Origin of the sequence: Burkholderia cepacia, from assembly GCF_001718835.1 — a bacterium.
GTDB classification, from domain to species: domain Bacteria; phylum Pseudomonadota; class Gammaproteobacteria; order Burkholderiales; family Burkholderiaceae; genus Burkholderia; species Burkholderia cepacia_F.
Map to the genome: position 1 here is coordinate 3415175 of NZ_CP013443.1, position 113397 is coordinate 3528571.

At 68.6% G+C, this 113397-nt stretch carries 106 protein-coding genes and 2 pseudogenes (2 of these 108 only partly in view); 67 read left to right on the plus strand and 41 right to left on the minus strand.

Annotated features, from left to right (window positions below; genetic code table 11):
* The 7 genes from WT26_RS18965 to WT26_RS18995 all read right to left on the minus strand — a co-directional run.
* Positions 1-491 carry the 5' portion of an alpha/beta hydrolase gene (locus WT26_RS18965; protein WP_069273519.1) on the minus strand. The gene continues 154 nt to the left of window position 1, outside the view, so only the first 491 of its 645 coding nucleotides appear in the window; its start codon is at positions 489-491; the stop codon falls past the left edge of the window.
* A 13-nt stretch (positions 492-504) separates the two neighbouring features.
* Positions 505-822 (minus strand): (2Fe-2S) ferredoxin domain-containing protein, encoded by a 318-nt coding sequence (locus WT26_RS18970; RefSeq protein WP_011694422.1) that lies wholly within the window; start codon positions 820-822, stop codon positions 505-507.
* 103 nt (positions 823-925) lie between these two features.
* Entirely contained in the window at positions 926-2089 is a 1164-nt protein-coding gene (locus WT26_RS18975; RefSeq protein WP_069273520.1) for a VanZ family protein, read from the minus strand.
* A 19-nt stretch (positions 2090-2108) separates the two neighbouring features.
* Positions 2109-2747, minus strand: a complete 639-nt coding sequence (locus tag WT26_RS18980) for an ABC-type transport auxiliary lipoprotein family protein (RefSeq protein WP_414137888.1) — start codon at positions 2745-2747, stop codon at positions 2109-2111.
* A 23-nt stretch (positions 2748-2770) separates the two neighbouring features.
* Positions 2771-3700: an MlaD family protein gene (locus WT26_RS18985; RefSeq protein WP_059528527.1), complete on the minus strand. Its 930-nt coding sequence runs from the start codon at positions 3698-3700 to the stop codon at positions 2771-2773.
* An 18-nt stretch (positions 3701-3718) separates the two neighbouring features.
* Positions 3719-4633: an ABC transporter ATP-binding protein gene (locus WT26_RS18990; RefSeq protein WP_059528530.1), complete on the minus strand. Its 915-nt coding sequence runs from the start codon at positions 4631-4633 to the stop codon at positions 3719-3721.
* Positions 4630-5754 (minus strand): MlaE family ABC transporter permease, encoded by a 1125-nt coding sequence (locus WT26_RS18995; protein ID WP_069273521.1) that lies wholly within the window; start codon positions 5752-5754, stop codon positions 4630-4632. Before WT26_RS18995 ends, WT26_RS18990 begins: the two co-directional genes overlap by 4 nt.
* A 323-nt stretch (positions 5755-6077) precedes the next feature.
* On the opposite strand from WT26_RS18995, the gene WT26_RS19000 reads away from it, so the two are divergent.
* From WT26_RS19000 to WT26_RS19010, 3 genes are all read left to right on the plus strand, one after another.
* Positions 6078-8132: a bifunctional 2',3'-cyclic-nucleotide 2'-phosphodiesterase/3'-nucleotidase gene (locus WT26_RS19000; protein ID WP_069273522.1), complete on the plus strand. Its 2055-nt coding sequence runs from the start codon at positions 6078-6080 to the stop codon at positions 8130-8132.
* 20 nt (positions 8133-8152) lie between these two features.
* On the plus strand, positions 8153-8998 hold the full coding sequence (locus WT26_RS19005) for a tetratricopeptide repeat protein (protein ID WP_069273808.1): 846 nt from the start codon (positions 8153-8155) through the stop codon (positions 8996-8998).
* Positions 8999-9152: 154 nt separating this feature from the next.
* Positions 9153-9683, plus strand: a complete 531-nt coding sequence (locus WT26_RS19010; RefSeq protein ID WP_069273523.1) for a hypothetical protein — start codon at positions 9153-9155, stop codon at positions 9681-9683.
* A gap of 28 nt (positions 9684-9711) precedes the next feature.
* On the opposite strand, the gene WT26_RS19015 is transcribed toward WT26_RS19010, so the two are convergent.
* Both WT26_RS19015 and WT26_RS19020 read right to left on the minus strand, forming a co-directional pair.
* Positions 9712-10221, minus strand: a complete 510-nt coding sequence (locus WT26_RS19015) for a hypothetical protein (RefSeq protein WP_059637174.1) — start codon at positions 10219-10221, stop codon at positions 9712-9714.
* 31 nt (positions 10222-10252) lie between these two features.
* Positions 10253-10435 carry a hypothetical protein gene (locus tag WT26_RS19020; protein ID WP_059551709.1) on the minus strand — a complete coding sequence of 61 codons (183 nt, stop codon included), beginning with the start codon at positions 10433-10435 and terminating at the stop codon, positions 10253-10255.
* A 267-nt stretch (positions 10436-10702) separates the two neighbouring features.
* Between WT26_RS19020 and WT26_RS19025 the strand changes: the two genes are divergently transcribed.
* The 3 genes from WT26_RS19025 to WT26_RS19035 all read left to right on the plus strand — a co-directional run bounded on the left by WT26_RS19025 (position 10703) and on the right by WT26_RS19035 (position 12750).
* Positions 10703-11623, plus strand: coding sequence for a biotin--[acetyl-CoA-carboxylase] ligase (locus WT26_RS19025; RefSeq protein ID WP_048023870.1), 921 nt, complete (start codon positions 10703-10705; stop codon positions 11621-11623).
* The gene (locus WT26_RS19030) at positions 11620-12408 is read left to right on the plus strand and encodes a type III pantothenate kinase (RefSeq protein WP_069273524.1); all 789 of its coding nucleotides are present in this window, start codon (positions 11620-11622) and stop codon (positions 12406-12408) included. The genes WT26_RS19025 and WT26_RS19030 overlap by 4 nt, the downstream gene beginning before the upstream one ends.
* A 99-nt stretch (positions 12409-12507) precedes the next feature.
* Positions 12508-12750, plus strand: a complete 243-nt coding sequence (locus WT26_RS19035) for a hypothetical protein (protein WP_069273525.1) — start codon at positions 12508-12510, stop codon at positions 12748-12750.
* Between the two features lie 22 nt (positions 12751-12772).
* Here the strand turns inward: WT26_RS19035 and rfaE2 are convergent, their stop codons facing one another.
* The 6 genes from rfaE2 to WT26_RS19065 form a co-directional block, all read right to left on the minus strand.
* Positions 12773-13258, minus strand: a complete 486-nt coding sequence (rfaE2, locus tag WT26_RS19040; RefSeq protein ID WP_069273526.1) for a D-glycero-beta-D-manno-heptose 1-phosphate adenylyltransferase — start codon at positions 13256-13258, stop codon at positions 12773-12775.
* A gap of 113 nt (positions 13259-13371) precedes the next feature.
* Positions 13372-14247: a ferritin gene (locus WT26_RS19045; protein ID WP_069273527.1), complete on the minus strand. Its 876-nt coding sequence runs from the start codon at positions 14245-14247 to the stop codon at positions 13372-13374.
* Positions 14248-14697: 450 nt separating this feature from the next.
* Positions 14698-15909 (minus strand): patatin-like phospholipase family protein, encoded by a 1212-nt coding sequence (locus WT26_RS19050; protein WP_069273528.1) that lies wholly within the window; start codon positions 15907-15909, stop codon positions 14698-14700.
* Between the two features lie 31 nt (positions 15910-15940).
* Entirely contained in the window at positions 15941-16714 is a 774-nt protein-coding gene (locus WT26_RS19055) for a PhaM family polyhydroxyalkanoate granule multifunctional regulatory protein (RefSeq protein WP_069273529.1), read from the minus strand.
* Positions 16715-16787: 73 nt separating this feature from the next.
* Complete coding sequence (locus tag WT26_RS19060) at positions 16788-17615, minus strand: enoyl-CoA hydratase/isomerase family protein (RefSeq protein ID WP_069273530.1); 828 nt, start codon at positions 17613-17615, stop codon at positions 16788-16790.
* Between the two features lie 117 nt (positions 17616-17732).
* Positions 17733-18725, minus strand: a complete 993-nt coding sequence (locus WT26_RS19065; RefSeq protein ID WP_059521209.1) for a fumarylacetoacetate hydrolase family protein — start codon at positions 18723-18725, stop codon at positions 17733-17735.
* 151 nt (positions 18726-18876) lie between these two features.
* Between WT26_RS19065 and WT26_RS19070 the strand changes: the two genes are divergently transcribed.
* The 5 genes from WT26_RS19070 to metH all read left to right on the plus strand — a co-directional run bounded on the left by WT26_RS19070 (position 18877) and on the right by metH (position 25694).
* A complete protein-coding gene (locus tag WT26_RS19070) occupies positions 18877-19752 on the plus strand; it encodes an IclR family transcriptional regulator (protein WP_059666490.1) in 876 nt (291 codons plus the stop codon).
* Positions 19753-19886: 134 nt separating this feature from the next.
* A complete protein-coding gene (locus tag WT26_RS19075; protein ID WP_069273531.1) occupies positions 19887-21122 on the plus strand; it encodes a DUF3108 domain-containing protein in 1236 nt (411 codons plus the stop codon).
* 285 nt (positions 21123-21407) lie between these two features.
* The gene (locus WT26_RS19080; RefSeq protein ID WP_069273532.1) at positions 21408-21665 is read left to right on the plus strand and encodes a DUF3567 domain-containing protein; all 258 of its coding nucleotides are present in this window, start codon (positions 21408-21410) and stop codon (positions 21663-21665) included.
* 189 nt (positions 21666-21854) lie between these two features.
* Complete coding sequence (locus WT26_RS19085; protein ID WP_069273533.1) at positions 21855-22934, plus strand: homocysteine S-methyltransferase family protein; 1080 nt, start codon at positions 21855-21857, stop codon at positions 22932-22934.
* A gap of 42 nt (positions 22935-22976) precedes the next feature.
* Positions 22977-25694, plus strand: a complete 2718-nt coding sequence (gene metH, locus WT26_RS19090; RefSeq protein ID WP_069273534.1) for a methionine synthase — start codon at positions 22977-22979, stop codon at positions 25692-25694.
* A gap of 102 nt (positions 25695-25796) precedes the next feature.
* Here the strand turns inward: metH and WT26_RS19095 are convergent, their stop codons facing one another.
* The gene (locus tag WT26_RS19095) at positions 25797-26120 is read right to left on the minus strand and encodes a DUF1840 domain-containing protein (protein ID WP_011353361.1); all 324 of its coding nucleotides are present in this window, start codon (positions 26118-26120) and stop codon (positions 25797-25799) included.
* 200 nt (positions 26121-26320) lie between these two features.
* On the opposite strand from WT26_RS19095, the gene argS reads away from it, so the two are divergent.
* From argS to WT26_RS19120, 5 genes and pseudogenes are all read left to right on the plus strand, one after another.
* A complete protein-coding gene (gene argS, locus WT26_RS19100) occupies positions 26321-28102 on the plus strand; it encodes an arginine--tRNA ligase (RefSeq protein ID WP_069273535.1) in 1782 nt (593 codons plus the stop codon).
* Positions 28103-28191: 89 nt separating this feature from the next.
* A pseudogene (locus WT26_RS19105) lies at positions 28192-29117 on the plus strand (SPOR domain-containing protein).
* Between the two features lie 66 nt (positions 29118-29183).
* Positions 29184-29822, plus strand: coding sequence for a thiol:disulfide interchange protein DsbA/DsbL (locus tag WT26_RS19110; RefSeq protein ID WP_059521203.1), 639 nt, complete (start codon positions 29184-29186; stop codon positions 29820-29822).
* 19 nt (positions 29823-29841) lie between these two features.
* Positions 29842-30615: an SDR family oxidoreductase gene (locus WT26_RS19115; RefSeq protein WP_021162605.1), complete on the plus strand. Its 774-nt coding sequence runs from the start codon at positions 29842-29844 to the stop codon at positions 30613-30615.
* Positions 30616-30870: 255 nt separating this feature from the next.
* The gene (locus WT26_RS19120) at positions 30871-32457 is read left to right on the plus strand and encodes an ABC transporter substrate-binding protein (protein ID WP_069273536.1); all 1587 of its coding nucleotides are present in this window, start codon (positions 30871-30873) and stop codon (positions 32455-32457) included.
* A gap of 205 nt (positions 32458-32662) precedes the next feature.
* Here WT26_RS19120 and WT26_RS19125 read toward each other — a convergent pair whose 3' ends face one another.
* From WT26_RS19125 to WT26_RS19135, 3 genes are all read right to left on the minus strand, one after another.
* Positions 32663-32908: a DUF6429 family protein gene (locus WT26_RS19125; RefSeq protein ID WP_059956972.1), complete on the minus strand. Its 246-nt coding sequence runs from the start codon at positions 32906-32908 to the stop codon at positions 32663-32665.
* Between the two features lie 34 nt (positions 32909-32942).
* Positions 32943-34736 carry an SWIM zinc finger family protein gene (locus tag WT26_RS19130; protein WP_059951115.1) on the minus strand — a complete coding sequence of 598 codons (1794 nt, stop codon included), beginning with the start codon at positions 34734-34736 and terminating at the stop codon, positions 32943-32945.
* A gap of 75 nt (positions 34737-34811) precedes the next feature.
* Positions 34812-35888 carry an MBL fold metallo-hydrolase gene (locus WT26_RS19135; protein WP_069273537.1) on the minus strand — a complete coding sequence of 359 codons (1077 nt, stop codon included), beginning with the start codon at positions 35886-35888 and terminating at the stop codon, positions 34812-34814.
* Between the two features lie 303 nt (positions 35889-36191).
* Between WT26_RS19135 and aceK the strand changes: the two genes are divergently transcribed.
* The 10 genes from aceK to bioB all read left to right on the plus strand — a co-directional run bounded on the left by aceK (position 36192) and on the right by bioB (position 47444).
* Entirely contained in the window at positions 36192-38003 is a 1812-nt protein-coding gene (gene aceK, locus WT26_RS19140) for a bifunctional isocitrate dehydrogenase kinase/phosphatase (protein ID WP_069273538.1), read from the plus strand.
* Positions 38004-38072: 69 nt separating this feature from the next.
* On the plus strand, positions 38073-38840 hold the full coding sequence (gene can / locus WT26_RS19145) for a carbonate dehydratase (protein ID WP_069273539.1): 768 nt from the start codon (positions 38073-38075) through the stop codon (positions 38838-38840).
* 37 nt (positions 38841-38877) lie between these two features.
* Positions 38878-40083, plus strand: coding sequence for an acetyl-CoA C-acetyltransferase (locus WT26_RS19150; protein WP_060227565.1), 1206 nt, complete (start codon positions 38878-38880; stop codon positions 40081-40083).
* A 32-nt stretch (positions 40084-40115) separates the two neighbouring features.
* Complete coding sequence (locus WT26_RS19155; RefSeq protein WP_069273540.1) at positions 40116-40793, plus strand: SDR family oxidoreductase; 678 nt, start codon at positions 40116-40118, stop codon at positions 40791-40793.
* A 36-nt stretch (positions 40794-40829) separates the two neighbouring features.
* Positions 40830-41267, plus strand: a complete 438-nt coding sequence (locus WT26_RS19160) for a YchJ family protein (RefSeq protein ID WP_059521196.1) — start codon at positions 40830-40832, stop codon at positions 41265-41267.
* A gap of 106 nt (positions 41268-41373) precedes the next feature.
* On the plus strand, positions 41374-42651 hold the full coding sequence (locus WT26_RS19165) for a dienelactone hydrolase family protein (RefSeq protein ID WP_069273541.1): 1278 nt from the start codon (positions 41374-41376) through the stop codon (positions 42649-42651).
* Between the two features lie 426 nt (positions 42652-43077).
* Positions 43078-44424, plus strand: a complete 1347-nt coding sequence (bioA, locus tag WT26_RS19170; protein ID WP_059900701.1) for an adenosylmethionine--8-amino-7-oxononanoate transaminase — start codon at positions 43078-43080, stop codon at positions 44422-44424.
* Positions 44421-45647, plus strand: a complete 1227-nt coding sequence (gene bioF / locus WT26_RS19175; RefSeq protein ID WP_059521193.1) for an 8-amino-7-oxononanoate synthase — start codon at positions 44421-44423, stop codon at positions 45645-45647. Before bioA ends, bioF begins: the two co-directional genes overlap by 4 nt.
* A complete protein-coding gene (bioD, locus tag WT26_RS19180) occupies positions 45644-46363 on the plus strand; it encodes a dethiobiotin synthase (RefSeq protein WP_069273542.1) in 720 nt (239 codons plus the stop codon). The genes bioF and bioD overlap by 4 nt, the downstream gene beginning before the upstream one ends.
* Positions 46364-46418: 55 nt before the next feature.
* On the plus strand, positions 46419-47444 hold the full coding sequence (gene bioB / locus WT26_RS19185) for a biotin synthase BioB (protein ID WP_069273543.1): 1026 nt from the start codon (positions 46419-46421) through the stop codon (positions 47442-47444).
* Positions 47445-47519: 75 nt separating this feature from the next.
* On the opposite strand, the gene WT26_RS19190 is transcribed toward bioB, so the two are convergent.
* Together WT26_RS19190 and WT26_RS19195 are read right to left on the minus strand one after the other, a co-directional pair.
* Complete coding sequence (locus tag WT26_RS19190) at positions 47520-48248, minus strand: copper homeostasis protein CutC (protein WP_069273544.1); 729 nt, start codon at positions 48246-48248, stop codon at positions 47520-47522.
* Positions 48249-48399: 151 nt separating this feature from the next.
* The gene (locus tag WT26_RS19195) at positions 48400-49686 is read right to left on the minus strand and encodes an EAL domain-containing protein (protein WP_069273545.1); all 1287 of its coding nucleotides are present in this window, start codon (positions 49684-49686) and stop codon (positions 48400-48402) included.
* 305 nt (positions 49687-49991) lie between these two features.
* On the opposite strand from WT26_RS19195, the gene WT26_RS19200 reads away from it, so the two are divergent.
* Positions 49992-51659 carry a Na+/H+ antiporter gene (locus WT26_RS19200; RefSeq protein WP_059665491.1) on the plus strand — a complete coding sequence of 556 codons (1668 nt, stop codon included), beginning with the start codon at positions 49992-49994 and terminating at the stop codon, positions 51657-51659.
* A 92-nt stretch (positions 51660-51751) separates the two neighbouring features.
* Here WT26_RS19200 and WT26_RS19205 read toward each other — a convergent pair whose 3' ends face one another.
* Together WT26_RS19205 and WT26_RS19210 are read right to left on the minus strand one after the other, a co-directional pair.
* Positions 51752-55324 (minus strand): indolepyruvate ferredoxin oxidoreductase family protein, encoded by a 3573-nt coding sequence (locus tag WT26_RS19205; RefSeq protein ID WP_069273546.1) that lies wholly within the window; start codon positions 55322-55324, stop codon positions 51752-51754.
* A gap of 226 nt (positions 55325-55550) precedes the next feature.
* Positions 55551-57059, minus strand: a complete 1509-nt coding sequence (locus WT26_RS19210; RefSeq protein WP_069270581.1) for a PLP-dependent aminotransferase family protein — start codon at positions 57057-57059, stop codon at positions 55551-55553.
* 101 nt (positions 57060-57160) lie between these two features.
* Between WT26_RS19210 and WT26_RS19215 the strand changes: the two genes are divergently transcribed.
* Positions 57161-58585 (plus strand): MFS transporter, encoded by a 1425-nt coding sequence (locus WT26_RS19215; RefSeq protein ID WP_069270582.1) that lies wholly within the window; start codon positions 57161-57163, stop codon positions 58583-58585.
* A gap of 1522 nt (positions 58586-60107) precedes the next feature.
* Positions 60108-60722, plus strand: a complete 615-nt coding sequence (locus WT26_RS19220) for a glutathione S-transferase family protein (RefSeq protein WP_069273809.1) — start codon at positions 60108-60110, stop codon at positions 60720-60722.
* A 12-nt stretch (positions 60723-60734) separates the two neighbouring features.
* On the opposite strand, the gene WT26_RS19225 is transcribed toward WT26_RS19220, so the two are convergent.
* Positions 60735-61706 (minus strand): ion channel, encoded by a 972-nt coding sequence (locus WT26_RS19225; RefSeq protein ID WP_069273547.1) that lies wholly within the window; start codon positions 61704-61706, stop codon positions 60735-60737.
* Between the two features lie 194 nt (positions 61707-61900).
* On the opposite strand from WT26_RS19225, the gene WT26_RS19230 reads away from it, so the two are divergent.
* Together WT26_RS19230 and WT26_RS19235 are read left to right on the plus strand one after the other, a co-directional pair.
* On the plus strand, positions 61901-63133 hold the full coding sequence (locus WT26_RS19230; protein WP_059739782.1) for a molybdopterin-dependent oxidoreductase: 1233 nt from the start codon (positions 61901-61903) through the stop codon (positions 63131-63133).
* A gap of 10 nt (positions 63134-63143) precedes the next feature.
* On the plus strand, positions 63144-63503 hold the full coding sequence (locus WT26_RS19235; RefSeq protein WP_059956910.1) for a c-type cytochrome: 360 nt from the start codon (positions 63144-63146) through the stop codon (positions 63501-63503).
* A 43-nt stretch (positions 63504-63546) separates the two neighbouring features.
* On the opposite strand, the gene WT26_RS19240 is transcribed toward WT26_RS19235, so the two are convergent.
* Positions 63547-64569: a sulfate ABC transporter substrate-binding protein gene (locus WT26_RS19240; RefSeq protein ID WP_069273548.1), complete on the minus strand. Its 1023-nt coding sequence runs from the start codon at positions 64567-64569 to the stop codon at positions 63547-63549.
* A gap of 446 nt (positions 64570-65015) precedes the next feature.
* On the opposite strand from WT26_RS19240, the gene dapA reads away from it, so the two are divergent.
* A complete protein-coding gene (dapA, locus tag WT26_RS19245; protein WP_069273549.1) occupies positions 65016-65909 on the plus strand; it encodes a 4-hydroxy-tetrahydrodipicolinate synthase in 894 nt (297 codons plus the stop codon).
* A 20-nt stretch (positions 65910-65929) separates the two neighbouring features.
* On the opposite strand, the pseudogene WT26_RS19250 reads toward dapA, so the two are convergent.
* The 3 genes and pseudogenes from WT26_RS19250 to WT26_RS19260 form a co-directional block, all read right to left on the minus strand.
* Positions 65930-66160 (minus strand): annotated as a pseudogene (locus WT26_RS19250) (type II toxin-antitoxin system VapC family toxin); the annotation flags it as partial.
* A gap of 29 nt (positions 66161-66189) precedes the next feature.
* Positions 66190-66417, minus strand: a complete 228-nt coding sequence (locus WT26_RS19255) for a type II toxin-antitoxin system Phd/YefM family antitoxin (RefSeq protein ID WP_069270584.1) — start codon at positions 66415-66417, stop codon at positions 66190-66192.
* 95 nt (positions 66418-66512) lie between these two features.
* The gene (locus WT26_RS19260) at positions 66513-67505 is read right to left on the minus strand and encodes a LysR substrate-binding domain-containing protein (protein WP_069273550.1); all 993 of its coding nucleotides are present in this window, start codon (positions 67503-67505) and stop codon (positions 66513-66515) included.
* A gap of 99 nt (positions 67506-67604) precedes the next feature.
* Here WT26_RS19260 and WT26_RS19265 point away from each other — a divergent pair, with 99 nt between their 5' ends.
* Positions 67605-68882, plus strand: a complete 1278-nt coding sequence (locus tag WT26_RS19265) for an MFS transporter (RefSeq protein WP_069273551.1) — start codon at positions 67605-67607, stop codon at positions 68880-68882.
* Here WT26_RS19265 and WT26_RS19270 read toward each other — a convergent pair.
* Entirely contained in the window at positions 68874-69521 is a 648-nt protein-coding gene (locus WT26_RS19270; RefSeq protein ID WP_069273552.1) for a glutathione S-transferase family protein, read from the minus strand. The two genes, WT26_RS19265 and WT26_RS19270, sit on opposite strands and share 9 nt — an antisense overlap.
* Before the next feature lie 113 nt (positions 69522-69634).
* Here WT26_RS19270 and WT26_RS19275 point away from each other — a divergent pair, with 113 nt between their 5' ends.
* The 3 genes from WT26_RS19275 (at position 69635) to WT26_RS19285 (ending at position 73137) form a co-directional block, all read left to right on the plus strand.
* Entirely contained in the window at positions 69635-70555 is a 921-nt protein-coding gene (locus WT26_RS19275; protein WP_069273553.1) for a LysR substrate-binding domain-containing protein, read from the plus strand.
* A 145-nt stretch (positions 70556-70700) separates the two neighbouring features.
* Complete coding sequence (locus WT26_RS19280) at positions 70701-70979, plus strand: hypothetical protein (protein ID WP_069273554.1); 279 nt, start codon at positions 70701-70703, stop codon at positions 70977-70979.
* A 43-nt stretch (positions 70980-71022) separates the two neighbouring features.
* On the plus strand, positions 71023-73137 hold the full coding sequence (locus WT26_RS19285; protein ID WP_069273555.1) for a phosphocholine-specific phospholipase C: 2115 nt from the start codon (positions 71023-71025) through the stop codon (positions 73135-73137).
* A 108-nt stretch (positions 73138-73245) separates the two neighbouring features.
* Here WT26_RS19285 and WT26_RS19290 read toward each other — a convergent pair whose 3' ends face one another.
* Positions 73246-73869 (minus strand): RBBP9/YdeN family alpha/beta hydrolase, encoded by a 624-nt coding sequence (locus WT26_RS19290; RefSeq protein WP_069273556.1) that lies wholly within the window; start codon positions 73867-73869, stop codon positions 73246-73248.
* A 385-nt stretch (positions 73870-74254) separates the two neighbouring features.
* On the opposite strand from WT26_RS19290, the gene WT26_RS19295 reads away from it, so the two are divergent.
* The 4 genes from WT26_RS19295 to WT26_RS19310 are packed head-to-tail and all read left to right on the plus strand — an operon-like array spanning position 74255 to position 76885.
* Positions 74255-75196: a 2-hydroxyacid dehydrogenase gene (locus tag WT26_RS19295; RefSeq protein WP_069273557.1), complete on the plus strand. Its 942-nt coding sequence runs from the start codon at positions 74255-74257 to the stop codon at positions 75194-75196.
* 26 nt (positions 75197-75222) lie between these two features.
* Positions 75223-76155, plus strand: a complete 933-nt coding sequence (locus WT26_RS19300; protein ID WP_059521167.1) for a hydroxymethylglutaryl-CoA lyase — start codon at positions 75223-75225, stop codon at positions 76153-76155.
* 26 nt (positions 76156-76181) lie between these two features.
* Positions 76182-76688 (plus strand): YbaK/EbsC family protein, encoded by a 507-nt coding sequence (locus WT26_RS19305; RefSeq protein WP_059521166.1) that lies wholly within the window; start codon positions 76182-76184, stop codon positions 76686-76688.
* Complete coding sequence (locus WT26_RS19310) at positions 76685-76885, plus strand: DUF1289 domain-containing protein (RefSeq protein ID WP_069273558.1); 201 nt, start codon at positions 76685-76687, stop codon at positions 76883-76885. Before WT26_RS19305 ends, WT26_RS19310 begins: the two co-directional genes overlap by 4 nt.
* Positions 76886-77096: 211 nt before the next feature.
* Here the strand turns inward: WT26_RS19310 and WT26_RS19315 are convergent, their stop codons facing one another.
* Positions 77097-77999: a DMT family transporter gene (locus WT26_RS19315; protein WP_069273559.1), complete on the minus strand. Its 903-nt coding sequence runs from the start codon at positions 77997-77999 to the stop codon at positions 77097-77099.
* 112 nt (positions 78000-78111) lie between these two features.
* Here WT26_RS19315 and WT26_RS19320 point away from each other — a divergent pair, with 112 nt between their 5' ends.
* Positions 78112-78603, plus strand: a complete 492-nt coding sequence (locus WT26_RS19320; protein WP_059521163.1) for an Lrp/AsnC family transcriptional regulator — start codon at positions 78112-78114, stop codon at positions 78601-78603.
* A gap of 27 nt (positions 78604-78630) precedes the next feature.
* On the opposite strand, the gene WT26_RS19325 is transcribed toward WT26_RS19320, so the two are convergent.
* Positions 78631-79527, minus strand: coding sequence for an alpha/beta fold hydrolase (locus tag WT26_RS19325; protein ID WP_059521162.1), 897 nt, complete (start codon positions 79525-79527; stop codon positions 78631-78633).
* Positions 79528-79799: 272 nt separating this feature from the next.
* Between WT26_RS19325 and WT26_RS19330 the strand changes: the two genes are divergently transcribed.
* Positions 79800-80759 (plus strand): NAD(P)H-dependent flavin oxidoreductase, encoded by a 960-nt coding sequence (locus tag WT26_RS19330; protein ID WP_059521161.1) that lies wholly within the window; start codon positions 79800-79802, stop codon positions 80757-80759.
* A 111-nt stretch (positions 80760-80870) separates the two neighbouring features.
* On the opposite strand, the gene WT26_RS19335 is transcribed toward WT26_RS19330, so the two are convergent.
* From WT26_RS19335 to WT26_RS19345, 3 genes are all read right to left on the minus strand, one after another.
* Positions 80871-81833, minus strand: a complete 963-nt coding sequence (locus tag WT26_RS19335; RefSeq protein WP_069273560.1) for a LysR family transcriptional regulator — start codon at positions 81831-81833, stop codon at positions 80871-80873.
* A gap of 171 nt (positions 81834-82004) precedes the next feature.
* Complete coding sequence (locus WT26_RS19340) at positions 82005-83078, minus strand: porin (protein ID WP_069273561.1); 1074 nt, start codon at positions 83076-83078, stop codon at positions 82005-82007.
* A gap of 352 nt (positions 83079-83430) precedes the next feature.
* The gene (locus WT26_RS19345; protein WP_069273562.1) at positions 83431-83904 is read right to left on the minus strand and encodes a peptide-binding protein; all 474 of its coding nucleotides are present in this window, start codon (positions 83902-83904) and stop codon (positions 83431-83433) included.
* A 364-nt stretch (positions 83905-84268) separates the two neighbouring features.
* On the opposite strand from WT26_RS19345, the gene WT26_RS19350 reads away from it, so the two are divergent.
* The 6 genes from WT26_RS19350 to WT26_RS19375 all read left to right on the plus strand — a co-directional run bounded on the left by WT26_RS19350 (position 84269) and on the right by WT26_RS19375 (position 90981).
* Positions 84269-85321 (plus strand): bile acid:sodium symporter family protein, encoded by a 1053-nt coding sequence (locus WT26_RS19350; protein WP_069273563.1) that lies wholly within the window; start codon positions 84269-84271, stop codon positions 85319-85321.
* A 139-nt stretch (positions 85322-85460) separates the two neighbouring features.
* Positions 85461-87296, plus strand: coding sequence for an EAL domain-containing protein (locus tag WT26_RS19355; RefSeq protein ID WP_069273564.1), 1836 nt, complete (start codon positions 85461-85463; stop codon positions 87294-87296).
* A 178-nt stretch (positions 87297-87474) separates the two neighbouring features.
* Positions 87475-88494 (plus strand): LacI family DNA-binding transcriptional regulator, encoded by a 1020-nt coding sequence (locus WT26_RS19360; RefSeq protein WP_069273565.1) that lies wholly within the window; start codon positions 87475-87477, stop codon positions 88492-88494.
* Positions 88491-89771, plus strand: coding sequence for an AGE family epimerase/isomerase (locus WT26_RS19365; RefSeq protein WP_069273566.1), 1281 nt, complete (start codon positions 88491-88493; stop codon positions 89769-89771). Before WT26_RS19360 ends, WT26_RS19365 begins: the two co-directional genes overlap by 4 nt.
* Positions 89768-90676 carry a carbohydrate kinase family protein gene (locus WT26_RS19370; protein ID WP_069273567.1) on the plus strand — a complete coding sequence of 303 codons (909 nt, stop codon included), beginning with the start codon at positions 89768-89770 and terminating at the stop codon, positions 90674-90676. Before WT26_RS19365 ends, WT26_RS19370 begins: the two co-directional genes overlap by 4 nt.
* An 83-nt stretch (positions 90677-90759) precedes the next feature.
* Complete coding sequence (locus tag WT26_RS19375; protein ID WP_069273568.1) at positions 90760-90981, plus strand: hypothetical protein; 222 nt, start codon at positions 90760-90762, stop codon at positions 90979-90981.
* A 13-nt stretch (positions 90982-90994) separates the two neighbouring features.
* Here the strand turns inward: WT26_RS19375 and WT26_RS19380 are convergent, their stop codons facing one another.
* The gene (locus WT26_RS19380) at positions 90995-91189 is read right to left on the minus strand and encodes a DUF2905 domain-containing protein (RefSeq protein ID WP_069273569.1); all 195 of its coding nucleotides are present in this window, start codon (positions 91187-91189) and stop codon (positions 90995-90997) included.
* Positions 91190-91582: 393 nt separating this feature from the next.
* On the opposite strand from WT26_RS19380, the gene WT26_RS19385 reads away from it, so the two are divergent.
* Complete coding sequence (locus WT26_RS19385; protein WP_059959184.1) at positions 91583-92539, plus strand: IS110 family transposase; 957 nt, start codon at positions 91583-91585, stop codon at positions 92537-92539.
* Positions 92540-92626: 87 nt separating this feature from the next.
* Here WT26_RS19385 and WT26_RS19390 read toward each other — a convergent pair whose 3' ends face one another.
* Positions 92627-93820 carry a class I SAM-dependent methyltransferase gene (locus WT26_RS19390; protein ID WP_059521152.1) on the minus strand — a complete coding sequence of 398 codons (1194 nt, stop codon included), beginning with the start codon at positions 93818-93820 and terminating at the stop codon, positions 92627-92629.
* Positions 93821-93833: 13 nt separating this feature from the next.
* On the opposite strand from WT26_RS19390, the gene WT26_RS19395 reads away from it, so the two are divergent.
* The 9 genes from WT26_RS19395 to WT26_RS19435 all read left to right on the plus strand — a co-directional run bounded on the left by WT26_RS19395 (position 93834) and on the right by WT26_RS19435 (position 100893).
* Positions 93834-94577: an SDR family oxidoreductase gene (locus WT26_RS19395; RefSeq protein WP_069273570.1), complete on the plus strand. Its 744-nt coding sequence runs from the start codon at positions 93834-93836 to the stop codon at positions 94575-94577.
* 78 nt (positions 94578-94655) lie between these two features.
* On the plus strand, positions 94656-95060 hold the full coding sequence (locus WT26_RS19400; RefSeq protein ID WP_059521150.1) for a dihydroneopterin aldolase: 405 nt from the start codon (positions 94656-94658) through the stop codon (positions 95058-95060).
* Positions 95057-96052, plus strand: coding sequence for a tRNA 2-thiocytidine(32) synthetase TtcA (ttcA, locus tag WT26_RS19405; protein WP_059521149.1), 996 nt, complete (start codon positions 95057-95059; stop codon positions 96050-96052). The genes WT26_RS19400 and ttcA overlap by 4 nt, the downstream gene beginning before the upstream one ends.
* 110 nt (positions 96053-96162) lie before the next feature.
* Positions 96163-97524, plus strand: coding sequence for a bifunctional UDP-N-acetylglucosamine diphosphorylase/glucosamine-1-phosphate N-acetyltransferase GlmU (gene glmU / locus WT26_RS19410; RefSeq protein WP_069273571.1), 1362 nt, complete (start codon positions 96163-96165; stop codon positions 97522-97524).
* A gap of 58 nt (positions 97525-97582) precedes the next feature.
* Positions 97583-99400, plus strand: a complete 1818-nt coding sequence (gene glmS / locus WT26_RS19415) for a glutamine--fructose-6-phosphate transaminase (isomerizing) (RefSeq protein ID WP_059667117.1) — start codon at positions 97583-97585, stop codon at positions 99398-99400.
* A 91-nt stretch (positions 99401-99491) separates the two neighbouring features.
* Positions 99492-99857, plus strand: a complete 366-nt coding sequence (locus tag WT26_RS19420) for a type II toxin-antitoxin system RelE/ParE family toxin (protein ID WP_069273572.1) — start codon at positions 99492-99494, stop codon at positions 99855-99857.
* A complete protein-coding gene (locus tag WT26_RS19425) occupies positions 99850-100170 on the plus strand; it encodes a helix-turn-helix domain-containing protein (RefSeq protein WP_069273573.1) in 321 nt (106 codons plus the stop codon). The genes WT26_RS19420 and WT26_RS19425 overlap by 8 nt, the downstream gene beginning before the upstream one ends.
* 37 nt (positions 100171-100207) lie before the next feature.
* The gene (locus WT26_RS19430; RefSeq protein WP_069273574.1) at positions 100208-100675 is read left to right on the plus strand and encodes a hypothetical protein; all 468 of its coding nucleotides are present in this window, start codon (positions 100208-100210) and stop codon (positions 100673-100675) included.
* A complete protein-coding gene (locus WT26_RS19435; protein WP_021162109.1) occupies positions 100675-100893 on the plus strand; it encodes a hypothetical protein in 219 nt (72 codons plus the stop codon). The genes WT26_RS19430 and WT26_RS19435 overlap by 1 nt, the downstream gene beginning before the upstream one ends.
* Before the next feature lie 74 nt (positions 100894-100967).
* Here WT26_RS19435 and WT26_RS19440 read toward each other — a convergent pair whose 3' ends face one another.
* Positions 100968-101804 carry an FTR1 family iron permease gene (locus WT26_RS19440; RefSeq protein WP_069273575.1) on the minus strand — a complete coding sequence of 279 codons (837 nt, stop codon included), beginning with the start codon at positions 101802-101804 and terminating at the stop codon, positions 100968-100970.
* Positions 101805-101816: 12 nt separating this feature from the next.
* The gene (locus WT26_RS19445) at positions 101817-102149 is read right to left on the minus strand and encodes a cupredoxin domain-containing protein (protein ID WP_059521142.1); all 333 of its coding nucleotides are present in this window, start codon (positions 102147-102149) and stop codon (positions 101817-101819) included.
* Between the two features lie 305 nt (positions 102150-102454).
* On the opposite strand from WT26_RS19445, the gene WT26_RS19450 reads away from it, so the two are divergent.
* Positions 102455-102655 carry a heavy-metal-associated domain-containing protein gene (locus tag WT26_RS19450; protein WP_069273576.1) on the plus strand — a complete coding sequence of 67 codons (201 nt, stop codon included), beginning with the start codon at positions 102455-102457 and terminating at the stop codon, positions 102653-102655.
* Between the two features lie 50 nt (positions 102656-102705).
* Here the strand turns inward: WT26_RS19450 and WT26_RS19455 are convergent, their stop codons facing one another.
* Entirely contained in the window at positions 102706-104196 is a 1491-nt protein-coding gene (locus WT26_RS19455; RefSeq protein WP_069273577.1) for an aldehyde dehydrogenase, read from the minus strand.
* A 109-nt stretch (positions 104197-104305) separates the two neighbouring features.
* The gene (locus WT26_RS19460) at positions 104306-104857 is read right to left on the minus strand and encodes a cupin domain-containing protein (protein WP_042976781.1); all 552 of its coding nucleotides are present in this window, start codon (positions 104855-104857) and stop codon (positions 104306-104308) included.
* A 414-nt stretch (positions 104858-105271) separates the two neighbouring features.
* Here WT26_RS19460 and WT26_RS38465 point away from each other — a divergent pair, with 414 nt between their 5' ends.
* The 8 genes from WT26_RS38465 to WT26_RS19500 all read left to right on the plus strand — a co-directional run.
* The gene (locus WT26_RS38465; RefSeq protein WP_072437498.1) at positions 105272-105496 is read left to right on the plus strand and encodes a hypothetical protein; all 225 of its coding nucleotides are present in this window, start codon (positions 105272-105274) and stop codon (positions 105494-105496) included.
* 302 nt (positions 105497-105798) lie between these two features.
* Positions 105799-106584, plus strand: coding sequence for a gamma-glutamyl-gamma-aminobutyrate hydrolase family protein (locus WT26_RS19470; protein ID WP_069273579.1), 786 nt, complete (start codon positions 105799-105801; stop codon positions 106582-106584).
* Positions 106585-106613: 29 nt separating this feature from the next.
* On the plus strand, positions 106614-107951 hold the full coding sequence (locus tag WT26_RS19475) for a glutamine synthetase family protein (RefSeq protein WP_059521140.1): 1338 nt from the start codon (positions 106614-106616) through the stop codon (positions 107949-107951).
* A 37-nt stretch (positions 107952-107988) separates the two neighbouring features.
* Complete coding sequence (locus tag WT26_RS19480) at positions 107989-109422, plus strand: aspartate aminotransferase family protein (protein WP_069273580.1); 1434 nt, start codon at positions 107989-107991, stop codon at positions 109420-109422.
* A gap of 61 nt (positions 109423-109483) precedes the next feature.
* Positions 109484-110599, plus strand: a complete 1116-nt coding sequence (locus WT26_RS19485) for a polyamine ABC transporter substrate-binding protein (RefSeq protein WP_069273581.1) — start codon at positions 109484-109486, stop codon at positions 110597-110599.
* A 138-nt stretch (positions 110600-110737) separates the two neighbouring features.
* Positions 110738-111892: an ABC transporter ATP-binding protein gene (locus WT26_RS19490; protein WP_069273810.1), complete on the plus strand. Its 1155-nt coding sequence runs from the start codon at positions 110738-110740 to the stop codon at positions 111890-111892.
* Positions 111889-112875, plus strand: coding sequence for an ABC transporter permease subunit (locus WT26_RS19495; protein ID WP_069273582.1), 987 nt, complete (start codon positions 111889-111891; stop codon positions 112873-112875). The genes WT26_RS19490 and WT26_RS19495 overlap by 4 nt, the downstream gene beginning before the upstream one ends.
* Positions 112872-113397, plus strand: partial view of an ABC transporter permease subunit gene (locus WT26_RS19500; protein ID WP_069273583.1) — the 5' portion only. It continues 308 nt past the right edge of the window; only the first 526 of its 834 coding nucleotides appear in the window; it begins with the start codon at positions 112872-112874; its stop codon lies beyond the right edge, outside the window. Before WT26_RS19495 ends, WT26_RS19500 begins: the two co-directional genes overlap by 4 nt.

Here is a 113397-nt window from a genome sequence, read left to right on the forward strand (position 1 = left end):
ATCACGAGCGTGTTCTCGGGCACGTCGGCCACCTGCCAGCGGCTCGCTGCCGTGCCGACGAACACCATCCGCTCGATCGTCTCGCCCGCGTCGCGCAGCCGCTTCGCGACGTGCGACAGCACGAAGGTGCCGAACGAGAAGCCCGCGAGCACGAGCGGCAGGTCCGCATACGCGGGCTGCGCGCGCATGTGCGCGAGCACCGCGAGCAGGTCGTCGGCCTCGCCGATGCCGTTGTCGTGCACGCCCTCGGTCGCGCCGACGCCGCGGAAGTTCGACCGGAACACGACGTAGTTCAACTGCACCAGCGTACGCGCGAGCGTTTGCGCGACCTTGTTGTCCATCGTGCCGCCGAACAGCGGATGCGGATGCGCGACGAGCGCGATGCCGCGCGGCGCGGCGCCGCCTTCGCGCACGGCATCGGGGAGGTCGACCGCGATTTCGATCTGCCCGACCGGGCCCGCGATCAGCGATTTCTGCGTATGAACGTTCATTCGGCCGGCCCGCTCAGATCTTCAGGCGGTCGACGACCTTGCCGTCGCGCAGGTGCGATTCGACGATCTCGTCGATGTCGGCCTGGTCGACGTACGTGTACCACGTGCCTTCCGGATACACGACCATCACCGGCCCTTCCTCGCAGCGGTCGAGGCAACCGGCCTTGTTGATGCGAACCTTGCCGGGCCCGGCGAGGCCGAGTTCCTTCACGCGCTTTTTCGCGTATTCCTGCATGGTCTGCGCGTCGCATTGCGCGCAGCTCGGGCGTTCGGCGCCCGGTTCGCGCTGGTTCAGGCAGAAGAAGACGTGGTGCTGGTAGTAGGAATCCATGATGGTGGCGAGCGGCCCGGCGCGAGGCCGGGTCGGAAGTGGCGGGTGAATGGTGCGGACGATTATAGCGAGCGGCGCGCGCGGCTGCCCGCCCCGCTGCCCGTCACCGGCGCGGCCGTCCGGGCTGGGCGGCCGGCAGCCATGCGTGCTCGACGCGCTGGCCGAGCCAGATCAGCGCCGCGTAAGGCCAGATCCACGCGAGCCAGCGTGCGAGGCTGTTGAAGTGCACGTAGCGGCCCTGCCGCCAGCCCGACAGCGTGAAGTCGAAGAACGGGTTGACGGGCAGCAGGTTCACGAGCGCGACGCCCGCGACGAGCGCGGCGGCGGCGAGCGCGGCCCGCCACGCGTCGGGCACGTGCAGCGCGACGAGCGCGGCCGCGAAGCCGAGCTCGATCCCGAGCCGCGCGCCGGGCGTCGCCCATACGACGACGAGGCCGGTGGCCGACTGCATGAAGGTCGCGGCCGCCTTCAGCACGAGCGTCGCGGCGACGAGCGCGACCAGCAGCCGGATGCGCGGTGCGCGCGGCCGCATCGCGAGCGACGCGATCGCCAGCGCGGCGAACAGCATCAGCCCGCCGAGCGCGGCCTCCCACGCGGAGTCGGACAGCCAGCCGTCGACGCGCTCGGGCCATGCCGACACGCGCCACGCGGCCGGCAGCCACGCGAGCAGCGCGTCCTGCATCGACGCGTCGGCACGCTCCCACAGCGCGGCCGGCCAGTCGCCGATGCCGAACAGGAACGGCGAAGGGAACAGGATCGCGAACGGCCACAGCCCGGCGAGCAGCAGCGGCGTCGCACCGTCGTCCTCGAACCACGCGAAGCGCAGCCGGCGCAGCGCGCCGCGATCGAGCAGCGCACCGGTGGCGGGCGCGACGAGCGCGGCCCCCAGCAGCGCGCCGAGCGCGTTGGCCGCGAGATCGAGATTCGACGCGACGCGCGTCGGCAGGTAGGTTTGCAGCGCTTCCATCGCGCCCGACAGCAGCACGCCGAGCCCGGCCGCGATCAGCGTCGCGGCCACGCCGCGCCAGCGCGGGTGCAGCGCGAGCACGCCGAGCGCGCCGAACGGCAGGTAGCCGAGCACGTTCGTGACGACGTCGAATGCGGTCACGTAGCGCTGCATCGGTGCGAACAGGTAGTCGAACGGCCCGATGCCGAGCGACATCCAGCCTGCGAACGGATACAGCGACGCATAGACGACGAGTGCCGCGTAAGCGGCAAAGGCCTGCCGCGCGAGCGGCGATGCGCGAGGCGTGCCGGTCGCGCTCATCGCGGCTGCGCGGCACGCGTCACGGCGTGCCCGCGTACGCCTGCATGCCGACCCATGCGGCGATCTGCGACACGAGCTCGTCGCTCGCCGCCGCGAGCGCGCGGGCGCCGCCGGCCGCGTCGGGCGTGCTCGACGGCGCTCGCGCGACGAACGTGCGCTGGCCGAGCACCTTGCCGTCGAGCGTCAGCGTCGCGCGCGCGGTGACGGCGCCGTGGCTCTGCGACTGGCCGTCGAACACCTGCTCGAATTCGTTCAGGTCGACCTTGAGGGTCGGCGCGCGCACGCCGTCGGCCCCTTCGAGCACCGTGCCGCGCGACGACAGCGCGCCGCGCAGCCGCTGCGTGAGCAGTTGTGCGGGCGGCGCCGTCCAGCGGCTGTCGCGATAGACGGCCACGTGCTGCGCGTCCACGTACGCGAGGCGGTACGCGAATTTGTCGGAGTCGAGCGCGTCGGGCGCGGCGACGTCGAGCACCTTCAGCGCGGGCCCCGTGCCCGCGGTCACGACCGACGTGGCCGGCCCGAGGTCGTAGCGGACATTCGACAGCGCCGCGCTGTTGCCGGCGCAGCCGGCCGCGAGCGACAGCGTCAGCACGGCAAGCGCGGCCGCGGCCGGACGCAGCGCGCGGTCAAGGATTCGTGGCATGGCGTGTTCCTGCATGATGTTTCCGGTTTCGATGGGTGTCACTGCCCGGCCGTCGCGCCCGGCCAGACGAAGCCCGCTTCGCCGGGCCCCGGCGCCGCGCCGGGCGAGCCGAACAACAGACTGCGCGGGTTGCGGCCAAGTTCACCGGCCACGTCCTTCAATTGCCGCGACGCATCGCCGACGCTGCCGGCCAGCGCATTGAAACGCGGCAGCGTGTCGTACTGCACGCGCGCGTTGAGATCGTTCAGCGCGACGCCGACCTGCTCGGCGGCCGTGCCGGCCTTGTTCAGGTTCGACACGAGCGCGCCGTTCGGCTGCAGCAGCGTATTCGCCGACGCCATCGCGCGGTCGACCTGGTGCATCGTCTCCGGCAGCGCGGCCACCGCCGGCGCGAGCTGCTTCGACAGCGTCGTCGCGCCGTCGGCCGCGTGCTGCAGGCTTTCGGCGGTCGCGCGCAACTGCTCGCGCATCTCCGGCGACATCAGCGCGTTCGCGCTTTTCGCGGCCAGCTCGAGCTGCCGCAGCAGCACGTCGCCGCGCTCCTGGATCTGGTCGAACAGGCTCGGCCGCATCGGGATCTGCGCGATCGCCTTCGGCGACGACGGCAGCGGCGCCAGGTCGCGGCCCGTGTCCTCGAGCTGCACGAACGCGATCCCCGTCACGCCCTGGAAGCCGAGGCTGCCGTAGGTCGACTGCGTGATCGGCGCGTCGTGGTCGACGAGGATCCGGATCCGGATCTGGCCGGGGTGCGCACGGTCGAAGCCGATCGACTGCACCTTGCCGACGTCGAGGCCGCGAAAGCGCACGGCCGCGTCCGGGAACAGCCCCGTCACGTTGGTGCGCGCGAGCAGGTCGTACGGCACGCGCACGGTGCGGTCGACATTGAACCAGAACACGGTGCCCGCGATCGCGAGCGTCAGCGCGATCGTGAACAGGCCGGCCCAGAACGCATGTGATTTGTTTTCCATTCGCGGATTCCTTCGTGCCTACAGCTCGACGCTCGACAGCGCCGGTTCGAGGGCCGCCTTCGGCAGCTTCGCGCGCCGCTCGGGCGGCAGCGCCTGCAATGCGCGGCGCCCGCGCAGCCCCAGGAAATATTCGTGGATGAACGGATGGTCGACGTTCGCGGCCTCCTCCACCGGCGCGGCGACCAGCACCTTGCGGTCGGCCAGCACCGCGACGCGCGTCGACAGCGCGACCATCGTGTCGAGATCGTGCGTCACCATCACGACGGTCAGCCCGAGCGTGCGGTGGAGCGTCGCGATCAGCTCGACGAATTCGTCGGACGCCTGCGGATCGAGTCCGGCCGTCGGCTCGTCGAGGAACAGCAGCTCGGGCTCGAGCGCGATCGCGCGCGCGATGCCGACCCGCTTGACCATCCCGCCCGACAGCGCGGCCGGCATCTTCGACGCGTGCTTGCACGGCAGCCCGACCATCTCGAGCTTGAGCATCACGATGTCGTGCAGCAGGTCCGGCGGCACGCGGCCGAGCTCGCGCAGCGGCTGCGCGACGTTGTCGAACACCGTCATCGACGAGAACAGCGCGCCCTGCTGGAACAGCATCCCGGAACGCGTGCGCATCATCCGCGCGCTCGCGTCGTCGATCGTCGCCGTATCCTCGCCGAATACCTTGATCGTGCCCGACGTCGGCCGCTCGAGGCCGAGGATCTGCCGCACGAGCGTGGTCTTGCCGGAGCCCGAGCCGCCGACGATCGACACGATCTCGCCGCGCCGCACGTCGAAGTCGAGCTTCTGGTGAATGATGTTGCGCCCGTAGCGCTTGGTCAGGTTGCGCACCTCGATCACGAGGTCGCCGGGACCGGCCGCCGCGGCCGGCCGCTCGCCGACCGACCCGGCACCGATGGCCGCGGCGTGCGCGGTCGTTTCGTTCGATGCGTTCATCCGAGCCCCACGTTCTGGAACAGGATCGCGAACACCGCGTCGGCGAGGATCACGACCGTGATCGACGTCACGACCGACGTGGTCGTGCCTTCGCCGAGACTCTGCGAGTTCGCCTTGATCCGGAAGCCGAAATGGCAGGCGACCAGCGCGATCAGCATGCCGAACACGACGCCCTTGCCGACCCCGATGTACAGGTTCGCGATCGGCACGACACCCGGCAGCGAGCGCACGAAATAGTTGACGTCGATCCCGAGCACCAGCTTTGCGGCGAGCGCGCCGCCCGTCAGCGCGATGATGTTGGTCCACATCACGAGCAGCGGCATCGCGACGCCGAGCGCGAGCACGCGCGGCAGGATCAGCCGCAGCCCGTGCGGGATGCCCATCACGCGCATCGCATCGAGCTCCTCGGTCACGCGCATCACGCCGATCTGCGCGGTGATCGCCGAGCCGGAGCGGCCCGCGACGAGGATGGCCGACAGCACCGGGCCGAGCTCGCGGATCACCGACAGCCCGAGGATGTTCACGATGTAGCGGTTCGCGCCGAACATCTGCAGCTGCTGCGCGGACAGGTAGCTGAGCACGATGCCGATCAGGAACGCGACGAGCGCGGTGATCGGCAGCGCCTGGGCGCCCGCGCTGTAGATGTTCGCGGAGGTCTCCTTCCACGGCATCGTCTGCGGACGGCGCAACACCGACAGCGCATCGAGGATCACGAGGCCGAACAGCGCGATGCCGCCCTGCAGGTGCTCGCCGAACCGGAAGATCGCCTGGCCGAGCCGCGTGACGGGATCGACGCGCACGACGCGCTCGGGCGCCTCGCGCTCGCTGTCGAGCCGCTCGATGCGCTCGAAGATCGTGCGCTGCGTGGCGCTCAGCGCGACGCCGGCCGGCAGCTTGCGGCCCCACACGCGCCACAGCGCCTGGCCGCCGACGTGGTCGAGCCGCTCGATGCCGGACAGATCCCATTCGCTCACGCGGCCTTTCGCGAGCCCCGCGACCCGGCGCGCGACGACGCCGCGATTGCGTGCAAGCGCGAGCGCGGTCCACTGGCCGGTCAGGCGCACCGTCTGGCCCTGGCCGCCGGCGTCGACCGACAGGCCGGGAGGAGTCTCGAAGTCCAAGGCAGGTTGTTTGCAAATGAATGACACCGGCCATTGTAACGAACCGTCCGCTCCCGCGACGCGAGGATTTCCGCCGGGGGCGGGCGGCCAGCTGCGCGCGGCCAGCTGCGGGCGGCTTGCCGTCCGGGGCGCCGCCCGCCCCGGACGCCCGCAGTGCATCGCCCACAGCCGGCCGCCCCCATTTCACCAGCCGATGCGGCCCTTTCATTCTTCCGTCACGTTTCCTTTCGATACTCTCACGCTTCGCACGACCGGCCGTCGGCGCGCCACACGCGCCGCTTTCCGTGCGACCCACGACAACAGAACACCGAACAGGACAACCGATGCGTCTCCCCTCGCTTCTCCGCCATCGCGCGCCGGCAGCCGCCGCGCTCGCCAGCCTCGCCTTTCTCGCCGCGTGCAACGGCAACGACGTGACCGCCCCGCCGTCGTCGCAGGCGCCCGTCGGCACGACGGCCACGCTCGCCCTGCTCGAGACGACCGACCTGCACACCAACGTGCTGTCGTACGACTATTTCAAGCTCGCCGCCGACAATTCGCTCGGTTTCGAACGCGTGTCGACGCTGATCGCGCAGGCGCGCAAGCAGTACCCGAACACGCTGCTGCTCGACAACGGCGACACGATCCAGGGCACCGCGCTGTCCGACTACCAGGCGCTCGTGAAGCCGGTCGGCTGCGACCAGACGCTCGCGATCTACAAGGTGATGAACGCCGCGAAATTCGACGGCGGCGGGATCGGCAACCACGAATTCAACTACGGGCTGCCGTACCTGTCGCAGGTGACCGGCAACACGTTCGAGGTCGACGGCCTGCCGGCGCCGGCCCAGCAGAAGAAGTGCGCGGGCCCGAACTTCCCGCAGGTGCTCGCGAACGTGATCAGCGCGAAGACCAACGCGCCGCTGTTCACGCCGTACACGATCCTGACCCGCACCGTGACCGCGACGACGCCGGACGGCAAGACGGTCAGCGCGCCCGTGAAGATCGGCATCATCGGCTTCACGCCGCCCGCGATCATGAACTGGGACAAGCGCTGGCTCGACGGCAAGGTCTACACGACCGGCCTGAAGGAAGCAGCCGAGAAGTACATTCCGGAGATGCGCGCGAAGGGCGCCGATCTCGTCGTCGCGATCTCGCACGGCGGCCTCGACAATTCCGCGTATTCGCCGACGATGGAAAACGGCAGCTGGTGGCTGTCGAAGGTGACCGGCATCGACGCGATGCTGATCGGCCACTCGCACCAGGTGTTCCCGGACGCGAACAGCACCGTGTCGCAGTTCAACCTGCCGGGTGTCGACAAGGTCAAGGGCACCGTCAACGGCGTGCCGACCGTGATGGCCAACTACTGGGGCAAGCACCTCGGCGTGATCAAGCTCGGCCTGAAGTTCGACGGCAAGACGTGGAGCGTCGACAAGTCGCAGACGACCGTCGAGGCGCGGCCGATCCAGAACGCCGACAAGAGCTACGTGGCGGCCGATCCGTCGGTGTCCGCCGCGATCGCGGCCGAGCACCAGGCGACGATCGACTACGTGAAGACGCCGATCGGCTCGACCGACTACCGGATGAACTCGTACTTCGCGGATGTCGGCGATCCGGGCGCGATCCAGATCGTCAACGAGGCGCAGGCCGACTACGTGAAGACCTACGTGCAGGCGAACCTGCCGCAATACGCGTCGCTGCCGGTGCTGTCGGTCAGCGCGCCGTTCAAGAGCGGCTTCGGCGGCGGCACCGACTACACCGACGTCGCCCCGGGCGCGCTCGCGATCAACAACGCGGCCGACCTGTACCTGTATCCGAACACCGTGTATGCGGTGAAGGTGAGCGGCGCCGACGTGAAGAACTGGCTCGAAACCGCCGCCAAGCGCTTCAACCGGATCGACCCGACCAAGGCGACCGTGCAGCCGCTCGTCAGCACCTTCCCCGGCTACAACTTCGACATGTTCACGTCGGCCGATCTCGCGTATGAAATCGACGTCACGCAGCCGGTCGGCAGCCGGATCAGGAACCTGACGTACAAGGGCGCGCCGATCGACCCGAACGCGCAGTTCATCGTCGCGACCAACAACTACCGCGCGAGCGGCGGCGGCAACTTCCCGGGCCTCGACGGCAGCAAGACGATCTTTGCGTCGCCCGATGCGAACCGCGACGTGCTGATCTCGTTCATCAAGAAGCGCGGCGCGATCACACGCGCGGCGGACGGCGCGCAGCGCAGCTGGCGCTTCACGAAGCTCGCGAGCTCGGTCGCGCACGTGCAGTTCGCATCCGCGCCGAACCGTCTCGGCGACGCGGCGGCGGCCGGCCTGACCGGCATCACGCAGGTCGCGGCCGACGACGGCTCAGGCAAGAACCTCGCCACCTACGAGATCGACCTGACCCAATGAAGTCCACGATGAAATACGCGATGCAACCGATCCGCACCATGCGGCCCGCCGAGGCGGGCTTTGCGCCGGCCGCGCGGCGCGTGCTGCGCGCGAAACTCCCGCCGGCCGCGCTGCTCGCGGCGGTGGCGGCAATCGCCGCCGCCGCAGTCGCGGCGAGCGGCTGGCTCGGCGCCGGCCCCGCGCCGAGCGCCGCGCAGCTCGACGAGTGGCAGGCGATGGTCACGCAGGCCACCGAGCCGCACGCGCTCGCGCAGCTGCGCGACCTCGCGCGCGCCGGTTCCGCCGATGCACAGGCGGCGCTCGGCATCGCGCTCGTCGACGCACGCGAACCGGGGCTGCGCGACGAGGGGCGCGGCTGGCTGGAAACGGCCGCGCAAGCGAGCGGCGCGACGCAGGCACCGGCTGCGCGCCGCGCGCAGCTCGCGCTCGGCAAGGCGTTGCTGCTCGGCAGCAGCGACATGCCGAAGGACTATGCACGCGCCCGCACGCTGCTCGGCGAAGCGGCCGCGCAGGGCGACCCGGCCGCCGCGTATTACCTCGGGCTGATCTATCGCAGCGGTTACGGCGTCGCCACCGATCCCGTGCAGGCCGCGCACTGGTTCGAGGTCGCGTCGCGCGCGGACATCCCGGCCGCGGACTTCATGCTCGCAAACGCGTACCGCGACGGCAGCGGCGTGCCGCGCGACGACACACGCGCACTCGCGCTGTATCGCCGGGCCGCCGAGCACGAGTTGCCGGAAGCCGTGCAGACGCTCGCGATGGCCTATCGCAACGGCGAGCTCGGGCTCAAGCCCGACGCGGACGAATTCCACGCGCAGTGGATCGAAACCGCGCATGCGCTGAAGCATCCGGTCGTCGCGCCGTAAGGGCGCATCGGAAGCGCAGCGGTCGCCTGACACGCATGACCCGGCGCCTCGCGCATCGATCGCCTGGAACCGGGATCGGTCGCGAGACGCGGGCATGCGCGCGGCAATGCATTAACATGCAGCCTCACAATAAAACCTGAGAGAACTGCATCCTATGTCCCTTCGCCTGTCCGGGCGTCGCGCCGCCCTCGGCGCCGTCGTCGCCGCCCCGTTCGTCGCGCTCGCCGCGCCGCCCGCCCAACCCGACATCTTCAACGCCGCGATCTGCAATCCGCCGTTCACGTCGGACCTGATGGACTCGATCTACAACACCGTCAAGGCCACCGATCCGAAGCCGGACGAATCGATGCTGGGCGCCGCGGTCTTCCGTCTGCCGGCGCCGATCCACCGGGACGGCTTCACGACGCAGCACGTCGTGTTCACCAGCACCGGGATCGGCGTGCTCGTGGACGGCGAAGTCGCCGGCCAGCTCGCGCAACGCTACAAGCTCGCGCCTGAAAAGGGGCATTTGCTGGGCGCGTCGTCGGCAGGCTATTCGCGCCGCCTGACCGTGCGCGGCCCGGGCGGCGCGCTGATCCTCGTGTCGGCCCGCCAGGGCCCGGCACTGAAGGGTAAAACGCTGCTCGCGTGCGAAATGACGTCCGAGGAAGACATCAAGGCGCTGGAGCAGATGGAAAAGCATTGAGCCGGCCAGGCGCCGCCGTGACATCCCGTCAGGCGGCGCTACTCTGCGCGGGTCGCTCCAGACGCATGTACGCATCGGACACGATCAGCCCGAAGACGATGTGGTCGAGTGCGCTCACCCAGCCACGCGCGTCGGCGAACCACGGGAACAATTGCGTCATCCCGTAGTAATTGACGACGTACAGCAGCACGCCGAATACGGCTCCCGTCACGCTGGCCATCCCGACGCTCGAATCCAGGCTGAAACACGCGATGATCACGGCCAGGATCAGCGCAAACACGATCGACAACGCGAAGTGCACGCCCAGCGCCGCCAGCAGGATTCCCACTTCGACCGTGGCCGACGGCGCAAGCGCGTCGTCGCCGAAGTAGATGGCCGCGATCATGCGCAGCGGCGCCCACGCGTCGTGTCCGATGATCGCCGCCGCGACGACCTGGATGACGAGGAAAACCGCGCCGGCCACGCACCCGCCGATCACGGCGGCACGCCACACCGGAATGCGGCGCACGTAATGGTGCGAATGCATGTGGAGTTGCATCGCGATCTCCTTGAAAACGTCCGCCGCCGCGTCAATGCCGGTGCGTATGCGACGTACCCGAACGCACCGCCGACCATGCGGACGCGATCGATTCCGACAGCCGGTGACAGGCACGCGTCATCGGCGGCCCGATGGCGTCGGAGATCCGGGTCGTCTTGCGGTGGAAGCGCTCGAACAGGCTGGACAGGCTCGAACATGAATGAAGCTTGCTCATCGCCATTCCCCTCGATGCGGCAACGACGAGAACCGGTTGGCACTCGCCGCGCATGCCGCCAAAGCGGATATATCGAACGTAGTCTCGCCGGTCGGGAAGATCAAGATGACGGGCGCCACTCGCGCGACGCCTCGTCGTTCTCCTGAAGAAAGCGCCGGCGGCCGCGCGGCACGCCGCCCGCCGCTCCGTCGAGACGCCGCAACGAGTGGCCTCGCACCGCGCGTCTCCCGAGCACCGCCTCTTCCCCCTGTCGCTACAATAGCCACCATGAACGCCCCCACCTCCTCCGACACGCCCGATTCCGGCGACGCGCACATCGCGCGCAACCGGCTCGAGGCGCACCTGGACGCCGCGCCGCGCGCGTGGCCGCTCGACATCGTCGCCGCCACCGGCTCGACCAACGCCGACGTCGCCACCCGGCTCAAGGCGCTGCCGCGCCACGCGAACGCGCTGCCCGCGCCGCTCGTGCGCGTGGCGTTCGAGCAGACGGCCGGCCGTGGCCGGCAGGGCCGCCCGTGGTTCGCGCAGCCCGGCAACGCGCTGCTGTGCTCCGTCGGCTGCATCGTGCCGCGCCCCGTCGACGCGCTCGGCGGCCTCAGCATCGCGATCGGCGTCGCGCTTGCGGAAGGGCTGGCCACGCTGCCGCTCGACGCCCGCTCGCGCGTCGCGCTCAAATGGCCGAACGACCTGCTGCTGACGGCCACCGACGACGGCACGCCGCGCATCGTCGGCAAGCTCGCCGGGATCCTGATCGAAACCGCCTGGGCCAGCGCCGACGCGACCGCCGTCGTGATCGGCTTCGGCATCAACGTACGCGGCGCGGAAGCCGTCGCCGCGCAGGTCGACGCGCTGCGCGCGCGCGAAGCGACGCTCGCGAGCGGGCTGCCGCCGGCCGCGCTGTCGATCGCGTGCGCATCGGCCAACCTCACCGATACGCTCGCCGCGTCGCTGAACGCGCTCACGCCCGCGCTCGCGCAGTTCGGCGCCGAAGGGCTCGCGCCGTTCGTGCCGCGCTGGCATGCGTTGCACGCGTATGCGGGGCGCGAAGTCGTCCTGCTCGAACAGGGCGTCGAACGCGCGCGCGGCATCGCGACGGGCATCGACGCGACCGGCCAGTTGCTGCTCGACACGCCGGACGGCATCCAGGCGATCGCGGCCGGCGACGTGTCGCTGCGCGAAGCGCAATGAACGAGCCGCACCTGCTGATCGACGCCGGCAACAGCCGGATCAAGTGGGCGCTCGCCGATGCGCGGCGCACGCTCGTCGAGACGGGCGCGTTCGGCCACGCGCGCGACGGCGGCGCCGATCCCGACTGGTCGCACCTGCCGCGTCCGCGCGGCGCGTGGATCTCGAACGTCGCGGGCGCCGACGTGGCCGCCCGGCTCGACGCGCTGCTCGACGCACGCTGGCCGGGCCTGCCGCGCACGACGATACGCGCGCGTCACACGCAAGGCGGCGTGACGAACGGCTATACGACGCCCGAACAGCTCGGCAGCGACCGCTGGGCCGGCCTGATCGGTGCGCACGCGGCGTTTCCGGGCGAGCACCTGCTGATCGCGACGTTCGGCACCGCGACGACGCTCGAGGCGCTGCGCGCGGACGGCCGCTTCACCGGCGGGCTGATCGCACCGGGCTGGGCGCTGATGATGCGCGCGCTCGGCACGCACACCGCGCAGTTGCCGACGCTGACCACCGATATCGCGAGCGGACTGCTCGCGGGTGCGCAGGCCGATCCGTTCCAGGTCGACACGCCGCGCTCGCTGTCGGCCGGCTGCCTGTACGCGCAGGCCGGACTGATCGAACGCGCATGGCGCGACCTGAACGCCGCCTGGCAAGCGCCGGTGCGGCTCGTGCTGGCCGGCGGCGCGGCGGACGACGTCGCGCGTGCGCTGACGGTGCCGCATACGCGGCACGATGGGCTGATCCTGTCCGGGCTCGCGCTGATTGCGGCGGAAACGGTTGCGAATGGTTGAAACGGCACGCACGCGCCGTTAGCTGCGCCGACGGACCGCGCGAACCGAATGACCAGCCCCGCGGCTGGCCTGACTGAATGACGACAAGGAGTTTCGACGATGCTGCGCTGGCTGATCGCTGTTCTCTTTCTCGCCAACATGCTCGCGTTCGTGGTGGCGCGCGGCGTGTTCGGGCCGCTGCCGTCGGCCGGCCCGCGCGAACCCGGCGTGCTGTCGCGGCAGGTGCGGCCCGATGCGCTGCGCGTGACGCCGCTCGCGCACGCTGCCGATCAGGCGCTCACGGGCGGCCCGATCGCGGCACCGGCGGAGCCGGCGGAGCCGCTCGCGGCGTCCGCGCCCTGACGCCGCGCGCGGCGGCGCGGATTTACGGCTGCTGCGCGCGCACCTTCTTCAGCAACGCGGTGGTCGAGCGGTCGTGCTCGAACGGAATCGCCAGCGCACGGCCGCCCCAGCCGCGCACGAGCGCCGATTCCGGCAGCGCGTCCATGTCGTAGTCGCCGCCCTTCACGAGGATGTCCGGACGCACGGCCTCGATCAGCGACACCGGCGTCTTTTCCCCGAACGTCACGACCCAGTCGACGCTTTCCAGCGCCGCAAGCAGTGCCGCGCGGTCTTCCTCGCGGTTGATCGGCCGGTCGTCGCCCTTGCCGAGCATGCGCACCGACGCATCGCTGTTCACGCCGACGATCAGGCACGCGCCGAGCGCTTTCGCATCGGCGAGATACGTGACGTGGCCGCGGTGCAGGATGTCGAATACGCCGTTGGTGAACACGACGGGCGACGGCAGCGACGCGCGCAGCGCGACGAGGGCTTCACGGGTGATCAGCTTGCGTTCGAAAATGGCAGGCATGATGGTGTCTGGCGGAAGAAAACGGCTTGCGCGACGCGCATGCCCAAGAAAAAGCCCGCCGCGCCGGGCGGGCTTCATGTCGCGCGCGCCCTCGCCGGGCGCGCGTCTCGTCGTCAGGCCGGCTGGGCAGCCGACTGGCCGCTTTCGGCCTGCAGGCGGCCGGTGACTTCCTTGCGGTAGCGGTTCAGCTCCTGCGCGGTCGCGAACGTGCGCTCGAACAGGATCGACAGGTTGTGCAGGATCCGCTCGACGACCTTCTTTTCCCACTCGCCGTCGAACCGGATCTGCTCGTCGAGCCAGCGCTCGAGCCATTCCGGATCGGGCAGGCGCGACTGCACGGTGTCGCGCGGGAACAGCGCCTGGTTCACGTGCAGGTTGGTCGGGTGCAGCGGCTTCTCGGTGCGGCGCGCCGACGCCATCAGCACGCCGATCTTCGCGAACGCCGCGCGCGCGACGTCGCCGCAGTCGTTCAGCGCCTTCTTCATGTAGCGCAGGTAGGCGCCGCCATGGCGCGCTTCATCGCGCGAGATCGTTTCGTAGATCTGCTTGATGACCGGCTCGGTGTGCCAGTCGGCCGCGCAGCGGTACCAGTGGTTCAGGCGGATCTCGCCGCAGAAGTGCAGCATCAGCGTCTCGAGCGGCGGCGCCGGGTCGAACTGGAAGCGCACCGCGTGCAGTTCCTCTTCGGTCGGCACCATTTCCGGCTTGAAGCGGCGCAGGTATTCCATCAGCACGAGCGAATGCTTCTGTTCCTCGAAGAACCACACGCTCATGAACGCGGAAAAGTCGCTGTCGTGCTGGTTGTCGCGCAGGAACATTTCCGTCGCGGGCAGCGCCGACCATTCGGTGATCGCGTTCATCTTGATCGTCTTCGCCTGCTCGTCGGTGAGCAGCGAAGCGTCGAACTTGTCCCACGGAATGTCCTTCTCCATGTCCCAGCGGACAGCTTCGAGCGACCTGTAAAGTTCCGGATAAAGCATGGTGTTCATGATGGTCCCACCCCTGTTCTGCGCAATGCGACTTCTCTAAACGTGACTGTTGCCGCCAAGGCGCGCCGAGCGCGCTTTTTGCGGCCAAGACTGTAATTTTACGCGGGAAACCAGCCCCCGGGCCGCGTGTTCCGCGTCCGGCAGCCGGGCGGCCGCGTAAGCCGCTCGCTTGGGGCAAGCCCGCGCGCCGCGCTCCGCGCGAACGGAACCGGCTGCGCGCTTGCCTGAGTGGGGGCCGGCGCTGGCCGGCTTCGCTGGCGAGCCCGTCGCGGCCCCTTGCGGGCGCCGGTCCGGCGAGCTGTTCGATATGGTGTATACGGCGGCGGCCATGATAGCACGCGTGCATGACGGTTCCGAGACAGGCTTCCGGTCGCTTCCCGACAGCCGCCATGCGGCAAAGCGTCGCAGCCGGCATCGCGGAAACGCAGCCGATCCCGCAGCCGATCCGCGTCAGACCCGCATTTCCCCGGCCGCCTGCCCGTCGGCCGGCGACGCGCTCGCGCCGTCCGCCAGCGCGATCCAGCCGGCCAGCGTGTCGCGCTGCGCGCGCCCGTCGCGGTAGCCGAGCTCGATCAGTTCGCGCGTGAATGCCTCCTCGAACAGCAGGTAGCTCGCAAACGACGCGCCGGCCGGCTGGCTGCCGCCGACCGCGCCGAGCAGCCCGCGCATCGTCGCCGGCATCTGCTTCAGGTGTTTCGCCGCGATCAGCTCGATGCGCTCGGACGGCGCGATCGCGAGCACGTCGACATGCCGCCAGCCGCTGTCCACCTCGACCTGGTGCGGCAGGTGCTCGATCATCCGGTTGATGTGCTCGATGCGCTCGATGTCCGAGCCGATCGAATCGAGGAACACGCTCGCGAGCACCTGCTGGCCGATCTGCGCGAGCGTCGGGTAGCCGCGTACCCGCCCCGTGCCGTTCGCGGCCGGAATCTCGGGCCGCGGGTCGGCCGCACCGACCACGACGATCCGGTGCGCGCCGAAGTGGATCGCCGGCGACAGTGGCGCGATCTGCCGGATCGACCCGTCGCCGAAGTACTCGATCTGCCCGTCGAGCACGAGCGGCACGGCCGGGAACACGAACGGAATCGCCGACGACGCGAGCAGGTGCGATGCCGACAGGTCGACGAGCCGCGCGGTGCGCTGCGCGCGCCGCCACGCCTGGATCGGCTGGGCCGCCTGGTAGAAGGTGAGGTGCCGGCCGCTCGAATAGCTGAGCGCCGTGATCGACAGCGCGTGCAGCAGGCGCGCCTCGAGCATCTGCTCGATCCGGTGGAAGCTCAGCTCGCGCTGCAGCAGGTGCGCGAGCGGCGCGTTGTCGAGCAGCCCGCGCGGCGAGCGGCGGGCCGCCCAGCCGAACGTCATCGCCGCGAGCCAGCGCGCACCGGCGGCCGCGATGCCGAGCCAGTCGGTGCGATACACGTAGTCGGCGCGCAACGGCTCCCAGAACTCGAGCAGGCGCCGCACGCCATGGGAAAAGTCGTCCGCGTGGCTCGCGATCGACGTTGCGTTGATCGCGCCGGCCGACGAGCCGCACACGACCGCGAACGGCAGCGTGTGCCGCTGCGGATCGGCCTCGCGCGCGATCTCGGCCAGCGCCTTGAGCACGCCGACCTGATAGGCGGCACGTGCGCCGCCTCCCATCAGAACGAGCGCGAGCCGCATCGCCAGGCCTGCTACATGAGCCGCCGCGCCGTCACGTCGAACGCTTCGGCGGACGGGTTTCGGGCGACGAAGCGGCCGCCGCGCGCGCCGCGGCCGAACCGGACGAGCCGGACGATCCGGCCGGCTTCGCGCGCTTCGCGGCGGGCTTGCGCGGCGCCGCCGGCGGCGGGTCGGCCGGATCGGGCCGCGCCGCGGCCGATGCCGCCGGCGCAGCCGGTGCGTCCGGCGCGGCCGGTTGTGCGCCCGGCTGCGCCATCGCGAGGCTCGCGAGCTGGTTGAACTGCGACTGCAGCAGGTTCCACCAGCCGGCGGGATCGAAGGCCACGTTCTGCGCGGCGCTCTCGCCCTCGGGCGGCGCGTCCGCTTGCGCGCCTTCCGGCGCGGCCTGCTGCGTGTCGCCGAGCGGGGTCGCGGCCGCCTTCGCCGCCGCGACGGCCGCTTCCTCGGCCGCCGACATCGAGCTCTGCGCGAACGCGCCGAACGCACGCAGCGTCGCGAGCGTCGCGCGCTGCACCTCGAGCGCCTGGATCGCCGACTGCAGCATCCCGAGATTGAGCTTCAGCCATTGCTCGACCGCGCGCAGGTCGGTGATGCGCTTGTCGAGTTCCTCGACGCTCGTGAGCGGCGCCATCATGTCGGACATGCTCGACAGCGACGGCGGCAGCCCATGCGTCGCGCCGGGGAATGCGCCCATGCCGCCGAACGGCGACATCCGCATCATGTCCCACATCCGGTCCATCATGTCGGCGGGCTTGAAGCCGGCAAAGCCGGCGAAAGGATTGGAGCCGGAGGCATCGGTCGTCATACGGGCATCCTGGTTGACTGGGGGAGCGGCCGGATCGCCCGGCCGCCTGGTTCGATCATAGCGCCGGTGCGTGTCAGAACGGGGCGTCGCCGGGGAACTCGGGCGGGCGCCGCTCGCGCAGCGACCGGAGGCCTTCCTGCACGTCGGGCCCGGCAAACCCCATGAATTCGAGCGCAAGCGACGTATCGAAGGTCGGCCCGGCCGTGCGCAGCCAGTTGTTCAATGCGTACTTGGTCCAGCGGATCGCCGACTGCGAACCGTGCGCGAGCCGCTCGGCCACTTCGTACGCCTTCGGCAGCAGCTCGGCCGGCTCGACCGCGAGCGACACCAGCCCGATCCGCTCGGCCTCCTCGCCGCTCACCGGCTCGCACAGCAGCAGGTAGTACTTCGCCTTCGCCATCCCGCACAGCAGCGGCCACACGATCGCCGCGTGGTCGCCGGCCGCGACGCCGAGGCGCGTGTGGCCGTCGATGATGCGTGCGTCCTTCGCGGCGATCGAGATGTCCGCGAGCAGCCCGGCGACGAGCCCCGCGCCGACGGCCGGGCCATGCATCGCCGATACGATCGGCTTGCTGCAGTTGATCACGTTGTAGACGAGGTCGCGCGCCTCGCGCCACACGCGGGCGCGCACGTCGAAGTCGTTCGCCATGTCCTCGACGAGCGCGAGATCGCCGCCCGCCGAGAAGCCCTTGCCTTCGCCGCGGATCACCGCGACGCGCGTGTCGGGATCGCGGTCGACGTCGCGCCAGATGTCGGCGAGCTCGCGATGCATGCGCGCGTTCGCGGTCGCGAGGCCGCTGCGATTCGCCCCCTCGCCGCTCATCACGATGTCGAGGATGCCGTGCGGCTGGCGCCGCACCTTCAGTGCTTCATAACCGCTGTAAATGGCGGTATCGGACATGCGCAGCTCCTTGCGGAAAAACCCATGAGTCGAGTGTAGCCAAGCCCGCGCGGGCAAACATCAGGCGAAACCCGGCGCGCGCGCCGCAACCGAGTTGCGCCCGCTCGCTACATTACGTCAGGCGGCGCCGTCGGGCGGGGCGACCGACTGCTCGATCGCACCGAAGATCGACTTGCCGGCCGCGTCGAACATCTCGATGCGCACGGTATCGCCGTAACGCATGAATTCGGTCTGCGGCGCGCCGTGCTCGATCGTCTCGAGGCAGCGCTTCTCGGCGATGCAGCAGTAGCCGCGCTTCGCGTCCTTGTTCGACACCGTGCCCGAGCCGACGATCGACCCGGCGCGCAGGTTGCGCGTCTTCGCCGCGTGCGCGACCAGCTGGCCGAAGTGAAACACCATGTCGGTGCCCGCATCGGGCTGGCCGACCTTCCTGCCGTTCCAGTGGACGATCATCGGCCGGTGCACGCGGCCTTCGCGCCATGCGTCGCCGAGCTCGTCGGGCGTCACGGCGACCGGCGCAAAGGCGGTGGCCGGCTTGCTCTGGAAGAAGCCGAAGCCCTTCGCGAGCTCGGCCGGAATCAGGTTGCGCAGCGACACGTCGTTTACCAGCGTGACGAGCCGGACGGCCTTCAGCGCTTCGTCGGGCGACGCGCTCATCCGCACGTCGCCGGTGATCACCGCGACTTCCGCCTCGAAATCGATGCCCCATTCCTCGGACGGGCACACGACGTCGTCGCGCGCGCCGAGGAAATCGTCGCTGCCGCCCTGGTACATCAGCGGGTCGGTCCAGAATTCGGGCGGCATCTCGGCGCCGCGCGCGCGGCGCACGAGCTCGACGTGGTTCACGTACGCGGAACCGTCGGCCCACTGGAACGCGCGCGGCAGCGGCGCCATGCAGTTGGCCGGATCGAATGCGAACGAATTGCGCGCACGGCCGTGGTTCAGCGCGTCGTACAGGTCGCGCAGCTGCGGCGCGTAGAACGCCCAGTCGTCGAGGACGCGCTGCAACGTCGGCGCGATCGCGTCGGCGATCGCCGCGGTATGCAGGTCGCGCGACACGACGATCAGCTGGCCGTCGCGCGTGCCGTCCTTCAGCGAAGCAAGTTTCATAAGGGGGGACTCTGCCGTTGTAGTGACGATGGAGGGAATCTATTTTACGATGGTGAATCCCTGCGGCGCGCCACGATCGTGCATGCCGCTTTCGCCCCGATTTTTCGCCCCTTTTAGCCCCGGTTCCTGCCGCATTTTCGCGCACCTGCCCATGCCTGCCAGCCCGCTTCCCGACGACGATCTCGCCGACTCCGACTCCGACGACGCCGCTTCCGGCGAGCACGGCGAAAACAGCGAGAAGGTCCGTTCCGGCATCCAGTCGATCGAGGTCGGCTTCCGCCTGCTCGACGTGCTGACGAGCGAGCCGCGCGCGATGATGCTGCGCGACCTCGCGCAGCGCGCGGGCATGAGCCCTGCGAAGGCGCACCGCTACCTGGTCAGCTTCTCGCGGCTCGGCGTGGTGTCGCAGGATCCCGTCTCGGGCCGCTACGAGCTCGGCGGCTTCGCGCTGCAGATGGGGCTCGCGCGGCTCGCGCGCGTCGACGGCGTGAAGCTCGCGCGGATCGCGCTGACCGAATTCCGCGACCGCCTCGACCAGACGGTCGGTATCGCGGTGTGGGGCAACCAGGGGCCGACGATCGTGCACTGGATGGAATCGAGCCACCCGGCGAAGGCATCGCTGAAGCTCGGCGACGTGATGCCGCTGCTCGGCTCCGCGACGGGCCTGCTGTTCGCCGCGTACCTGCCGCGCAGCAAGACCGCCGCGATGCTCGAGCGCGAGCTCGCCGATACGCGCCGCTCGCCGCACCACGGCGGCCCGCGCACGCTCGACGAGGTCGACGCGGTGCTCGCCGACGTGCGCAAGCACGAGGCCGCGCGCGTCGAGGGGATGCTGCTGCCGACGATCCACGCGTTCTGCATGCCCGTGTTCGATGCGGTCGGCGAACTGGCGCTCGCGATCGTCGCGCTCGGCCAGGAAGGCTCGTTCGACATCGCATGGGGCGGGGAGATCGACACCGCGCTGCGCGCCTGCGCGCAGAAACTGTCTTACGAACTCGGCTATAGTCCCGACGCGCGCGACGCCTGACGCCTGACGCCTGACGCGTGGCACGCGACGCGCCGCATGAACGCGCGGCGCGCCCGGCGGTCCGATTCCTGACGCAACCTGCCAGCCGGCGCGCCGACGCCGCGCAACCGCCCCGAACCCTTCGCTGCCCGACGATGCCGCCCTCCGACGCCCGCCCCCGCTACGCTCCGCCCCGCCGCTGGCTGCGCGTGGGCATTGCGCTCGTCGTCGTGCTGGTGCTGCACACGCTCGCCGCGCTGTGGTTCACGCGTCATCGCGAACCGTTTACGCCGCCCGCACCCGCCGAAGTCCCCGTGCAGATCGAGCTGCTGAAACCGCAGCCGATCGAGCGCCAGCCCGCGCCACCTGCGCCGAAACCGGCTGCAAGGCCGGCCGCGCCTAAGCCGGCCGTGCCTGCGCCGGCCGCGCCGAAGCCCGCGAAGCCGGCGGCCGCGCCATCGCGGCCGGCGCCGCAGGAGCCGGTGCTGACGTCGACGCAGACCGCCGCGGAAGGCGTGCCGCCGGCCGCGGCCGCATCCGCCGGCGGCACCGCCTCGGGCGCGTCGGCTGCGGCGGCCGGCGGCGCAAGCGGCGCAGCGACGGCCGGCCCCGCGACGAACGGCGTGAAGTTCGCCGCGCCGCCCTCCGGCGACCTGCAGTACGACACGTTCTACAACGGCATGCAGAACATGATCGGCACGATCCACTGGCGGACCGACGGGCGCACCTACGACCTGTCGGTGTCGATGCCCGTGCCGTTCGTCGGCCCGTTCAGGTACCGGAGCCAGGGCCGCGTCGATGCATACGGGATCGCGCCCGACCGTTACGTCGAGAAGCGCGGCAAGCGTCCGGAAGACATCGCGATCTTCAATCGCGAGATCCGTCAGGTCGTGTTCACGCGCACGCCGAACAACGCCCCGTTGCCCGACGGCATACAGGACCGCTTCAGCATGCTGATGCAGCTGTCGGGGCTCGTGCGCGGCAATCCGTCCACGTACAAGCCGGGCGTCACGCAGCAGTTCTTCGTGATCGACAACAACAGCGGCGAGACCTGGCCGATCACCGTGATCGGCGACGAGCAGGTGCAGACGCAGGCCGGCATCATCGGCGCGCGGCACTTCATGCGCCTGCCGCGACGCGACGGCGACACGCGCCGTATCGACATGTGGCTCGCACCGTCGCTCGGCTGGCTGCCCGCGCGGCTCGTGCAGACCGAACCGAACGGTGCGCAGATCGAACTGTTGTGGCACGGCCCGCTCGCCGCACCCGCCGTGCCCGCCGAAGCGGCGCCGGACACCGGCGGCACGCCGAATGCGGCGTCCGACGCCGCCGCACCGGGCATGTCGAATGCGCCGCCCTCGGCTGCGTCGTCGCCGCCCGCGACGCCGTGACGCCACGTGCCGCGCCCGCGAATCGGCAAATTCGACCGATGGTTACCCGCCATAAAGATCGGCCGTCACGCGCCGTAATATCAGTCATGCCGTCCATGACACTCTTTAACAACTATTTCAGTCCACCGGTCGACAATGGGAAACGTTTCATAGACATCGGCTTCTAACCGATACACCCCACGCAAACGGGAACGGGGTGTGCAGCGCAAGCCCCTTGAAACCGGCAAGGCTCGCCCCACCTAGGGGACAACAAGGCCAGATGCCACTGCGAAGAGGAGTGCCGCCATGCAAATGATCTACAACAGCCCCAACTACTGCGTCGTCGAATTCGCGCCGCAGGCCGGCCACCACCTGATGAATGCCGGCGGATACGAAATCGTCGACAAGAACGCGCAGCGCGAGATCTTCATCGACGGCGAACTTGCCGAACGATTCCGCGCGCACGTGAAGCAGCTGATCGAAGATGAACCGTCGCTCGATGAGGTCGACGAATTCCTCGGACAATTCGACAGCCTGATGACGCAACCGGTCGTCCTGCACTGACGACACGCCAGCCCGGCGCCCGATACTGGCTGACGCCGCCGGGTTCGCCGCGAGCACTCCGATCATGCCCCCGCCCGGTTCGCCGGGCGGGGGTTTTCATTTGGCGCCGCGCCACGCCGGACGGCGGGCGGCCGCAACGGCTACAATGGCGCTTTTCCCGCTTCTTTCCCACTTCGCCGGTCATCCGCCATGTCTGCGACTTCATCCGCCGTTCGCTCCGCCCCGTCAGCCGCGCCCGACGCCCCGTACACGCGCGGCGCCCAGCTGCCGGTGCTGCTCAAGCAGCGCATCCTGATCCTCGACGGCGCGATGGGCACGATGATCCAGCGCTACAAGCTCGACGAAGCCGCGTATCGCGGCGAGCGCTTCAAGGATTTCCCGCGCGACATCAAGGGCAACAACGAGCTGCTGTCGATCACGCAGCCGCAGATCATCCGCGAGATCCACGACCAGTACTTCGCGGCCGGCGCCGACATCGTCGAGACCAACACGTTCGGCGCGACGACCGTCGCGCAGGCCGACTACGAGATGGAAGATCTCGTCGTCGAGATGAACATCGAATCGGCGAAGCTCGCGCGCGAAGCGGCCGCCAAATACGCGACGCCCGACAAGCCGCGCTTCGTCGCGGGCGCGATCGGGCCGACGCCGAAAACGGCCAGCATCTCGCCGGACGTCAACGACCCGGGCGCCCGCAACGTCACGTTCGACGAACTGCGCGCGTCGTACTACCAGCAGGCGAAGGCGCTGCTCGACGGCGGCGTCGACCTGTTCCTCGTCGAGACGATCTTCGACACGCTGAACGCGAAGGCCGCGCTGTTCGCGCTCGACGAGCTGTTCGAGGACACCGGCGAGCGCCTGCCGATCATGATCTCGGGCACCGTCACCGATGCGTCGGGCCGGATCCTGTCGGGCCAGACCGTCGAGGCGTTCTGGAACTCGCTGCGTCACGCGAAGCCGCTCACGTTCGGCCTGAACTGCGCGCTCGGCGCGGCGCTGATGCGCCCGTACATCGCCGAGCTCGCGAAGCTGTGCGACACCTACGTGTCGTGCTACCCGAACGCGGGCCTGCCGAACCCGATGGCCGAAACCGGCTTCGACGAGACGCCGGACGTCACGTCGGGCCTCCTGAAGGAATTCGCGCAAGCCGGGCTCGTGAACCTCGCGGGCGGCTGCTGCGGCACGACGCCCGAACACATCGCGGAGATCGCGAAGGCGCTCGCCGACGTGAAGCCGCGCCGCTGGCCGAACCAGTACAGCGACAACGCCTGACCCGACCGCCCCACGCCCTTCATCACCAGAATCCGCACCGCCATGACCGATCACATGATGCGCCTCGCCGGCCTCGAGCCGTTCAACGTCACGTCCGGAACGCTCTTCATCAACGTCGGTGAGCGCACCAACGTCACCGGCTCGAAGGCGTTCGCACGCATGATCCTCAACGGCCAGTTCGACGAGGCGCTCGCCGTCGCGCGCCAGCAGGTCGAGAACGGCGCGCAGGTGATCGACATCAACATGGACGAGGCGATGCTCGATTCGAAGGCGGCGATGGTGCGCTTCCTGAACCTGATCGCATCGGAACCGGACATCGCGCGCGTGCCGATCATGATCGACTCGTCGAAGTGGGAAGTCATCGAGGCGGGCCTGAAGTGCGTGCAGGGCAAGGCGATCGTGAACTCGATCTCGCTGAAGGAAAGCGAGGAGGCGTTCGTCCATCATGCGAAGCTGATCCGCCGCTACGGCGCCGCGGCCGTCGTGATGGCGTTCGACGAGCAGGGCCAGGCCGACACGTTCGCGCGCAAGACCGAGATCTGCAAGCGCTCGTACGACGTGCTCGTGAACCAGTGCGGCTTCCCGCCGGAAGACATCATCTTCGACCCGAACATCTTCGCGGTCGCGACCGGCATCGAGGAGCACAACAACTACGCGGTCGACTTCATCGAGGCGACCCGCTGGATCAAGCAGAACCTGCCGTACGCGAAGGTGAGCGGCGGCGTGTCGAACGTGTCGTTCTCGTTCCGCGGCAACGACCCGGTGCGCGAGGCGATCCACACCGTGTTCCTGTACCACGCGATCCAGGCGGGGATGGACATGGGCATCGTCAACGCGGGCCAGCTCGGCGTGTACGCCGAGCTCGACGCGGAGCTGCGCGAGCGCGTCGAGGACGTGATCCTGAACCGCCGCGACGATTCGACCGACCGCCTGCTCGAGATCGCCGACAAGTTCAAGGCGGGCGGCGCGAAGAAGGAAGAGAACCTCGAGTGGCGCAACCAGCCGGTCGAGAAGCGGCTTTCGCATGCGCTCGTGCACGGCATCACGAACTTCATCGTCGAGGATACGGAAGAAGTCCGCGCGAAGATCGCCGCGGCCGGCGGCCGCCCGATCAACGTGATCGAAGGGCCGCTGATGGACGGGATGAACATCGTCGGCGACCTGTTCGGCCAGGGCAAGATGTTCCTGCCGCAGGTCGTGAAATCGGCGCGCGTGATGAAGCAGGCGGTCGCGCACCTGATCCCGTTCATCGAGGAAGAAAAGCGCCTGCTCGCGGAAGCGGGCGGCGACGTGCGAGCGAAGGGCAAGATCGTGATCGCGACCGTGAAGGGCGACGTGCACGACATCGGCAAGAACATCGTGTCGGTCGTGCTCCAGTGCAACAACTTCGAAGTGGTCAACATGGGCGTGATGGTCCCGTGCAACGAGATCCTCGCGAAGGCGAAGGTCGAGGGCGCGGACATCATCGGGCTGTCGGGCCTCATCACGCCGAGCCTCGAGGAGATGGCGTACGTCGCGTCGGAAATGCAGCGCGACGACTACTTCCGCGTGAAGAAGATCCCGCTGCTGATCGGCGGCGCAACGACGTCGCGCGTGCATACGGCCGTGAAGATCGCGCCGCACTACGAAGGCCCGGTGGTCTACGTGCCCGACGCGTCGCGCTCGGTGTCGGTCGCGTCGAGCCTGCTGTCCGACGAAGGCGCGGCGAAGTACCTCGACGAGCTGAAATCCGACTACGAACGCATCCGCGACCAGCACGCGAACCGCAAGGCGCAGCCGATGGTCACGCTCGCCGAGGCGCGCGCGAACAAGGCGAAGATCGACTGGGCGGGCTACCAGCCGGTGAAGCCGAAGTTCATCGGCCGCCGCGTGTTCAGGAACTACGACCTGAACGAGCTCGCGAACTACATCGACTGGGGCCCGTTCTTCCAGACCTGGGATCTCGCGGGCCCGTACCCGGCGATCCTGAACGACGAGATCGTCGGCGAATCGGCGCGCCGCGTGTTCTCCGACGCGAAATCGATGCTCGCGCGCCTGATCCAGGGCCGCTGGCTGACCGCGAGCGGCGTGATCTCGCTGCTGCCGGCGAATACCGTCAACGACGACGACATCGAGATCTACACCGACGAATCGCGCAGCGAGGTGCTGCTCACGTGGCGCAACCTGCGCCAGCAGAGCGTGCGTCCGGTGGTCGACGGCGTGATGCGGCCGAACCGCTCGCTCGCCGACTTCATCGCGCCGAAGGAATCGGGCGTCGCCGACTACATCGGGATGTTCGCGGTGACCGCCGGCCTGGGTGTCGACGTGAAGGAAAAGCAGTTCGAAGCCGACCACGACGACTACAGCGCGATCATGCTGAAGGCGCTCGCCGACCGCTTCGCGGAAGCGTTCGCGGAAGCGATGCACGCGCGCGTGCGGCGCGAGCTGTGGGGCTATGCGAGCGGCGAGACGCTCGACAACGACGCGCTGATCGCGGAAAAGTACGCGGGCATCCGCCCGGCACCCGGCTACCCGGCCTGCCCCGACCACCTCGTGAAGCGCGACATGTTCGACGTGCTGCGCGCGGACGAGATCGGCATGAGCGTGACCGACTCGCTGGCGATGCTGCCGGCCGCGAGCGTATCGGGCTTCTATCTCGCGCATCCGGACAGCACGTATTTCTCGGTCGGGAAAATCGGTCAGGATCAGCTCGAGGACTACGCGCGGCGCATGGCGCTGTCGCTCGACGACGCGCGCCGCGCGCTCGCGCCGCAGCTCTGATCCGCATCGGCGGGCGGCGCGTGCCGCCCTTTCATCCGATGAATGCCCAGCAAAAAGCCCGCTCGAGAGCGGGCTTTTTGTCGTGCCGGCGACCGGCGGAGGTCAGAAGCCCCAGTGCACGTCGGCTTCGCCGGCTTTCGCTTCGCGCAGCATCGTGAGGAACGGCGCGACGCGCTGTGCCAGGCTCGGCGGCACTTCGTGGTGCGCGTGGTCGGCTTCGTCCTCGTGGAAATGGCCGGCGTGCTCGGCGCGTTCCTGCTTCGCCTGCGCAACGGCGCCTTCCAGCTTGGCGATCGCGTGGTCCAGTTCGTCGTGCGTAATCACGCCGCGCTCGCCCAGCTGCTTGCCGACGAGACCCAGCACATACACGGCGAAATCCTTCAGCACGTCGAGATCCTGTGCCGCCTTGCTCTTGAACGTAATCATGACAATTCCCTTTTCATCTTGTTGTGCCTGCGCGGCGCGGTTGGGGACCGCCGGCAGACCGGCGTCCGGCCTCGCGGACGCGGGCCGCCTGAGCGGCATATTAGCACCTGTTAAAATTCTGCGATCCCTGAAACGCGCGCTTAAAAAGCGCGCCGGCGGGCCGGCGTTTCCGGCCGCCACCAACGAAGCCTTCTACCAGCATGCTGCCAGCACACAAACAGACCCTCGAAGCCCTGCTCGCGGATAGCGTCAAGCAGGTCGCACACGCGCTGAAGGGCGCCGACGCTGCGTTCGTCGCCCCGACCATCACGCTCGAGCGCCCGAAGGTCGCCGCGCACGGCGACGTCGCGTGCAACGTCGCGATGCAGCTCGCCAAGCCGCTCGGCACGAACCCGCGCCAGCTCGCCGAGCAGATCGTCGCCGCCCTGACCGCCCAGCCGGGCGCGCAAGGCCTCGTCGACGCCGCCGAGATCGCCGGCCCCGGCTTCATCAACCTGCGCCTGTCGGCCGCCGCCAAGCAGGCGGTGATCGCCGCGGTGCTCGCGGAAGGCCGCGGGTTCGGCCTGTCCACGCGCGAACACGGCAAGCAGGTGCTGCTCGAATTCGTGTCGGCGAACCCGACCGGCCCGCTGCACGTCGGCCACGGCCGCCAGGCCGCGCTCGGCGACGTGCTCGCGAACGTGATCGCGAGCCAGGGCTACGCGGTGCACCGCGAGTTCTACTACAACGACGCAGGCGTGCAGATCGGCAACCTCGCGATCTCGACGCAGGCGCGCGCACGCGGGCTGAAGCCGGGCGACGCGGGCTGGCCGGAAGCCGCGTACAACGGCGAATACATCGCCGACATCGCACGCGACTTCCTGGCCGGCGAAACGGTCGCCGCGTCGGACGGCGAGCCGGTCAAGGGCACGGGCGACGTCGAGGATCTCGACGCGATCCGCAAGTTCGCGGTCACGTACCTGCGTCGCGAGCAGGACATGGACCTGCAGGCGTTCGGCGTGAAGTTCGACCAGTACTACCTCGAGTCGTCGCTGTACAGCGAAGGCCGCGTCGAGAAGACGGTCGATGCGCTGATCAAGGCCGGCATGACCTACGAGCAGGACGGCGCGCTGTGGCTGCGCACGACCGACGAAGGCGACGACAAGGATCGCGTGATGCGCAAGTCGGACGGCACGTACACGTACTTCGTGCCGGATGTCGCGTATCACGTGACGAAGTGGGAGCGCGGCTTCACGAAGGTGATCAACATCCAGGGTTCGGACCACCACGGCACGATCGCGCGCGTGCGCGCCGGCCTGCAGGGCCTGCACATCGGGATTCCGAAGGGCTACCCCGACTACGTGCTGCACAAGATGGTCACCGTGATGCGCGACGGCCAGGAAGTGAAGATCTCGAAGCGCGCGGGCAGCTACGTGACGGTGCGCGACCTGATCGAATGGTCGGGCGGCGCGGCGGCGGGCCAGGAAGCGGCGCCCGACCTGATCGACGAAGCGACCATCACGCGCGGCCGCGATGCGGTGCGGTTCTTCCTGATCTCGCGCAAGGCCGATACCGAGTTCGTGTTCGACATCGACCTCGCGCTGAAACAGAACGACGAAAACCCGGTCTATTACGTCCAGTACGCGCATGCGCGGATCTGCTCGGTGCTCAACGAACTGAAGTCGCGCTACAACGTCGACGCCGCGCAGCTGCCGGGCGCCGACCTGTCGCAACTGACGAGCGCGCAGGCGGCGTCGCTGATGCAGAAGCTGGCCGAGTATCCGGACATGCTCACGCACGCGGCGAACGAGCTGGCGCCGCACGCGGTCGCGTTCTACCTGCGCGACCTCGCTGGTGAATTCCACTCGTTCTACAATGCGGAGCGCGTGCTGGTGGACGACGAAGCGCCGCGCAATGCGCGCGCCGCGCTGCTCGCCGCGACCCGGCAGGTGCTCGAGAACGGTCTGGCGGTGCTCGGCGTGTCCGCGCCCGCCAAGATGTAACGACGCAAGCGGCCCGAACCGGGCAGCGAATGGCCGGGGCAGCGCCCGCCCCGGCCCTTTCACGATTCTTTTTGCAGGTGACTCAAGCAATGGCACAACCACGCCGAACTTCGAAGCAATCGAAACAAGCCGGAGGGACATTTCTTGGAATCGTGCTGGGCCTGATCGTCGGCCTCGCGATCGCGGTGGTGGTGGCGCTCTACATCACGCGTTCCCCGTCGCCGTTCGTGTCGAAGGTCGCGCCGCCGCCGGCCGACAACGGCGCGAGCCAGCCGCAGCAGTTCGATCCGAACCGCGCGCTGCAGGGCAAGACGCCCGGCCAGCCGGTGCCGCAGGCCGCGCAGCCGGCACCGCCGAACACCGCGCCCGGCCAGGCCGCGAACCAGACCCAGGGCGGCCTGCTGCCCGAACCGCAGATCGTCGAAGTGCCGCCGTCGGCCGGCGGGTCGAACGGTTCCAGCGGATCGAACGCTTCGAATGGCTCGAACGGGTCGCACGCGTCGAACGGTTCGAACAACGCCGCGAACAACTCGGCAAACAACGGCGTCGCCGTCGCGCCGAAGCCGGCCGACACCACGCCGCCGAAGAAGCCGCAACAGCAGCAGCAGCAGCAACAGCAGGCGGCGAGGACGACCTCGCCCGCTTCGCCGCGCAGAAGCAGGCGCAGATGCAAGCCGCGCAGAAGGCGCAACAGCAGGCCGCGAAGCCGACGTCGTCGACGACGGTCGCGAACAACGCCGGCAATGCCGCGAAGGCGCCGACCGCGAACGACGCGAATACCGGCTACTTCCTGCAGGTGGGCGCGTACAAGACGGAAGGCGACGCCGAGCAGCAGCGCGCGCGCCTCGGCTTCCAGGGCTTCGAGTCGAAGGTGTCGAAGCGCGATGTCAGCGGCGTGACGTACTTCCGCGTGCGCGTCGGCCCGTTCTCGAAGTTCGAGGATATGAACTCGGCCCGCCAGCGCCTGTCCGATGCAGGTGTCGACACGGCGGTGATCCGTTTCACGAAGCAGTAAGCGCGGCCGCACCGCCGCCCCTGTCACGTTTCGCTTCCCGAGCAACTGATCCGACATACACACAACATGAAAAAACTGCTTAGCACGCTCCTTCTTTCCCTGGGCCTGGCCGCCGGCCTCGCGCAGGCTTCGCCCGCCGCGCCGGTCGCCGGCAAGGACTTCGAGGTGATGAAGTCGCCGCAGCCGGTGTCCGCGCCGGCCGGCAAGGTCGAGGTGATCGAGTTCTTCTGGTACGGCTGCCCGCACTGCTACGAATTCGAGCCGACGATCGAGGCCTGGGTGAAGAAGCAGGGCGGCAACATCGACTTCAAGCGCGTCCCGGTCGCGTTCCGTGACGATTTCGTCCCGCACTCGAAGCTGTTCTACGCGGTGTCCGCGCTCGGCATCTCCGAGAAGGTCACGCCGGCGATCTTCAACGCGATCCACAAGCAGAAGAACTACCTGCTGACGCCGCAGGCGCAGGCCGACTTTCTGGCCACGCAGGGCGTCGACAAGAAGCAGTTCATGGACGCGTACAACTCGTTCAGCGTGCAGGGCGAAGTGAACCAGTCGGCCAAGCTGCTGAAGGACTACGCGATCGACGGCGTGCCGACGGTCGTCGTCAACGGCAAGTACAAGACGGGCCCCGCTTACGCGAACAGCATCCCGGGCACCGCCCAGGTGCTCGACTTCCTCGTGAAGCAGGTTCAGGACAAGAAGCTCTGATCCCCGCCCGCGCGCCGGCATGACTACTCCGCTGAAGGTCTTCATCACCGGCGCATCGAGCGGCCTCGGCCTCGCGATGGCCGAGGAATACGCCCGCCAGGGCGCCACGCTCGCACTCGTCGCGCGACGCACCGATGCCCTCGACGCGTTCGCGCGACGCTTCCCGAAGCTGTCCATCTCCGTCTACTCCGCCGACGTGCGCGACGCCGACGCGCTCGCGACGGCCGCCGCGTCGTTCATCGCGACGCACGGCTGCCCCGACGTCGTGATCGCGAACGCAGGCATCAGCCAGGGCGCCGTCACGGGCCAGGGCGATCTCGCGACGTTCCGCGACGTGATGGACATCAACTACTACGGGATGGTCGCGACGTTCGAGCCGTTCGTCGGCCCGATGACGGCCGCGCGCCACGGCACGCTGGTCGGCGTCGCGAGCGTCGCCGGCGTGCGCGGGCTGCCTGGCTCCGGCGCGTACAGCGCGTCGAAATCGGCGGCGATCAAGTACCTCGAAGCGCTGCGCGTCGAACTGCGGCCGGCCGGCGTCGGCGTCGTGACGATCGCGCCCGGCTACATCCGCACGCCGATGACCGCGCACAATCCGTACCGGATGCCGTTCCTGATGGACGCCGACCGCTTCGCCGCGCGTGCGGCCCGGGCGATCGCGCGGCAGCACGCGTTCCGCGTGATTCCGTGGCAGATGGGCGTCGTCGCGAAGGTGTTGCACGTGCTGCCGCGCTGGCTCTACGATCGCCTGTTCGAGAAGGCGCCGCGCAAGCCGAAGGCCGGCGCGCACTGAGCACCCCGGGTCCGGCCGCACGGCCGGACCGCCTTCGAGCGCCGCCCTTACCTCCCCCCTACCGCTCCCCGGCGCGCAAACAGCCGTTCCGTCGCGAACGCAGCCGTTTTTCGGTCAATTCCCCGCGTTCAGGCGCCTTTTTCCACGCGTCGCGCGCTTTGACGGTATGCTATTCGCCAGCCGCGCCGCCTCCGGGCGGCGCATTCGCATCCCGTCATCAATCAAGCAAAAGGCACAAGCCACGTGGGAGATCCTATGCAGGTCAAGCTGTTCGCCGCGGTCGCACTGGCCGCGGCTCCCGTCCTCGTCGCCGCCAAGCCGCTCACCGTCTGCACGGAATCGAGCCCGGACGGCTTCGACGTCGTGCAGTACAACTCGCTCGTCACGACCAACGCATCGGCCGACGTGATCTTCAACACGCTCGTGTCGTACGACGAAGCCGCGAAGAAGGTCGTGCCCGCGCTCGCCGACAAATGGGAAGCCAGCGCCGACGGCCTCACCTACACGTTCCACCTGCGTCCGAACGTCGCGTTCCAGACCACCGACTATTTCAAGCCGGGCCGCGCGCTGAACGCGGACGACGTCGTGTTCACGTTCTCGCGGATGCTCGACGATTCGAACCCGTGGCACAAGGTGGCCGGCGCGAGCGGCTTCCCGCACGCGCAGTCGATGGGGCTCGTGAAGCTCGTGAAATCGGTCACGAAAGTCGACGACAGCACCGTGAAGTTCGTGCTGAACGAGCCGAACGCGACGTTCGTGCCGATCCTGACGATGGGCTTCGCGTCGATCTACTCGGCCGAATACGCGGACCAGCTGCTGAAGGCCGGCAAGCAGGCCGACCTGAACGCGAAGCCGGTCGGCACCGGCCCGTTCGTGCTGAAGAGCTATACGAAGGACGCGCTGATCCGTTACGACGCGAACCCGACGTACTGGGGCACGAAACCGAAGGTCGACCGGCTGATCTACGCGATCACGCCCGACCCGTCGGTACGCCTGCAGAAAGTGAAGGCCGGCGAATGCCAGATCGCGCTGTCGCCGAAGCCGCAGGACGTGCTCGCCGCGAAGGGCGACAACGCGCTGAAGGTCGTGCAGACGCCCGCTTTCATGACCGCGTTCGTCGCGCTGAACACGCAGAAGAAGCCGCTCGACAACGACAAGGTGCGCGAGGCGCTGAACCTCGCGTTCGACCGCGCGACCTACCTGAAGGTCGTGTTCGACAACACCGCGACGGCCGCGAACAACCCGTATCCGCCGAACACGTGGAGCTACGCGAAGGACGTCGCGCCGTATGCGTACGATCCCGCGAAGGCGAAGCAGCTGCTCGCGCAGGCCGGCTTCCCGAACGGCTTCTCGACGACGATCTGGACGCGCCCGACCGGCAGCGTGCTGAACCCGAACCCGAAGGTCGGCGCGGAGCTGCTGCAGGCCGACCTCGCGAAGATCGGCGTGAAGGCCGAGGTCAAGGTGATCGAATGGGGCGAACTGATCAAGCAGGCGAAGCTCGGCCAGCATGAGATGCTGTTCATGGGCTGGGCCGGCGACAACGGCGATCCGGACAACTACCTGTCGCCGCTGTTCAGCTGCAACGCGGTGAAGTCGGGCATCAACTTCGCGCGCTTCTGCGACGCGCAGCTCGACAAGCTGATCGCCGACGGCAAGTCGACTGCCGACCAGGCCAAGCGCGCGAAGCTGTACGAAAGCGCGCAGAAGATCATCCACGACCAGGCGCTGTGGATCCCGCTCGGCTACCCGACCGCGGCCGCGCTCACGCGTACGAGCGTGAACGGCTATCACGTGAGCCCGTTCGGGCGGCAGAACTTCGCGGCGGTGTCGGTGCAGTAACACGCCCCCGAGCGTGGCGCGCAGGCGACGGGTGTGTCGCGGATTTCCCGGGCGCGCTGGTCGTCGCGTCGCACGACGCGGCGTTCCTCGCGGCGCTCGCGCCGACGCACACGATGCGATGGAGCCGCGACGGGTGGCGCTACGACCCCGTCGCGTGAGGAAGGATCGGCGTGCTGACGCGGTGTTTATCGCAGGCCGCGCGCCATCACGACTCCGCCGCGCCGTCGGGGTTCGCGAAAAGCCGCTTGAAAAGGCGCTCCGCTTCCCGCACGCCTTCGTCGCTCAGGACGACCGACTTCGCCTTGTTGACGGGATCGCCGATCAGGCCGCGTTCATGCAGGCGATTCAGCGCATCCCAGTCGAAACTCTTCCAGGCGCGGTTGTGATCGTGCAGCGTCAGGTAGAGAAGCGCCAGGACTGCGTCATCGATTGCGGCAAGGTTGACGTTCATCGCATGTTCCATCCTGATCTGTCTCTGCATCCCGTCACCCGGCTGACGCGCCGAGTGTCGCGAGCAGCTTGATGAAGTTGCGCTTCGCGCGATACGTCCTGCGTATCGCGTCGAGCTCCGCGTCGAATTCCGCTTGCTGCCGATGCGCCGCCCGCAGCGCGCCGATCTTGCGCACGACGTCGAACGCGTCGTCGTAGCGCGCACTGCCCGCGCCGCGCTCGAGCGCAACCGGCAGCAGCCGATGATAGAGCGCGATCGCCTCGTCGGGATGCGTCTTCGCGCGCGCGGCCGCCATGGCCGGCCAGACGTCGGTCGCAACCGGCCCGCCGCCGAACGCGTCCCAGGCCGCTTCGACATCCTTCTCGGCAAGCAGCAGCTTGACGAGTTCGGTGCGCGGTGACGGCTGCCAGCCCCACTTCGCCTTCGCGCTCTCCTTCGAGGTTTCCCGTTGTCGCGCCAGCGTCCGCAAATGCGCGATCGCGCGTTCGCGCACGGCATCACGTCGCGCGGTCTTCGCCGCAACCTTCATCAGCGCGGCGAATTCGTCGGCGGTCGGATGGCTCTCGAAGCGCTGCCACGCAAGCGCGTCGGCCCGGTCGAAATCGCGCCGGCGCAGGTATTCGGCAATGCAGAAGCCAAGCAGACGCGAATCGCGCCGATCGCCCGCGCCACCCAACCCGCGCTCGGCCCATGCCAGCCCCTCGTCGAAACGGCCGTGCTCGGCGCACAGTTCCGCGATCTGCGCAAATCGGTGCGAAGCCGACAGATCCTTCGACCAGATACGGATCAGCGCGTCGACATCGCCGTCGCGCTTCGCCAGCGATTCCATCGCATGTTCGAGATTCAGCCGCGCAGATTCGTACGAGCGCCGATCGTCGCGGCCCGCCGCCAGCGTCGGCAGCGCGGCCCAGCTTTGCTCGACGAGCGCCCGATACCGATCGATCCCTTCGCTGCCGAGCGGTTCCTCATAATTCGGCAGCACGTCGTAGAACGTGTCCCACCGTCCGTCGGCCTGCAGGCGGAACAGGCGCTCGGCGAGTTTCACCGGGTCCGGCCGGGTCCGCCGGCACGCTTCGAGATGCAGGTGGGCCAGCTCGTAAATCCCGGGCGCGACGCTGCCGTCCGAGTCGTCGATCTGCTCGAGGCTCGCTTCCGCGTCCGCGATCGCGAGTTCGGCTAGCTCGACCACGTGTGCCGCATGAGGGCCCGCCAGTTGCCGACGCAGCATGTCGGCCAATTCGAAGAGGTTCTCTCCAAAGGTGTGCGCCTCGTCCCAGCCGAGCGGCCGCGCCACGCGCGCCAGCTGACGAACGGCGGCCCGCAGGCTCGCAACGTCGCCGGCATTCGCGGCGCGCGCCTCGAACAGCAGCCTGTCGCGCAATGACCGGTCGCGCTCGGCCGCATCGAGCAGCCAGTTGCGCAACGCGTCCTCGTCGAGCGCCGCCAGATAGTCGCGAATCAGCTCCGCATGGGTCTTGCGCTTGCGTCGCGGGCGCGCCGGCTCGGGCGTCTCGTCGTGAAAAACCTCCTCGCCGCTGTTTTCGAGCCACGACAACGCGACGGCGACCGCATGCTTGCAGAAGATCTCGTCGACACCAACCGGGCAATTGCATGCGTAGTCGAGCAAGCCTTCATCGTCGACGGAAAATTCGACGTGGTAGCGGTGCGTGCCGCGCACGGTGGCCGACAGCGCGCCGTCGTGCTCGGTCAGCCGCGAGACCGCGCCGTCGTGGTAATAGGCCTTGCCGCGCTCGAAGGACTTCGGGTCGGCCAGCGCCTTGATTTCCGCGAGCGTGATGACGTCGGCCAGGGAGACATTCCTTGGCATGGGTTGCGACGGGTATTCAGATCGAAATTGAAAATTGTACGAAAGCACCGGGCGAGCCTGCGCCGGCGTGCATGCTCAACACCGCGCAAAGCGGATCACGCCATCGGCTCCCTCGCTGCGCGTCAACTCCCCCGCGAGCCACAGCAGGTTCAGGTGCGCGAGCGCCTCGCCGAGCGCGAACGTCATCTGGTGGATGTCGAGTTCGCGGCGGCGGAACATGATCGGCACGATGTCGGCCGCGCTCATCGGCTTTTCCGCGCATGCGACGCGCACTTCGGCCAGGCGCGCGTCATGGTGGTCGCGCAGTTGCGCGATGCGCGTGCGCACGCCGCGGAACGGCTTGCCGTGCGACGGCAGCACCAGCGTGTCGGGCGCCATCGTCTCGTAACGGCCGAGCGACTCCAGGTACAGCGCGAGCGGATTCGCCTCCGGTTCGAGGTCGAACACGGACACGTTCGTCGAGATGCGCGGCAGCACCATGTCGCCGGAGATCAGCACGCCGTCCGCTTCGCTATGCAGCGCGCAATGTTCAGGCGAATGGCCGAAGCCGGTCACGACGCGCCACGTGCGCGCGCCGATCGTCACCGCATCGCCTTCACGCAGGCGCCGGTAGCGCGGCGGCACGGCCGGCACGAGATCCGAGTAGTAGTTGCGACGGTTGCGCAGCTTGTCGAGCGCGGCCGGATCGGTGAGCCCGTGGCGCGCGAAATGATCGGCGGCCGCCGCGCCGCCCGCGTTCGAGCCGTTGCCCGCCGCCATCAGGCAGCCGAACATGTACTCACCGAGCGTCATCCACAGCCGCACGTTCCAGCGGCGCTTGTCGCCGCCTTCGCACAGCCAGTTCGCGAGGCCGAAGTGATCGGGGTGGCAGTGCGTGACAAGCACCCGCAGCACGGGCAGGCCGTCGAGATGCGTGTCGAAGATCTGCTCCCAGTGCGTGCGGATCGCATCCGACGAGATCCCGCAATCGACGATCGTCCAGCCGGCCTGCCCGTCGATCTCGTCGCGCAGCAGCCAGAGGTTGATGTGATCGAGCGAGAACGGCAGCGGCATGCGCAGCCAGCGCACGCCGGGCGCGACCTCGAACGTGTCGCCCGCGGCGGGCAGCGTGTCGGCGAAGGGGTAGTCGAGTTGGTGTTCCAGTGCGTTCATCGGTGGGGCGTCTCGTCGTTGTGCATGCGGGGCCGGCGTGCGGCCGGGCGGCCGCGGGCGTTCCGGCGATTCTATCGCCGTCTCGCGGCGGGCGTCGTCCGGGCCGCCCGCGCGTCAAAAAAAGTTCGTGCCAGAATCGGTTCCGTACCCGTATCTTTACGCGAAGATGCACCGAACGTCGCACAACGCCGGGCAACGCCCCCGATGACGCGCCGCCCGGCCCGCCGCCGGATGCGCTGAATCCGGCGCCCGGACGCTAAAATGGCGAGTGCTTACAGCCCCTCCCGAACGAGCCTGCACGCGATGAATCACTTCCCCAAACTGCTGTCCTCGCAGATCGGTTTCGACGTCGCGCAGACGATGCTCGAAAACTTCGACCGCCACTACCGGATCTTCCGCGAGGCGGCCGTCGAAGCGAAGACGCTGTTCGAGCGCGGCGACTGGCACGGGCTGCAGCGGCTCGCGCGGGAGCGGATCACGTCGTACGACGATCGCGTGAAGGAATGCGTCGAGGTGCTGGAAGACGAATACGACGCGGAAAACATCGACGACGAAGTGTGGCAGCAGATCAAGCTGCACTACATCGGCCTGCTCACGTCGCACCGCCAGCCCGAGTGCGCGGAGACGTTCTTCAATTCGGTGTGCTGCAAGATCCTGCACCGCTCGTACTTCAGCAACGATTTCATCTTTGTGCGCCCGGCGATCTCGACCGAGTATCTCGAGAACGACGAGCCGGCCGCGAAGCCGACCTACCGCGCGTACTATCCGGGCACCGACGGGCTCGCGGCCACCCTCGAGCGCATCGTCACGAACTTCCAGCTCGAGCCGGCGTTCGACGATCTCCCGCGCGACATCGGCTGCGTGATGCAGGCAATCCACGACGAATTCGGCCACTTCGACGAAGCGCCGAATTTCCAGATCCACGTGCTGTCGTCGCTGTTCTTCCGCAACAAGAGCGCGTACATCGTCGGCCGCATCATCAACGCCGACCGCGTGCTGCCGTTCGCGGTGCCGATCCGCCACGTGCGTCCGGGCGTGCTCTCGCTCGACACCGTGCTGCTGCGCCGCGACCAGCTGATGATCATCTTCGGCTTCTCGCACTCGTATTTCCTCGTCGACATGGGCGTGCCGTCCGCGTACGTCGACTTCCTTTGCACGATCATGCCCGGCAAGCCGAAGGCCGAGATCTACACCTCGGTCGGCCTGCAGAAGCAGGGCAAGAACCTGTTCTATCGCGACCTGCTGCACCACCTGTCGCATTCGAGCGACCGCTTCATCATCGCGCCCGGGATCAAGGGCCTCGTGATGCTCGTGTTCACGCTGCCGTCGTTCCCGTACGTGTTCAAGATCATCAAGGATCACTTCCCGCCGCCGAAGGAAACGACGCGCGCGCAGATCATGGAGAAGTACCAGCTCGTGAAGCGCCACGACCGCCTCGGGCGGATGGCCGATACGCTCGAGTATTCGAGCGTCGCGCTGCCGCTCGCGCGGCTCGACCACGCGCTCGTGCGCGAGCTGGAAAAGGAAGTGCCGTCGCTGCTCGAATACGAGGACGGCAATCTGGTAATCAGGCACCTGTACATCGAGCGCCGGATGACGCCGCTGAACCTGTACCTGCAGAACGGCACCGATACCGACGTCGAGCACGGCGTGAAGGAGTACGGCAACGCGGTGAAGGAGCTGATGAAGGCGAACATCTTCCCCGGCGACATGCTGTACAAGAACTTCGGCGTCACGCGCCACGGCCGCGTCGTGTTCTACGACTACGACGAGATCGAGTACCTGACCGACTGCAACGTGCGCCGCGTGCCGCCGCCGCGCAACGAGGAAGACGAGCTGTCCGGCGAACCGTGGTATACCGTCGGCCCGCACGACATCTTCCCGGAGACCTACGGCCCGTTCCTGCTCGGCGACCCGCGCGTGCGCGACGTCTTCATGAAGCATCACGCGGACTTTTTCGATCCCGCGCTGTGGCAGGCCAGCAAGGACAGGCTGCTGCAGGGTGAATTGCCCGATTTTTATCCCTACGACGCATCGCTGCGCTTCAGCGTGCGCTACCCCGATCGTTTCGACGAAACGGACGACGACGAGGGCGGCGCGCAGCGCGCTGCCTGAAACGCCCGAAAACCGGCCCCAAAAACGCACTGATACCGACCCATTTTCCGCACCCGGAAACCCGAACTGATGAATACCAACGACCACCCGCTTTCGCACCTGTTCGACAACAACGACGCGTGGGTCAAACGCAAGCTCGAAGACGATCCGCAGTTCTTTGCGCGCCTCGCCGACCAGCAGGCGCCGGAATACCTGTGGATCGGCTGCTCGGATTCGCGCGTGCCCGCGAACCAGATCATCGGCCTGCCGCCGGGCGAAGTGTTCGTCCATCGCAACATCGCGAACGTGGTCGTGCACAGCGACCTGAACTGCCTGTCGGTGATCCAGTTCGCGGTCGACATCCTGCGCGTGAAGCACATCATGGTCGTCGGCCACTACGGCTGCTCGGGCGTGAACGCGGCGCTGCTCAACCGCCGCGTCGGCCTCGCCGACAACTGGCTGCATCACGTGCAGGACGTGCGCGAGCGCCACGCGGCGCTGCTCGACGAATGGCCGGTGGGCGAAGCGCGCTATCGCCGCCTGATCGAGCTGAACGCGATCGAGCAGGTCGTCAACGTCTGCCGCACGACGATCGTCAACGATGCGTGGGCACGCGGCCAGTCGCTCACCGTGCACGGGCTCGTGTACGGCGTGCACGACGGCCGGATGCGCAACCTCGGGATGGCCGTGTCGAGCGCCGACGCGCTCGACGGCACCTACCGGCGCGCGGTGGCCGCGCTGGGCGCGCGCGGCGACCACGCACGCGGCAACGACATGGTCGCGGCCGATGCGGCGCAGCTCACTGAAGTCGCGCAGTCCGTCGCGGATACGTTGAAGCCTTGCACGGGAACGGACTAAGGGCCCAGGCGCTCACCCGGTCCAACGGGAGACGAACATGTCAGCTATCGATCACGACGATCCGATCGTCATCGCATCCGCGGCGCGCACGCCGATCGGCGGATTCCAGGGCGACTTCGCGTCGCTCGCCGCGCCGCAGCTCGGCAGCGCCGCGATCGGCGCGGCGCTCGCGCGCGCCGGCCTCGCCCCGGACCGGATCGACGAAGTGCTGATGGGCTGCGTGCTGCCCGCAGGCCAGGGCCAGGCGCCCGCGCGCCAGGCGGCGCTCGGCGCGGGCCTGCCGCTCGCGACCGGCTGCACGACGATCAACAAGATGTGCGGCTCGGGGATGCGCGCGGCGATGTTCGCGCACGACATGCTCGCCGCCGGCTCGGCCGACGTGATCGTCGCGGGCGGCATGGAAAGCATGACCAACGCGCCGTACCTGCTGCCGAAGGCGCGCGGCGGGCTGCGCATGGGCCACGGCCAGGTGCTCGACCACATGTTCCTCGACGGCCTCGAGGACGCGTACGACAAAGGCCGCCTGATGGGCACGTTCGCCGACGAATGCGCGGCCGAGTACGCGTTTTCGCGCGACGCGCAGGACGCGTTCGCGATCGAGTCGCTCGCGCGCGCGAAGCGCGCGAACGAGGACGGCTCGTTCGACTGGGAAATCGCGCCCGTGACGGCGGCCGGCAGGAAGGGCGGGACGGACGACAGGGTCGTGTCGCGCGACGAGCAGCCGTTCAAGGCCGATCCGTCGAAGATCCCGCTGCTGAAGCCCGCGTTCGGCAAGACCGGCACCGTCACCGCCGCGAACGCGTCGTCGATCTCCGACGGCGCGGCCGCGCTCGTGATGATGCGCGCGTCCACCGCCGCGCGGCTCGGCGTCGCGCCGCTCGCGCGCGTGGTCGGCCACGCGACGTTCGCGCAGGCGCCGGCGAAGTTCACGACCGCGCCGGTCGGCGCGATCCGCCGCCTGTTCGAGCGCAACGGCTGGCGCGCAGCGGACGTCGACCTGTACGAGATCAACGAGGCATTCGCGGTCGTCGCGATGGCGGCGATGAAGGAGCACGGCCTCGCGCACGACCGCGTCAACGTGAACGGCGGCGCCTGCGCGCTCGGCCACCCGATCGGCGCGTCCGGCGCGCGCATCCTCGTCACGCTGATCGGCGCGCTGCGCGCGCGCGGCGGCAGGCGCGGCGTCGCGAGCCTGTGCATCGGCGGCGGCGAGGCGACCGCGATGGGCATCGAACTCCTCTGACCAAACGGCACCACTGCCAAGGAGCGGCGCATATGAAAACCGCATTGATCGTCGGCGCATCGCGCGGCCTCGGCCGCGAATTCGTCCGGCAATACCGGCGCGACGGCTGGAACGTGATCGCCACCGCGCGCGACGACGCGTCGCTCGACGCGCTGCGCGCGCTCGGCGCGCACGCGCATGCGCTCGACATCACGCAACCCGAGCAGATCGCGGCGCTCGGCTGGAAGCTCGACGGCGAGCGGCTCGATGCGGCCGTGCTGGTGTCGGGCGTCTACGGGCCGCGCACCGAGGGCGTCGAGACGATCACCGCCGAGGATTTCGACGCGGTGATGCATACGAACGTGCGCGGGCCGATGCAGCTGCTGCCGATCCTGCTGCCGCCTGTCGAGGACGCACGCGGCGTACTCGCCGTCGTGTCGAGCCGGATGGGCAGCATCGCCGAGGCGACCGGCACGACCGGCTGGCTGTACCGCGCGAGCAAGGCCGCGCTGAACGACGTGCTGCGCATCGCGTCGCTGCAGACGCGCCACGCCGCGTGCATCTCGCTCCATCCCGGCTGGGTGCGCACCGACATGGGCGGCGCGCAGGCCGCGATCGATCCGGAAACCAGCGTGACCGGCATGCGCCGCGTGATCGCCGAATCCGCCGCGGACGTGTCGCAGGCCAACGGCCGTTTCTTCCAGTACGACGGCATCGAGCTGGCCTGGTAACCGATGCCAACCTCACGTCGTTAATTCCCGTTACGCATGATTCTGAACCGACCTGACGCGTGCCCGTGCGGCGGCGCGTCCCCCGCTCCCGCCGGCAAGGCGCCGGCGCCCCGCTACGCGGCCTGCTGCGGCCGCTTCATCGACGGCGGCGAAGCCGCGCCGAGCGCACTCGAGTTGATGCGTTCGCGGTACAGCGCGTACGTGCTCGGCGCGACCGACTACCTGCGCGCGACGTGGGCCGCGCGCACCTGCCCGCCCGATCTCGACACCGACCCCGAAGCGCCCGACGCGCCGCGCTGGCTCGGCCTTGCGGTCAAGCGCCATGCGCCGCTCGACGAACGGCACGCGGAGGTCGAATTCGTGGCCCGCTACAAGATCGGCGGACGCGCTCACCGGCTCCACGAGACGAGCCGTTTCGAGCGCGACGAGCACGGTTTCTGGCGTTACGTCGACGGCGAAGTAAGTGAACGTTGACAAATAGTTGCTGTGTCAGACGCCGGGTAATTCCCGCATTGCACAACCCGAATTTGTCGGGCTACGATGACCTCGAATTGGTCATGTTGCATGGCAGGGCTTACGAATGGCGTTCAGCAAAGTATTGGTGGGATGGATGGCGGCCTGCGCGCTGTCGGCCGCTCAGGCCGGTACGCTGCCGAACGCAAATACGGGGACGGGCGCCGGCGCCAGCGGATCGCTCGCCCATGCCGAACGCTTCGACTACGGCGATTCGAACCTGCCGCAGGTCGCCGCCGACCTGAACGAACAGATCCTCCGCATTCCGGCCGACGCATCGGGCACCGTCACGCTCGAGGCGACGCTCTTCAAGCCGAACGGCCCCGGCCCGTTCCCGCTCGTCGTCTTCAACCACGGCAAGAACACCGGCGATCTCCATCTGCAGCCGCGCAGCCGGCCGCTCGCGTTCGCGCGCGAATTCGTGCGCCGCGGCTATGCGGTGATCGCGCCGAACCGCCAGGGCTTCGCGGGCTCGGACGGCACGTACCAGCAGGAAGGCTGCAACGTCGGCAAGAACGGCCTCGCGCAGGCGGCCGACGTCGACGCGACGGTGCGCTACATGGCGCGCCAGCCGTATGTCGATGCGTCGCGCATCGTCGTCGCCGGCACGTCGCACGGCGGCCTCGTATCGGTCGCGTACGGCACCGAAGCCGCACCGGGCGTGCGCGGCATCATCAACTTCTCCGGCGGGCTGCGCCAGGACCTCTGCGACGGCTGGCAGCGCAACCTCGTCGACGCATTCGACCAGTACGGCGCGCACACGGCCGTGCGGTCGCTGTGGCTGTACGGCGACAACGATTCGGTGTGGACGCCCGGGCTCGTCGCGCAGATGCACGACGCGTACGTCTCGCACGGCACGCAGGCCCAGTTCATCGATTTCGGCCGCTACAAGGACGACGCGCACCGGCTGATCGTCGATCGCGACGGCGTGCCCGTGTGGTGGCCGGCGGTCAACGCGTTCCTCGCGCAGCTGAACCTGCCGACCTCGGTGCGCTACGCGGTCGCGAACCCGCACGAGCCGAAAGCGAGCGGCTATGCGTCGATCGACGCGGTCAACGCGGTGCCGTATGTCGACGAAGCCGGCCGTGAAGGCTATCGCCGCTTCCTGAACCAGCATCCGAGCCGCGCGTTCGCGGTGTCGTCGGAAGGCGCGTGGTCGTGGGCCGAAGGCGGTGACGACCCGATGGCGCTCGCGCTCGACAACTGCGCGAAGCAGGGCGCGGGCGCGTGCCGGCTGTATGCGGTCAACGACCGGGTCGTGTGGAACGCGAATGCGTCGCAGACCGCGGACAACGCCGAGCGCGACGACGACGCGCAAACCGCGCGCTCGCTCGCGGCGCGCTGATCGCGCGTTCGCCTGACCCACCCCATCCCCTGTTTCGCTTCCCGTTCGCTTGCGTGTCGACGCCGTCGCGCGTCGGCCTGTGCGCGCCTTCGCTCCCCGTTTTCCTGCGTATTGCCTGCATATTGCGGACCGACGGATCATGATTTTTTTCTACTGGGGGGCGTCACTCGGACGTCGTCATCTGCACGCATTTCGGGGCTTCTGAGCCGTACCGTCCCGAGCCGCCCTGATCTGCGCCGAACTCCCGCCCGGCAAGGCTTTGCGGGGTTTGTAACCGCTAGTGCAACGTCCCGCGGAACACGCTAATCTCAGCGCGTTTTTCGTGTTTTGCATGCCGCCCTGACGGCTTGCATGGCCGTCATCCGATACCGGCCGCAACGCGTCCCGCACGACGCCGCGCGCCGCCTGTTTTTCACCGGAGCCGCCTTGAGTACGCCAGCCACCGACGACTGGGTCGCGCGCAGCCTGCGCGCGGTCTGGCATCCCTGCACCCAGATGAAGCACCACGAGCGCCTGCCGCTCATCCCCGTCGCGCGTGGCGCGGGCGTGTGGCTGTACGACCGTGACGGCCACCGCTATTTCGACGCGATCAGCTCGTGGTGGGTCAACCTGTTCGGCCATGCGAACCCGGACATCAACGCGGCGCTGAAGGACCAGCTCGACACGCTCGAGCACGCGATGCTCGCCGGCTGCACGCACGAGCCCGCGATCGAGCTCGCGGAGCGGCTGCACGCGCTCACCGCGCGCACGCTCGGCCATGCGTTCTTCGCGTCGGACGGCGCGTCGGCCGTCGAGATCGCGCTGAAGATGAGCTTCCACGCATGGCGCAACCGCGGCCGCGCGAACAAGCAGGAATTCGTCTGCGTAGCGAACAGCTACCACGGCGAAACGATCGGCGCGCTCGGCGTGACCGACGTCGCGCTGTTCAAGGACGCGTACGATCCGCTGATCCGCCATGCGCACGTCGTCGCGTCGCCCGACGCGCGCGGCGCGCTGCCGGGCGAAACGGCCGCCGACGTCGCGGGCCGCGCGCTCGCTGACGTGCGGCGCCTGTTCGTCGAACGCGGCGACCGGATCGCCGCGCTGATCGTCGAGCCGCTCGTGCAGTGCGCGGCCGGCATGGCGATGCACGATCCGTCGTACGTGCGCGGGCTGCGCGCGCTGTGCGACGAATTCGGCGTGCACCTGATCGCCGACGAGATCGCGGTCGGCTGCGGCCGCACCGGCACCTTCTTCGCGTGCGAGCAGGCCGGCGTCTGGCCCGATTTCCTGTGCCTGTCGAAAGGCATCAGCGGCGGCTACCTGCCGCTGTCGCTCGTGCTGACGCGCGACGACGTGTTCGCCGCGTTCTACGACGACGACACGACGCGCGGCTTCCTGCACTCGCATTCGTACACGGGCAACCCGCTCGCGTGTCGCGCGGCGGTCGCGACGCTCGACCTGTTCGCACGCGACGACGTGCTCGCGGCGAATGCGCGCAAGTCGGCCACGCTGCGTGCCGCGCTCGCACCGCTCGACGCACATCCGCAGGTGCGCCACCTGCGCGAGCGCGGCACGCTGTTCGCGTTCGACGTCGCGCTCGACGGCGACGCGGCGCGCGGCTTCTCGCGACGCTTCTTCGAACGCGCGCTGGAACGCGAGCTGCTGCTGCGCCCGATCGGCACGACCGTGTACCTGATGCCGCCGTACGTGATGACCGACGACGACATCGCGTGGCTCGCGCAACGCACGCGCGACACGCTCGACGCCACGCTCGCGGAGATCGCACGATGACACACGCTCTGCTCGCCGCGCTGCAACGCGGCCTCGCCGACCTCGACGCCCAGGGGCTGCGCCGCGTGCGCCGCACCGCCGACACCGCATGCGATGCGCGCATGACCGTCGACGGCCGCGAGATCGTCGGCTTCGCCAGCAACGACTATCTCGGCCTCGCCGCGCATCCGGCACTCGTCGCCGCGTTCGCCGAAGGCGCGCAGCGCTACGGCTCCGGCAGCGGCGGCTCGCACCTGCTCGGCGGCCATTCGCGTGCGCACGCGACGCTCGAGGACGAACTCGCGGCCTTCTCGGGCGGCTTCTCCGATGCGCCGCGCGCGCTGTACTTCAGCACCGGCTACATGGCGAACCTCGCCGCGATGACGGCGCTCACCGGCAAGCAGGCAACCATCTTCTCCGACGCGCTGAACCACGCATCGCTGATCGACGGCATGCGGCTGTCGCGCGCGAACGTCCAGGTCTATCCGCATGCGGACACGGCCGCGCTCGCCGCGCTGCTCGACGCATCGGATGCCGAAACGAAGCTGATCGTCAGCGACACCGTGTTCAGCATGGACGGCGACATCGCGCCGCTCGCCGAGCTCGTCGCGCTGGCCGAGCGCCATGGTGCGTGGCTCGTCGTCGACGATGCACACGGCTTCGGCGTGCTCGGCCCGCAGGGCCGCGGCGCGCTCGCGGCCGCCGCGCTGCGTTCGCCGCATCTCGTGTACGTCGGCACGCTCGGCAAGGCCGCCGGCGTCGCGGGCGCATTCGTGATCGCGCACGAGACCGTGATCGAATGGATGATCCAGCGCGCGCGCAGCTACATCTTCACGACGGCCGCGCCGCCGGCCGTCGCGCACGCGGTATCGGCGAGCCTGAAGGTGATCGCGGGCGACGAAGGCGATGCGCGGCGCGCGCATCTCGCCGCGCTGATCGAACGCACGCGTGCGCTGCTGCGCAATACGCGCTGGCAGCCGGTCGATTCGCACACGGCCGTGCAGCCGCTCGTGATCGGCAGCAACGACGCGACGCTCGCGGCGATGCGCGCGCTCGACGCGCACGGCCTGTGGGTGCCCGCGATCCGGCCGCCGACGGTGCCCGTCGGCACGTCGCGGCTGCGCGTGTCGCTGTCGGCCGCGCATTCGTTCGACGATCTCGCGCGGCTCGAAGCCGCGCTGGTCGAAGCCAGCGAGGGCGCCGCAGCCTCCGTCGAGGCGGCCCCGCGGGAGGTCGCGGCATGACCGCCCCGCTCTCGCTTTTCGTCACGGGCACCGACACCGAAATCGGCAAGACCTTCGTGTCGGCCGCGATGCTGCACGGCTTCGCGCGGCACGGCCTGCGTGCAGCCGCGCTGAAACCCGTCGCGGCCGGCGCATACGAACGCGACGGCGTGTGGCGCAACGAGGATGCCGACCAGCTCGACGCGGCCGCGAACGTCGTGCTGCCGCCCACGCTGCGCACGCCGTTCCTGCTGAAGGCACCGGCCGCGCCGCATATCGTCGCCGCGCGGGAAGGCGTGACGCTCGACATCGACACGATCGTCGCGTGCCATCGCGAAGCGCTGACGCGCGCGGATGTCGTCGTCGTCGAAGGCGCCGGCGGCTTCCGCGTGCCGATGAACGATACGCAGGACATGGCCGATCTCGCGGTCGCGCTCGGCGTGCCGGTCGTGCTCGTGGTCGGCGTGCGGCTCGGCTGCATCAGCCATGCGCTGCTCACCGCCGACGCGATTCGCCAGCGCGGCCTCAAGCTCGCCGGCTGGGTCGCGAACCACGTCGACCCGGCGATGTCGTTCCCCGACGAGAACGTCGCGACGATGCGCGACTGGCTCGCCCGCGAGCACGGCGCGCCGCTGCTCGGCCGCATTCCGCACATGAGCCCGGCCGCCCCCGAATCCGCCGCGGCGATGCTCGACATCGCCGCGCTCGTCGAGTCGCTGCGCACCGCGCGGCATTGACCCGACAGAAACAGTTCCCCCGATCCCTCATCCCCGACCAGGACAGGAAAACGATATGACCCAAGCCCAGACCGCCGCCACCACCGTGCAACCCGACGCGATTCCCGTGGCCGCTCCGGCCTCGCAACGCTGGCGCGTCGCCGACGTCGTCGCGCTGTTCGAGCTGCCGTTCAACGACCTGATCTTCCGCGCGCAGCAGGTGCACCGCGAGCACTTCGACGCGAACGCGGTGCAGCTGTCGACGCTGCTGTCGATCAAGACGGGCGGCTGCGAGGAAGATTGCGGCTACTGCTCGCAGTCGTCGCACCACGACACGGGCCTGAAGGCCGAGAAGCTGATGGACGTCGACGCGGTGCTGGATGCCGCGCGCGCGGCGAAGGCGAACGGCGCGAGCCGCTTCTGCATGGGCGCCGCATGGCGCAACCCGAAGGAGCGCCACATGCCGGCGCTGACCGAGATGGTGCGCGGCGTGAAGGAACTCGGCCTCGAGACCTGCATGACGCTCGGCATGCTGGAAGACGAGCAGGCGCAGGAACTCGCGAACGCGGGCCTCGACTACTACAACCACAACCTCGACACGTCGCCGGAGTTCTACGGCCAGGTGATCTCGACGCGCACCTACCAGGATCGCCTCGACACGCTCGACCGTGTGCGCGACGCCGGCATCAACGTGTGCTGCGGCGGCATCATCGGGATGGGCGAATCGCGCCGCGAACGCGCGGGCCTGATCTCGCAGCTCGCGAACCTGAACCCGTATCCGGATTCGGTGCCGATCAACAACCTCGTCGCGATCGAAGGCACGCCGCTCGAAGGCACCGCGCCGCTCGACCCGTTCGAATTCGTGCGCACGATCGCGGTCGCGCGGATCACGATGCCGAAGGCCGTCGTGCGCCTGTCGGCCGGCCGCGAGCAGCTCGACGACGGCCTGCAGGCGATGTGCTTCCTCGCCGGCGCGAACTCGATGTTCTACGGCGACCAGCTGCTGACGACGAGCAACCCGCAGTCGCAGAAGGATCGTGCGCTGTTCGAGCGCCTCGGCATCCGCGCGAGCGACGCGGACGCGCTTGGTACGGACGCTTGATGGACGCTTAATGGACAAGTAAGCGGCGAGCGCCGCGCAATGCGGAAGCCGGGGCATGCCCCGGCTTCTTTTCGTTCAGCGCGCGGATTGCACGCTCCCGTCCAGCACCGCGCGCACCTTCGCGATCAGCCGTTCGTCGACCGGTGCCAGCACCTCGCCGCGCGGCCGCACGCCCGAGCCGAAATGCACCGCGCGCACGCCGGTGGCGCGGACGAAATCGCCGACCGCATCGACCGTGAGCCCCGAACCGGCCAGCACCGTGCACGATGACCCCTCGGCGCGCCGCACCAGCCGCGTGATCGTCGCGACCGCGTCGAGCACCGACGGATGGCCGCCCGACGTCAGCACCGACGTGACGGCCGGCACGCGCAGCAGCGCGTCGAACGCGGCGTTGAGATCGCGCGACACGTCGAACGCGCGGTGGAACGTCAGCGCGCGGCCGTCCGCCGCGGCCGCGATGCGGGCCAGCGCGTCGAGATCGACGTCGCCGCGCGCGTCGAGCGCGCCGAACACGACGCCGTTCGCACCGGCCGCGACGGCCGCGCGTACGTCGCGCTCGATCACGCGCAGGTCGTCGGCGTCGTAGACGAACGACCGGCTGTGCGGCCGCACGATCACGTTGACGGGAATCGGCACGGCGGCCACGACGGCTTCGACCAGGCCGACGCTCGGCGTCAGCCCGCCTTCGGTGATCGCGGTCACGAGTTCGAGGCGGTCGGCGCCCGCGCGGGCGGCGGCCTTCGCGTCGCCGACGGTCGTGGCGATCACTTCGAGGAGGATGGAAGAAGCGGCGTTTCGGCTCATGGGCGGCCCGCGAATCGTCAGGACAATTCGCGCATCCTAGCCGAGCGGCGCGACCGCCGCCAGTTCACCGGGCACGCCGCTCGGCAACGCGTGCGCGGGCGGCCGCGACGCAATCACGCGTCACGGGACAGCCCGCGCGGAGCGCAACGCCCTACCCTGCGGCGGCCTCGTCATCCCCCCAGTCGATATCGCCGCACAGCACGCGCTGCGTATCGCCGACGCGCACGGCCACCGACAGCGTCACGCACGGCTGCGCCTCGTTGATCGACAGGTACGGCCGCGTGACCTGCACGCGCCCCGGCTCGGCGATCGCCGAGCGGAAATACGGCCGGCGCAGCCAGTTCGCGCCCTGGGCGTCCGCCAGCGGCGAGAAGCGCGCCTCGGCGAGCGCGCGGTCGGCGCGCAGCACGACGTTGCGGCCCGACTGGCGGCCGTGCGCGTCGAGCAGGAAGCAGCGCGCGGCCGCGTCGAGCGCGAGGAAGTTCCAGCACACCTCGTCGAGCGGCTCGCCGGCCGCGAGACGCTCGGCCGCGCGTTCGAACGCGCGCAGGTACGGCGCGAGCCGCTGCGCATCGCGCCGCTCGCGCGCCTCGGTCTGCTGGCGAAAACGCTCGGTCAGCTCGCCGATGCAGCCCGTCGCGGCCGCGCTGTCGGGCAGCCCCGGCGCCGGCCGGCCGAAGTAGTAGCCCTGCACGAAATCGGCCTCGCACGACAGCGCGATCTGCGCCTCGTGCTCGGTCTCGATCCCCTCGACGAGCACCAGCTTGCCGGCCTCGTGCAGCAGCGTCACGAGCCCGTGCAGGATCGCGGTGAGCCCCGTGCGGTGCGCCGCGTGCGACAGCATGATCCGGTCGAGCTTCACGATGTCCGGGTTCAGCTGCCAGATCCGCTCGAGATTCGAGTGACCCGCGCCGAAATCGTCGAGCGCGATCAGGAAGCCATGCGTGCGGAATTCGCGCACGGCCTCGGCCAGCCGCTCGACGTCCTCCGCGCGCTGTTCGAGCACTTCGAGCACGATGCGCCGCGGCGGCATGCCGAGCCGCTTCAGGTTCGCGAGCAGCGCGGCCGCCTGGAACGGGTCGGTAAGCACGCCCGGATGCACGTTGAGGAACAGCCACTCGCGCTCGGCGCCGAGCAGCGCGAAGTTCTCGAGATGCAGCGCCTGCGCGAGCCGGTCGAGCTGCAGCAGTTCGCCCTGGCGCGCGGCTTCGCCGAACACGTCGAGCGGCGACACCGCGCGGTCGAGCGCATCGTGCGCGCGCAGCAGCGCCTCGTAGCCCACCGCACGCTGGTGCGACAGGCTGAAAATCGGCTGGAACACGGTCGTGAGCGTCAGGTCGCGGTGCTGCGTCGCCAGACGTTCGAGGCCGGAACTCACCTCCCGCTCGAACCGGTACGGCGACGCGGCGGCCGGACGCTCCTGTTGCACGATCGTCATACCCCCTTCCTCCTGATGCTGGCGAACGCGGCGGCGGGCGAACTGGACGGCGCGTGGGATGTCCTGCGAGTTGTCATGAATAAGCCCTCGGATTGCCGGTTGTTGTCGCTTGTCGGCAAGCATCAAGCAAGCTTCGTGCGCACGCCGCGCCGGCCCGCCGCGCACGCCCGCGCGAGCGGCGCACCGCCGTGGCGCATGCCGATCGCACCATTTCGGTGCGCGCGCACCGGCGCACTCGAACGCAGGCGTCCGGGCGGCACGCTACACTCCGTACGATCGTTTCATTCCCCGTATTCGCCGTATCGATGGAAATCGTCTTCACCGTCCTGATCCTGCTGCTGACCGTCGCGCTGTCCGGCGCCGTCACGCGCATCCTGCCGTTCCAACTGCCGTTGCCGCTGATGCAGATCGCCTTCGGCGCGATGCTCGCGTGGCCGAAGCTGAACCTGCACGTCACGTTCGATCCCGAAATCTTCATGCTGCTGTTCATTCCGCCGCTGCTGTTCGCGGACGGCTGGCGGATTCCGAAGCGCGAGCTGTACCTGCAGCGCCGCGCGATCCTGATGCTCGCATTCGGGCTCGTGTTCATGACGGTACTCGCAGTGGGCTACTTCGCGCACTGGCTGATACCCGAGTTGCCGCTGCCGATCGCGTTCGCGCTCGCGGCCGTGCTGTCGCCCACCGACGCGGTCGCGCTGTCGGGCATCGCAGGAAAGGGCCGGATCCCGCCGCAGCTGATGCACATCCTCGAGGGCGAGGCGCTGATGAACGACGCGTCGGGCCTCGTCGCACTGAAATTCGCGATCGCGGCCGCGCTGACGGGCATGTTCTCGCTGCGGGCCGCGTCGGTCACGTTCGTGATCGTCGCGGCCGGCGGGCTCGCGACGGGCGCGCTCGTGTCGTGGACGTTCAGCGCGCTGTCGACGCGCTTCCTGAACGCCGAGCAGGAAGGCGATCCGGCCCCCGGCATCGTGATGACGCTGCTCGTGCCGTTCGCGGCCTACCTGTTCGCCGAGCACCTCGACCTGTCGGGCGTGCTGGCGGCCGTGTCGGCCGGGATGATGATGAATTACACGAGCTTCTCGCGCAAAAGCACCGTCGCATCGCGCGTGCGCGCCGAAAGCACGTGGGCGATGATCGAGTTCGTGTTCAACGGCATGGTGTTCATCATGCTCGGGCTGCAGTTGCCGCACATCATCGGCCGCACGCTCGTCGACGCGCACCACACGAGCGACGCGCTCGTCGGCCGGATGATCTTCAACGTCTGCGCGATGATGCTCGCGCTGTATGCGATCCGCTTCCTGTGGGTCTGGCTGCTGCGCTGGTTCGCGAGCCGTCGCGCCGCGCGCCAGGGCCTCGCCGGCACGATGGCCGGCATCCGCACGATCGCGGTGATGACGGTCGGCGGCGTGCGCGGCGCGGTCACGCTCGCCGGCGTGCTGTCGATTCCGGTCGCGCTGTCCGACGGCGTGCCGCTGCCGGGCCGCGACACGGCGATCTTCATCGCGTCGGCGGTGATCCTCGGCTCGCTCGTCGTCGCGGTGATCGGCCTGCCGCTGCTGCTGCGCGGCGTGCGTTCGTCGCGCAGCCCGCTCGGCGACGAGGAGCGCGCCGCGCGCGCGGCCGCCGCGCAGGCCGCGATCCGCGCGATCGACTCGTCGCACGACGCGATCTCGGCCGATCTCGACGAATCGGGCGCCGCGCGCTGCGCGGATATCTCCGCACGCGTGATGGACCAGTACCGCCGCCGCCTCGCGACGCTCGCCGAGGACGGCCCCACGCCGCGCGCCGAAGCGAAGCAGGCCGAAACGATGGAACTGCAGATGCGGATCGCGGCCGTACGCGCGGAACGCACCGCGCTGTACCGGCTGCGCAGCGACAGCAAGATTTCCGACGAAACGCTGACGAAGCTGCTGCGCGAGATCGACCTGTCGGAAACCGCGCTGTCGACGCGCAAGAAAGGCATACTCTGACGGGCCGGGCGCCGCTGCCGGTGCGCAGCGGCCGCTCATGAAAAAACGGCGACGCACCAGCGTCGCCGTTTTCACATCCGCCCGCGTGCGCGTTACTTCGCGACGACGACCGGAATCCCCTTCAGCATGCCCGCGCCCTTCATCTCGTCGAGCGCGTGCTGCACGGCCGCGCTCGTCGCCGCGTCGATGCCGAGCTGCAGCGCGAGCTCGCGCTCCGCGCGCTTCACGCCGGCCAGGTTGCGCACCTTCACGTGACCGAAGCCGCGCACGCGGGCATGCAGGTCGGCCAGTTGCGCGACCTGTGCCGCATTGCCGGCCGTCATCGCGGCGAGCGCCCGTGCGAGCGTCGTCTCGTAGTCGTCGGCAAGCGCGCGCTCCATCCTGCGCTCGACGGTGCGGCCGAACGGGTCGAGCCACGTGCCGCGCAGGCTGCGCACGCGCGCCAGCACGCCGAGCACCGGCCACATCCACTGGCCGAACACGCGCTTCTTCGGCACGCTGCCGTCGCTGCCGGCCTTCGCGACCGTCGGCGGCGCGAGGTTGAACTTCACGCGATAGGCCTGCCCCGGCACGCCTTCGAACTGCGCTTCGAGCGCCGTGCGGAACGCGTCGTCCGTGTACAGCCGCGCGACCTCGTATTCGTCCTTCACCGCGAGCAGCCGGTAGAACGTCGTCGCGACCGCGCGCGTGAGCGCGTCGTCGCCCTTCGCACGCGCCGCGCTCACCAGCGCACGGTAGCGCTCGACGTAACGCGCGCCGCCGTATGCGTCGAGGCGCGCTTCGCGATCGGCGATCAGCTCGGCAAGCGTCTCGGGCGCGGCATGCGCGGCCACCGTGTGGCGCGCGTTCCACAACGCATCGAGGCCCGCCGCGTCGCCGGCCGCCATCCGGCCGATCGAGAACGCGAGCTTGTTCATCGGCACCGCGACGTTGTTCAGCTCGATCGCGCGCATCATCGCCGCGAGCGACACCGGCACGAGGCCGAGCTGCCATGCATAACCGAGCATCAGGATGTTCGCGCCGATCGAGTCGCCGAGGAACTTCGCGGCGAGCGCCTGCGCATCGCAGCTCGACAGGTAGCCGTCGCCGGCCGCGTGACGCATCTTCTCGAGCAGCGCGTCCGCATGCAGGTTCGCGTCCGGGTTCTGCACGAACGATGCGTTCGGGATCCGGTGCGTGTTGACGACGATCCGCGAACGCTCGTGACGCACCGTCTGCAGCGCCTCGGCGCTCGCGCCGACGACCATGTCGCACGCGAGCAGCACGTCGGCCTGCTGCGTGTCGATGCGCACCTGGTTCAGCCATCGGTCGCTCGACGCGATCCGCACGAACGACAGCACCGAGCCGCCCTTCTGCGCGAAGCCCATGAAGTCGAGCACCGACGCGCTCTTGCCTTCGAGGTGCGCGGCCATGCTGATCAGCGCGCCGACCGTCACGACGCCCGTGCCGCCGACGCCCGTCACGAGCATGTCGAACGGCGCCGCGTCGAGATGCGTCGCGGGCACCGGCAGCGCATCGACGCGCGCGGCGAGCGCGGCTTCGTCGAAGGCGGCGCCGGCGGCCTTCTTCAGCGCCGCGCCTTCGACCGTCACGAAGCTCGGGCAGAAGCCGTTTACGCACGAATAATCCTTGTTGCACGACGACTGGTCGATGCGGCGCTTGCGGCCGAGCGGCGTTTCGAGCGGCTCGACCGACAGGCAGTTCGACTGCACGCCGCAATCGCCGCAGCCTTCGCACACCGCGTCGTTGATGAACAGGCGCTTGTCCGGGTCGGGGAATTCGCCCTTCTTGCGGCGGCGACGCTTCTCGGCCGCGCAGGTCTGGTCGTAGATCAGCACGGTGACGCCCGGCGTCTCGCGCAGTTCGCGCTGCACCGTGTCGAGTTCGCTGCGGTGATGGAACGTCGTGCCTTTCGGGAACAGCCCGTGGTGACCGTCGTACTTCTCCGGTTCGTCGGACACGACGACGAAGCGCGACACGCCTTCCGCCTCGACCTGCCGCGCGATCTGCGGCACCGAGATGCTGCCGTCGACCGGCTGGCCGCCCGTCATCGCGACCGCGTCGTTGTAGAGGATCTTGTACGTGATGTTCGCTTTCGCGGCGACCGCCTGGCGGATCGCGAGGATGCCCGAGTGGAAGTAGGTGCCGTCGCCGAGGTTCTGGAACACGTGCTTCGTGTTGGTGAACATCGCGTGCGCGGCCCAGTCGACGCCCTCGCCGCCCATCTGGATCAGCCCCGTCGTATCGCGCTCCATCCACGACGCCATGAAATGGCAGCCGATGCCGGCCTGCGCGATCGAGCCTTCCGGCACCTTCGTCGACGTGTTGTGCGGGCAGCCCGAGCAGAAGTACGGCGTGCGCTTCACGGCATCCGCCTCGTTCGACAGGATCTGCGGCGCGACGAGATCGACGACGCGCTCGCGACGGTCGAGCGCCGGCTTGTGGCGCGCGAGCCATTCGGCGAACACGGGCAGGATGCGCGACGGACGCAGCTCGCCGAGATCGGACAGCAGGCAGGCGCCTTCGGCATCGTGCTTGCCGAGCACGCGCGGGCGCGCGCCCTCCGTACGGTTGTACAGATAGTCCTTGATCTGCTGCTCGATGACCGGGCCCTTCTCCTCGATCACGAGCACTTCGGCGAGCCCGTCGACGAAGGTCTCGATGCGCGTCATCTCGAGCGGGTACGACAGGCCGACCTTGTAGATCCGCACGCCGGCCGCGTCGAGGTCGGCCACCGTCAGGTCGAGGCGGCGCAGTGCTTCCATCAGGTCGAGGTGAGCCTTGCCGCAGGTCACGATGCCGACGTTCGCCTGCGCGCTCGGCGCGATCCACTTGTCGATGCTGTTCGCGCGCGCGAAATGGCGCACCGCGTCGAGCTTCGCGGCGAGGCGCGCTTCGATCGTCAGGCTCGGCAGGTCCGGCCAGCGGTTGTGCAGGCCGCCCGCCGGCGGCGTGAAGCCTTCAGGCGCCGGCCAGTGCGTCTGCAGCGCGTCGAGGTCGACGGTCGAACCCGACTCGACCGTTTCGGAAATCGCCTTGAAACCGACCCACGCGCCCGAGTAGCGCGACAGCGCCCAGCCGTACAGGCCGAATTCGAGCATGTCGGCGATGTTCGCCGGGTTCACGACCGGCATGTGCCACGCGATCATCGCGAAGTCGCTCTGGTGCGGCATCGACGACGACACGCAGCCATGGTCGTCGCCCGCGACGACCAGCACGCCGCCATGCGGCGACGAACCGTACGCGTTGCCGTGCTTCAGCGCGTCGCCCGCGCGATCGACGCCCGGGCCCTTGCCGTACCACATCGCATACACGCCCTCGACCGTGCGCTCGGGATCGGCCTCGACGCGCTGCGTGCCGAGCACGGCCGTGCCGCCGAGTTCCTCGTTGATCGCGGGCAGGAAGCGCACGCCGCCGGCGTCGAGCAGTTTCTTCGCCTTCCACAGCTGCTGGTCGACCATGCCGAGCGGCGAACCGCGATAGCCGCTGACGAAGCCGGCCGTGTCGAGCCCCTGCTCGGCATCGACCGTGCGCTGCATCAGCAGCAGGCGGACGAGCGCCTGCGTGCCGGTCAGGAAGATCCGGCCGCGCGTCGCGGTCAGGTTGTCGGTCAGGCGGTAGTCGGACAGGGCGGGCGTGCCGTCGACGGGCAAGCGGGCGGTCATGGGGACGTCTCCTGTTTCTGTTCTTTCACTGGCGCGGTCTTGAAACCGGTGCAATGCGGCCGCGCATCGCGGCCGTTCAATGCAGCTATTTTTCAGTGATGGAGGAAGAATTTTTTTTCTGATCTTTGCAGCCGACCGCCATCACGAGCAAAAACCACCATCGAATGGCACAAACAGGAGATAAATCTTGCGCAGCGTTCCGGTCGTACTGTCTGGCGTCGCGCCGTCAGGCCGCGATGGCGCGCCGCAGCCGCAGCACTGCGTCCCGCATGTTGCCCGGCAGCGTCGCGCCAAAACCGATCACGAGCCCGGCCTCGCCGCCGCCGCGGTAATGCGGCGACAGCGGCGGCGTCTGCAGCCCGAGCGCCGCTGCGGCTTCCCATACCGCGAGATCCGCGTCCGGCGCAGCCGCGCCACGCAGCTTCGCGACGAGATGCAGGCCGGCATCGGGCGCGCCTCCCCAATCGAGCACGTCCGCGCAGTGGCATTCGAGCGCGGTCAGCAGCGCATCCCGACGCTGCGCATAAAGCATCCGCATGCGGCGCAGGTGCGTCGCGAAATGCCCTTCGCCGATGAATTCCGCGAGCGTGACCTGCAACGGCGTCGGTGATTGCCGGTCAACCAGCGCGCGGGCGTGCGCAAAAGCCCCGGCGAGCCCCGGCGGCGCGATCAGGAAGCCGATCCTCAACCCGGGCGCGAGGACCTTCGCGAACGTGCCGACGTAGATCACGCGATTCGCGGCCGATTGCCGGCCGAGCGCGCGCAGCGGGTGCAGCGGCCGGCCGGCGTAGCGGTAGTCGCCGTCGCAATCGTCCTCGATGATCCAGGCGTCCGCACGCTCGGCCCAGTCCAGCAGCGCGAGCCGGCGCCGCAGGCTCATCGTCACGCCGAGCGGGTACTGATGCGACGGCGTAACCACCGCGAGGCGCGCGCCCCCGGCCAGCCGTGCACCGGCCTCGACGTCGAGGCCCTCCGCGTCGACCGGCACCGGCACCGCACGTGCGCCCGCGCTTTCGACCGCGCTGTGCCCCGCGACGAATCCCGGGTTCTCGATCCACACCGCATCGCCCGCGTCGATCAGCAGGCGCGCGGCCAGCTCGATCGCGTGCTGCGAGCCGGACGTGATCACGACGTCGTCAGCATCGCACGGCAGGCCGCGCGTCACGCCCAGATGTTCGGCGATCGCCTCGCGCAGCGGGCGGTATCCGGCCGGATCGGCGTAGCCGAGCTGGTCGGCGGTCGGCCGGCTGCGCCAGAAACGGGCGGATAGGCGGGTCCACGTGTCGTACGGAAACGCATCGAACGCGGGGGTGCCGGGCGCGAGCAGGCCCGGCCCGCGCGGCACCGGCGTGACCGGCAGCCCGGCCAGGCGGAGGCCCCGCTCGGACAGCGCCGGGTACGCTTCGCCGCGCGCCGCGGCAACGGACGGCCGCGCCGTGGCGGCGGGCGGCGCGAGATCCTCCGGCAACACGTCCGGCACGTAGATGCCGGAGCCGCGCTGCCCGCGCGCATAGCCCTCCGCGATGAGCCTGTCATACGCCAGCACGACGGTCTGCCTCGACACGCCCAGTTCGGCCGCGAACGATCGCGTCGACGGCAGGCGCGCGCCGGGACGCAGGTGGCCGCGCAGCACCGCCTCGCGCAGGTGACGGGCGATCTGCTCCTGAAGCGGCAGCGCCGCTGCGGGATCGACGGCGAAAGCGCCCCAGACGGGCGGTGTGGCGCGCTTGCTCATGGCCTGAAAGTGGATTGATCCAATTTTCGAAAGTGGGCTTAGATGATAGTGCCACCTGTTGCTATCGTGCAGATCATGTCATTCCTTTCCCGATTACGCGCATGACTATCGAAGCGTCTCCCCTGCGCCGCGGCCTCGCGCTCGCGTCGCTCTATACCGGCGTATTCCTGCCGCCGCTGGATTACTTCATCGTCAATCTAGCGCTGCCTGCGATTCACGTCGGCCTGAAAGCCAGCGACGCGCAGATCCAGCTCACGGTCTCCGCATACGCGCTCGCATATGCCGTCGTCTTGATCACCGGCGGGCGCCTCGGCGATCTGTACGGACGCCGGCGGATCTTCATGACCGGCATGGCAGCCTTCGTCGTTGCATCGGCGCTGTGCGGCATGGCGATGAGCGGCGAGGTGCTGGTCGCGAGCCGCGTCGTGCAGGGCATCAGCGCGGCGCTGATCACGCCGCAGGTCCTCGCGTCGATCCGCACCGTCTTTCCTGCGCAGATGCAGGCGCGCCTGATGGGCCTCTACGGGTTCGTGTTCGGGCTCGCGTCGGTGGCCGGACAAATCGGCGGCGGCGCGCTGATCGATCTGCATCCCTGGGGACTCGACTGGCGCGTGGTATTTCTCGTGAACGTGCCGATCGGCATGCTCGCGCTCGTGGGAACCTGGCGGTATCTGCCCGAGAGCCGCGCGGCGCGCGGCGCGCGCATCGACGTCCCGGGCATGGTCGCGCTGACGGTTGCGCTGATGCTGCTGATCTATCCGCTGACCGTCGGCCGCGAGCTGCACTGGCCCGCATGGACGTTCTGGAGTCTCGGCCTGTGCATACCAGCGTTCGTCGCGTTCATCCGGATCGAACGCCGGATCGCGCGGCAGGCGCGCGATCCGCTCGTCGACGTGGCGGTGTTGAGCCAGCCGGTCGTGGCAATCGGCTTGCTGCTCGCGTTCCTCTTCTACAGCATCGCCGCGTTCTTCCTCACCTATGGCATCTACCTGCAGGAGGGGCTCGGCTGGACCCCTCTGCTATCGGGCCTCGGCCTCGCTCCCTACGGCGCCGGCTATCTGCTCGGACCGCTCGCGACGCCATGGCTCGCCCGCCGCATCGGCGAGGGGCTGATGCCGCTCGGGTTCGGTTGCCTCGCCGGCGGCTTCGGGCTCTGCGCATCGCAACTGGGCCATGGCGCACCGGAACTGCCGTTTTACATCGGTCTCCTGATTGCCGGGACCGGACAAGGGTTGGCGCTGCCGTCGCTGCAGCGGATCGTGCTTGCGGACGTCGACGCGCGCCATGCCGGCATGACCGCCGGCGCGATCGTCGCGATGCTCTATATCGGCGCCGCGTTCGCGGCTGCCTGCATCGGCGGCGCGTTCTTCGGCGCGCTCGGCGAGGGCGGCGGCGCGACAGCGCACGCGTACGCGATGCGCATCGGCCTCGAATGGATGCTCGTGCCGCTCGTCGCGGGGTTCCTGGTTAGCGTCTGGATGGTGCGGCGTCGCGATCGGACGACGAGTGCCATGCGCGGCATCTGACACAGCGCGGGAGATGTCGGGGCGGGCTTGCCCGCGTGCGGCACGGCGGGGGCCGGCCGGGTGGAAGCGCGCGCCCTCACCGTTGGATTGCACAGCGTTTCGATTTGCCCGGCGAGGCGGATATCCACAATGGACATATGGCTCGACGCGCGTGATCGGGCGTTCACGCTCACCTTTGAAATGCACAGGGCTTCGAGTCGTTTCGGATATCCGCGCAACGCATTTGAACGGGTGCTCGTGCTCACCTGTAGAATCCACAGCCTTTCGAGTTGCGTCGGGGGGGATATCCACATCGGGGCTGGCGAGGCGTTCGATCGAGGGCTTGCCCTCACCTTTGGAATTCACAGCCTTGCGAGTCGATCTGGAGGCGGGATATCCACATCGGAGTTGGCGAAACGTTCGATCGAGGGATCACTCTCACCATTGAAATCCACAGCGTTTCGAGTCGCCTCGAAGGTCGGATATCCACATCGGGGTTGGCGACGCGTTCGATCGACGGCTCATCCTCACCGTTAGAATTCACAGCCTTGCGAGTCGCCTCGGGGGCAGGATATCCACATCGGGGTTGGCGAAGTGTTCGACCGAGGGCTCATCCTCACCGTTAAAATCCACAGCCTTTCGAGTGGCCTCGGAGGCCGGATATCCACATCGAGGCTGGCGAAACGGTCGATCGGGGCTCACTCTCACCGTTAAAATCCACAGCCTTTCGAGTGGCTTCGAAGGTCGGATATCCACATCAGGGTGGCGAAACGGTCGATAGAGGGCTCGCCCTCACCGTTAAAGTCCACAGCCTTTCGAGTCGCCTCGGAGGTCGGATATCCACATCGGGGGTGGCGAAACGGTCGATAGAGGGCTCGCCCTCACCGTTAAAATCCACAGCCTTTCGAGTCGCCTCGGAGGTCGGATATCCACATCGATGCCGGCGACGCGCTCGATCAGCGCTCTCACGCTCACCGTTGAAATACACAGGGCTTCGAGTCGTTTCTGGGTGGGGATATCCACAACGCGCGCGACAGCGTGACCGGCTGCGTCCGCTCGGTCGACTCGGCGCGTTCATCTGCGCGAGACGGTCTGGCGCCGCCCACACGGCCCGATACATCTGCCGACGGGCAATGCCCTCACCTTGAGGAAGCACAGTATTTCGAGTGGCTTCGTGGGGCGGTTGTCCACAACCGTTCGAACGCGCAACGTCGCACAAACTCACGCTCCTGTCCGGCCCGTTGGCCTCATGAAGCGCGCGTCGCTCATACAAGTGCCGCCCCTCCGCTTCGGCGCGTCGTTCGCGCTTGCGGGCCGTCGGCCGCCACCCGACAAGCTGCCGGCATGCACAGAATTTTTAACTAGTTATCCAATGACTAGTTATTCACATTTCCCTTGTTCTACCCGTCGCTCCATCGCCGGCTCTCGATGATCGCGCCTACCGCCTGCCTCTGGCCGGCCGCCCCTAGCCGGCCACCCCTGTCCGAACCTCCGGCGCTCGGGTACGCTTGACCGTCAACCGACACCGAAACGCGGAGACATGATGAAGCTCTACTACTGGCCGAAGACCCGGGCATTCCGGGCGTTGTGGATGCTCGAAGAACTCGGCGTGGTGTACGAACTCGTGCCGATCGACCTGCGCTCGCACGAACAGGGCAGCGACGCGTTCGTGCAGGTCAACCCGATGGCCAAGCTGCCCGCGCTCGACGACGGCAGCGTGCCGTTCGCCGAATCAGGCGCCGTGCTGCTCTATCTTGCCGACCGCTGCCCGGGTGCCGGGCTCGGCATCGCCCCCGACGATCCGCTGCGCGGCCGCTTTCTCCAATGGATGTTCTTCACGCCGACCTGCCTCGAACCGGCGATGGCCGAAAAATTCACCGGCGCGTCGGGCAATCCGGTCGCATTCGGCTGGGGCAACATCACGCGGGTGCAACGCGCACTCGCGCAAGCGCTCGCCCATGGCCCGTGGCTCGTCGGCGAGCGCTTCACCGCGGCCGACCTGCTGCTCGCCAGCACGCTGAAGATCGCATTCGACGCGCATCTGCTGCCGCACGAAGGCGTGCTCGGCGACTACGTCGCGCGCGCCGAGGACCGCGACGGATTCCGCCGCGCGGTCGCGATCGAACAGCGCGAAGCGGCGCGCCTGCTGCATCCCTGACGCGAACGGGCGCTACGTCGACGATGCGGCCGGGCCGGGCGCGCGTGCTTCGCGGGACACGATGGTCGCGCCGGGTGTGCCGCCGTCCGTGTCCGCGTCGACCGGCACGACTTCGTGAAAATGCGTGTAGTCGATGTGCGTGATGCCGTCTTCGTCGTGCATCAGGTCGACATAGCGGTGACGCCAGCGGATCTCGCCATGCACCCACGTGTGACGCGCCTGCATCACCTGCGCGGTCGTCTCGTCCGAGCCTTCGATCGTGATCAGCAACGACGCGTCGCGCGCGGCGAGCGATTCGGGCGTCTCGCCGAACAGCGCGCTCGATTCGTCGATCACGTGCATCAGGTTCCAGCCGAGCAGGAAAATCGGGTGCTCGCTGCGCACGAGCGGCAGGTCGTGGATCTTGCGCAGCGTGTAGCCCTCGTGCGTGCCCTCGATCCGCATCAGCCGCAATTTCGCCTGCGCCTCGGCAATCACGTTCTGGCGCGCGTTCGCGGCGCGCACCATCAGCGTCATCCTGCCGTTCAGCGGCCGGACGACCGCGTAGCGCGCGAACAGGATCTTCGCCTGCGGCCGCGAAAACCGCGCGAACACGAGCCCCGTGGCCAGCGCGATGCCCGACATCCCGATGAAGATCTCGAACGTCGCGACCAGGTGCGCATAGACCGTCTGCGGATGCATGTCGCCGTAGCCGACGGTCGCGAGCGTCTCGACGCTGAAGAAGAACGCGCCGCCGAATCCGGCCGGCGACTGGTTCGCGATCGGCGCGTGGCCGAGCAGGTAGAGCGTTGCAAAGCCGCCGTTGAGCAGCAGGAACAGCACGGCGAGCGACAGGAAGAATACGGGCCAGCTCACCGTCAGCGCGCGGTGATAGAGGTCGCGCCAGCCGAGCGGCGGCATCCCGTACGCAATGACCGGGCGCGTGCCCGACCAGATCTTGCGGCCACGGCCGCGAGGGGGAGAAGCGGAAGGATCGACATTCATCGCGCGGCGCCGGAAACAGGGAGGCGATGAGCGTAGCACGCGCGGCCGCGGAAGCGGAAATGCGTGGCGCGGCCGGGCCGGATATGGCGCCGGATAGCGCCTAATATGAATGCAGCGCCGGCGCGCATGCGTCCCCCCCGGCCGGGTGAACGGTTGCGCTATCCACAGACAGATCGGCTAACCCGGGAGTCGACATGGCCGCCCCACTCGATCCACAACGCCGCCACCTGATCCAGGTCGCCGCCGCGGGCGGCCTGCTGGCCGTCGGCAGCGGCTGGCTTCGCCGCGCACACGCGGCCGACGCGGTCTCGCTGCCGTTCGAGAACGGGCTGCGCGAGCTGACGCGCGCCTTTCCGCAAAAGGGCGAGATGCTGCTCGTGCGCACCCGCCCGCCGCTGCTGGAAACGCCGTTCTCCGTGTTCGACGACGGCGTGTTCACGCCGAACGACCGCTTCTTCGTGCGCTGGCACCTGGCCGGCATCCCGACACGGATCGACGCCGGCGCGTTCCGGCTCGCGGTGCACGGGCTCGTCGAGCGGCCGCTGGAGCTGAGCCTGCGCGAGCTCGCGCGGGACTTTCCACACGTCGAGGTCGCCGCCGTCAATCAGTGCGCCGGCAATTCGCGCGGCTTCTTCAAGCCGCGCGTAGCCGGCGGCGAATGGGGCAACGGCGCGATGGGCAACGCACGCTGGACCGGCGTGCGGCTGAAGGACATCCTCGATCGGGCGGGCGTGAAGGCGGGCGCGGTCCAGGTCCGCTTCAACGGCCTCGACACGGGCGTGCTGCCCGCCACGCCGGCCTACGTGAAGGCGCTCGACGTCGATCGCGCGCGCGACGGCGAAGTGATCGTCGCGTTCGCGATGAACGGGCAGCCGCTGCCGCTGCTCAACGGGTTCCCGGTGCGTCTCGTCGTGCCCGGCTGGTATTCGACGTACTGGGTGAAGATGCTGCACGACATCGAGGTCATCGACCGCCGCGACGACAACTTCTGGATGGCGAAGGCCTACCGGATCCCCGACACCCCGCACGCGAGCATCCTGCCCGGGCAGGCCGGCGTTGCGACCGTACCGATCGGCCGGATGGCGCCGCGCTCGTTTATTACCAACCTCGCCGACGGCAGCGTAATCGCACTGGATCGCGTGCAGACGGTCCGGGGCATCGCGTTCGGCGGCGACACCGGCGTGCGCAAGGTGCTCTTCTCGCCCGACGGCGGCGCGTCCTGGGCGGCAGCCCGGCTCGGGAAGGACTACGGCAAATACAGTTTCCGCCGCTGGGAAGCGCAGTTCACGCCGCGGCGCGCCGGACAGGCGGTGCTGCGGGTCAAGGCGATCAACGCCGACGGCGTCGAGCAGCCCGATGCGCCGAACTGGAACCCGGCCGGCTACATGCGCAACGTGGTCGAAACGACGAACGTGGTCGTCGCGTGAGGAGCCGATCATGACGAAGACTTGTGCCGTGCTCCTGCTCGCCGCCGCGACGTGCGCGACAAGCGTCGCGATGGCGGAAGCGACCGGGCCGGCGCGCGCTGCGGCAGCGCGGAACACCGAGGCTCGCACGGTCGAGGTTACGCTGCCCGGCGATACGCGGAAGTTTCCGCCCGGCCCGGGCGCCGATCTCGCGGACCTGCATTGCCTCGTCTGCCATTCGGTCGACATGGTAACGCGCCAGCCGCCGCTGTCGTTCGACGAGTGGAAGGCGGAAGTCGTCAAGATGCGCGCGGTGTATGGCGCGCCGCTGCCGCCCGAGGCGATCGACGACCTCGCCCGCTACCTCACCACGATCAACGGCAAGCCGTGATGCGGCGCGCTCGCGTGGCGCGCCGCGCCGCGCCGGGCCGCCGTCATTTCCGGTCGACGATCACCTGGTCGAACGTGCCGCCGTCCGCGAAATGCGTCTTCTGCGCGTTCGCCCAGCTGCCGAAGACCTGCTCGACGCTGAACGTCTTCAGCGGCTTGAACTCGGCAGCGTGCTTCTTCAGCACGTTCGCGTCGCGCGGGCGCAGATGGTGCTGCGCGATGATCTCCTGCGCTTGCGGCGTGTACAGGTAGTCGAGATACGCCTGCGCGACCTTGCGCGTGCCCTTCTTGTCGACGACCTTGTCGACGACGGCGACGGGCGGCTCCGCGAGGATGCTCGCCGACGGATACACGGCGTCGAACTGCGCGCCCGACGCACCGGTGTCCATCAGCGCGACTTCGTTCTCGAACGTGACCAGCACGTCGCCGATGCCGCGCTGCGTGAACGTCGTCGTCGCGCCCCGGCCGCCGGAGTCGAGCACTGGCACGTTGCGAAAGATCGCCTTCTCGAAGTCGATCGCCTGCTGGTCGGTCGCGCCCTTCTGCTTCTGGAAGCCCCATGCGGCGAGATACGCATAACGACCATTGCCCGACGTCTTCGGGTTCGCGATGATCACCTGGACACCCGGCTTCGCGAGATCGCTCCAGTCCTTGATCGCCTTCGGGTTGCCCTTGCGCACCAGGAACACCATCGTGGTCGAGTACGGCGAGCTGTTGTCCGGGAAACGCGCACGCCAGTCCTTCGGCAGCAACTGGCCGCGCTCGGCGAGCAGGTCGATGTCGTTCGGCTGGTTCATCGTCACGACGTCGGCCTGCAGCCCCTGCAGCACCGACAGCGCCTGCGCGCTCGACGCGCCGTGCGACTGCTTGATCGCGACCGTCTCGCCGGTCTTCTGCTTGTACGCGGCGGCAAAGCCGGTGTTGATGTCCTTGTACAGCTCGCGCGTCACGTCGTACGACACGTTCAGGATCGACGTATCCGCGTGCGCGGCCGTCGCCGCCACGACCAGCGCCGCTGCGGCGACACCCTTCAGCAGCCGGCTGCCGATTCCGTTCGTGTATCCCATCGTTGAATGCCCCGCTTCCAGTGGTTGATGCGTGCCGGCGCACGCTCGCGCTGTCATCGAAACGTAAGCGGGCATTCTAGCGGCCGGGCGCGACACGCTTTCCAATCAGTCGTGGAAAGCAAAGCAGAATTCCGGATAAGCGACGGCGACCGCTCGCGCACGCGCCGGATGTGATGCTAAGATCGCCGCTCAGCCCACTCACGGTTCCTCCATGTCCGCTGCCCTGCGCTCGCTCCCGATCCTCGCCGCCGCCGCGGCAGGTGTGCGCGCGGCTGGGCTGAAACTGAAAAAACGACTCCTCGACTGACGGGGACGTCGCGTCCCGTCAGGCGAATGCCGGACGGGATGCCCGCAGGTCGTTTCACTCTCCTTGCACGCATGCCTCGCCCCGGCCCTCCGCCGGCGGAACGGTTCCTTCCCACTCCGTTTCCACCATGAGGCTTTGCATGAACACACGTTTCGAAGGTATCTGGCTGCCGATCATCACGCCGTTCCACCACGGCGAAGTCGACCACGCCGCGCTCGCGCGACTCGCGCGCCACTATGCGGGCGCGGGCATCGCGGGCTTCGTCGCGGGCGCGACGACGGGTGAAGGCGTGCTGCTCGACGCGCGCGAACAGGACGCCGTATTCGCGACGTTGCGCGACGCGGCGCCCGGACGGCCGATCGTCGTCGGGCTGACCGCGAGCGCGACGCACTTCGCGGCCGCGCGTGCGCGCGAACTCGCGGCATTGCGGCCCGACGGGCTGCTCGTCACGCCGCCCGTATACGTGCGGCCGACGCAGGACGGCATCCGCCGCCACGTCGAGGCGATCGTCGACGCGGCCGACCTGCCGGTGCTCGTCTACAACATCCCGTACCGCACCGGCGTGAACGTCGAACTGGACACGCTGCAGGCGCTTGCGCGCGACCCGCGCGTCGCGGGCATCAAGGAATGCGGCGGCACGCTCGACCGGATGAGCCGGCTCGTGCACGACACGCCGCTCGCGATCCTGTCCGGCGACGACAACCAGAACTTCGCGGCGATGTGCGCCGGTGCGCACGGTGCGATCGCAAGCAGCGCGCACGTGCTGCCCGAATGGCATGTGCGCATCCATGCGCTGCTGCGCGACGGCCGGCTCGCCGATGCGCGGCGCCTGTCGGTCGCGCTGCAGCCGCTCGTCGCGGCGCTGTTCGCGGAGCCGAACCCGGCACCGGTGAAGGCCGTGCTGGCCGCGCAAGGGTGGTGCGAGGACGGGTTGCGGCTGCCGTTCGTGCCGGCGAGCGATGCGCTGCGGGCGAGGCTGGTCGAACTGCATGCGGCGCTGGAAGCATCCACGCCGGCTGTTGCGGCAGCTTGAATTTCGCTCCCGAAATCGTTTCAAACCGTCAGGATTCGGGACGAGCCGTACTGCGCGAGGTCGCCGTCGGCGGTGACGAGCAGCAGCGGTTCGCACCACGCCTGCGCGACGAGCAGCCGGTCGAACGGGTCGCGATGATAATGGGGCAGATTGCGCACGGCCGCGCCGTGCGCGGCCCGAACCGGCAGCTCGTGGTACTTGCTCGTCTTGATCGCATCGACCAGCCGATCCACATCGACGTCCAAGTTTCCCTAGATGGGTGTATCGAACAGCAATCGCATTACTTCCCTTCGAACGCATCAAGCAGGTCGTCGGGAAGCGGCGCATAAAAGTCGTCGGCGATCCATATCTGCCCCTTGAGGAGGCCATACTGGTGGATAGGCTCGAGAGGCACGAGCCGGACCGAGGGCTTGCCGTCCTGCGAGATCACGACGTCCTCGCCGGCGATCGCGGCATCGACGAGCCGCGACAGATCGAGCGCGGCGTCGTGGAGGTTTGCGTTCTGCATGATGGGCTCCAATGAGTGACCACCATTGTCGCGGGATTCGACAAGTCGCTCCAGTCGGCCGAACGGGCAACCGAAGGCATGCTTGCCGGCCAGGATCAGGTCGCGAACGCGGCAACCGGCGTTTCAGTCTCCCCGCTCACCGCCTGCGTCACGATCCACGCGAGCCGGTCGACGGTCGGCGTCGCCGACGACGTGCGCCGCAGCAACATCAGCGGCACGCTCGGCAATTCGGGCAGGCCGAGCGGTGCAGCGTCGATCAGCCGCACCGACGCGGGCAGTCCGTAATGCGAACGCACCGTCAGCCCGAGGCCGGCCGCCGCCGCGGCCCATAACCCGGCGAGACTCGGCGTCGTGAATGCAACGCGCCACGGCACGCCCGCGCGGTCGAGCGCATCGGTCGCGGCGCCGAAGAACCGGCACGGCCGATCGAACACGACGAGCGGCAGCGGTTCGTCCCGCATGCGAACAGACGGCTCGCCCGCGTCACCGTCTCCCGCCGCGCCTGAGCCGGCCGCGCCGATCCACCGCATCGGCACGCGTGCGATCTCCTCGCTGTCGATCCCCGTGCGCGCGACGAACGCCGCCGACGCGGGATCGCCCCACACGAGCGCGAGATCGAGCTGGTTCGCGTCGAGCCGGTCGAGCAGGTCGGCATTGCGCGCCACGCGCGCCTCGATCCGCACCTTCGGATGCGCGCGCGCAAACCGCCCGAGCACGTCGGGCAAGATCGCCTCGCCGAAATCCTCCTGCAGCCCGACGCGCACCCAGCCGTCGAGATTCACCCCGCGCACGGCCGCGGCCGCCTCGTCGTTCAGCTCGATCATCCGCCGCGCATAGCGCAGCATCGCGTCGCCGGCCTCGGTCAGCGCAAGCCCGCGCCCGGATTTCACGAACAACGGCGTGCCGGCCTGCTCCTCGAGCTTGCGGATCTGCGCGCTCACCGCCGACGACGAGCGCGCGACGCGGTCGGCCGCCTTCGCGAAACTGCCGAGATCCACGCCCGCGACGAGGCTGCGCAGCGCCGCCACGTCGAAGTTGGGTTGGGTCGCGGCGGATCGCGCCACATCGCTTTCAAACATGCCAATCATCCTGTTTTATCGAACAATTCATCAAAAACTTTCCGATTTTCAGGGTGAATGTAGGGCGCGAGACTGTGCGCGTCAACAGCCACTTCCCCGCACCCCGTCATGAACACTTGCGCTACCCTCGCCTCCTCGTCGCCGGCACGCCACGCGCGTGGCCCGGCCCATCGCTGGCGCGTGCTGGCCGCCGGCGTGGCCGCGAACATGAGCTTTTCGGCCGCGGCGGCCGGCATCCCGACCACCGCCGTGTGGATGCGCTCGGCCTACCACCTCGACAACGGCGCACTCGGCCTCGTGCTCGGCGCGCTCGGCTTCGGCGTCGCGCTGTCCGAACTGCCGTGGGGGATCGCCGCCGACCGTTTCGGCGATCGCCGCGTGCTGCTGACCGGGCTCGTCGCGACGGCCGCGATGCTCGCGCTGATGGTGTGCACGATCGTCCCGAACGCGCACGCGGTGCCGCCGCTGATGCGCGTCGCCGCCGCGCTGTTCGTCGTCGGCCTGCTCGGCGGCAGCGTGAACGGATCGAGCGGACGCGCGGTGATGCGCTGGTTCGGCGAGCGCGAACGCGGGCTCGCGATGAGCATCCGCCAGACGGCCGTGCCGCTCGGGGGCGGCGTCGGCGCGGCGCTGCTGCCGTCGCTCGCGTCGCACCTGGGCTTCGCGGCGGTATTCGGTGCGCTGATGCTGCTGTGCGCCGGGTCGGCCGTGCTGACCTGGCGCTGGCTGCATGAACCGCCGGAGCGCGATGCGCCCGTTGCTGCACACGCCGGCGGGCAGCCCGCGCCGCACGCCCGCAGCCCGCTCGCAAGCGCCCGCGTGTGGCGCATCGTGCTCGGCATCGGCCTGCTGTGCGCGCCGCAGTTCGCGGTGCTCACGTTCGCGACGGTGTTCCTGCACGACTTCGGCCGGCTCGGCCTCGCCGGCATCAGCGCGGCGATGGTCGTGTTGCAGCTCGGCGCGATGGTGATGCGCGTCTGGAGCGGCCGCCATACCGACCGGCACGGCAACCGGCGCGCGTACCTGCGCGGCTCGGTGCTCGTCGCGGTGGCGTCGTTCGCGCTGCTCGCGGCCGTGACCAGCGCGTTCCCGCATGTGCCGCTCGCCGCGATCGTCGCGATTCTGGTGTTCGCGGGCGTGTGCGTATCGGCATGGCATGGCGTCGCGTACACGGAGCTCGCGACGCTCGCGGGTGCGAATCACGCGGGCACCGCGCTCGGCATGGCGAACACGGTCGTCTACCTCGGCCTGTTCGCGACGCCGCTCGCGATCCCGCCGCTGCTCGCCGTCAGTTCGTGGAGCGTGGTCTGGCTCGCGACGGCTGCGTGCGCGCTGGCGACGTGGCCGCTGTTTCCGCGGCCCGCCGCCCAGGTCCGCTCACGCTGACCGGAGCCCCTCGGCCGCCAGCGCGCGCTGCGCCGCGGGCCGCGCGGCGACGCGCTGCGCATGGGCGCTCCACGCCGCGTGCCGCGCCATGTCGAGCCCGATCGCGACACCCCAGCGATACAGCACGAACAGGAACGGATCGACGACCGAATGCGCGCCCGGCTCGGCCCACTCGCGCCCGTCGGCCAGACTCGCTTCGATCGTCTCGTTCGCGGCTTCGATCACGCCGCGCCCGTGCGTGCTGACCGCCCCGTGCAGCGCGGGATCGCCGATGAAGCGGCCCGGCCGCCACAGCGCACCGTAGCCGACGCCATGCACCCAGCCGACCAGCCAGGCGAGCCATTCGTGGCATCGCGCCTCGCGCAGCGGATCGCCGAGCGGCAGCAGTTGCGCGTCCGGATAACGGCGCGCGAGATACGTGAGGATCGCGGGCGTTTCGGTCAGCACGCGCGGCTCGCCCGGAATCTCGAGCACGGGCACGCGTGCCTTCGCGTTGATCGCGAGATAGCGGCCGCTGTAGTTGTCGCGCTCGCGCACGGAGATGACTTCGGTATCGAACGGTGCGCCGGTTTCCTCCAGCGCGATGTGAGCGGCGAGCGAGCAGGCGCCCGGCGAATAGTAGAGACGATATGCATTCATGTTGACGGTGCCATGCAGGCCGTGTGGAAGATGGCACCGAGTGTAGGAACGCGGCGGCGGCACCCGCAAACGATGAATTGTCGTGCTCGGGTATTAGTGCTACTAATACCCGCATGCGACGCATCCACCTTCCTCCGCTGCAGACGCTGCGCGCGTTCGAGACTGCCGTGCGGCTGCAGAGCTTCACGCGCGCGGCCGACGCGCTCGCGCTCACGCAAGGCGCGGTCAGCCAGCACATCCGCGCGCTCGAGGCGCAGCTCGGTTACCCGCTCTTCACGCGCGAGCGCAACGGCGCGACACCGACGCACGCCGCGCATGCGCTCGCGCTGCAGGTGCGCCAGGGCCTCAGCGTGCTCGAGCGCGCGTTCGAGCCTGCCCTCGCCGCGCGCAGCCGCCCGCGCACCTGCGACGTCACGCTGAACGTCAGCGTGCTGCCGAGCGTCGCCGAACGCTGGCTCGCGCCGCGCCTGCCGCGCTTCTCGGCCGCGCATCCGCACATCGCGATCGCGCTGCACCCGGACGTGGCGCTCGCGCCGCTGCGCAAGCGCGACCGCATCGACGTCGCGCTGCGCTACGGGCCCGGCACGTGGCCGGGCGTCGTCGCCGAGAAGCTGATGAACGAGACGATCTTCCCGGTCGCGAGCCCCGCGTACCGCAATCTCGACGGCATCGCGCCGCGCGCGCCGGCCGATCTCGTGCGTGCGACGCTGCTGCGCCATCCCGCGCAACCATGGGAACCGTGGCTCCAGGCCGCGCGGCTCGACCTCACCGAATCCGCGCGTGCGCCGCGTTTCACCGATGCGAACGCGCTGATCGACGCGACCCTGAAAGGGCGCGGCGTCGCCCTCGCGCGCCGATCGCTGATCGAGCCCGAGCTGGCGGCGGGCGCGCTCGTGCGCGTCTCGTCGGTGCGCGTGACCGACGTGTATGCGCACTACGTCGTGTGGCGCCCCGGCCATCCGCACGAGACGGCGATCCGCACCTGGCTCGACTGGCTGCGCAGCGAGGTGCGGCGGCGCACACCGCGACGCTGACGCGCAACCCGCACGACCGAAAGCCATTCGTCACCGCGCCGAAAGCATTCCGCGATCACGCGCCGGTCGCAAACGATTCACCGAAACGCCTCATCGATTCGTCATACTCGTCGACGTTCGAGATCAGCCCCGCAGGAGACATGTGATGCGCCGCTTTGCCACCGCCCTCGCTCTTTGTGCCGCACTGTCCGCCGCCGCGTGCAGCGACGACGCATCGCATGGCGCGCACCCGGCCGACGGCGCGCGGCAGGCCGGCGGGTCCGCCGGCACGGCGAGCGCATTCAACAGCGCCGCGCCCGCCGGCAACGCCGCGTCGGCGGCCGCGCCGCTCGCGCCGCCCGTCGTGCACTACCCGCCCGATGACGACGACGACGCGAAGCCGGCCGCACCGGCATCGACCGCCCCCGCATCGACGCCAGGCTGATCCGCCGTTTCCGTCCCCGACCGCAGAACCGAGGTGAAATAACATGACGTCATCGAGCCGCCGCCGTTTCCTGCATACCGTCGCACAATCCGCGGGCGCCGCCGTCGCGCTCAACGCCTTCCCCGAATCGATCCGCCGCGCGCTCGCGATTCCCGCCGCGCGCGGCACCGGCACGATCCGCGATGTCGAGCACATCGTCGTGTTCATGCAGGAAAACCGCTCGTTCGACCATTACTTCGGACACCTGCGCGGCGTGCGCGGCTACAACGACCGCTTCCCGATCCCGCTGCCGAACGGCAAGCCGGTGTGGTACCAGCCGTCGAAGGCCGACCCGGGCAAGCCGGTGCTGCCGTTCCGGCTCAACACGCTGACGACGAGCGCGCAGTGCGTCGGCGATCTCGACCACTCGTGGTACAAGACGCACGCGGCGATCGACGGCGGCCGCTACGACCAGTGGCCCGCGAACAAGACCGACATGACGATGGGCTACCACGTGCGCGAGGACATCCCGTTCCACTACGCGCTCGCCGATGCGTTCACCGTGTGCGACAACTACTTCTGCTCGCTGCCGGGCCCGACGCACCCGAACCGCTCGTACCTGATGACGGGCACGGTCGACCCGACCGGCAAGTTCGGCGGCCCGCTGCTCGACAACACCGACTACGTCGACGGCGACGGGCCGCCCGCCTACCAGCTGCTGTCGTGGACGACCTTTCCCGAACGTCTCGAAGCGCACGGCGTGTCGTGGCAGATCTACCAGCAGGGCACGATGGGCAACGATCCGTACAACGGCAACTACGGCACGAACGTGCTGCAGAACTTCGCGAACTTCATCAACGCGAAGCCCGGTTCGTCGCTGTACCAGCGCGCGCAGACGGCGCGCACGCTCGACGACCTGAAGAACGACGTGATCAACGACCGGCTGCCGCAGGTGTCGTGGCTGTGCCCGCCGGCAGCGTTCTCCGAGCATCCGAAATACACGCCCGCGTACGGCGCGAACTACACGTCGCAGATCCTCGACGCGCTCACGTCGAACCCGGACGTATGGCGCAAGACCGTGCTGTTCATCATGTACGACGAGAACGACGGCTTCTTCGATCACATCGTGCCGCCGCAGCCGCCGGCGTCGGCCGCGCAAGGCGCGTCGACCGTGACGACCGACGGCGAGCTGCACACGGTCGTGAACCCCGGCCGCGGCGGCAGCTACACGGCCGACGGCCTGCCGTACGGCCTCGGGCCGCGCGTGCCGATGACGGTCGTGTCGCCGTGGACGAAGGGCGGCTTCGTGTGCTCGCAGGTGTTCGACCACACGTCGGTGATCCGCTTCATCGGCGAGCGTTTCGGCGTCGACGAACCGAACATCACGCCGTGGCGCCGCACGGTCTGCGGCGACCTCACCGCCGCATTCGACTTCCGCTCGTCCGACGCGTCGTTCCCGCCGCTGCCCGACACGAGCCAGTACCGCTCGATCGCCGACCAGCAGTGCACGTCGCAGCCCGCGCCGACCGTGCCCGCGACGCCGTCGCCGGTCGACCCGCAGGAGCCCGGCGTGCGGCCGGCGCGTGCGCTGCCGTACGAACTGCACGTGAACGCGAGCATTCACGGCGGGACCACACTGCGCATCGAATTCGCGAACCGCGGCAACCAGGGCGCGCACTTCCACGTGTATGCGACGAACCGCACCGACGGGCCGTGGCGCTATACGGTCGGCGCTCGCCGCGTGCTCCATGCGGACTTCGACCTGACGACGACGAACGGTGCGTACACGTTCTCGGTGTACGGGCCGAACGGCTTCGTGCGCATGTTCTCCGGCAACGTGTCGGCCCCGGCCGCCCATCGCAATCCTGCGCAGCCGGAAGTGAAGGCCGGCTACGACGTCGCGAACGGGAACCTGTACCTGAAGCTGCGCAACGCCGGCGGGGCTCACGTCACGCTGACGCTGGCCGACAACGCGTACGGCGCGCCGTCGCGGCAGGTGACGCTGCATGGCGGTGACGAACGCATCGAGCAATGGTCGCTCGCGGCGAGTCACCAGTGGTACGACGTGACGGTGAGCGACGGCGCGGCCGGCACGTTCTCGCGCCGTTTCGCGGGCCACGTCGAGAACGGCCGGCCGAGCTATTCGGATCCGGCGGCGGTGAAGCCCGTCACCGCGTAACGGCCGCTCGCGCTGCGCGTCGAAAGACGACGCCCTGCAGGGCGGGCCTCGGCCCGCGCCGCAGGGCGTTTTTCGTGGTGGCGCGCGGCATCGCGCGTGCGCACTGCGTCAGACCGCGTGCGCGAGCACACTGGCGGCGAAGGCGGCATCGAACTCCCTCGCCTCATCCCGAAAGCGCAGCGGCGCCGCGCAGTGGACGAGCGTGTCGATGAAGTACTTCGCGCGCGGCCACGGCCCGAAGCCGGCCGCGGTATTGATGTGCCCGGCGTCGCCGAGGTTCACGAACGCGCTGCCCAGGTGCTGCGCGAGCGTGCGCGCGTCGGCGAGCGGCATCCACGGATCGGTCTCGCTGCCGATCACGATCGACGGCACGGCAAGCCGGCGCGCGTCGAACGGCCCGGCAAACGTGAACTTCTTCGGGCTGGCGGGCGCGACGAGCAGCACGCCCGCGACATCGCCCGTTCGCGGCCACTGCGCGAGCGCATGCGCGGTCGCGAGGCAGCCGAAGCTGTGCGCGGCCAGCACGAACGGCCCGCGTTCGCGGTCGAGCAAGGTGCGCACCGATTGCGCCCAGCGCGCGAGATCGGGCGCGTCCCAGTCGTCCTGCTCGACGCGCAGCGAGCGCGGGAACTGCCGTTCGAGCCAGGTCTGCCAGTGAGCGCCTTCGCTGCCGTGCAGGCCCGGAACGGTAACGAGGCGCGGCGGCCACGCCGATTTGCTGCATGCGCGCATGATTGCCCTCGCTTGCTTGAAGACGGGATTCGATTGTGGCGCGGCCCGCCCGGCGGCCGAACCAATATTTTGTGCTTTGCTTTTGCGTGGGGCGGCCATCCGTGGGGCGGCCATCCGTGGGGCGACCATCCGTGGAGCGGCCACCCGCGTGTCGCCCGCGCCGGTCGCCCACGCCGGTCACCCCGCGCACCGGCGCGCGATGCGTCGCGAAACCGTAGAATGTGGGCTTCCCGTCAGCTTCACACGGAACCGGGGCCCGGCGCCGACGCGCCGGGCGCCCGGTCGTCAGGAGACGCCCGATGTCCGCTACGCCCGCCGGCGCGCTGCGCCCGGCTCCGCTCGCCGTTCCCGTGACGCGCCTCGCCGGCGCGCGCGCAATCGTCCGATGAAGATCCTGTTCCATTCCCCGCACCAGGAAGCAGGCGCGTGGCGCGACGAGATCGCGCATGCGCTGCCGGAAGCCGAACTGCGCGCGTGGCAGCCGGGCGACACGGCCGCCGCCGATTACGCGCTCGTCTGGCGCGCGCCGCGCGAATTCTTCACCCCGCGCGACGGCCTGCGTGCGATCTTCAACCTCGGCGCCGGCGTCGACGCGCTGCTCGCGCTGGACCGCGCGCATCCGGGCACGCTGCCGCCGCACGTGCCGCTCGTGCGGCTGGAAGATTCGGGCATGGCGCAGCAGATGGTCGAATACGTGACGCACGCGGTGCTGCGCTACCTGCGCCGCTTCGACGAATACGACATGCAGCAGCGCGAGCGCCGCTGGCGGCCGCTCGAGCCGCATGCGCGCGCCGGCTTCACCGTCGCCGTGCTCGGCCTCGGCGTGCTCGGCACGCAGGTCGCGCGCGCGCTCGCCGCGCTCGGCCTGCCCGTGCGCGGCTACAGCCGCAGCGTGAAGCAGCTCGACGGCATCGCGACCTTCGCCGGCGACGGTGCGTTCGATGCGTGCATCGACGGCGCGAAGGTGCTCGTCAACCTGCTGCCGAGCACACCCGACACCGACGGCATCCTCTGCGCGCGCACGTTCGCGCGTCTCGCCCCCGGCGCCTACGTGATCAACGTCGCGCGCGGCGCGCATCTCGTCGAGGCCGATCTGCTCGACGCGCTCGCGAGCGGCCGGATCGCCGCCGCGACGCTCGACGTGTTCCACCAGGAGCCGCTGCCCGAGGATCACCCGTTCTGGCGCGCGCCGCGCATCACGATCACGCCGCACAGCTCGGCCGAGACGCTGCGCGAAGAGGCCGTTGCCCAGATCGCCGGAAAGATCCGCGCGCTCGAGCGCGGCGAGCGCATCGGCGGCATCGTCGACTACGCGCGCGGCTACTGAACCAGCAAGCAAACCAGGAGACAACCATGACGTTCCCCACCGCCGTCAAGATCGTCGAAGTCGGCCCGCGCGACGGGCTGCAGAACGAGAAGACCTTCGTGCCGACCGACGTGAAGATCGCGCTCGTCGACCGGCTGTCGCGCGCCGGCTTCCGCAACGTCGAGGCCGCGTCGTTCGTGTCGCCGAAATGGGTGCCGCAGATGGCCGACGGCGCCGACGTGATGGCCGGCATCGAGCGCCGCGCGGGCACCGTGTACTCGGTGCTCACGCCGAACCTGAAGGGCTTCGAGAACGCGCTCGCCGCGCGCGCCGACGAAGTCGTGATCTTCGGCGCGGCCAGCGAGGCGTTCTCGCAGCGGAACATCAACTGCAGCATCGCCGAGAGCATCGCGCGCTTCGAGCCCGTCGCGAAGGCGGCGAAGGATGCGGGCGTGCGGCTGCGCGGCAGCGTGTCGTGCACGCTCGGCTGCCCGTACCAGGGCGACGTGCCGGTCGCATCGGTCGTCGACGTCGTCGAGCGCTTCGCGGCGCTCGGCTGCGACGAGATCGACATCGCCGACACGATCGGCGTCGGTACGCCGAAGCGCACGCGCGAGGTGCTCTCGGCCGTCACGCGCGTGTTTCCGCGCGAGCGCCTGTCGGGCCACTTCCACGACACCTACGGCCAGGCGCTCGCGAACATCTACGCGGCGCTGTTCGAAGGGATCGAGATCTTCCACGCGTCGGTCGCGGGCCTCGGAGGCTGCCCGTACGCGAAGGGCGCGACCGGCAACGTCGCGACCGAGGACGTGCTGTACCTGATGCAGGGCCTCGGCATCGACACCGGCGTCGATCTCGCGCAGGTCGTCGCCGCCGGCGACTTCATCTCGAACGCGATCGGCCGCGCAAACGTGTCGCGCGCCGGTCGCGCACTGCTCGCCAAGGCGCAGAGCGCGGCCGACGCCGCGAACTGCGTATGACCCCGGTATTCGATGGATTCCTCAACATGACGACACCCGCTTCATTCGATTCCCTCCCCGATTCCGCGCGACGCGTCGCGCTGCTGCTGCGCGAGCGCGGCCATGCGAAAGGCATCGTGATGCTCGCCGAAACCGGCAAGACGTCGGCCGAAGCCGCGGCCGGGCTCGGCTGCTCGGTCGCGCAGATCGCGAAGTCGATCCTGTTTCGCCGCCAGTCGGACGGCGCGCCGGTGCTCGTGGTCGCGAGCGGCGTCAATCGCGTCGACGAGAAGAAGGTGGCCGCGCAGGTCGGCGCGGTCGGCCGCGCCGACGCGAAGTTCGTGCGCGACAACACCGGCTACGCGATCGGCGGCGTCTGCCCGATCGGCCATCTCGTCGAACCCGTCACGCTGATCGACGCCGACCTGCTCGCGCTCGACAGCCTGTGGGCGGCCGCCGGCCATCCGCACGCGGTGTTCAACCTGTCGCCGAACGAACTGGTGTCGCTGACGGGCGCGCCGGTCGCGGACGTCGCGTTGCGGGAATCCGCATGAGCGACGTGCCGCAAAGCGCCGTCGCATCGCCGTGCACCGACGTATGCCGGATCGATCCGCGCACCGACTGGTGCGCGGGATGCCTGCGTACGCGCGACGAGATCAAGGGATGGCGCACGTCGGATGACGACGCGCGGCGCGTGCTGCTCGCGCGGCTCGACGCGCGGCGGCGCCTGATTGCGAGGAGCGGCGCATAAAAAAAAGCCGTTCAGCCTGACGGGCGAACGGCATCGAGATCGGAATCCTGTGAACGTGATCAACGTCACAGCCCGCATCATACGAGCGACGCGCACCGCTCGCATCGGGTGTTTCCCTACAACTTCTTACAGCCTGTTTCACGTGCGTGCGCGGCACGTTTTTCGCTCCGTAGCGGTGAACCGTAGAGGCAAGCCGAATCGCACGACCGTTTCAGCGCCCCGCCACCGCGCGACGCGCGGGCACGATGCGCCAGCCGAGATTCACGCCGGCCGCCGCGAGCAGGATCAGCAGCGCGCCGAGCACCTGCGTCCACGCGAGCGTCTGCCCGAACGCGAAGTGATCGACGACGATCGCGACGACCGGATAGACGAACGACAGCGCGCCGGTCATCGCGGTCGGCAGCTTCTGGATCGCGCCGTACAGCAGCACGTACATCAGGCCCGTGTTGACGACGCCGAGCACGATCAGGTCGAGCCACTGCCCGGCCGTCGCGGGCAGCGTGCCGAAGTGGGCGAACGGCGCGAGCAGCACGATGCCGATACCGGCCTGCAGCAGCGCGAGCAGGTGCGGCGGCGTCCCCTTCAGGTGCTTCGTGACGATCGACGAGATCGCATACAGGAACGCCGCGCCGAGCGACAGCGCGACACCCTCCAGATATTCGCCCGGTACCGCGAGCACGGCCGGCTCGACGCGCACCACGGCGACGAGCCCGACGAACGCGAGCGCGAGCCACGCGAGCGTCGACGCGGTGATCCGCTCGCGGAACACGATCGCGCCGAGCGCGACGAGCATGAACGGCTGCGTGTTGTAGACGGCGGTCGCCATCGAGATCGATGCGCGCGAATAGGCGGCGAACAGCAGCAGCCAGTTCGCGACGATCGCGACGCTGCCGAGCGTCGCAAGCGCGAGCATCCGCGGCGAGAACAGCGCGCGGCGCAGGAAGCCGAACGCCGCGCAGACGATCGCGAGCGTCGCGGCGCCGAACAGGCAGCGGAAGAACACGACGTTCGTCAGCGGCTGCTGCGACGACATCACGAGCCAGCCGATCGTGCCGGACATCATCATCGCGACGACCATCTCGGCGGCGCCGCGGCGAATTTCATTCGAGGCCATCATGAACTCCGTTGAAGAGAGTGGATGACTTCGATTCTAGAAACTTGCTTTCGTCTCAACCACGGCTAAACTGAAGTGAATCAGCCGATTCACCTTCGAAAGCAAAGCGATCATGCCGAAACGCCTTTCCCCACCCGCCGTCGCGTCGCTCGACGCGACCGACCGCGCGATTCTCTCGGCGCTGGCCGACGACGCGCGTATCGCCACCAGCGAACTCGCCCGGCAGATCGGGCTGTCGGCGCCCGCAACGGCCGATCGCGTGCGGCGGCTCGAGGCACAAGGCGTGATCGCCGCGTTCACCGTCGAGCTCGACCCGCGCGCGCTCGGCTATACGCTGCAGGCGATCGTCCGCGTGAAGCCGCTGCCCGGCCAGTTGCATCTCGTCGAAGAGATGCTGCGCCGGATTCCCGAATTCGTGGAGTGCGACAAGGTCACCGGCGACGACTGCTTCATCTGCCGGCTCTACCTGCGCACGATCGCGCACCTCGACGACATCCTGTCGAAAGTGACGGAGCGCGCGGAGACGAGCACCGCGATCGTGAAATCGACGCCGGTGCCGCGCCGGCTGCCGCCGCTCGTCGAGGACGACGGCGCGCACCGCTGAGCAGCCGGCCGCGCCGCCCGCGTGCCGTCAGGCGGCCGCGTCGCGCGCCTCGAAGAACGCGAGCAGTTCGTCGATCAGCGCGACGGGCGCCTCTTCCGGAATGTAGTGCCCGCACTCGAGCGCGCGGCCGCTGACGTCGCGCGCGACGCGGCGCCATTCGTCGAGCGGATCGAAGCAGCGGCCGACGATCCCGTGCTCGCCCCAGAGCACGCGCAGCGGGCACGCAACCTTGTTGCCGCGCTCGAGATCCGCACGGTCGTGCTCGAGATCGATCGTCGCGGACGCGCGGTAGTCCTCGCACATCGCATGCACGGCGCCCGGCTGCGCGAGCGCGGCCCGGTACGCGGCGAGCGCCTCGGGCGCGAACGGCGCGAGCCCGGCGGACCGGTTGCCCATCACGCGCTCGATGTACGCATCGGTATGCGCGCCGACCAGCGTCTCGGGCAGCGGCTCCGGCTGGATCAGGAAGAACCAGTGGAAATACGCGGTCGCGAACGCGCGATCGGTTTTCTCGTACATCGCGAGCGTCGGCGCGATGTCGAGCAGCATCATCCGCTCGACGGCGTCCGCATGATCGAGCGCGAGCCGGTGCGCGACCCGCGCGCCGCGATCGTGCGCGCACACATGGAATTGCTCGAAGCCGAAATGCCGCATCACGGCGACCTGGTCGGCCGCCATCGCGCGTTTCGAATACGGCGCGTGCCGCGCGTCGCTCGGCGGCTTGCCCGACGCGCCGTAACCGCGCAGGTCGGTGGCGATCACCGTGAAATGATTCGCGAGCGTCGCGGCCACGCGATGCCAGATCATGTGGGTTTGCGGATGTCCGTGCAGCAACAGGAGCGGCGGACCCGCGCCTCCTTTGACACCGAAGATGTCGGTGTCCTGCACCGTCACGCGAAACGGTGCAAACGCCTCAAACGACATGGTTTATTTCTCGTTGGTTTGTTATGGCGGTTATTTTAGGAGCGCGTTCGCAGCCGCACAGCGGCGTGAATACCCGAATTCATAGAAAGAGAACACTCACTCGATTGCCCGCGCGCGGCGCACTTTGCTAAGCTCGCAAGCAAACGCACGATCGTTCGTATTAATATGTGCGGCAGACCTGCGCGGCGGCCGCACCGGCTACACTCGAAGCGCCGTTCGCGCTGTCACTGTCACGTACAGTCACGATCAGGATCAGTATCAGGAGACTCCACATGGCATTGCCCACCGTCCTGCAGAACCTGACGCTGCCCGTCATCGCGTCGCCGATGTTCATCGTCAGCTACCCCGAACTCGTGCTCGCGCAATGCAAGGCGGGCATCGTCGGTTCGTTCCCCGCGCTCAACGCCCGTCCGGCCGAACTGCTCGACGAGTGGCTCACGCAGATCCAGTCCGAGCTGGCCGACCACAAGGCGAAGCACCCCGACGCAGTGATCGGCCCGATCGCGGTCAACCAGATCGTCCACCAGTCGAATGCGCGGCTCGAGCACGACGTGCGCGTCTGCGTCGAGCACAAGGTGCCGATCTTCATCACGAGCCTGCGCGCGCCGGCGCGCGAGATCGTCGACGCGGTGCACGGCTACGGCGGCATCGTGCTGCACGACGTGATCAACCTGCGTCACGCGCAGAAGGCGCTCGAAGCCGGTGTCGACGGGTTGATCCTCGTCGCGGCCGGCGCGGGCGGCCACGCGGGCACGACCTCGCCGTTCGCGCTCGTCGGCGAAGTCCGCAAGATCTTCGACGGCCCGATCGTGCTGTCCGGCTCGATCGCGAACGGCGGCTCGATCCTCGCCGCGCAGGCAATGGGCGCCGATTTCGCGTACATGGGCACGCGCTTCATCGCGACGCAGGAAGCGCACGCGATCGACGACTACAAGCACGCGATCCTGAACGCGAAATCGTCGGACATCATCTACACGAACCTCTTCACGGGCGTGCACGGCAACTACATCCGCGAGAGCATCGAGAAGGCGGGCCTCGATCCGGACGCGCTGCCGGAATCCGACAAGACCAAGATGAATTTCGGCAGCGACAAGACGAAGGCGTGGAAGGACATCTGGGGTGCCGGCCAGGGTGTCGGCCTGATGGACGACCTGCCGAGCGTGGGCGCGCTCGTCGAGCGCCTGAAGCGCGAGTACGACGACGCGAAGGCGCGGCTCGGCATCCCGCGCTGACGCGACGCGTCACCGCAACCCGGACGCGTCGCACAAAACGAAAGCGCGAACGCCTCACGGCGTTCGCGCTTTTTGTTTGCTGCGGCTTTCCTGCGACGATTGTCGCGCCGCTCAGCCCGCGCGCTTCATCCGCGTGATCGGCAGCACGCGCAGGCGCGATTCGATCGACGGGCACAGCGACTGCCCTTCGAAACGCGCCGCCAGGAAATCGACGAACGAACGCACCTTCGCGGACACGTGACGACGGCTCGCGTAGACCGCATAGATCGGCGCCTCGTGCGGCGGCACCGCATCGATCAGCACCGGCACGAGCCGGCCGGACTCGATGTCGTCGCCGACCACCTCGGTGCCGAGCAGCGCGATGCCCGCGCCCGCGAGCACGGCCGCACGCAGCCCTTCGAGATGATTCACGATCAGGTTGCCGTTCAGGTTCACGCGCGACGCGGCGGCCGCGTCGATCACCAGCGCGTCGAGCATCGTCGAATTCGAGTCGCGCCGCAGGTAGTTGTGGTGTGCGAGATCGGCGATCGTCTGGGGCGTGCCGTGCTTCCCGAGATACTCGGGCGACGCGACCAGCAGGATGTGCGCGGTCGCGATCTGCCGCGCGACCAGCGACGACGATTTCAATCCGTTCGGCGCCGCGCGCACCGCGACGTCGTAGCCTTCCTCGATCAGGTCGACCACGCGATCGGACAGCGTCATGTCGACGGTCACGTCCGGGAACCGGCCCGCATAATCGGTGACGGCCTGCATCACGTGCCGCAGCCCGAACGCGGACAGCGACGTGACGCGCAGCCTGCCTTGCGGCACCACGCTCGCGGCGCCGACGGCCTGCCCGGCTTCGTCGAGTTCCGACAGCGCCTGCACGAGGCGCTCGTAGTATTCGCGTCCGGCCTCGGTAGGCGCGACGCGTCGTGTCGTGCGATGCAGCAGCCGCGCACCGAGCTGCTGCTCGAGATGCATTACGTGCTTGCTCGCCATCGCAGCCGACATCTGCATGCGCTCGGCCGCGCCGACGAAGCTGCCCACTTCGACGACGTAGCGAAACACATTCATGCTGACGAGGGTATCCATCGAACTAGCTCGTAATGACGGGGGAATGGTCCAATTACGAGATAGGGTAACAAAGGCGGGGAAACAGAAAGGTCAAGAAAGGCAAAACGGCGCCGCAATGGGCGGCGCCGTTCAACAAAACGAAACAGGGCACGAATCCGGCGCGGCTCGCGCGGCGGCGTGCCCGCGGGGTCAGAACTTCGCGCGGATGCCGGCGCCGAACGTGTTGCCGGTCGACAGGCCGCTGATGTGGTCGTTCATGTACGCAGCGTAGACGTCCGTGCGCTTGGACAGCGGATAGTCGTAGCCGACGGCCCAGGTCTGGCGCGTCTGGTCGAGGCCGCCCGCGTCGCGCGAGTATGCGTACGACGCCATCGCGTTGCCCACGCCAAGCGGCACCGACACGCCGCCCTGCGCGGTATTCACGTGCCAGCTGCCCGCGACCTGGTCGTTCTTCGTATACATGTACTGGCCGAACAGCTTCACGTACTTCAGGTCGTAGGTCGCGCCGACTTGCGCGATGCCCTGGCTCTTCATGCCGGCCACGAGCGCGCTCAGGTCACGCGGGCCGTTGTTGAAGTTCACGTACTGGTAGACCGCGGTCGCCGCGAACGGGCCGTTCGCGTAGTTGAACTGCGCGCTCCACTTCTTCGAGCCGTTGTCGCCGGCCTGGTTGCCGAGCGCGTACATCGCGCCGAAATTCAGGCCACCGAACGAAGGCGACGTGTACGACAGCGCGTTGTTCCAGCCCGAATCGCCGACGGCACCCTGGTCGCTCGGGTAGGTCGGGAACGTGCCGAGGCCGAGGAACACGTGGTACACCATCGGCGAGAAGGTGTACGAGTCGTAGAACGGATTGAACAGGATCGTCGACAGGAACAGGTGCGTCGTCAGGCGGCCGGCGGTCACCGTGCCGTACGGCGAATCGATGCCGACGTACGCGTTGCGTGCGAAGAACGTGTCGCCCTGGAAGCGGCCGAACTGGCCGTTCTGCGCGCGGAAGAAACTTTCCAGCGTGAAGATCGCCTTGTAGCCGTTACCGAGATCCTCGGCGCCGTGCATGCCCCAGTACGACGTCGACATCCCGCCGCCGCTCACGTTCCACGCGCGGTCGCCGCCCGGGAACTTGGTTGCGCCGACCCATTCGTCGACCTGACCGTAGAGCGACACGCTCGATTGCGCGTGGACGGGCGCGGCGGCGACGCAGGCGGCGGCCGCGACCAGCGCGGCGGACGTGCGCGACGCACGGCGAGCGAATGCTTTCATTGGATCTCCAGGGATTGTCGATAAGAAACCGGGCGGCGCGAGCGTTGTTATAGGGGCCGCTGCTTGCGTCGTATGGGGCGCAGCCATCTTTACGGATCATTTGTCCGGTCAAAATTGCGCACACTTATTGCTGGTATAGCGGCAGCATTAACTTCGCGGCGGCGGTTCGGGGGCAGACGGGGCGCGGCGGCAACGCGCGAGCTCGTCACGCGGCGGCACGGCGGCGCGTCTCGCGCGAACCGGGCGCGAAAGATAGCGCAATGCGGCGGGAAAATCAGCGGAAATCTGTGCGCGACTGTGGCGAATTCGCATCAGTCGGCGGGGGACGGAACGCGGGCGCGTTCAGTTTCGCTCAGTTTCGGTAGAACGGGGAGAAAAACGGCGAGTGCGCAGGCTCTTCCTGCGAGCGGGGCGGCGGCATCGGACGGCCGCCGCGCTCCTCGTTGTAGCGCGCGACGTCGGCGCGGATCGAACCGGCGCGCAGCGGCACGTTGCCGCCGCCCGGCGGGCGCGGCATCTGGCGCACCTCGGCGCTGATCGGACGATACGGGCTTTGCGCGGCGTAATGGCCGTACGACGGCGTCGGCCGCAGCCCCCAGCGAGGGCCGGAGCCGTTGACGCCTGCGCCCATCCGCGCCCCGGGGTTGCCGCCCCACTGCGGTGCATGGCGCCACACGGGCGGGCCACCGGACGCGCGCAGGCCGCGGTCGCCGCCGCCGAACGCATGGCCGCCGTGGGGCGGCTGCGCGAGCGCGAGCGGCATCAGCAACGCGCCAAGCGCGCCTGCCACCCATCGTCCGATCTTCCGTTTCACCCGTTCCGTCATTGTTCAGAGCCTGGTTTTACCGGCCGCGAACGCCCGTCCAGGGCGAGCGCAAGCCTTTCAGCAGTAATTTATGAGCGCGCCGAAAGCGTGTCGAGCCAAAAAGTGTTATGTCGCCACCGTCGGTGTAACACCATGTTACTGCTAGGTTTTTCACGTCAGGGACGGATCGCCGCGGCACATTCTTCTGCTGTTTTCGTCGCCTGCGCGACAGGCGGGGTCGGCCGCCCGGCATTCGCTTGATTCATCAATCGATTCTCACAATGAATTTGTGGTTTGAATCGGCAACCGGGAAAATACCGGCGTCCGCGCGTGCGGCGTCTGCGCATGCGCGGCACGCCTTCCTATCGTCCCGATCGAGTTCCCGATGGCCCGTCCCCGTTTTCTTCCCGACAACTTCACGCTCGCGCTCGTCGGCACCGTCGTGCTCGCGAGCCTCCTGCCCTGCCGCGGCCCGGCCGCGCATGCGTTCAACTGGGCGACCAACATCGCCGTCGGCCTGCTGTTCTTCCTGCACGGCGCGAAGCTGTCGCGCGAAGCCGTCGTCGCGGGCGCGACCCACTGGCGGCTGCACGCGGTCGTGCTGCTCAGCACGTTCGCGCTGTTCCCGCTGCTCGGCCTCGCGCTGAAACCCGTGCTGCAGCCGTTCGTCACGCCGACGCTGTATGCGGGCGTGCTGTTCCTGTGCACGCTGCCGTCGACGGTCCAGTCGTCGATCGCGTTCACGTCGATCGCCAAGGGCAACGTGCCGGCCGCCGTGTGCGCGGCATCCGCGTCGAGCCTGCTCGGGATCTTCGTCACGCCGGCGCTCGTCGGGTTGATGATCACGTCGCAATCGGCCGCCGCCGCGTCGCCGTGGAGCACCGTCGGCAGCATCGTGATGCAGCTGCTCGTGCCGTTCATCGCCGGCCAGTTGCTGCGGCCCGTGATCGGCGGCTGGATCGACCGCAACCGCGGCGTGCTGCGCTTCGTCGACCAGGGCTCGATCCTGCTCGTCGTCTACGTCGCGTTCAGCGAGGCCGTCAACGAAGGCCTGTGGCACCAGATCCCGCCGCGCGCGCTCGGCGGCCTGCTCGTCGTCAATCTCGTGCTGCTCGCGATCGCGCTCCTGCTGACCGCGTTCGTCAGCAAGCGGCTCGGCTTCAACCGCGCCGACCAGATCACGATCATCTTCTGCGGATCGAAGAAGAGCCTCGCGGCCGGCGTGCCGATGGCGAAGGTGATCTTTTCGGCGAACGCGGTCGGGGCGATCGTGCTGCCGCTGATGCTGTTCCACCAGATCCAGCTGATGGCGTGCGCGGCGCTCGCGCAGCGCTGGGGCGCACGCAGGCTGGGCGAACCGGGCGACGAGGGCGCCGCGCAGGGCCGGGCCGCGTCCGCGCCGGGTGCGCCGAGCGCACTGAGCGCCGGCAAGCGCTGACACGCCAGCCGTCGCATTGCGCGGCGGCCATGACCCGCGGCGATGCACCACGACGGCGCATCGCGTCACAAAAAATTCACTTAATTCTTCCTGCGCGGCGCCGTTATGCCGGTCGTCCCGACGTTTCGGCCGTCCTGCCATGTCCGCCATCCCCGCCGCTCCCGATGCCGCCCGCACCGCGCGATTGATCGCGGATCGTGCGCTCGCCGCCGTCTTCCAGCCGATCGTCGATCTCGGGTCGGGGACGGTCGTCGGCTACGAGGGCCTGATCCGCGGCCCGCGCGGCACCGACCTCGAGGCGCCCGCCGCGCTGTTCGCGCAGGCCGCGCGCGAGGGCGAGACCATCGCGCTCGAACAGGCCGCCGCGCTCACCTGCCTCGACGCGTTCGCGGCGCTCGGCTGCGACGGCAAGCTGTTCCTCAATTTCAGCGCGGGCACGATCCTGCAGCTCGCGCGCGAACGCGAGCGCGCCCGCCAGCTGCTCGGCCGCGCGCGGATCGGCGCCGAGCGCATCGTGATCGAACTGACCGAGCAGAACGCGCCGACGGACGTCGCCCATATCGGGCCGGCCGTCGCGTCGCTGCGCGACGCCGGCATCCAGTTCGCGCTCGACGACTACGGCACCGCGAACGCGAGCATGAACCTGTGGCTGCGCCTGCATCCCGACGTCGTGAAGATCGACCGCTTCTTCATCCACGACATCGCGCGCGACCCGCTGAAGTTCGAGGCCGTGAAGGCGATGCAGCACTTCGCGCAGGCGAGCGGCGCGCAACTGATCGCGGAAGGCATCGAGAACGAAAGCGACCTGATCGTCGTGCGCGACATGGGCATCTGCTGCGTGCAGGGCTTCCTGCTCGGCCGGCCGAACGCGCGGCCGTCGCGGGTCGTCGCACCGGCCGCGCGCGACGCGATCCGCGCGCCGCACATCGCGGTGTTTCCCGGCGCGACGCGCTCGGTGCGGCCGGCCGGCACGATCGCCGGGAAGATGCTGGTTCCGGCGCCGGCCCTGCCGCGCGACGCGACCAGCAACGACGTGCTCGACCTGTTCAACCGGATGCCCGACCTGCACGCGGTCGCGCTCGTCGAACGCGGGCGGCCCGTCGCGCTCGTGAATCGCCGCGGCTTCATCGACCGCTTCGCGCTGCCGTACCACCGCGAGGTGTTCGGGAAGAAACCGTGCCTGCAGTTCGCGAACGACGCGCCGCTGATGATCGACAACGCGACAACGTTCGAGCAGCTCGCGATGCTGCTCGCGAGCCACGACCAGCGCTATCTCGCGGACGGCTTCGTGATCACCGAACACGGCCGCTACGTCGGGCTCGGCACCGGCGAGAGCCTCGTGCGCGCGGTGACCGAGATGCGCATCGAGGCCGCGCGCTATGCGAACCCGCTGACGTTCCTGCCCGGCAACATCCCGATCAGCGCGCACATCGACCGCCTGCTCCAGCGCGACGCCGGCTTTCATGCGTGCTACGTCGACCTGAACCAGTTCAAGCCGTTCAACGACCAGTACGGCTACTGGCAGGGCGACGAGGTGCTGAAGTTCGCCGCGACGGTGCTGGCCGGCGTGTGCGATCCGCAGCGCGACTTTCTCGGGCACGTCGGCGGCGACGATTTCCTCGTGCTGTTCCAGCGCGACGACTGGCGCAACCGCGCCGCCGACGCGATCGCGCGCTTCAACGACGGCGCGCAGCTCTTCTACACGCAGGCCGACCGGCAGGCGGGCGGACTGCGCGGCGAGGACCGCCACGGCAACCCGGCGTTCTTCGGTTTCGTGACGATGGCGATCGGTGCGGTCGGCGTGCCGGCCGGCGCGCACGGCGCGAAGCGCTACGGCAGCGACGAGATCGCATCGGTCGCCGCGCTCGCGAAGCGGCGCGCGAAACAGCAGCCGGACGGGCTCGCGGTCGTCGATCTCGATGCGGGCCGCGCCGCGCTGCTCGCGCGCGGCGAGCCGCCCGCGACGCCGAACTGACCACGCGCGGACACCTTGCCTTTTGCGGCGCCTGTTTAGTATTTTTAGTAAAAGCGCCGGCGCAGATTAGTGCTTTAAATTCGCGTATTTACGGGTATTCCCCGGGGATATGGCGCGATTTTACCGATGCGGTTTACTATACAATCGCTTTCACCCTAAACAAACCGGACCCCGAACGATGGGTACCACCATTCGCGATGTGGCGCGGGCGGCAGAGGTCTCGATCGGCACCGTCTCCCGCGCGCTGAAAAACCAGCCGGGCCTGTCCGAAGCCACGCGTGCGCGCATCGTCGAGATCGCGCAGCGGCTCGGCTACGATCCCGCGCAGCTGCGGCCGCGCATCCGCCGGCTCACCTTCCTGCTGCATCGCCAGCACAACCGCTTTCCGGCCAGCCCGTTCTTCTCGCACGTGCTGCACGGCGTCGAGGACGCGTGCCGCGAGCGCGGCATCGTGCCGACGCTGCTCACGGTCGGGCCGAACGACGACGTGCTGCGCCAGATGCGCCCGCACGCGCCCGACGCGATCGCGGTGGCCGGCTTCATCGAGCCCGAGACGATCGAGGCGCTCGCCGCGACCGGCCGGCCGCTCGTGCTGATCGATCTGTGGGCGCCCGGCCTGCGCTCGGTGAACATCGACAACGCAACGGGGGCGGCGCTCGCGATGCGTCACCTGCTCGCCACCGGCCGCACGCGGATCGCGTTCATCGGCGGCTCGCCCGCGCACTACAGCATCGCGCAGCGCGCGATCGGCTACCGGCGCGCGTTCTTCGAAGCCGGGCGGCTGTTCGATCCCGCCTATGAAGTGACGATCGACGCGGGGCTCGATCCCGACACGGGCGCCGCGCGCGCGATGGAGCAGCTGCTCGACGCGCCGGGCCCGCGCCCCGAAGCCGTGTTCGCGTACAACGACGCGGCCGCGCTCGCCGCGCAGCGCGTGTGCACCGCGCGCGGGCTGCGCATTCCCGACGACATCGCGATCGTCGGCTTCGACAACATCCCGGCCGCCGCGCACGCGAGCCCGCCGCTCACGACGCTCGCGGTCGACAAGGAAGCGCTCGGCCGCCGCGGCGTCGAGCTGCTGCTCGCCGACTCGCCCGAACGCACCGAGATTTCCCTGCCCGTCGAGCTGATCGTGCGGGCCAGCAGTCAGCCCGCCGCGACGCGGGCGCCCGTCACCGCCACGAGCACCGAACCATGACTACGCCCCCGGTCCAACCCGCCCCGGCGACGCCGGCCGCGCATGGCCATCCGGCCCCGTTCGTCGCGAGTTTCCGCGATCCGTCGTTCCTGCTGTCGCACATCGAGGACACGCTGCGCTTCTACGCAACGAACGCGTTCGACCCGACGGGCGGCTTCTACCACTACTTCCGCGACGACGGCAGCATCTACAACCGCACGTCGCGCCACCTCGTCAGCAGTTGCCGGTTCGTCTTCAACTACGCGATGGCGTACCGGCATTTCGGCGATCCGCGCCACCTGGAATACGCACGCCACGGGCTGCGCTTCCTGCGCGACGCGCACTGGGACGACGAACTGCAGGGCTACGACTGGGAACTCGACTGGCGCGACGGGGCGAAGCGCGCGACGCTCGACGGCACGCGCCACTGCTACGGGCTCGCGTTCGTGCTGCTCGCGGCCGCGCACGCGACGATGGCCGGCATCGACGAGGCTCGCCCGCTGATCGCGGCAACCTACGAGCTCGCCGAGCACCGCTTCTGGGACGCGGCCGCGGGCCTCTACGCGGACGATGCGACGCCGAACTGGATCGTGTCGTCGTACCGCGGCCAGAACGCGAACATGCACATGACGGAGGCGCTGCTCGCGGCCCACGAGGCGACCGGCCACCTCACGTACCTCGATCGCGCGGAAAAGCTCGCGTCCCACATCACGCAGCGCCAGGCCGCGCTGTCGGGCGGGCTCGTGTGGGAGCACTACCATGCGGACTGGTCGGTCGACTGGGACTACAACAAGGAAGACAGCTCGAACATCTTCCGCCCGTGGGGTTTCCAGCCCGGGCACCAGACCGAATGGGCGAAGCTGCTGCTGATCCTCGAACGGCACCGCCCGCTCGACTGGCTCGTGCCGCGCGCGGCCGAACTGTTCGACGCCGCGCTCGCGCACGCATGGGACGCCGACCACGGCGGCCTGTACTACGGCTTCGGCCCCGACTTCACGATCTGCGACCACAACAAGTATTTCTGGGTGCAGGCGGAAACCTTCGCGGCGGCCGCGATGCTCGGCGCGCGCACCGGCAGCGAGCGCTTCTGGGACTGGTACGACGAGATCTGGCGCTATAGCTGGGCGCACTTCGTCGATCACCGCTACGGCGCGTGGTACCGCATCCTCACCTGCGACAACCGCAAGTACAGCGACGAGAAAAGCCCGGCCGGCAAGACCGACTATCACACGATGGGCGCGTGCTACGACGTTCTGGCGACCCTCGCGCGCGCGCAGCGCAGCGAGCCGACGCAATGAGCGGCGGCACGTTTCCGGCTTTCGTGTCGGCGGGCGACATCCTGACCGACATGGTGCGCGCGGGCGATGCGCAATGGACGTCGGTGCCGGGCGGCGCCGGCTGGAACGTCGCGCGCGCGGTTGCGCGGCTCGGCGTGCCGAGCGCGCTCGCGGGATCGATCGGCGAAGACTGCTTCTCCGACGTGCTGTGGCGCACGAGCGAAGCGGCCGGGCTCGACCTGCGCTTCCTGCAGCGCGTCGCACGGCCGCCGCTGCTCGCGATCGTCCACGAGACGCGCCCGCCCGCGTATTTCTTCATCGGCGAAGCGAGCGCCGATCTCGCGTTCGACCCGGCGCGGCTGCCGGCCGGCTGGACCGACCACGTGAAATGGGCGCATTTCGGCTGCATCAGCCTCGTGCGCGAGCCGCTCGCGGGCACGCTGGCCGCGCTCGCGGCCGACCTGCACGCGCGCGGCGTGAAGATCAGCTTCGACCCGAACGTCCGGAACCTGATGACGGCCGCGTACCGGCCGACGCTGGAAAAGATGGCCGCGCTCGCCGACCTGATCAAGGTGTCCGACGAGGACCTGCGGCACCTGTTCGGCGGCAGCGAGGCCGCTGCGATCACAGCGCTGCGCGCGCTGAACCCGCGCGCGGCCGTGCTCGTCACGCGCGGCGCGCAGGCGGCGACGCTCTACGCGGACGGCGACGTGCATGAAGCCAGCCCGCCGCGCGTCGAGGTGGCCGACACCGTCGGCGCGGGCGACGCGTCGATCGGCGGCATGCTGTTCAGCCTGATGGCCGCGCCGCAGCGCACGTGGCGCGAGCATCTCGCGTTCGCACTGGCGGCCGGCGCCGCGGCGTGCCGGCATACGGGTGCGCACGCGCCGACGCTCGACGAGGTGGTTGCGTTGCTGGAGGGCTAGGGCCTGCGCAACCCGGCACGACGCGGTGCTGTACATGCTGCGCCGCAGTGCTACGATGAAGTGTCCTTTTGCGGGAGAGCACGATGGACACGAACACGTTCACGAAAGGCATCTACACGGCCAAGGCGCATACCCAGCACGCGGGCAACGGGCAGTTCCAGGGTTACGTGATCCTGAGCCGGGACGAAGGGGAGGCCCCCGACAACACGGTGTACGACGTCGGCAGCACGAGCCCCAGCGAGGAAGAGGCGTTCGACGAGGCGAAAGCGCTCGCGCACCGGATTCTCGGCGAGATCGAGCTGTAACGCGCGCCGCGCGTCAGACGAGCCGCGCCACCATCGACAGCAGCATCGTCAGCACCAGCGTCGACATGAACGGGAACGGGTAGCGCCGCCCGCCGAGCGTCAGCGTGACGTCGCCCGGCATCCGCCCGATGCCGAGCTTGCCGAGCCACGGCCAGCAGCGCGTCAGGATCATCACCGCGACGAACGTCGTCAACAGCCAGCGCAGCATCCTAGGGCCTGTTTACATATGGAACGCGCATGCGTTGCCACGAGAACGGCCGCTCGCGAGGCGCGCGACGCCGCGAATACTGGACGTATTCGCAAGGAGCGCAACGCGGCGAGCGGCCGTTCTCGTGGCAACCCCAAATTTTAAAAAAACCATTCCACGGGAATGCCCGAAATCGCCCGTATGGCGGCGTCGCTCGTCGCTTGTTTGGCACGGCCAAACGGCGCTCCTTGTATCTTTAAGTCTGCGGTTTCGGACCGGCTCACGTAGCCCGTTCCTCCTCTGGGAAACCAAGCCCGCGAGTGAGCACTGGGCGCGTGAGTCGGACCGTTCTTCCGTAAGCCCGAACGGTTGTCGGAATAAAGTTCGCATAAACAAGGATGGGAGTGGAAGAACATGCCCGAAGCAGTGTTCATCGGTATCGATGTTTCGCGCGACACGCTGGAAATTGGCAGCAGCACGGCGAGTTCGACCTGGCAATACGCCAACAATAGTGACGGCATTGAAGCGATGACGGCCGAACTGGCGAAGCTGGCTCCAGCACTCGTCGTACTCGAAGCCACGGGCGGCTACGAATTCGAGGCGGCGTGTGCCTTGCAGGCTGCGGGACTGTCGGTGGCCGTGGTCAATCCCCGTCAGGCGCGCGACTTTGCTCGTGCCATGGGCACGTTGGCGAAGACGGACAGCCTCGACGCGCGGATGTTGGCCGCGTTTGCCCGCGTGTTGCACCAGCATCCGCAGCGCGAGCGCTTTATCAAGCAGTTGCCCGACGCGCAATTGCAGCGCTTGCAGGCGCTCGTGTTGCGTCGCAGGCAGCTGGTTACGATGCTGACGGCTGAGCGGAGACGCCTGACGTTGGCGCATGCCAGTGCGCGTCCAAGCATCGAGCAAACCATCAAGTTCCTCAAATCGCAGATCGACGATGTCGAACACGACTGCGCCGATCATGTGCGCACCCACCACGCCGAATTGGCCCAGGCGCTGTCCAGCGTCAAAGGCATTGGTCCTGCGACTGTCGCTACGCTGCTGGCCGAATTGCCTGAACTGGGTTCGTTGTGTCGTCGGCGCATCGCCGCACTGGTCGGCGTGGCTCCCCTGAACCGAGATTCGGGCCAAATGCGCGGCCAACGCACGATCTGGGGTGGCCGCGCCGAGGTCCGACGAGCGTTGTACATGGCTACGCTCGTCGCAGTGCGCCACAACATGGTCTTCAAAAGCTTTTATGCGCGCTTGACGGCCCTGGGCAAGCCCAAAAAGGTTGCCCTTGTTGCCGCGATGCGCAAGCTCTTGACCATCCTGAATGCCATGGCCAAATCGGGCTCGCATTGGAATGACTCGCTTCATTTGGCTTGACATGAAAGACGGTTGCTCTCTCCTTGCCCTACGAGCGATTTCGGGCATTCGCATGCGCGTTCCATATGTAAACAGGCCCTAGCCCCATCAGAGTGCGTGCGAGCGATCGCCGCGCGCGAACGCGTCGAGCGTGCCGTCGATGCCCCGTGAGAACGCGATCACCTTGAACAGCTCGCCCATCTCGGCCTCGGAAATCAGCTTCTGCACCGCGTTCGCGGCCGGCAGGAATGCACGGATGTCCGACGGATCGATCGCGGCCAGTGCATCGGTGATGCCGGCGTTCAGCAGGAAGCGCGCCTGCGACGTGTAACCGAGCAGGTCGGCGCCGGTCGCGATGGCCGCATCGTAGATGCCGGTGAATTCGACGTGCGCGGTGATGTCCTGCAGCCCCGGGTACAGGAACGGATCGTCGTGCGCATGGTGCCGGTAGTGGCACATCAGCGTGCCGCGGTCGCGCTGCGGGTGGTAGTACTCGTGCGCGGGAAAGCCGTAGTCGACCAGCAGCACCGCGCCGCGCCCGAGCATCGTGCAGACGGTGCGCGTGAACGCCAGCGCGGCCTCGTGCGTCTCGGTCACGTAACCGTCGCGCGCCTCGTCGAGCCCCGCGAGCACCGGCGGCAGGCCGGCCGGCGCGGCCGGACGGTCGTCGAACACGAACGCCTGCCGCGCGTCGAGCGCGACACCGCGCTCGTGCCATGCGCCGCCCGCCTTCGCGAACAGGCGCACGGGCATCGCATCGAGCACCTCGTTGCCGACCACGACGCCGTCGAACCGCTCGGGCAGCGCGTCGAGCCAGCGCACCTTCGCGGCAAGCGCGGGCGCGGCGGCCGTAATCGTGTCGCGCTGCCGTTCGCGCAGCTCGCCGGACAGGTCGACGATCAGGTATTCGTCGAGTTCGACACCCCGCGCGTCGAGCGCCGCGAGCAGCCCGGCCGCGAGCTTGCCCGTGCCGGCGCCGAATTCCATCACGCGACGCGTGCCGCTCGCCGCGAGCGCTTCCGCGACCGGTTGCGCGAGCGTCTGCGCGAACAGCGGCGACAGCTCGGGCGCGGTGACGAAGTCGCTGCCGTCGTCGGCGCGGCGCCCGAACTTGCGCGCGCCGCCGCTGTAATAGCCGAGGCCGGGCGCGTACAGCGCGCGCTCCATGAAGCGGTCGAACGGCAGCCAGCCGCCGGCCGCCGCGATCTCGTCGCGCAGTTGCGCGGCGAGGGTTTCGGACTGCGCGAGCGCGTCAGGGCCGGGAGCAGGTAAACTAGCGGGTTCGTGAGCTTTCGGGTTCATCCCGGCATTGTAAATGACCGTTTCAGCCGATACGTCGACCCGGCGCGTGGCGCTCGTCGCGGGTGCCCTGGGCAGCGTGGCCGACGCCGCGTCGATCGGCCGTGCGCTCGCGACGGGATTCGCCCGGCACGGCTGGGACGTCGCGTTGCAGCGCAGCCCCGGCACGCCGCATGCGGCCGCCGACGCGCTCGTCGCCGAAGTCGCGGCGCTCGGCCGCCTCGCGGTCGTGCTCGACGCCGATCTGGCCCTGGAAGCCGATGCGGCCGCACTCGTCGCCGCGTGCGGCGCGGCGCTCGGCCGGCCGGCATGCGTCGTGTTCCACAGCACGCCGACCGGTACCGACGACGCGCGCTCGGTGCGCCATGCGTCGCTCGCCGGCGCACTCGCGCGCAACGTGACGGCGCCGCTCGCGCTGGCCCGCGCGCTCGCCGATGCGACGCCCGACGCCGCGCGCGAGCACGAAGCGCTGCGCGCATGCGCGATCCACGTGCTGGACCAGGCGCTGTTTCACCCTGCGCCGGCGCAGTTGTCGCACGCGCTGATGCAGGCCGCGCTGAACCGCGCGACGTCGGCGCTGGCGCTGGCGCTCGCGCCGAAAGTGCGGGTCGCGGCGCTGGTGCGCGGCCACGCGGCACACGCGGACGACATCGCCGCGGCCGCCTGCTATCTCGCGAGCGCGCCCGGCGTCACGGGCGCGACGCTGACCGTCGACGGCGGCGAGCACCTCGTGCCGCCCGCCGCCGGCCCGAATGAATGAACTGCGCGGAGCGCGCGGCCTGACTGCCGCCGCCCGCGCCGCTTTGCGTGCGCGCACGCCAATTTGACTGGGACGACCATGTTTTCCGCTCTCCTGCACCCCCGCCTCGCGGACTGCCGCAGGCTCTACCTGCGCGACTACGAAGTGCACATCAACATCGGTGCCTTCGAACACGAGAAGCGCGGCGAGCAGCGCGTCGTCATCAACGTCGACCTGTTCGTGCCGCTCGCGCTGTCCACCCCCGTGGACGACCGGCTGCATGAAGTCGTCGACTACGACCTGATGAAGCAGAGCGTCGCGCAATGCGTGGCGCGCGGCCACATCCACCTGCAGGAAACGCTGTGCGACGCGATCGCCGCGCACCTGCTGGCGCACGACGCCGTGCGCGCGGTACGCGTCTGTACCGAGAAACCGGACGCTTATCCGGACTGCGACGCCGTCGGCGTCGAAGTCTTTCGCATCAAGGACGAGGAGCGCGCATGAACGCCCCCCACATGAACGACACGGCGGCCGATGCCGCCGCCCACGACGCAGCCGCGGCCCCGGCCGGCCGCCAGGTGCTGACGCGCCGCGAGCAGAAGGAAGCGTATGAGAACAACAAGCTGTTCAAGCGGATCGTGCGCCAGGTCGGCCAGGCGATCGGCGACTTCAACATGATCGAGCAGGGCGACAAGGTGATGGTGTGCCTGTCGGGCGGCAAGGACAGCTACGCGATGCTCGACGTGCTGCTGCGCCTGCGCGAGCGCGCGCCGATCGATTTCGACATCGTCGCGGTGAACCTCGACCAGAAGCAGCCGGGCTTCCCCGAGCACGTGCTGCCCGAGTACCTGAAGCAGGTGGGCGTGCCGTTCCACATCGAGAACCAGGACACCTACAGCATCGTCAAGCGGCTCGTGCCCGAAGGCAAGACGACCTGCTCGCTGTGCTCGCGGCTGCGCCGCGGGATCCTGTACCGCGTGGCCGGCGAGCTCGGCGCGACCAAGATCGCGCTCGGCCATCACCGCGACGACATCGTGCAGACGCTGCTGCTCAACATGTTCTACGGCGGCAAGCTGAAGGGGATGCCGCCGAAGCTGCAGTCGGACGACGGCAAGAACATCGTGATCCGCCCGCTCGCGTACGTGAAGGAAACCGATCTCGAGAAGTACGCGGAACTGCGCGAATTCCCGATCATCCCGTGCAACCTGTGCGGCAGCCAGCCGAACCTGAAGCGCGCGGAAATGAAGGCGCTGATCCGCGAATGGGACAAGCGCTTCCCGGGCCGCGTCGACAACATGTTCAACGCGCTCGCGAAGGTCGTGCCGTCGCACCTGATGGACACGACGCTGTACCCGTTCCAGTCGCTGCGCGCGACCGGCGAGGCCGATCCGCAGGGCGACATCGCGTTCGACGAGGAACCGTGCGCGACGGGCGACGACGCAGCGGCGCCGGGCGGCACCCGACCGATCTCGATCGTCCAGTTCGACGACCTGTAAGCGCCGCGCAGGGCCCGGCGACGCCCGCCGGGCGGGCCCGCCAGCCCCGCTCGGCGGGTGGGGCCCATGCTAAAATGGTCGGCTTCGAACTCCTCTGACAAGCTGGCGCCATGAATATCGTGATTTTGGCGGCAGGCACCGGCAAGCGCATGCGTTCCGCGCTGCCGAAAGTGCTTCACCCCCTGGCCGGCAGGCCGCTCCTCTCCCACGTCATCGACACCGCGCGCACGCTGCAGCCGTCCCGGCTCGTCGTCGTCGTCGGTCACGGTGCAGAGCAGGTTCAGACGGCCGTCGCCGCACCCGACGTCCAGTTCGCGGTGCAGGCCGAGCAGCTCGGCACCGGCCACGCGGTACGCCAGGCGCTGCCGCTCCTCGATCCCGCGCAACCGACGCTCGTGCTGTACGGCGACGTGCCGCTCACGCGCGCATCGACGCTGCAGCGCCTCGTCGATGCCGCGCGCGAAGGCCGCTACGGGATTCTGACCGTCACGCTCGACGATCCGACCGGCTACGGCCGGATCGTGCGCGACGCGGCCGGCTTCGTCACGCGCATCGTCGAGCAGAAGGACGCGTCGCCCGAACAGCTGAAGATTGCCGAGATCAACACGGGCATCATCGTCACGCCCACGGCCCAGCTGTCGATGTGGCTCGGCGCGCTGAAGAACGAGAACGCGCAGGGCGAGTACTACCTGACCGACGTCGTCGAGCTCGCGATCGAGGCCGGTTTCGAGGTCGTCACCGCGCAGCCCGACGAGGAATGGGAAACGCTCGGCGTGAACAGCAAGGCGCAGCTCGCCGAGCTCGAACGCATTCATCAGCGCAATATCGCGGACACGCTGCTCGTCGACGGCGTCACGCTCGCCGATCCGGCACGCGTCGACGTGCGCGGCACGCTGCGCTGCGGCCGCGACGTGTCGATCGACGTGAACTGCGTGTTCGAGGGCAACGTGACGCTCGCCGACAACGTGACGATCGGCGCGAACTGCGTGATCCGCAACGCGTCGGTCGGCGCGGGCACGCGCATCGACGCGTTCACGCACATCGACGGCGCCGAGCTCGGCGCGCACACCGTGATCGGCCCGTACGCGCGGCTGCGCCCCGGCGCGCAGCTCGCGGACGAAGCGCACGTCGGCAACTTCGTCGAGGTGAAGAACGCGGTGATCGGCCACGGCTCGAAGGCGAACCACCTCACGTACATCGGCGACGCCGACATCGGCGCGCGCGTGAACATCGGCGCGGGCACGATCACCTGCAACTACGACGGCGCGAACAAGTTCCGCACCGTGATCGAGGACGACGTGTTCGTCGGCTCCGACACGCAGCTCGTCGCACCCGTGCGCGTCGGCCGCGGCGTGACGATCGCCGCCGGCACGACGATCTGGAAGGACGTGGCCGACGGCCTGCTCGCGTTGAACGAGAAGACCCAGACCGCGAAGAGCGGCTACGTCCGCCCGGTCAAGAAGAAAAGCTGAACCTTTTGCGGGCGCCCGGACGGCGCCCGCGTCGACTTACAGGACTGACTCATTATTCATGTGCGGCATTGTCGGCGCAGTTGCGCAGCGTAATATCGTTCCGGTGCTGATCGAAGGATTGCGGCGCCTCGAATACCGTGGCTACGACTCGTGCGGCGTCGCCGTGCTCGAGCCGGGCGCACCGAAGCGCGCGCGCAGCGTCGCGCGCGTCGCCGACCTCGACGCGCAGGTGCGCGAGTCGCACCTCGAAGGCACGACGGGCATCGCACACACGCGCTGGGCCACGCACGGCGCGCCCGTCACGCACAACGCGCACCCGATCTTCTCGTCGAACGCGCTCGCGCTCGTCCACAACGGCATCATCGAGAACTTCGAGCCGCTGCGCGATGCGCTGCGCGCGAAGGGCTACGAATTCGTGTCGCAAACCGACACCGAAGTGATCGCCCACCTCGTGCACAGCCTGTATCGCGGCAACCTGTTCGACGCGGTGCGCGAAGCCGTGCAGCAGCTGCACGGCGCGTATGCGATCGCCGTGATCCACAAGGACCAGCCGCACACCGTCGTCGGCGCGCGCCAGGGCTCGCCGCTCGTGGTCGGCCACGGCGACGGCGAGAACTTCCTCGCATCCGACGCACTCGCGCTCGCGGGCAGCACCGACCGCTTCACGTTCCTCGAGGAAGGCGACATGTGCGAGCTGTCGCTCGACGGCGTGAAGATCGTCGATCGCCACGGCGCCACCGCGCAGCGCGAGATCCGCGTGGTCAGCGCATACGGCGGCGCGGTCGAACTGGGCCCGTACCGCCACTTCATGCAGAAGGAAATCTTCGAGCAGCCGCGCGCGATCAGCGATACCGTGCCGCAGACGGAAGCCTTCGACGCGACGCTGTTCGGCGCCGCCGCGCCCGCCGCGTTCGCGGAGATCGACAGCCTGCTGATCCTCGCCTGCGGCACGAGCTACTACTCGGGCCTCACCGCGAAGTACTGGCTCGAATCGATCGCGAAGATCCCGACCCAGGTCGAGATCGCGAGCGAATACCGCTACCGCGAATCGGTGCCGAACCCGCGCCAGCTCGTGCTGGTGATCTCGCAGTCCGGCGAGACGGCCGACACGCTCGCGGCGCTCAAGCACGCGCAGTCGCTCGGCCACACGCACACGCTCGCGGTGTGCAACGTCGCGACGAGCGCGATGGTGCGCCTCACCGAAATGCAGTTCCTGACGCACGCGGGCACCGAGATCGGCGTTGCGTCGACGAAGGCGTTCACGACGCAGCTCGTCGCGCTGTTCGTGCTGGCCGCGACGCTCGGCAAGCTGCGCGGTCACGTCGATGCCGCGCAGGAAGCCGAGTTCCTGAAGCAGTTGCGCCACCTGCCGGCCGCGCTGAACAGCGTGCTCGCGCTGGAGCCGCAGATCATCGCGTGGTCGGAGGAATTCGCGCGCAAGGAAAACGCGCTGTTCCTCGGCCGCGGGCTGCACTACCCGATCGCGCTCGAAGGCGCGCTGAAGCTGAAGGAAATCTCGTACATCCACGCCGAGGCCTATCCGGCCGGCGAACTGAAGCACGGGCCGCTCGCGCTCGTCACGGAAGCGATGCCGGTCGTCACGGTCGCGCCGAACGACACGCTGCTCGAGAAGCTGAAGTCGAACATGCAGGAAGTGCGGGCGCGCGGCGGCGAGCTGTACGTGTTCGCCGATGCCGACACGCAGATCGTCAACGACGACGGCCTGCACGTGATCCGGATGCCGGAACATTACGGGCAACTGTCGCCGATCCTGCACGTCGTGCCGCTGCAGCTGCTCGCGTATCACACCGCGTGCGCGCGCGGCACCGACGTCGACAAGCCGAGAAACCTCGCGAAATCGGTGACGGTGGAATAATTCCGGGCGTCGGCCGGAGTGGCCGTTCGGCCAGGTCGAAATATGTACCACATAGTGGCATATAATCCTGTGCCAACTCGACCGATCCGACATGCCCGTTTGCGTACGACGCGTCTTCGAGACGAAGTGGTTTCACAAGGCGGCGAAGGCTGCGAATATCACCGATGCCGAACTTTGCGACGCAGCGAGGCAGCTGACACGCGGTCAGGGCGTCGATCTGGGCGGCAACGTCTGGAAGAAGCGGCTGGACAAGAATCGTCAGCGCGGCATCGTGCTGAACAAGGTCGGCCGGTCGTGGATTTTCGTGTTTCTGTTTGCGAAGCGCGATCGGGACGACATCAACGAGCGCGAGTTGCGCGGCTTCAGAAAGCTCGCCGCGGACTTCGACGGCCGCACGGATGCCGAGATCGCGAAACTGCTCGAACTGAACGAGCTCGTGGAGATCTGCAATGGCTAAGAGTCGATTCAAGAGCGACGCGACGGAGGCGGTCCACAGCGCCGCGTCGGGGCTTTATCGCGCCAGTCTGATCGACAAGAAGACGATGCGGGAATACGACACGCTGTGCGTCGAGGCCGCCCCCCACTTCGCCCCGGAAGCGATCGCCCGCATCCGCAAGTCGGTCAACGTCAGCCAGAGCGTGTTCGCGCTCTACCTGAACACGACGACGTCGACGATCCGCCAATGGGAACAGGGCGACAAGCGGCCCAGCGGCATTGCCGCGCGCATGCTCCAGATCGTCGAGAAACACGGGCTCGAGGTGTTCTCCTGAGCGAATCCCGTCGATGAAAGAATCAAACGGAGAAACGATGGTGAGACTGATCGGATGCGGCTTGCTGGCGCTGGCGTGTACGACGCCCGGCGTGGCCGCCGAGCACTATGTCGAGGTCTGGAACCCGCCCGAGGCGCGCACGGCTGCGCCGCGTCCGCCGGCGGCGCACACGCCCGACGCGCACGCGGCCGCCCCCGCGAAGCATGCCGCCGCCCAGCCGAAGGCGGCCGCGAAGGCGCACAAGCGCCACGTCGCGCCCGCCACGCAGACGCTGAAGACGGGCGCGCATCGCATGCCGGCGCCCGGCACCGCGCCCGCCACACCCACAGCGCCCGCCGCGCGCCCGGTCGCCCAGCCCGCGCCGGGCCGGCTCACGGTGATGCAGCCGGACGCGCAGGATTCGCCGCATGGCCTCGCCTTCACCGACATCCCGCGGCAATACACACCGGACGGCAACGTGCTGCGCGTCGGCACGCACAACCGCTCCGCGGAGGTGACTCGATAATGGAAGCGCAAACCTACCACGGCTACCAGATCTGGGGCCACGCGATCCTGCAGCAGGACGAGATCCTGCAGCCTGAGCGCTTCGCGGCGAGCGGCACGATCACGCAGAACAACAAGCTGGTGGAGGCGTCCGGCGTGCTCGGCGTGTTCGACACCGAGGACGACGCGCGCGAAGCGGGGCTCGAATGGGCCCGCGCCTGGATCGACAGCCACCGCTGAGCGCAGCGCAGCCGGTAAACGAACGAAGGGGCGTCCATGACGCCCCTTCGTGCATTCGAACCCGGATCGATTGTTCAGGCAACCGGCCGCGGCGGCCGCACCGCCGCCTGCGGCCGGCCGACGAACCGCGCCAGCCCGACGATCGCGGCCAGCGTCGCGAGGTACGCGACGATCTGGATGCCCGCGGGGCGCGCGGTATAGCCGATCAGCGTATGCAGCGCCTTGCCGACGATGCTCGACTCCTTGAGCAGCCACGACGTATCCCAGACCGCATCGCCCCACGACGGCACGAGGCCTGCGGCGAGCAGGAAGCCGACGCACTGGCTTGCCATCCCCGCCGCGAGCAGCACGATCAGCCAGTTGGTGACGGAGAACAGGCGCTTCAGCGGAATCTGCAGCAGGCCCGCATACATCCCGTAGCCGAGCCCGGCGCCGCCGAGCACGCCGAGCAGCCCGCCGACGATCATCTGCGGCGTCTGCCCCGGATCGCCCGCCGCGATGCCATACAGGAACAGCACGGCCTCGGAGCCTTCGCGCAGCACCGCGACGCCGACCACGATCGCGAGCCCCGTCAGCGGCTTGCTGCCGGCCGCGACGGCGCGCCCGACCTCGGTCATCTGCATCGCCATCTCGCGACCGTGCCGGCTCATCCAGATGCTGTGCCATGCGAGCATCAGCGTCGCGACGAACATCACGCCCGCGTTGAAGACCTCCTGCCCCATGCCCGACGCCCATTGCGAAATCACGTCGGCGAATGCCGCGATCAGGCCGGCGCCGATCACGCCGCCCACCAGACCGCCGCCGACCCACCAGCCGCGCCGCGGCACGCCTTTCGTCGCGGCCATCACGATCGACACCACCAGCGCGGCCTCGAGCACTTCACGAAAAACGATCAGGGCAGTCGACAGCATGTCCGTATCCGCTTACTTGACGCTCAGGTGCGTCTTCGACTGCGCTTCGTGATACTCGTCGTGGAACTCGTAGGTCCCGGCCTTCAGCGGCCCGACCAGGATCTCCACCGACTTGCCGGCAGGCACGACCTTCTCCGCCTTGAAATCGTCGCTCTCGAATTCGGCGGGCGTCGCATCGAGGTTCTTCACGACGAACTTCACCTTCTTGCCGGCCGGGATCGTCACGCCGTCCGGCGAAAACTTGTGATCCTTCAGGGTCAGGTTGACGACATCGTCGGCCGCGAATGCGGACGTCGCCGATGCGCCCAGCAGCGCCAGCGCAAAGCCGAAAGCAAAACGGTTCATGATCAGGAGTGGAAAGAAATGCGGAAGGAGAATTGATATTAAGAGCGATTCGCATTTCCGCATTAATTACCCTTGATTGCAGAATGGGAATCGCGCGCCATGCCGGTTGGCAAACCTTTGTATTGAAATGACTTTTTCCATCTCCGCGTCCGACCCTGAGCGGTCAATCGGGCTAAATACCGACTGACGTTCCGATCGACGCCGTTATTTGTCTGATTACAGACTGACGAATGGCTGTCGCACGCTTGACCTTCCTACCGTGGCAAGCTTCATGCTGTGCGGGTTCGTCAACTCTGGAGAGAACCATGGAATTCGAAGTCCAGGACATGACCTGCGGCGGCTGCGCCAATGCAATCACACGCGCGGTGACGGCCGCCGATCCCGCCGCGAAACTCGACATCGACGTCGCGGCGAAGCGCGTGACCGTGCAGTCGACGCAGCCGGCCGAGCGCGTGCAGTCGATCATCGAAGCCGCCGGCTTCCACCCCGCGCTGCGCGCCGCGTAACGCGCACCGCCGGCTCCCGCGCAGCGGCGGAGCCGGCGGTGCGGGCGGCGTCACCGCAAGCGCACGAGCGTCGACTTCAGCTCGGTGTACTTCTCGAGCGCGTGCAGCGACTTGTCGCGGCCGTTGCCCGACTGCTTGTAGCCGCCGAACGGGAAGTTCATGTCGCCGCCCTCGTCGTAGCAGTTCACCCAGACGGTGCCCGCACGCAGCCGGCGCGACACGTCGTGCGCGGTCGTCAGGTTCGACGTCCACACGGCCGCGGCCAGCCCGTACTCGGTATCGTTCGCGATCCGCACGGCCTCGTCGACGTCGTCGAACACGATCACCGACAGCACGGGCCCGAAGATCTCCTCGCGCGCGATCCTCGCATCCGGCTTCACCTCGAACACCGTCGGCTCGACGTAGAAGCCGCCCGTCTCCTCGCTCACGCGCGCACCGCCCGTCACGAGGCGGCCCTCGCTGCGCCCGGCGTCGATGTAGCCGAGCACGCGCTCGAGCTGGATGCCGTCGACGATCGCGCCCATCGACACCGACGGATCGAGCGGATTGCCGGGCACGTACGCACGCGCGGCCGCGACGAGCTTCTCGATGAACGCATCCTTGATGTCGCGATGCACGAGCAGCCGCGAGCCGGCCGTGCACATCTCGCCCATGTTGTAGAAGATCGCGCCGGCGGCCGCCTGCGCCGCGCGGTCGAGATCGGGGCAGTCAGGCAGCACGATGTTCGGCGACTTGCCGCCGAGCTCGAGCCACACGCGCTTCAGGTTCGACTGCGCGGCGTACTGCATGATCAGCTTGCCCACTGCCGTCGAGCCCGTGAACGCGATGCAGTCGACGTCGCGATGCAGCGCGAGCAGCTTGCCGGGCTCGCCCGCCCCCGGCACGACGTTGAACACGCCCGCCGGAATGCCGGCCTCGTACGCGAGCTGCGCGACGCGGATCGCGGTGAGCGGCGATTTCTCCGACGGCTTCAGCACGACGCTGTTGCCGGCCGCGAGCGCGGGCCCGAATTTCCATGCGGCCATCAGGATCGGGAAATTCCACGGCACGACGGCGGCGACGACGCCGACCGGCTCGCGCGTGACGAGCCCGACCAGATGATGATCGGCCGGCGCGACTTCGCCGCCGACCTTGTCGATCGCTTCCGCGAACCATTCGACGCAATACGCGGCGCCCGGCACGTCGACCGTCGTCGTGTCGCCGATCGGCTTGCCCGCGTCGAGCGTCTCGAGCAGCGCGAGCTCGTCGAGGTGCTCGCGCATCAGCGCGGCCCAGCGCAGCAGCACCGCCTTGCGCGCACGCGGGTTCAGCCCGGCCCACACGCCCGCGTCGAACGCGCGGCGCGCCGCCGCGACGGCCGCGTTCACGTCGGCTTCGCCGCAATCGGCGACCTTCGCGAGCAAGCGGCCGTCGATCGGGCTCACGCAGTCGAACGTCTTGCCGCCGTGCGCGTCGCGCGACGCGCCGTCGATGAATGCGCGCCCTTCGATCTCGAGCGACGCCGCCTTGTCCTGCCAGTCAGCCAAAGTCAACTTGTTCATCAGGATGCCTCAATGGTTGTGGCATTCGCCGCGTACGAGCGGCGGTGCGCGTCGCGCAGCCGGAGGTGAATACGGCGAATGCGGCGGTGAAGCGCGGCCGGAAGGCGGGTCAGAAGGTCGCCGGCGAATTGGCCGAGACGACCTCGCAGATCAGGTCCGCGCTGGGATTGCGAAAACGGTGCGGCAAACGGCTTTCGAAGTAGTAGCCATCTCCGGGGTCGAGCAGCCACGTCGCGCCGTCGACGGTCAGCTCGAGCCGGCCCGACACGACGACACCGCCCTCGTGGCCCGCGTGCACGAGCATCTCGGGCCCCGTATCGGCATGCGGCTGGTAGATCTCGCGCAGGATGCACATGTTGCGGTCCTTCACGCTCGCACCGACCAGATGAAACGCGAGCGTGTCGTTGCCGAGGTTCGGCATCTCGTCGCGACGCGACACGACCGAACGCGATTCGACGAGCTCGAACGTGAAGAACTCCGCGAGACTCATCGGGATGCATTCGAGCAGCTTCTTCAGCGAGCCGACCGACGGGCTCACGCGGCCCTGTTCGATCAGCGAGATCGTGCCGTTGGTCACGCCGGCCCGCTTCGCGAGTTCGCGCTGCGACAGGCCATGCTTGTTGCGCACGAAACGCAGGCGCTCGGCGACTTCGGTGGACATCGATTCGGTTTCGGACACGATAGGTGCGAGGAAAGAAGGACGCGACGCGCGGAACGGCCGTTGAATATTCTAATCACTTTATGCCGCACATCAGCGGGGAAAACCCTGAAAGGCGTTCGAAATAATGAACACTTACCCGCCATTCCATTTACGCATATTTTATTCGCAGTGCTTCGGGTAAGCCCTGACCCGGGACCATAAAAAAAACATTTGACGCCGTTTTTGGCTCGTATATGCTGGCTCTCAGGTTAGCGTCATTGAACCGTCACGCGCATCAAAACGCGTTATTGCAACGCAAAAATGCGATGCGCGCCGATGCTCATGACGCCCGGCCGGCGCCTCGATTATTTAAACGCCCCGCGCGTTCTGGCAATCAGGTGTTCAATACTTTCAACAACCCAGTCGAGTGTAATCGTGAGAGTCCGTGGCCCTCTGGTGAGGTGGGATCGAAGCGTGGCGCGAAGTTCGCGCAGCGCGGCGTCCCCTTCCGATGGCAGTTGCGGCTGGCATAGTCCTCGCCTGCAGCATCTGTCGATCTACACCATCCTGTCCCGTCGTTCCGTTCGGCGCCACAACGCCGTTTCCGCACGCGCATTCGTCGCCGTCGATACCGACGAAGTGGCGTCGCTGCTGCCGTAGCGCCTCTCTCCCTTTCACGTCGTCCGTTTCGCCCGCATCCCGTCCGCCGCGTCGCTTGACCGGTGACGGATGGCGCTCGCGCATGCGTTGCCGCACGCATTGCCGCGCACCGCGCCGCACAACGAAACGAACGACGGCCTGATCGTCGCGCGCAGCACCCGCCTCACGCTGCGCTCCTTCGTCAGCGGCCATGCGCCCCGCGCACGGCTGCGGGGCCGTGCCGCGCCTGCGATTTGCGCAAGCCATGCTTGCCGCGCCGATCGCCGCGCGTCACGGCCTGCTTAGGTAACCTGATCGACGCCATGGAAAGGAAACCACTCGTCGGCATCACCGCCGACCACACGCAGATCGGCGCACACGCGTCGCATACGGTCGGCGACAAATACGTCGCCGCGATCGTCGACGGCGCGCAAGCGTTCGCGATGGTGCTGCCCGCGCTCGGCGCGCGCCAGTCGACCGACGACGTACTCGACGCGGTCGACGGCCTGCTGTTCACCGGCAGCTACTCGAACGTCGAGCCGCACCTGTACGGCGGCGAACCGAGCGCACCCGGCACGAAGCACGACCCGGCCCGCGACGCGACCACGCTGCCGCTGCTGCGCGCGGCGATCGCCGCGGGCGTGCCGGTCCTGGCCGTCTGCCGCGGCTTCCAGGAGCTGAACGTCGTCTGCGGCGGCACGCTGCACCAGCGCGTGCATGACGTGCCGGGCCTCGCCGACCACCGCGAGGACGACGACGCGCCGATGGACACGCAATACGGCCCCGCGCACGTCGTGCGCCTGACGCCCGGCGGCACGCTGCACGCGCTCGCAGGCGGGCGCGACGAAGTGCACGTGAACTCGCTGCACAAGCAGGGCATCGCGCAGCTCGGCTCCGGCCTCGCCGTCGAAGCCGTCGCGCCGGACGGCCTGATCGAAGCCGTGAGCGTCGTCGATGCACCGGCTTTCGCCCTCGCCGTGCAGTGGCACCCGGAATGGCGGCATGCGCAGGACCCGCTGTCGAGCGCGATCTTCCGCGCCTTCGGCGATGCCTGCCGCGCCCGGCGCGCCGCCCGCACGCGCGCCATGGCCGCCGCCGCGCTCGCCTGAGCGCGCCGCCCCAACCCACGAGAACAGACATGCAAGACATCGAAGATTTCCTGAAGCAGCACCGGATCACCGAGATCGAAGCGATCATCCCCGACATGGCCGGCATCGCGCGCGGCAAGATCACGCCGCGCAACAAGTTCACGTCCGGCGAGTCGATGCGCCTGCCGCAAGCCGTGATGGTGCAGACCGTCACCGGCGAATATCCGGAAGACGGTTCGCTGACCGGCGTGACCGACCCCGACATGGTGTGCGTGCCCGACACGTCGACGATCCGCCTGATCCCGTGGGCCGTCGATCCGACCGCGCAGGTGATCCACGACTGCGTGCACTTCGACGGCTCGCCGGTCGAGATCTCGCCTCGCTACGTGCTGCGCCGCGTGCTCGACCTGTACAAGGCGAAAGGCTGGAAGCCCGTCGTCGCGCCGGAACTCGAGTTCTACCTGGTCGACATGAACAAGGACCCCGACCTGCCGCTGCGTCCGCCGGTCGGCCGCACGGGCCGCCCGGAAACGGGCCGCCAGTCGTATTCGATCGAGGCCGTCAACGAGTTCGACCCGCTGTTCGAGGACATCTACGAGTACTGCGAATCGCAGAACCTCGACATCGACACGCTGATCCACGAAGTCGGCGCCGCGCAGATGGAGATCAACTTCATGCACGGCGACGCATTGTCGCTGGCCGACCAGGTGTTCCTGTTCAAGCGCACGGTGCGCGAGGCCGCGCTGCGCCACAACATGTACGCGACGTTCATGGCCAAGCCGATGGAGGACGAACCGGGTTCGGCGATGCACGTGCACCAGAGCATCGTCGACGAGGAAACGGGCCAGAACCTGTTCACGTCGCAGGAAACCGGCGGCGCGACGTCGATGTTCTACAACTACCTCGCCGGGCTGCAGAAGTACACGCCGGCGCTGATGCCGATCTTCGCGCCGTACATCAACTCGTACCGCCGCCTGTCGCGCTTCATGGCCGCGCCGATCAACGTGCAGTGGGGCTACGACAACCGCACGGTCGGCTTCCGCATCCCGCACTCGGGCCCGTCGGCGCGCCGCATCGAGAACCGCATCCCGGGCGTCGACTGCAACCCGTACCTCGCGCTCGCCGCGACGCTCGCGGCCGGCTATCTCGGCATGACGCAGCGCCTGGAGCCGACCGAACCGCTCGTCAGCGACGGCTACGAACTGCCGTACCAGCTGCCGCGCAACCTCGAGGAAGGGCTGACGCTGATGGCCGCGTGCGAGCCGCTCGGCGAGATCCTCGGCCACAAGTTCCTGAAGGCGTATTTCGCGCTGAAGGAAACCGAATACGAAGCGTTCTTCCGCGTGATCAGCTCGTGGGAACGCCGCCATCTGTTGCTGCACGTCTGAGCGTGCACACGACCGAATACGGAAACACGGAGGAAACATGACGTACCGCAACGAATCTGCCTGGATCCAGCCCGCCGCGCCGGCCGCCGCACCGCGCACGACGCAGGCGCGCTCGACCGCCGAATACCGCGCGCTCGACGCCGCGCACCACATTCACCCGTTCTCGGACATGGGTGCGCTGAACCGCGCGGGCAGCCGCGTGATCGTGAAGGCCGACGGCGTCTACCTGTGGGACTCGGACGGCAACAAGGTCATCGACGGGATGGCCGGCCTCTGGTGCGTGAACGTCGGCTACGGCCGCAAGGAACTCGCCGACGCCGCGTATCGCCAGATCCAGGAACTGCCGTTCTACAACACCTTCTTCAAGACCACGCACCCGCCGGTGATCGAACTCTCCGCGATGCTCGCGGAAGTCACGCCGGCCGGCTTCAACCACTTCTTCTATTGCAACAGCGGCTCGGAAGGCAACGACACCGTGCTGCGCCTCGTGCACCAGTACTGGCGCGTGCAGGGCCAGCCGCAGAAGAAGTTCGTGATCTCGCGCAAGAACGGCTACCACGGCTCGACGATCGCCGGCGGCACGCTCGGCGGGATGGGCTACATGCACGAGCAGATGCCGTCGAAGGTCGAGCACATCGTGCACATCGACCAGCCGTATTTCTTCGGCGAGGCGCAGCCGGGCGAGACGCCGGAAGCGTTCGGCCTCGCGCGCGCGCAGCAGCTCGAGGCGAAGATCCTCGAACTCGGCGCGGAGAACGTCGCGGCGTTCATCGGCGAGCCGTTCCAGGGCGCGGGCGGCGTGATCTTCCCGCCGTCGACGTACTGGCCGGAAATCCAGCGGATCTGCCGCAAGTACGACATCCTGCTGGTGGCCGACGAAGTGATCGGCGGGTTCGGGCGCACCGGCGAATGGTTCGCGCACCAGCACTTCGGCTTCGAGCCGGACCTGATCACGATGGCCAAGGGCCTGACGTCGGGCTACGTGCCGATGGGCGCGGTCGGCATTCACGAGCGCGTGGCGCGGCCGATCATCGACAACGGCGAATTCAATCACGGCCTCACGTACTCGGGCCACCCGGTGGCGGCGGCCGTCGCGGTCGCGAACCTGAAGCTGCTGCGCGACGAGGGCATCGTCGAGCGCGTGAAGCACGACACGGGCCCGTACTTCCAGGCGCTGATGCGCGAGACCTTCGCGCGTCACCCGATCGTCGGCGAGGTGCACGGCCACGGCCTCGTCGCGAGCCTGCAGCTCGCCGAGGCGCCGGCCGAACGCCGCCGCTTCGCGAACGGCGGCGACGTCGGCACGATCTGCCGCGACTTCTGCTTCAACGGCAACCTGATCATGCGCGCGACCGGCGACCGGATGCTGCTGTCGCCGCCGCTCGTGATCTCGCGTCAGGAAATCGATGAACTCGTATCGAAGGCGAAAAAAGCAGTCGATGCAACCGCCCAGCAACTGGGTATTTCGTAACGGTTTTGCCTACGGGCCGCGGCGTGCGCGCCGCGGCTCACCTTACCAGGGGAATTCCACCATGCGTGCCTGCTTTCTTCGCCAAGCCTGTTCCGTTGCCGCCCTTGCCGCCGCGGCCGCGTTCACGTCGGTCGCCAGCCCGTCGGCGCGTGCCGACGAGCTGAACGTCTACAACTGGTCCGACTACATCGCACCGGACACGATCCCGAACTTCCAGAAGCAGACCGGCATCCACGTCAAGTACGACAACTACGACAGCGACGACACGCTGCAGGCGAAGCTGCTTGCCGGCAGTTCGGGCTACGACATCGTCGTGCCGACGTCGAACTACATGGCCAAGCAGATCCAGGCCGGCGTCTACCAGAAGCTCGACAAGTCGAAGCTGCCGAACCTCGCGAACCTCGATCCGCTGCTGATGAAGATGATCTCGGACGCCGATCCGGGCAACCAGTACGGCGTGCCCTGGGCCTACGGCACGGACGGCATCGGCTACAACGTGCAGGCGGTGAAGAAGGCGCTCGGCGACAAGGCGCCGGTCGACAGCTGGGCGCTGGTGTTCGACCCGGCCAACATGGCGAAGCTCAAGAGCTGCGGCGTGTCGTTCCTCGACCAGGCCGTCGACGTGTTCGCCGCGACGCTGCAGTACATGGGCAAGGACCCGAACAGCACGAACCCCGCCGACTACCAGGCGGCGTTCGAGGTCCTGAAGAAAGTCCGCCCGTACATCACCCAGTTCAACTCGTCCGGCTACATCAACGACCTCGCGAACAACGACGTGTGCGTCGTGCTCGGCTGGTCGGGCGACGTCGGCATCGCGCACCGCCGCGCGGCCGAAGCGAAGCGCTCGTACGACATCAGGTTCGCGAACCCGAAGGAAGGCGGCCTGCTGTGGTTCGACGTGATGGTGATCCCGAAGGATGCGCCGCACCCGGAGGCCGCGCTGAAGTGGATCAACTACGTCTCCGATCCGAAGGTCAACGCGGCGATCACCAACACGGTGTTCTACCCGACCGCGAACAAGGCCGCGCACCAGTTCGTCACGCCGGCCGTCGCGCAGGACCCGACCGTCTACCCGCCCGAAGACGTGCTGAAGAAGATGGTGCTGATGAAGCCGATGCCGGCCGACATCCTGCGCCTCGAGAACCGTCTGTGGGCCCAGTTGAAGACGGGCCACTGATCGCCCTGCGCGCCGCGTACTGACCGTCCGCCCGCGCGCCCCGCTCCACCGGCGCGAGCCGTTGTCCGTGAGTCGCATGGCGCGCCTCGCGCGGGGACGCTCACGCCTGCAATCCGTGAAGAACGAATGGTGAATCCCATGCAATCGATACCCTCTTCCGCCGCTGCACGACAGACCCAACCGGCCCCCGCGGCCCGTACGCAAAACGACGCGTTCGTGCGCATCGAAAACGTCGTGAAGAAATTCGGCGACAGCACGGCCGTCGACAACGTGAGCCTGACGATCGCGAAGAACGAGCTGTTCGCGCTGCTCGGCAGCTCCGGCTGCGGCAAGTCGACGCTGCTGCGCATGCTCGCCGGGCTCGAGACGGCCACCTCCGGCAAGATCTTCGTCGACGGCGAGGACCTCGCGTCGCTGCCGCCGTACCGCCGCCCGGTCAACATGATGTTCCAGTCGTACGCGCTGTTCCCGCACATGACGGTCGAATCGAACGTCGCGTTCGGCCTGAAGCAGGAAGGCACGCCGAAGAACGAGATCAGGGAGCGCGTGGCCGACGCGCTCGCGCTCGTGCAGATGAGCAAGTACGCGAAGCGCAAGCCGCATCAGCTCTCCGGCGGCCAGCAGCAGCGCGTCGCGCTGGCCCGCTCGCTCGTCAAGCGCCCGAAGCTGCTGCTGCTCGACGAGCCGATGTCCGCGCTCGACAAGAAGATCCGCCAGAAGACCCAGCTCGAACTCGTGAACATCATCGAGAAGGTCGACGTGACCTGCGTGATGGTCACGCACGACCAGGAAGAGGCGATGACGATGGCGAGCCGCCTCGCGGTGATGAGCGAGGGCAAGATCGTGCAGATCGGCGCGCCGGGCGAGGTCTACGAGTTTCCGAACAGCCGTTTCTCCGCCGAATTCATCGGCTCGACGAACCTGTTCGAGGGCCGCGTGGTCGAGGACGAACCCGACCACATCTTCGTCGAAAGCGACGACCTCGAGGCGCGCATGTACGTGAGCCACGGCATCACGGGCCCGCTCGGCATGCCGGTCGGCATCTCGGTGCGCCCGGAGCGCATCCACGTGTCGCGCGAGAAGCCGGGCTCGAAACACAACTGGGCGCGCGGCGTCGTGACCGACATCGCGTACATGGGCAGCTACTCGCTGTACCACGTGCGCCTGCCGAGCGGCAAGACGGTGGTGTCGAACCTGTCGAGCTCGCACCTGATGAACGACAACGCGCCGGCGTGGAACGACGACGTGTTCGTGTCGTGGTCGCCGGCCAGCGGCGTCGTGCTGACGCAATGAGAACTTCCGCCCCCTCCTCCTCCGCGCCGGTGTCGTCCGGCGCCGTGGCCGCGGCAGCGGCCCCCGCGCGCAAGCGCCGCTTCGCCGTGCTGTCGCGCTTCCTGCCGTCGGGCCGCAGCGTCGCGATCGGCGTGCCGTTCGTGTGGCTCGCGATCTTCTTCGCGCTGCCGTTCGTGCTGGTGCTGAAGATCAGCTTCGCCGACCAGGTGATGGGCATCCCGCCGTACACGTCGCTCGTCGAGATCAAGGACGGCGTCGTGCACTTCGCGCTGCAGCTGTCGCACTACGCGTTCCTGCTGCAGGACGACCTGTACATCGCGACCTACCTCAGCTCGCTGAAGATGGCCGCCGTGTCGACGGTGCTGTGCCTGCTGATCGGCTATCCGATGGCGTACTACATCGCACGCTCGGAACCGAACCGCCGCAACGTGCTGATGATGGCCGTGATGCTGCCGTTCTGGACGTCGTTCCTGATCCGCGTGTACGCATGGATCGGAATCCTGAAGGACGACGGCCTGCTGAACCACGCGCTGATCGCGCTGGGCATCATCCACACGCCGCTGCGGCTCTATCACAGCGACGCGGGCGTCTACATCGGGATGGTCTATTCGTACCTGCCGTTCATGGTGATGCCGCTGTACGCGCACCTCGTGAAGATGGACCTGACGCTGCTCGAGGCCGCGTACGACCTGGGCGCGAAGCCGTGGGTCGCGTTCACGCGCATCACGCTGCCGCTGTCGAAGAACGGGATCATCGCCGGCAGCCTGCTGGTGTTCATTCCGGCGGTGGGCGAGTACGTGATTCCCGAGCTGCTCGGCGGCGCGGACACGCTGATGATCGGCCGCGTGATGTGGGACGAGTTCTTCAACAACATGGACTGGCCGATGGCGTCCGCGGTGACGGTCGCGATGGTGATGCTGCTGCTGGTGCCGATGGCGCTGTTCCAGTACTACCAGGTCAAGGAACTGGAGGACGCGAAATGATCAAGCCGAGCAAACCGCTGTCGACGGGCGTCCTCGCCTTCGGCTTCCTGTTCCTGTACATCCCGATCATCAGCCTGGTGGTGTACTCGTTCAACGAGTCGAAGCTGGTGACGGTGTGGTCGGGCTTCTCGCTGAAGTGGTACAGCGCGCTGCTGGAGGACGACGAGCTGCTGACCGCCGCGTGGCTGTCGCTGAAGATCGGCCTCCTGACGGCCACCGCGTCGGTCGTGATCGGCACGTGGGCGGGTTTCGTGCTTGCGCGCTTCGGCCGCTTCAAGGGCTTCACGCTGTACACGGGGATGATCAACGCGCCGCTGGTGATACCGGAGGTGATCCAGGGGATCTCGCTGCTGTTGCTGTTCGTTGCGCTGGAGCAGATGTTCGGCTGGCCGAAGGGGCGCGGGATGGTGACGATCTGGATCGGCCACGTGATGCTGTGCGTGTCGTACGTGGCGATCATCGTGCAGTCGCGCGTGAAGGAGATGAACAAGTCGCTGGAGGAGGCGGCGCTCGACCTGGGCG

Bases quoted from the DNA above. Each gene is read 5' to 3' on its own strand.
- WT26_RS18970 (WP_011694422.1), bottom strand. From the start codon at position 822: ATGGATTCCTACTACCAGCACCACGTCTTCTTCTGCCTGAACCAGCGC.
- WT26_RS18975 (WP_069273520.1), bottom strand. From the start codon at position 2,089: ATGAGCGCGACCGGCACGCCTCGCGCATCGCCGCTCGCGCGGCAGGCC.
- WT26_RS18980 (WP_414137888.1), bottom strand. From the start codon at position 2,747: ATGCAGGAACACGCCATGCCACGAATCCTTGACCGCGCGCTGCGTCCG.
- WT26_RS18985 (WP_059528527.1), bottom strand. From the start codon at position 3,700: ATGGAAAACAAATCACATGCGTTCTGGGCCGGCCTGTTCACGATCGCG.
- WT26_RS18990 (WP_059528530.1), bottom strand. From the start codon at position 4,633: ATGAACGCATCGAACGAAACGACCGCGCACGCCGCGGCCATCGGTGCC.
- WT26_RS19000 (WP_069273522.1), top strand. From the start codon at position 6,078: ATGCGTCTCCCCTCGCTTCTCCGCCATCGCGCGCCGGCAGCCGCCGCG.
- WT26_RS19005 (WP_069273808.1), top strand. From the start codon at position 8,153: ATGCAACCGATCCGCACCATGCGGCCCGCCGAGGCGGGCTTTGCGCCG.
- WT26_RS19010 (WP_069273523.1), top strand. From the start codon at position 9,153: ATGTCCCTTCGCCTGTCCGGGCGTCGCGCCGCCCTCGGCGCCGTCGTC.
- WT26_RS19015 (WP_059637174.1), bottom strand. From the start codon at position 10,221: ATGCAACTCCACATGCATTCGCACCATTACGTGCGCCGCATTCCGGTG.
- WT26_RS19020 (WP_059551709.1), bottom strand. From the start codon at position 10,435: ATGAGCAAGCTTCATTCATGTTCGAGCCTGTCCAGCCTGTTCGAGCGC.
- WT26_RS19025 (WP_048023870.1), top strand. From the start codon at position 10,703: ATGAACGCCCCCACCTCCTCCGACACGCCCGATTCCGGCGACGCGCAC.
- WT26_RS19030 (WP_069273524.1), top strand. From the start codon at position 11,620: ATGAACGAGCCGCACCTGCTGATCGACGCCGGCAACAGCCGGATCAAG.
- WT26_RS19035 (WP_069273525.1), top strand. From the start codon at position 12,508: ATGCTGCGCTGGCTGATCGCTGTTCTCTTTCTCGCCAACATGCTCGCG.
- rfaE2 (WP_069273526.1), bottom strand. From the start codon at position 13,258: ATGCCTGCCATTTTCGAACGCAAGCTGATCACCCGTGAAGCCCTCGTC.
- WT26_RS19045 (WP_069273527.1), bottom strand. From the start codon at position 14,247: ATGAACACCATGCTTTATCCGGAACTTTACAGGTCGCTCGAAGCTGTC.
- WT26_RS19050 (WP_069273528.1), bottom strand. From the start codon at position 15,909: ATGCGGCTCGCGCTCGTTCTGATGGGAGGCGGCGCACGTGCCGCCTAT.
- WT26_RS19055 (WP_069273529.1), bottom strand. From the start codon at position 16,714: ATGACGACCGATGCCTCCGGCTCCAATCCTTTCGCCGGCTTTGCCGGC.
- WT26_RS19060 (WP_069273530.1), bottom strand. From the start codon at position 17,615: ATGTCCGATACCGCCATTTACAGCGGTTATGAAGCACTGAAGGTGCGG.
- WT26_RS19065 (WP_059521209.1), bottom strand. From the start codon at position 18,725: ATGAAACTTGCTTCGCTGAAGGACGGCACGCGCGACGGCCAGCTGATC.
- WT26_RS19070 (WP_059666490.1), top strand. From the start codon at position 18,877: ATGCCTGCCAGCCCGCTTCCCGACGACGATCTCGCCGACTCCGACTCC.
- WT26_RS19075 (WP_069273531.1), top strand. From the start codon at position 19,887: ATGCCGCCCTCCGACGCCCGCCCCCGCTACGCTCCGCCCCGCCGCTGG.
- WT26_RS19080 (WP_069273532.1), top strand. From the start codon at position 21,408: ATGCAAATGATCTACAACAGCCCCAACTACTGCGTCGTCGAATTCGCG.
- WT26_RS19085 (WP_069273533.1), top strand. From the start codon at position 21,855: ATGTCTGCGACTTCATCCGCCGTTCGCTCCGCCCCGTCAGCCGCGCCC.
- metH (WP_069273534.1), top strand. From the start codon at position 22,977: ATGACCGATCACATGATGCGCCTCGCCGGCCTCGAGCCGTTCAACGTC.
- WT26_RS19095 (WP_011353361.1), bottom strand. From the start codon at position 26,120: ATGATTACGTTCAAGAGCAAGGCGGCACAGGATCTCGACGTGCTGAAG.
- argS (WP_069273535.1), top strand. From the start codon at position 26,321: ATGCTGCCAGCACACAAACAGACCCTCGAAGCCCTGCTCGCGGATAGC.
- WT26_RS19110 (WP_059521203.1), top strand. From the start codon at position 29,184: ATGAAAAAACTGCTTAGCACGCTCCTTCTTTCCCTGGGCCTGGCCGCC.
- WT26_RS19115 (WP_021162605.1), top strand. From the start codon at position 29,842: ATGACTACTCCGCTGAAGGTCTTCATCACCGGCGCATCGAGCGGCCTC.
- WT26_RS19120 (WP_069273536.1), top strand. From the start codon at position 30,871: ATGCAGGTCAAGCTGTTCGCCGCGGTCGCACTGGCCGCGGCTCCCGTC.
- WT26_RS19125 (WP_059956972.1), bottom strand. From the start codon at position 32,908: ATGAACGTCAACCTTGCCGCAATCGATGACGCAGTCCTGGCGCTTCTC.
- WT26_RS19130 (WP_059951115.1), bottom strand. From the start codon at position 34,736: ATGCCAAGGAATGTCTCCCTGGCCGACGTCATCACGCTCGCGGAAATC.
- WT26_RS19135 (WP_069273537.1), bottom strand. From the start codon at position 35,888: ATGAACGCACTGGAACACCAACTCGACTACCCCTTCGCCGACACGCTG.
- aceK (WP_069273538.1), top strand. From the start codon at position 36,192: ATGAATCACTTCCCCAAACTGCTGTCCTCGCAGATCGGTTTCGACGTC.
- can (WP_069273539.1), top strand. From the start codon at position 38,073: ATGAATACCAACGACCACCCGCTTTCGCACCTGTTCGACAACAACGAC.
- WT26_RS19150 (WP_060227565.1), top strand. From the start codon at position 38,878: ATGTCAGCTATCGATCACGACGATCCGATCGTCATCGCATCCGCGGCG.
- WT26_RS19155 (WP_069273540.1), top strand. From the start codon at position 40,116: ATGAAAACCGCATTGATCGTCGGCGCATCGCGCGGCCTCGGCCGCGAA.
- WT26_RS19160 (WP_059521196.1), top strand. From the start codon at position 40,830: ATGATTCTGAACCGACCTGACGCGTGCCCGTGCGGCGGCGCGTCCCCC.
- WT26_RS19165 (WP_069273541.1), top strand. From the start codon at position 41,374: ATGGCGTTCAGCAAAGTATTGGTGGGATGGATGGCGGCCTGCGCGCTG.
- bioF (WP_059521193.1), top strand. From the start codon at position 44,421: ATGACACACGCTCTGCTCGCCGCGCTGCAACGCGGCCTCGCCGACCTC.
- bioD (WP_069273542.1), top strand. From the start codon at position 45,644: ATGACCGCCCCGCTCTCGCTTTTCGTCACGGGCACCGACACCGAAATC.
- bioB (WP_069273543.1), top strand. From the start codon at position 46,419: ATGACCCAAGCCCAGACCGCCGCCACCACCGTGCAACCCGACGCGATT.
- WT26_RS19190 (WP_069273544.1), bottom strand. From the start codon at position 48,248: ATGAGCCGAAACGCCGCTTCTTCCATCCTCCTCGAAGTGATCGCCACG.
- WT26_RS19195 (WP_069273545.1), bottom strand. From the start codon at position 49,686: ATGACGATCGTGCAACAGGAGCGTCCGGCCGCCGCGTCGCCGTACCGG.
- WT26_RS19200 (WP_059665491.1), top strand. From the start codon at position 49,992: ATGGAAATCGTCTTCACCGTCCTGATCCTGCTGCTGACCGTCGCGCTG.
- WT26_RS19205 (WP_069273546.1), bottom strand. From the start codon at position 55,324: ATGACCGCCCGCTTGCCCGTCGACGGCACGCCCGCCCTGTCCGACTAC.
- WT26_RS19210 (WP_069270581.1), bottom strand. From the start codon at position 57,059: ATGAGCAAGCGCGCCACACCGCCCGTCTGGGGCGCTTTCGCCGTCGAT.
- WT26_RS19215 (WP_069270582.1), top strand. From the start codon at position 57,161: ATGACTATCGAAGCGTCTCCCCTGCGCCGCGGCCTCGCGCTCGCGTCG.
- WT26_RS19220 (WP_069273809.1), top strand. From the start codon at position 60,108: ATGAAGCTCTACTACTGGCCGAAGACCCGGGCATTCCGGGCGTTGTGG.
- WT26_RS19225 (WP_069273547.1), bottom strand. From the start codon at position 61,706: ATGAATGTCGATCCTTCCGCTTCTCCCCCTCGCGGCCGTGGCCGCAAG.
- WT26_RS19230 (WP_059739782.1), top strand. From the start codon at position 61,901: ATGGCCGCCCCACTCGATCCACAACGCCGCCACCTGATCCAGGTCGCC.
- WT26_RS19235 (WP_059956910.1), top strand. From the start codon at position 63,144: ATGACGAAGACTTGTGCCGTGCTCCTGCTCGCCGCCGCGACGTGCGCG.
- WT26_RS19240 (WP_069273548.1), bottom strand. From the start codon at position 64,569: ATGGGATACACGAACGGAATCGGCAGCCGGCTGCTGAAGGGTGTCGCC.
- dapA (WP_069273549.1), top strand. From the start codon at position 65,016: ATGAACACACGTTTCGAAGGTATCTGGCTGCCGATCATCACGCCGTTC.
- WT26_RS19255 (WP_069270584.1), bottom strand. From the start codon at position 66,417: ATGCAGAACGCAAACCTCCACGACGCCGCGCTCGATCTGTCGCGGCTC.
- WT26_RS19260 (WP_069273550.1), bottom strand. From the start codon at position 67,505: ATGATTGGCATGTTTGAAAGCGATGTGGCGCGATCCGCCGCGACCCAA.
- WT26_RS19265 (WP_069273551.1), top strand. From the start codon at position 67,605: ATGAACACTTGCGCTACCCTCGCCTCCTCGTCGCCGGCACGCCACGCG.
- WT26_RS19270 (WP_069273552.1), bottom strand. From the start codon at position 69,521: ATGAATGCATATCGTCTCTACTATTCGCCGGGCGCCTGCTCGCTCGCC.
- WT26_RS19275 (WP_069273553.1), top strand. From the start codon at position 69,635: ATGCGACGCATCCACCTTCCTCCGCTGCAGACGCTGCGCGCGTTCGAG.
- WT26_RS19280 (WP_069273554.1), top strand. From the start codon at position 70,701: ATGCGCCGCTTTGCCACCGCCCTCGCTCTTTGTGCCGCACTGTCCGCC.
- WT26_RS19285 (WP_069273555.1), top strand. From the start codon at position 71,023: ATGACGTCATCGAGCCGCCGCCGTTTCCTGCATACCGTCGCACAATCC.
- WT26_RS19290 (WP_069273556.1), bottom strand. From the start codon at position 73,869: ATGCGCGCATGCAGCAAATCGGCGTGGCCGCCGCGCCTCGTTACCGTT.
- WT26_RS19295 (WP_069273557.1), top strand. From the start codon at position 74,255: ATGAAGATCCTGTTCCATTCCCCGCACCAGGAAGCAGGCGCGTGGCGC.
- WT26_RS19300 (WP_059521167.1), top strand. From the start codon at position 75,223: ATGACGTTCCCCACCGCCGTCAAGATCGTCGAAGTCGGCCCGCGCGAC.
- WT26_RS19305 (WP_059521166.1), top strand. From the start codon at position 76,182: ATGACGACACCCGCTTCATTCGATTCCCTCCCCGATTCCGCGCGACGC.
- WT26_RS19310 (WP_069273558.1), top strand. From the start codon at position 76,685: ATGAGCGACGTGCCGCAAAGCGCCGTCGCATCGCCGTGCACCGACGTA.
- WT26_RS19315 (WP_069273559.1), bottom strand. From the start codon at position 77,999: ATGGCCTCGAATGAAATTCGCCGCGGCGCCGCCGAGATGGTCGTCGCG.
- WT26_RS19320 (WP_059521163.1), top strand. From the start codon at position 78,112: ATGCCGAAACGCCTTTCCCCACCCGCCGTCGCGTCGCTCGACGCGACC.
- WT26_RS19325 (WP_059521162.1), bottom strand. From the start codon at position 79,527: ATGTCGTTTGAGGCGTTTGCACCGTTTCGCGTGACGGTGCAGGACACC.
- WT26_RS19330 (WP_059521161.1), top strand. From the start codon at position 79,800: ATGGCATTGCCCACCGTCCTGCAGAACCTGACGCTGCCCGTCATCGCG.
- WT26_RS19335 (WP_069273560.1), bottom strand. From the start codon at position 81,833: ATGGATACCCTCGTCAGCATGAATGTGTTTCGCTACGTCGTCGAAGTG.
- WT26_RS19340 (WP_069273561.1), bottom strand. From the start codon at position 83,078: ATGAAAGCATTCGCTCGCCGTGCGTCGCGCACGTCCGCCGCGCTGGTC.
- WT26_RS19345 (WP_069273562.1), bottom strand. From the start codon at position 83,904: ATGACGGAACGGGTGAAACGGAAGATCGGACGATGGGTGGCAGGCGCG.
- WT26_RS19350 (WP_069273563.1), top strand. From the start codon at position 84,269: ATGGCCCGTCCCCGTTTTCTTCCCGACAACTTCACGCTCGCGCTCGTC.
- WT26_RS19355 (WP_069273564.1), top strand. From the start codon at position 85,461: ATGTCCGCCATCCCCGCCGCTCCCGATGCCGCCCGCACCGCGCGATTG.
- WT26_RS19360 (WP_069273565.1), top strand. From the start codon at position 87,475: ATGGGTACCACCATTCGCGATGTGGCGCGGGCGGCAGAGGTCTCGATC.
- WT26_RS19365 (WP_069273566.1), top strand. From the start codon at position 88,491: ATGACTACGCCCCCGGTCCAACCCGCCCCGGCGACGCCGGCCGCGCAT.
- WT26_RS19370 (WP_069273567.1), top strand. From the start codon at position 89,768: ATGAGCGGCGGCACGTTTCCGGCTTTCGTGTCGGCGGGCGACATCCTG.
- WT26_RS19375 (WP_069273568.1), top strand. From the start codon at position 90,760: ATGGACACGAACACGTTCACGAAAGGCATCTACACGGCCAAGGCGCAT.
- WT26_RS19380 (WP_069273569.1), bottom strand. From the start codon at position 91,189: ATGCTGCGCTGGCTGTTGACGACGTTCGTCGCGGTGATGATCCTGACG.
- WT26_RS19385 (WP_059959184.1), top strand. From the start codon at position 91,583: ATGCCCGAAGCAGTGTTCATCGGTATCGATGTTTCGCGCGACACGCTG.
- WT26_RS19390 (WP_059521152.1), bottom strand. From the start codon at position 93,820: ATGAACCCGAAAGCTCACGAACCCGCTAGTTTACCTGCTCCCGGCCCT.
- WT26_RS19395 (WP_069273570.1), top strand. From the start codon at position 93,834: ATGACCGTTTCAGCCGATACGTCGACCCGGCGCGTGGCGCTCGTCGCG.
- WT26_RS19400 (WP_059521150.1), top strand. From the start codon at position 94,656: ATGTTTTCCGCTCTCCTGCACCCCCGCCTCGCGGACTGCCGCAGGCTC.
- ttcA (WP_059521149.1), top strand. From the start codon at position 95,057: ATGAACGCCCCCCACATGAACGACACGGCGGCCGATGCCGCCGCCCAC.
- glmU (WP_069273571.1), top strand. From the start codon at position 96,163: ATGAATATCGTGATTTTGGCGGCAGGCACCGGCAAGCGCATGCGTTCC.
- glmS (WP_059667117.1), top strand. From the start codon at position 97,583: ATGTGCGGCATTGTCGGCGCAGTTGCGCAGCGTAATATCGTTCCGGTG.
- WT26_RS19420 (WP_069273572.1), top strand. From the start codon at position 99,492: ATGCCCGTTTGCGTACGACGCGTCTTCGAGACGAAGTGGTTTCACAAG.
- WT26_RS19425 (WP_069273573.1), top strand. From the start codon at position 99,850: ATGGCTAAGAGTCGATTCAAGAGCGACGCGACGGAGGCGGTCCACAGC.
- WT26_RS19430 (WP_069273574.1), top strand. From the start codon at position 100,208: ATGGTGAGACTGATCGGATGCGGCTTGCTGGCGCTGGCGTGTACGACG.
- WT26_RS19435 (WP_021162109.1), top strand. From the start codon at position 100,675: ATGGAAGCGCAAACCTACCACGGCTACCAGATCTGGGGCCACGCGATC.
- WT26_RS19440 (WP_069273575.1), bottom strand. From the start codon at position 101,804: ATGCTGTCGACTGCCCTGATCGTTTTTCGTGAAGTGCTCGAGGCCGCG.
- WT26_RS19445 (WP_059521142.1), bottom strand. From the start codon at position 102,149: ATGAACCGTTTTGCTTTCGGCTTTGCGCTGGCGCTGCTGGGCGCATCG.
- WT26_RS19450 (WP_069273576.1), top strand. From the start codon at position 102,455: ATGGAATTCGAAGTCCAGGACATGACCTGCGGCGGCTGCGCCAATGCA.
- WT26_RS19455 (WP_069273577.1), bottom strand. From the start codon at position 104,196: ATGAACAAGTTGACTTTGGCTGACTGGCAGGACAAGGCGGCGTCGCTC.
- WT26_RS19460 (WP_042976781.1), bottom strand. From the start codon at position 104,857: ATGTCCACCGAAGTCGCCGAGCGCCTGCGTTTCGTGCGCAACAAGCAT.
- WT26_RS19470 (WP_069273579.1), top strand. From the start codon at position 105,799: ATGGAAAGGAAACCACTCGTCGGCATCACCGCCGACCACACGCAGATC.
- WT26_RS19475 (WP_059521140.1), top strand. From the start codon at position 106,614: ATGCAAGACATCGAAGATTTCCTGAAGCAGCACCGGATCACCGAGATC.
- WT26_RS19480 (WP_069273580.1), top strand. From the start codon at position 107,989: ATGACGTACCGCAACGAATCTGCCTGGATCCAGCCCGCCGCGCCGGCC.
- WT26_RS19485 (WP_069273581.1), top strand. From the start codon at position 109,484: ATGCGTGCCTGCTTTCTTCGCCAAGCCTGTTCCGTTGCCGCCCTTGCC.
- WT26_RS19490 (WP_069273810.1), top strand. From the start codon at position 110,738: ATGCAATCGATACCCTCTTCCGCCGCTGCACGACAGACCCAACCGGCC.
- WT26_RS19495 (WP_069273582.1), top strand. From the start codon at position 111,889: ATGAGAACTTCCGCCCCCTCCTCCTCCGCGCCGGTGTCGTCCGGCGCC.